The sequence below is a fragment of the Streptomyces durhamensis genome (genome assembly GCF_000725475.1).
Lineage (GTDB): Bacteria > Actinomycetota > Actinomycetes > Streptomycetales > Streptomycetaceae > Streptomyces > Streptomyces filipinensis.
Genome location: NZ_JNXR01000029.1, coordinates 1 through 114612, shown reverse-complemented (window position 1 = coordinate 114612; position 114612 = coordinate 1). Strand labels below are relative to the sequence as shown.

96 protein-coding genes and 8 pseudogenes (1 of these 104 only partly in view) are annotated in these 114612 nt (G+C 73.2%); 58 read left to right on the top strand and 46 right to left on the bottom strand.

Annotated features, from left to right (window positions below):
- The 10 genes and pseudogenes from murC to IO33_RS52895 form a co-directional block, all read left to right on the top strand.
- On the top strand, positions 1-233 hold the final stretch of the coding sequence (gene murC / locus IO33_RS0133800; protein WP_031172164.1) for a UDP-N-acetylmuramate--L-alanine ligase. It extends 1156 nt beyond the left edge of the window; only the last 233 of its 1389 coding nucleotides appear in the window; the start codon falls outside the window, past its left edge; it ends in the stop codon at positions 231-233.
- 14 nt (positions 234-247) lie between these two features.
- Positions 248-655 (top strand): peptide-methionine (R)-S-oxide reductase MsrB, encoded by a 408-nt coding sequence (gene msrB / locus IO33_RS0133795; RefSeq protein ID WP_031172162.1) that lies wholly within the window; start codon positions 248-250, stop codon positions 653-655.
- A gap of 171 nt (positions 656-826) precedes the next feature.
- Positions 827-2221, top strand: a complete 1395-nt coding sequence (locus IO33_RS0133790; protein WP_245235944.1) for a PP2C family protein-serine/threonine phosphatase — start codon at positions 827-829, stop codon at positions 2219-2221.
- A 231-nt stretch (positions 2222-2452) separates the two neighbouring features.
- Positions 2453-3583, top strand: a complete 1131-nt coding sequence (locus IO33_RS0133785; RefSeq protein WP_031172158.1) for an ABC transporter ATP-binding protein — start codon at positions 2453-2455, stop codon at positions 3581-3583.
- Positions 3580-4233: an ABC transporter permease gene (locus tag IO33_RS0133780; RefSeq protein WP_031172156.1), complete on the top strand. Its 654-nt coding sequence runs from the start codon at positions 3580-3582 to the stop codon at positions 4231-4233. Before IO33_RS0133785 ends, IO33_RS0133780 begins: the two co-directional genes overlap by 4 nt.
- Positions 4230-4898, top strand: coding sequence for an ABC transporter permease (locus IO33_RS0133775; RefSeq protein WP_031172154.1), 669 nt, complete (start codon positions 4230-4232; stop codon positions 4896-4898). The genes IO33_RS0133780 and IO33_RS0133775 overlap by 4 nt, the downstream gene beginning before the upstream one ends.
- A gap of 120 nt (positions 4899-5018) precedes the next feature.
- Complete coding sequence (locus IO33_RS0133770; RefSeq protein ID WP_031172152.1) at positions 5019-5981, top strand: ABC transporter substrate-binding protein; 963 nt, start codon at positions 5019-5021, stop codon at positions 5979-5981.
- Positions 5982-6160: 179 nt separating this feature from the next.
- Positions 6161-7555, top strand: a complete 1395-nt coding sequence (locus tag IO33_RS0133765) for an MFS transporter (protein ID WP_051927118.1) — start codon at positions 6161-6163, stop codon at positions 7553-7555.
- Between the two features lie 173 nt (positions 7556-7728).
- A pseudogene (locus IO33_RS52900) lies at positions 7729-8610 on the top strand (aldo/keto reductase); the annotation flags it as partial.
- A complete protein-coding gene (locus tag IO33_RS52895) occupies positions 8599-9222 on the top strand; it encodes a DinB family protein (RefSeq protein WP_342448372.1) in 624 nt (207 codons plus the stop codon). The pseudogene IO33_RS52900 and the gene IO33_RS52895, both read left to right, overlap by 12 nt.
- A 114-nt stretch (positions 9223-9336) precedes the next feature.
- On the opposite strand, the gene IO33_RS0133755 is transcribed toward IO33_RS52895, so the two are convergent.
- Complete coding sequence (locus IO33_RS0133755) at positions 9337-10329, bottom strand: Lrp/AsnC family transcriptional regulator (protein WP_031172146.1); 993 nt, start codon at positions 10327-10329, stop codon at positions 9337-9339.
- 28 nt (positions 10330-10357) lie between these two features.
- Entirely contained in the window at positions 10358-10813 is a 456-nt protein-coding gene (locus IO33_RS0133750) for a tellurite resistance TerB family protein (RefSeq protein ID WP_031172144.1), read from the bottom strand.
- A 164-nt stretch (positions 10814-10977) separates the two neighbouring features.
- Between IO33_RS0133750 and IO33_RS0133745 the strand changes: the two genes are divergently transcribed.
- Together IO33_RS0133745 and IO33_RS48120 are read left to right on the top strand one after the other, a co-directional pair.
- Positions 10978-11346, top strand: coding sequence for an ArsR/SmtB family transcription factor (locus IO33_RS0133745; protein WP_031172141.1), 369 nt, complete (start codon positions 10978-10980; stop codon positions 11344-11346).
- A 4-nt stretch (positions 11347-11350) separates the two neighbouring features.
- A complete protein-coding gene (locus IO33_RS48120) occupies positions 11351-14092 on the top strand; it encodes an HAD-IC family P-type ATPase (protein ID WP_031172139.1) in 2742 nt (913 codons plus the stop codon).
- Between the two features lie 155 nt (positions 14093-14247).
- Here IO33_RS48120 and IO33_RS0133735 read toward each other — a convergent pair whose 3' ends face one another.
- Entirely contained in the window at positions 14248-14700 is a 453-nt protein-coding gene (locus IO33_RS0133735) for a DUF6114 domain-containing protein (protein ID WP_245235943.1), read from the bottom strand.
- 5 nt (positions 14701-14705) lie between these two features.
- Complete coding sequence (locus IO33_RS0133730) at positions 14706-15404, bottom strand: DUF6230 family protein (protein ID WP_031172135.1); 699 nt, start codon at positions 15402-15404, stop codon at positions 14706-14708.
- A gap of 737 nt (positions 15405-16141) precedes the next feature.
- Here IO33_RS0133730 and IO33_RS0133725 point away from each other — a divergent pair.
- Positions 16142-16795 carry a hypothetical protein gene (locus IO33_RS0133725; protein ID WP_031172133.1) on the top strand — a complete coding sequence of 218 codons (654 nt, stop codon included), beginning with the start codon at positions 16142-16144 and terminating at the stop codon, positions 16793-16795.
- A gap of 18 nt (positions 16796-16813) precedes the next feature.
- On the opposite strand, the gene IO33_RS0133720 is transcribed toward IO33_RS0133725, so the two are convergent.
- Positions 16814-17710: a lytic polysaccharide monooxygenase auxiliary activity family 9 protein gene (locus IO33_RS0133720; protein ID WP_031172131.1), complete on the bottom strand. Its 897-nt coding sequence runs from the start codon at positions 17708-17710 to the stop codon at positions 16814-16816.
- 805 nt (positions 17711-18515) lie between these two features.
- Between IO33_RS0133720 and IO33_RS0133715 the strand changes: the two genes are divergently transcribed.
- Together IO33_RS0133715 and IO33_RS0133710 are read left to right on the top strand one after the other, a co-directional pair.
- The gene (locus IO33_RS0133715; protein ID WP_031172129.1) at positions 18516-19163 is read left to right on the top strand and encodes a ScbR family autoregulator-binding transcription factor; all 648 of its coding nucleotides are present in this window, start codon (positions 18516-18518) and stop codon (positions 19161-19163) included.
- A 22-nt stretch (positions 19164-19185) separates the two neighbouring features.
- A complete protein-coding gene (locus IO33_RS0133710) occupies positions 19186-20367 on the top strand; it encodes a damage-control phosphatase ARMT1 family protein (protein ID WP_031172127.1) in 1182 nt (393 codons plus the stop codon).
- A gap of 15 nt (positions 20368-20382) precedes the next feature.
- Here the strand turns inward: IO33_RS0133710 and IO33_RS0133705 are convergent, their stop codons facing one another.
- Positions 20383-21630, bottom strand: coding sequence for a cytochrome P450 (locus IO33_RS0133705; protein WP_425347988.1), 1248 nt, complete (start codon positions 21628-21630; stop codon positions 20383-20385).
- Between the two features lie 212 nt (positions 21631-21842).
- A pseudogene (locus IO33_RS0133700) lies at positions 21843-22607 on the bottom strand (alpha/beta fold hydrolase); the annotation flags it as partial.
- A gap of 133 nt (positions 22608-22740) precedes the next feature.
- Here IO33_RS0133700 and cyc2 point away from each other — a divergent pair.
- From cyc2 to IO33_RS0133680, 4 genes are all read left to right on the top strand, one after another.
- On the top strand, positions 22741-24921 hold the full coding sequence (gene cyc2, locus IO33_RS0133695) for a germacradienol/geosmin synthase Cyc2 (protein ID WP_031172119.1): 2181 nt from the start codon (positions 22741-22743) through the stop codon (positions 24919-24921).
- Positions 24922-25409: 488 nt separating this feature from the next.
- A complete protein-coding gene (locus IO33_RS0133690; RefSeq protein WP_031172117.1) occupies positions 25410-25979 on the top strand; it encodes a PDZ domain-containing protein in 570 nt (189 codons plus the stop codon).
- 225 nt (positions 25980-26204) lie between these two features.
- Positions 26205-27332, top strand: coding sequence for an aminopeptidase P family protein (locus IO33_RS0133685; protein ID WP_031172115.1), 1128 nt, complete (start codon positions 26205-26207; stop codon positions 27330-27332).
- 62 nt (positions 27333-27394) lie between these two features.
- Positions 27395-28330, top strand: coding sequence for a phosphotransferase family protein (locus IO33_RS0133680; RefSeq protein WP_031172113.1), 936 nt, complete (start codon positions 27395-27397; stop codon positions 28328-28330).
- Between the two features lie 115 nt (positions 28331-28445).
- On the opposite strand, the gene treZ is transcribed toward IO33_RS0133680, so the two are convergent.
- The gene (gene treZ, locus IO33_RS0133675) at positions 28446-30191 is read right to left on the bottom strand and encodes a malto-oligosyltrehalose trehalohydrolase (protein ID WP_031172111.1); all 1746 of its coding nucleotides are present in this window, start codon (positions 30189-30191) and stop codon (positions 28446-28448) included.
- A gap of 191 nt (positions 30192-30382) precedes the next feature.
- On the opposite strand from treZ, the gene IO33_RS0133670 reads away from it, so the two are divergent.
- Entirely contained in the window at positions 30383-30934 is a 552-nt protein-coding gene (locus tag IO33_RS0133670; protein WP_031172109.1) for an FHA domain-containing protein, read from the top strand.
- A gap of 108 nt (positions 30935-31042) precedes the next feature.
- Positions 31043-31465, top strand: a complete 423-nt coding sequence (locus tag IO33_RS0133665; RefSeq protein WP_031172107.1) for an SSI family serine proteinase inhibitor — start codon at positions 31043-31045, stop codon at positions 31463-31465.
- Between the two features lie 92 nt (positions 31466-31557).
- On the opposite strand, the gene IO33_RS0133660 is transcribed toward IO33_RS0133665, so the two are convergent.
- Together IO33_RS0133660 and lpdA are read right to left on the bottom strand one after the other, a co-directional pair.
- On the bottom strand, positions 31558-32808 hold the full coding sequence (locus tag IO33_RS0133660; protein ID WP_031172106.1) for a M14 family zinc carboxypeptidase: 1251 nt from the start codon (positions 32806-32808) through the stop codon (positions 31558-31560).
- Positions 32809-32947: 139 nt separating this feature from the next.
- On the bottom strand, positions 32948-34414 hold the full coding sequence (gene lpdA, locus IO33_RS0133655) for a dihydrolipoyl dehydrogenase (RefSeq protein WP_031172105.1): 1467 nt from the start codon (positions 34412-34414) through the stop codon (positions 32948-32950).
- A 111-nt stretch (positions 34415-34525) separates the two neighbouring features.
- Between lpdA and IO33_RS0133650 the strand changes: the two genes are divergently transcribed.
- Positions 34526-35467 (top strand): LysR family transcriptional regulator, encoded by a 942-nt coding sequence (locus tag IO33_RS0133650; RefSeq protein WP_031172104.1) that lies wholly within the window; start codon positions 34526-34528, stop codon positions 35465-35467.
- A 6-nt stretch (positions 35468-35473) separates the two neighbouring features.
- Here IO33_RS0133650 and treY read toward each other — a convergent pair whose 3' ends face one another.
- Together treY and glgX are read right to left on the bottom strand one after the other, a co-directional pair.
- Complete coding sequence (gene treY, locus IO33_RS0133645) at positions 35474-37849, bottom strand: malto-oligosyltrehalose synthase (RefSeq protein ID WP_209438956.1); 2376 nt, start codon at positions 37847-37849, stop codon at positions 35474-35476.
- Between the two features lie 117 nt (positions 37850-37966).
- Positions 37967-40087 carry a glycogen debranching protein GlgX gene (glgX, locus tag IO33_RS0133640; protein ID WP_031172102.1) on the bottom strand — a complete coding sequence of 707 codons (2121 nt, stop codon included), beginning with the start codon at positions 40085-40087 and terminating at the stop codon, positions 37967-37969.
- A 197-nt stretch (positions 40088-40284) separates the two neighbouring features.
- Here glgX and IO33_RS0133635 point away from each other — a divergent pair, with 197 nt between their 5' ends.
- From IO33_RS0133635 to IO33_RS0133620, 4 genes are all read left to right on the top strand, one after another.
- Positions 40285-41091: a hypothetical protein gene (locus tag IO33_RS0133635; RefSeq protein WP_031172100.1), complete on the top strand. Its 807-nt coding sequence runs from the start codon at positions 40285-40287 to the stop codon at positions 41089-41091.
- A 56-nt stretch (positions 41092-41147) separates the two neighbouring features.
- Complete coding sequence (locus tag IO33_RS0133630) at positions 41148-42464, top strand: copper amine oxidase (protein WP_031172097.1); 1317 nt, start codon at positions 41148-41150, stop codon at positions 42462-42464.
- A gap of 103 nt (positions 42465-42567) precedes the next feature.
- Positions 42568-43806 (top strand): SAV2148 family HEPN domain-containing protein, encoded by a 1239-nt coding sequence (locus IO33_RS0133625; protein WP_031172095.1) that lies wholly within the window; start codon positions 42568-42570, stop codon positions 43804-43806.
- Positions 43807-43920: 114 nt separating this feature from the next.
- Positions 43921-44646, top strand: a complete 726-nt coding sequence (locus tag IO33_RS0133620) for a 3'-5' exonuclease (protein ID WP_031172093.1) — start codon at positions 43921-43923, stop codon at positions 44644-44646.
- Positions 44647-44682: 36 nt separating this feature from the next.
- On the opposite strand, the gene IO33_RS0133615 is transcribed toward IO33_RS0133620, so the two are convergent.
- Complete coding sequence (locus tag IO33_RS0133615) at positions 44683-45546, bottom strand: phosphotransferase enzyme family protein (protein WP_031172091.1); 864 nt, start codon at positions 45544-45546, stop codon at positions 44683-44685.
- Positions 45547-45701: 155 nt separating this feature from the next.
- Here IO33_RS0133615 and IO33_RS0133610 point away from each other — a divergent pair, with 155 nt between their 5' ends.
- The 5 genes and pseudogenes from IO33_RS0133610 to IO33_RS0133590 all read left to right on the top strand — a co-directional run bounded on the left by IO33_RS0133610 (position 45702) and on the right by IO33_RS0133590 (position 50869).
- A complete protein-coding gene (locus IO33_RS0133610) occupies positions 45702-46613 on the top strand; it encodes a carbohydrate ABC transporter permease (RefSeq protein ID WP_031172089.1) in 912 nt (303 codons plus the stop codon).
- Positions 46610-47443, top strand: a complete 834-nt coding sequence (locus tag IO33_RS0133605) for a carbohydrate ABC transporter permease (protein WP_031172087.1) — start codon at positions 46610-46612, stop codon at positions 47441-47443. Before IO33_RS0133610 ends, IO33_RS0133605 begins: the two co-directional genes overlap by 4 nt.
- Entirely contained in the window at positions 47443-48741 is a 1299-nt protein-coding gene (locus tag IO33_RS0133600) for an ABC transporter substrate-binding protein (protein WP_037686627.1), read from the top strand. Before IO33_RS0133605 ends, IO33_RS0133600 begins: the two co-directional genes overlap by 1 nt.
- A pseudogene (gene mgt, locus IO33_RS0133595) lies at positions 48731-50018 on the top strand (macrolide-inactivating glycosyltransferase). The gene IO33_RS0133600 and the pseudogene mgt overlap by 11 nt, the downstream one beginning before the upstream one ends.
- Before the next feature lie 299 nt (positions 50019-50317).
- Positions 50318-50869, top strand: a complete 552-nt coding sequence (locus IO33_RS0133590; protein WP_031172080.1) for a DUF1697 domain-containing protein — start codon at positions 50318-50320, stop codon at positions 50867-50869.
- On the opposite strand, the gene IO33_RS0133585 is transcribed toward IO33_RS0133590, so the two are convergent.
- Positions 50835-51698, bottom strand: coding sequence for a transglutaminase-like domain-containing protein (locus IO33_RS0133585; protein ID WP_031172078.1), 864 nt, complete (start codon positions 51696-51698; stop codon positions 50835-50837). The genes IO33_RS0133590 and IO33_RS0133585 overlap by 35 nt on opposite strands.
- An 81-nt stretch (positions 51699-51779) precedes the next feature.
- Here IO33_RS0133585 and IO33_RS0133580 point away from each other — a divergent pair, with 81 nt between their 5' ends.
- From IO33_RS0133580 to IO33_RS0133565, 4 genes are all read left to right on the top strand, one after another.
- Positions 51780-52796 (top strand): ketopantoate reductase family protein, encoded by a 1017-nt coding sequence (locus IO33_RS0133580; RefSeq protein WP_031172077.1) that lies wholly within the window; start codon positions 51780-51782, stop codon positions 52794-52796.
- Between the two features lie 127 nt (positions 52797-52923).
- On the top strand, positions 52924-53889 hold the full coding sequence (locus tag IO33_RS0133575) for a sigma-70 family RNA polymerase sigma factor (protein ID WP_051927117.1): 966 nt from the start codon (positions 52924-52926) through the stop codon (positions 53887-53889).
- Between the two features lie 55 nt (positions 53890-53944).
- Positions 53945-54580: a mycothiol-dependent nitroreductase Rv2466c family protein gene (locus IO33_RS0133570; protein WP_031172073.1), complete on the top strand. Its 636-nt coding sequence runs from the start codon at positions 53945-53947 to the stop codon at positions 54578-54580.
- Positions 54581-55278: 698 nt separating this feature from the next.
- Complete coding sequence (locus tag IO33_RS0133565; RefSeq protein ID WP_031172071.1) at positions 55279-55602, top strand: hypothetical protein; 324 nt, start codon at positions 55279-55281, stop codon at positions 55600-55602.
- A gap of 426 nt (positions 55603-56028) precedes the next feature.
- Here the strand turns inward: IO33_RS0133565 and IO33_RS0133560 are convergent, their stop codons facing one another.
- The 15 genes from IO33_RS0133560 to IO33_RS0133490 form a co-directional block, all read right to left on the bottom strand.
- Positions 56029-56766 (bottom strand): sirohydrochlorin chelatase, encoded by a 738-nt coding sequence (locus IO33_RS0133560; RefSeq protein ID WP_031172068.1) that lies wholly within the window; start codon positions 56764-56766, stop codon positions 56029-56031.
- Position 56767: 1 nt separating this feature from the next.
- Entirely contained in the window at positions 56768-57646 is an 879-nt protein-coding gene (locus tag IO33_RS0133555; protein ID WP_031172066.1) for an ABC transporter permease, read from the bottom strand.
- Positions 57633-58412: an ABC transporter ATP-binding protein gene (locus tag IO33_RS0133550; RefSeq protein ID WP_031172064.1), complete on the bottom strand. Its 780-nt coding sequence runs from the start codon at positions 58410-58412 to the stop codon at positions 57633-57635. The genes IO33_RS0133555 and IO33_RS0133550 overlap by 14 nt, the downstream gene beginning before the upstream one ends.
- A gap of 36 nt (positions 58413-58448) precedes the next feature.
- Positions 58449-59558, bottom strand: coding sequence for an aliphatic sulfonate ABC transporter substrate-binding protein (locus tag IO33_RS0133545; protein WP_031172062.1), 1110 nt, complete (start codon positions 59556-59558; stop codon positions 58449-58451).
- 235 nt (positions 59559-59793) lie between these two features.
- Positions 59794-61128, bottom strand: coding sequence for a sulfate adenylyltransferase subunit 1 (locus IO33_RS0133535; protein WP_031172058.1), 1335 nt, complete (start codon positions 61126-61128; stop codon positions 59794-59796).
- A 2-nt stretch (positions 61129-61130) separates the two neighbouring features.
- Positions 61131-62066 carry a sulfate adenylyltransferase subunit CysD gene (gene cysD / locus IO33_RS0133530; protein WP_031172056.1) on the bottom strand — a complete coding sequence of 312 codons (936 nt, stop codon included), beginning with the start codon at positions 62064-62066 and terminating at the stop codon, positions 61131-61133.
- The gene (gene cysC, locus IO33_RS0133525) at positions 62063-62629 is read right to left on the bottom strand and encodes an adenylyl-sulfate kinase (protein WP_031172054.1); all 567 of its coding nucleotides are present in this window, start codon (positions 62627-62629) and stop codon (positions 62063-62065) included. The genes cysD and cysC overlap by 4 nt, the downstream gene beginning before the upstream one ends.
- Entirely contained in the window at positions 62626-63345 is a 720-nt protein-coding gene (locus IO33_RS0133520; RefSeq protein ID WP_031172052.1) for a phosphoadenylyl-sulfate reductase, read from the bottom strand. The genes cysC and IO33_RS0133520 overlap by 4 nt, the downstream gene beginning before the upstream one ends.
- Positions 63342-63524, bottom strand: coding sequence for a hypothetical protein (locus IO33_RS0133515; protein WP_031172050.1), 183 nt, complete (start codon positions 63522-63524; stop codon positions 63342-63344). Before IO33_RS0133515 ends, IO33_RS0133520 begins: the two co-directional genes overlap by 4 nt.
- On the bottom strand, positions 63521-65218 hold the full coding sequence (locus IO33_RS0133510; RefSeq protein WP_031172048.1) for a nitrite/sulfite reductase: 1698 nt from the start codon (positions 65216-65218) through the stop codon (positions 63521-63523). Before IO33_RS0133510 ends, IO33_RS0133515 begins: the two co-directional genes overlap by 4 nt.
- Positions 65219-65344: 126 nt before the next feature.
- Positions 65345-65428: a putative leader peptide gene (locus IO33_RS53845; RefSeq protein ID WP_310739661.1), complete on the bottom strand. Its 84-nt coding sequence runs from the start codon at positions 65426-65428 to the stop codon at positions 65345-65347.
- 151 nt (positions 65429-65579) lie between these two features.
- A complete protein-coding gene (locus tag IO33_RS0133505; protein ID WP_031172046.1) occupies positions 65580-66152 on the bottom strand; it encodes a GNAT family N-acetyltransferase in 573 nt (190 codons plus the stop codon).
- Positions 66153-66270: 118 nt separating this feature from the next.
- Positions 66271-67602 (bottom strand): hypothetical protein, encoded by a 1332-nt coding sequence (locus IO33_RS0133500; RefSeq protein ID WP_031172043.1) that lies wholly within the window; start codon positions 67600-67602, stop codon positions 66271-66273.
- A gap of 175 nt (positions 67603-67777) precedes the next feature.
- A complete protein-coding gene (locus tag IO33_RS0133495; protein WP_209438958.1) occupies positions 67778-69064 on the bottom strand; it encodes a GAF domain-containing protein in 1287 nt (428 codons plus the stop codon).
- Between the two features lie 346 nt (positions 69065-69410).
- Positions 69411-71048, bottom strand: coding sequence for an acyl-CoA dehydrogenase family protein (locus IO33_RS0133490; protein WP_031172040.1), 1638 nt, complete (start codon positions 71046-71048; stop codon positions 69411-69413).
- A gap of 154 nt (positions 71049-71202) precedes the next feature.
- Here IO33_RS0133490 and IO33_RS0133485 point away from each other — a divergent pair, with 154 nt between their 5' ends.
- Entirely contained in the window at positions 71203-72384 is a 1182-nt protein-coding gene (locus tag IO33_RS0133485) for a YihY/virulence factor BrkB family protein (protein ID WP_031172038.1), read from the top strand.
- 63 nt (positions 72385-72447) lie between these two features.
- Here IO33_RS0133485 and IO33_RS0133480 read toward each other — a convergent pair whose 3' ends face one another.
- Complete coding sequence (locus IO33_RS0133480; RefSeq protein ID WP_245235942.1) at positions 72448-73347, bottom strand: Rossmann-fold NAD(P)-binding domain-containing protein; 900 nt, start codon at positions 73345-73347, stop codon at positions 72448-72450.
- Between the two features lie 81 nt (positions 73348-73428).
- Here IO33_RS0133480 and IO33_RS0133475 point away from each other — a divergent pair, with 81 nt between their 5' ends.
- From IO33_RS0133475 to IO33_RS0133465, 3 genes are all read left to right on the top strand, one after another.
- Complete coding sequence (locus tag IO33_RS0133475; RefSeq protein ID WP_031172034.1) at positions 73429-74379, top strand: AraC family transcriptional regulator; 951 nt, start codon at positions 73429-73431, stop codon at positions 74377-74379.
- Between the two features lie 336 nt (positions 74380-74715).
- On the top strand, positions 74716-75726 hold the full coding sequence (locus IO33_RS52890) for a VC0807 family protein (RefSeq protein ID WP_245235945.1): 1011 nt from the start codon (positions 74716-74718) through the stop codon (positions 75724-75726).
- Between the two features lie 9 nt (positions 75727-75735).
- Positions 75736-76422 (top strand): helix-turn-helix domain-containing protein, encoded by a 687-nt coding sequence (locus IO33_RS0133465; protein ID WP_031172030.1) that lies wholly within the window; start codon positions 75736-75738, stop codon positions 76420-76422.
- Here the strand turns inward: IO33_RS0133465 and IO33_RS0133460 are convergent.
- On the bottom strand, positions 76405-76806 hold the full coding sequence (locus IO33_RS0133460; protein WP_031172027.1) for a VOC family protein: 402 nt from the start codon (positions 76804-76806) through the stop codon (positions 76405-76407). The genes IO33_RS0133465 and IO33_RS0133460 overlap by 18 nt on opposite strands.
- A gap of 1081 nt (positions 76807-77887) precedes the next feature.
- On the opposite strand from IO33_RS0133460, the gene IO33_RS0133450 reads away from it, so the two are divergent.
- Positions 77888-78751, top strand: coding sequence for an isocitrate lyase/PEP mutase family protein (locus IO33_RS0133450; protein ID WP_031172024.1), 864 nt, complete (start codon positions 77888-77890; stop codon positions 78749-78751).
- Positions 78748-79005, top strand: a complete 258-nt coding sequence (locus tag IO33_RS0133445) for a hypothetical protein (RefSeq protein ID WP_031172022.1) — start codon at positions 78748-78750, stop codon at positions 79003-79005. Before IO33_RS0133450 ends, IO33_RS0133445 begins: the two co-directional genes overlap by 4 nt.
- A 114-nt stretch (positions 79006-79119) precedes the next feature.
- Here the strand turns inward: IO33_RS0133445 and IO33_RS48105 are convergent.
- Positions 79120-79518: pseudogene (locus IO33_RS48105) on the bottom strand (substrate-binding domain-containing protein); the annotation flags it as partial.
- A 141-nt stretch (positions 79519-79659) separates the two neighbouring features.
- Positions 79660-80673 carry a hydroxyacid dehydrogenase gene (locus IO33_RS0133435; RefSeq protein ID WP_031172018.1) on the bottom strand — a complete coding sequence of 338 codons (1014 nt, stop codon included), beginning with the start codon at positions 80671-80673 and terminating at the stop codon, positions 79660-79662.
- Positions 80674-81132: 459 nt separating this feature from the next.
- Here IO33_RS0133435 and IO33_RS0133430 point away from each other — a divergent pair, with 459 nt between their 5' ends.
- Positions 81133-82728, top strand: a complete 1596-nt coding sequence (locus IO33_RS0133430; protein WP_209438955.1) for a carboxylesterase/lipase family protein — start codon at positions 81133-81135, stop codon at positions 82726-82728.
- Between the two features lie 241 nt (positions 82729-82969).
- Here IO33_RS0133430 and mmuM read toward each other — a convergent pair whose 3' ends face one another.
- On the bottom strand, positions 82970-83896 hold the full coding sequence (mmuM, locus tag IO33_RS0133425) for a homocysteine S-methyltransferase (protein ID WP_031172013.1): 927 nt from the start codon (positions 83894-83896) through the stop codon (positions 82970-82972).
- Between the two features lie 193 nt (positions 83897-84089).
- Between mmuM and IO33_RS52885 the strand changes: the two are divergent.
- The 6 genes and pseudogenes from IO33_RS52885 to IO33_RS0133390 form a co-directional block, all read left to right on the top strand.
- A pseudogene (locus tag IO33_RS52885) lies at positions 84090-84593 on the top strand (family 43 glycosylhydrolase); the annotation flags it as partial.
- Positions 84590-84877, top strand: a pseudogene (locus tag IO33_RS52880) (RICIN domain-containing protein); the annotation flags it as partial. The pseudogenes IO33_RS52885 and IO33_RS52880, both read left to right, overlap by 4 nt.
- A complete protein-coding gene (locus tag IO33_RS50665; protein WP_157857951.1) occupies positions 84874-85083 on the top strand; it encodes a hypothetical protein in 210 nt (69 codons plus the stop codon). The pseudogene IO33_RS52880 and the gene IO33_RS50665, both read left to right, overlap by 4 nt.
- 65 nt (positions 85084-85148) lie before the next feature.
- Complete coding sequence (locus IO33_RS44685; protein ID WP_425347987.1) at positions 85149-86909, top strand: DUF2264 domain-containing protein; 1761 nt, start codon at positions 85149-85151, stop codon at positions 86907-86909.
- Between the two features lie 511 nt (positions 86910-87420).
- Complete coding sequence (locus tag IO33_RS50660; protein WP_031172009.1) at positions 87421-87789, top strand: VOC family protein; 369 nt, start codon at positions 87421-87423, stop codon at positions 87787-87789.
- 120 nt (positions 87790-87909) lie between these two features.
- A complete protein-coding gene (locus tag IO33_RS0133390) occupies positions 87910-88707 on the top strand; it encodes an isocitrate lyase/PEP mutase family protein (RefSeq protein ID WP_209438957.1) in 798 nt (265 codons plus the stop codon).
- A gap of 32 nt (positions 88708-88739) precedes the next feature.
- On the opposite strand, the gene IO33_RS0133385 is transcribed toward IO33_RS0133390, so the two are convergent.
- The 3 genes from IO33_RS0133385 to IO33_RS0133375 all read right to left on the bottom strand — a co-directional run bounded on the left by IO33_RS0133385 (position 88740) and on the right by IO33_RS0133375 (position 91556).
- On the bottom strand, positions 88740-89558 hold the full coding sequence (locus IO33_RS0133385; protein ID WP_031172005.1) for an alpha/beta fold hydrolase: 819 nt from the start codon (positions 89556-89558) through the stop codon (positions 88740-88742).
- Positions 89551-90147, bottom strand: a complete 597-nt coding sequence (locus tag IO33_RS0133380; RefSeq protein ID WP_031172003.1) for a TetR/AcrR family transcriptional regulator — start codon at positions 90145-90147, stop codon at positions 89551-89553. The genes IO33_RS0133385 and IO33_RS0133380 overlap by 8 nt, the downstream gene beginning before the upstream one ends.
- Positions 90148-90239: 92 nt before the next feature.
- A complete protein-coding gene (locus IO33_RS0133375) occupies positions 90240-91556 on the bottom strand; it encodes a jacalin-like lectin (RefSeq protein WP_031172001.1) in 1317 nt (438 codons plus the stop codon).
- 153 nt (positions 91557-91709) lie between these two features.
- Here IO33_RS0133375 and IO33_RS0133370 point away from each other — a divergent pair, with 153 nt between their 5' ends.
- On the top strand, positions 91710-92954 hold the full coding sequence (locus tag IO33_RS0133370) for an MFS transporter (RefSeq protein WP_031171999.1): 1245 nt from the start codon (positions 91710-91712) through the stop codon (positions 92952-92954).
- 55 nt (positions 92955-93009) lie between these two features.
- On the opposite strand, the gene IO33_RS0133365 is transcribed toward IO33_RS0133370, so the two are convergent.
- From IO33_RS0133365 to IO33_RS0133335, 7 genes are all read right to left on the bottom strand, one after another.
- Entirely contained in the window at positions 93010-93234 is a 225-nt protein-coding gene (locus tag IO33_RS0133365; protein WP_031171997.1) for a hypothetical protein, read from the bottom strand.
- Between the two features lie 198 nt (positions 93235-93432).
- Positions 93433-96330 carry a glycoside hydrolase family 2 TIM barrel-domain containing protein gene (locus tag IO33_RS0133360; RefSeq protein ID WP_031171995.1) on the bottom strand — a complete coding sequence of 966 codons (2898 nt, stop codon included), beginning with the start codon at positions 96328-96330 and terminating at the stop codon, positions 93433-93435.
- 12 nt (positions 96331-96342) lie between these two features.
- Positions 96343-97158 carry a carbohydrate ABC transporter permease gene (locus IO33_RS0133355; RefSeq protein WP_051927113.1) on the bottom strand — a complete coding sequence of 272 codons (816 nt, stop codon included), beginning with the start codon at positions 97156-97158 and terminating at the stop codon, positions 96343-96345.
- 23 nt (positions 97159-97181) lie between these two features.
- A complete protein-coding gene (locus tag IO33_RS0133350) occupies positions 97182-98147 on the bottom strand; it encodes a carbohydrate ABC transporter permease (protein WP_031171991.1) in 966 nt (321 codons plus the stop codon).
- Between the two features lie 20 nt (positions 98148-98167).
- Positions 98168-99433, bottom strand: coding sequence for an ABC transporter substrate-binding protein (locus tag IO33_RS0133345; protein WP_031171990.1), 1266 nt, complete (start codon positions 99431-99433; stop codon positions 98168-98170).
- Between the two features lie 402 nt (positions 99434-99835).
- Positions 99836-101098, bottom strand: coding sequence for an ROK family transcriptional regulator (locus tag IO33_RS0133340; RefSeq protein WP_031171988.1), 1263 nt, complete (start codon positions 101096-101098; stop codon positions 99836-99838).
- 152 nt (positions 101099-101250) lie between these two features.
- Positions 101251-102513 (bottom strand): FAD-binding protein, encoded by a 1263-nt coding sequence (locus tag IO33_RS0133335; RefSeq protein WP_031171986.1) that lies wholly within the window; start codon positions 102511-102513, stop codon positions 101251-101253.
- 158 nt (positions 102514-102671) lie between these two features.
- On the opposite strand from IO33_RS0133335, the gene IO33_RS0133330 reads away from it, so the two are divergent.
- The 6 genes from IO33_RS0133330 to IO33_RS0133305 all read left to right on the top strand — a co-directional run bounded on the left by IO33_RS0133330 (position 102672) and on the right by IO33_RS0133305 (position 109899).
- A complete protein-coding gene (locus IO33_RS0133330) occupies positions 102672-103346 on the top strand; it encodes a pyridoxamine 5'-phosphate oxidase family protein (protein ID WP_031171985.1) in 675 nt (224 codons plus the stop codon).
- 58 nt (positions 103347-103404) lie between these two features.
- Positions 103405-104748 carry a radical SAM protein gene (locus IO33_RS0133325; protein ID WP_031171982.1) on the top strand — a complete coding sequence of 448 codons (1344 nt, stop codon included), beginning with the start codon at positions 103405-103407 and terminating at the stop codon, positions 104746-104748.
- Positions 104749-104974: 226 nt separating this feature from the next.
- The gene (locus IO33_RS0133320; RefSeq protein WP_031171980.1) at positions 104975-106456 is read left to right on the top strand and encodes a cellulose-binding domain-containing protein; all 1482 of its coding nucleotides are present in this window, start codon (positions 104975-104977) and stop codon (positions 106454-106456) included.
- 233 nt (positions 106457-106689) lie between these two features.
- Positions 106690-107784: a ribosome small subunit-dependent GTPase A gene (gene rsgA / locus IO33_RS0133315; protein ID WP_031171978.1), complete on the top strand. Its 1095-nt coding sequence runs from the start codon at positions 106690-106692 to the stop codon at positions 107782-107784.
- Between the two features lie 205 nt (positions 107785-107989).
- Complete coding sequence (locus tag IO33_RS0133310) at positions 107990-109402, top strand: DNA-3-methyladenine glycosylase 2 family protein (RefSeq protein WP_031171976.1); 1413 nt, start codon at positions 107990-107992, stop codon at positions 109400-109402.
- On the top strand, positions 109399-109899 hold the full coding sequence (locus tag IO33_RS0133305) for a methylated-DNA--[protein]-cysteine S-methyltransferase (RefSeq protein WP_031171974.1): 501 nt from the start codon (positions 109399-109401) through the stop codon (positions 109897-109899). The genes IO33_RS0133310 and IO33_RS0133305 overlap by 4 nt, the downstream gene beginning before the upstream one ends.
- On the opposite strand, the gene IO33_RS0133300 is transcribed toward IO33_RS0133305, so the two are convergent.
- A complete protein-coding gene (locus IO33_RS0133300) occupies positions 109896-110510 on the bottom strand; it encodes a TetR/AcrR family transcriptional regulator (protein ID WP_031171971.1) in 615 nt (204 codons plus the stop codon). The two genes, IO33_RS0133305 and IO33_RS0133300, sit on opposite strands and share 4 nt — an antisense overlap.
- 124 nt (positions 110511-110634) lie before the next feature.
- On the opposite strand from IO33_RS0133300, the gene IO33_RS0133295 reads away from it, so the two are divergent.
- Together IO33_RS0133295 and IO33_RS0133290 are read left to right on the top strand one after the other, a co-directional pair.
- Complete coding sequence (locus tag IO33_RS0133295; RefSeq protein WP_031171970.1) at positions 110635-111570, top strand: alpha/beta fold hydrolase; 936 nt, start codon at positions 110635-110637, stop codon at positions 111568-111570.
- Positions 111571-111936: 366 nt separating this feature from the next.
- Entirely contained in the window at positions 111937-113175 is a 1239-nt protein-coding gene (locus IO33_RS0133290) for an SGNH/GDSL hydrolase family protein (RefSeq protein ID WP_031171968.1), read from the top strand.
- 50 nt (positions 113176-113225) lie between these two features.
- Here the strand turns inward: IO33_RS0133290 and IO33_RS44680 are convergent.
- Positions 113226-113708 (bottom strand): annotated as a pseudogene (locus IO33_RS44680) (DUF456 domain-containing protein).
- A 399-nt stretch (positions 113709-114107) separates the two neighbouring features.
- On the opposite strand from IO33_RS44680, the pseudogene IO33_RS0133280 reads away from it, so the two are divergent.
- Positions 114108-114612: pseudogene (locus IO33_RS0133280) on the top strand (protein phosphatase 2C domain-containing protein); the annotation flags it as partial.

Sequence of the window (114612 nt, the reverse complement as noted above, 5' to 3'; positions counted from 1 at the left end):
CGGTCGTGCTCGACATCTACCCGGCCCGCGAGGACCCGATCCCGGGCGTGACCAGCGAGCTGATCATCGAGGCCGCGCGCGCCGCCGGCGCCGACGTCACGGCCGTGCCCGACAAGGCCGAGATCCCCGGGGTGATCGCGGGAATGGCGAAGCCCGGTGATCTGGTTCTCACCATGGGCGCGGGCGATGTGACCGACCTGGGCCCGCTGATCCTGGACCGTCTGTCGCAGTAAAGGGGCTGAGGCTCATGTCGTACGACGTCGAGAAGCCGGACGAGCAGTGGCGCGCGGAGCTGAACCCGGCCGAGTACGCCGTGCTGCGCCAGGCCGCCACCGAGCCGGCCTTCACCGGTGAGTACACGGACACCAAGACCAAGGGCGTCTACTCCTGCCGCGCCTGCGGCGCCGAACTGTTCACCTCCGACACCAAGTTCGCGTCGCACTGCGGCTGGCCGTCCTTCTACGACCCGAAGGACACCGACGCGGTCGAACTGGTCGAGGACCGCTCCCACGGCATGGTCCGCACCGAGGTGCGCTGCGCCCGCTGCGGGTCCCACCTCGGGCACGTGTTCGAGGGTGAGGGTTACCCGACCCCGACCGACCAGCGGTACTGCATCAACTCCGTCTCGCTGCGGCTGACGCCCGCCGAGGACTGATCGTCCGGAGTTCCGCCCGGGATCTCGATCAAACGACACTCTGAATCTTGCAAAACCCATGCCCGCCTGGTCTCGTCCGGTCGAAGATGAACGTGGGCTGCCGAGGGCGAGGGGAAGGGCCAGGCTGGTGCCCCATTCGCTCCGGTTTGAGATTCTGTGAGGGTGTTGGGTGTGGCGCGCTGGATCCAGTCCCGTCGCAGGCCTCCAGCCGACGGCGGCCACCACCGCGAGGACGGCGGCGGTCATGAGGGAACCGCCACGTCCGCGCGGGTCGCGGCGGCCGCGGAACCAGCGGAATCAGCCGGATCGTCCGGATCGGCCGGATCGGCGAAGGCCCCGCAGGCCGTGGAGGGCGTGCCGGCTGCCGACGCCGTGGCGGCCGGCGCGCGGCTGAGCGTGCTGCGGGAGGCGCTGGCCGGGATCGGTACGACCCTCGACGAGGCCACGACCTGCGCCGAGCTGACCCGGGTCACCGCAGGGCTGGCCGGCGGCACGGCCGCCGTGATGCGCCTGGCCGGCCCGACCGTCTCCGGGTACGAGGCGATCACCGGGGACGCCGACGCGCTGCCCGGCGCCGGCTGGGCCGCCGCGGTGGCCCGCGAGGCGGCCGTACCGGCGCTCGGCGCGCAGCCGGAGCCATGGCTGGAGCACGCGGGCGGCGACCGGATCGCCCTGTGCACGCCGCTGATCAGCGGGGAGGACGTGTACGGCGTCCTGGTGTGGGCCCGCTCCGGGCCGCCGCCCCTGCACCAGGCGGAGGCCGAGCTGCTCAGCCTGCTCGCCGAGCGCGCCGCCTCCCACATCCGGCACGCGCGCGACTACGCGAGCGTCAACCGCACCGCCGGCGACCTGCAGCGCGCCCTGCTCTCCGAACCCGGCCGCCCCCACCCCAACCTCGACATCGCCATCCGCTATCTGCCGGCCGGCGGCGGTGTCCTGGTCGGCGGCGACTGGTGCGAGACCGTACGGCTGCACTTCGGGCGGACCCTGCTGGTCGTCGGCGACGTCATGGGACACGGCCTGGAGGCCGCCGTCGACATGAACGCCTACCGCTCCTCCCTGCGCTACATCGCCTCCGCCGACCTGCCCCCGCACCGCGTGCTGCGGCAGATGGACGACATCGCCTCCCGGGAGGCGGAGCTGCGTCCCGCCACGTGTCTGCTCGCCCGGGTCGACCCGGGGCGCGGTCAGGTCACGCTGGCCAGCGCCGGGCATCTGCCGCCCGCGCTCATCGCCTCCGGCGGAGAGGCCTCGTTGCTGTCCGTCCCCGTCGGGCCGCCGCTCGGCACCGGGCTCGGCGGCTACGAGTCGTTCACCCACCCGCTGCACGCCGGTGAGACCCTCGTGCTGTTCACCGACGGGCTCGTGGAACGCCGTGGTGAGGACATCGACCGCTCGCTGGCCCGGCTGGCCGCTGTCCGCTTCCCGACGGGGGGCGGGCTGGAGGAGGTCCTGGACACCATCCTCGGCCGTCTGGACGCGCGGCACGCGGAGGACGACGTCGCCGCGCTCGCCGCGCGGCCGCACAGCCGACAGGGGCCTTCGGCCGACGCGGTCTCGCCGTAGGGACCCAGGCGGTACGACGGTGACGGGCGTCAGGGCTCGTCGCGGTTCCGCCGGCCGCCGGCCCCGTCGGATGCCGGCGCGGCGACCGCGTCCCCGGCGGACGCACCGGTCGCTCGCCCGACAGAACGCTGAAACACTCGCGGACTAGACTCTCCCCGCAATGGCCTGTGCAACGACGACCGTGGCCGAAAGCGGGCGGAACTCCGCCAAACCCGAAGGGCATTCGGCGTTTTGATACGGATAGAGTCAGTGACGAAGCGGTATCCGGACGGCACGGTCGCGGTCGACCGGCTGTCGCTGGAGATACCGGACCGCGCGATCACCGTCCTCGTCGGGCCCTCCGGCTGCGGCAAGACGACGACCCTGCGGATGATCAACCGGATGGTGGAGCCCAGCGAGGGCCGCATCCTCCTCGACGGCACGGACATCCGGCAGCAGCCGGTCAACACGCTGCGCCGCTCGATGGGTTACGTCATCCAGAACGCCGGACTCTTCCAGCACCGCACCATCCTCGACAACATCGCCACCGTGCCCCGTCTGCTCGGCTGGACCAAGCAGAAGGCCCGGGAACGGGCGGCGGAGCTGATGGAACGGGTGGGACTCGACACCTCGCTCGCCAAGCGCTACCCCTACCAGCTCTCCGGCGGCCAGCAGCAGCGCGTCGGTGTGGCCCGGGCGCTGGCCGCCGATCCGCCGGTGCTCCTGATGGACGAGCCGTTCTCCGCCGTCGACCCCGTGGTGCGCAAGGGACTCCAGGACGAACTGCTGCGCATCCAGGACGAGCTGGGCAAGACCATCGTCTTCGTCACCCACGACATCGACGAGGCGATCAAGCTCGGTACCATGGTGGCCGTGCTGCGCACCGGCGGCCGGCTCGCCCAGTTCGCGCCGCCCGCCGAGCTGCTCAGCGCCCCCGCCGACGCCTTCGTGGAGGACTTCCTCGGCGCCGACCGGGGCATCCGCCGGCTGTCCTTCTTCCCCTCCGAGGGGCTGGAGTTGCAGACGTCGCCGCTCGTCGCGATCGACGCCGACGCCGCACAGCTCGCCGGCCGCGCCGACGCCCCGTACCTCCTCGTCACCGACCCCGACGGCAGGCCGCTCGGCTGGAGCGAACCGGACCGGCTCACCGCCGGGGCCGTCGACCGGGAGCAACTCATCGACCACGGGCGGCCGTTCGTGCCCGGCACCGACTCGTTGCGCACCGCGCTCGACGGCGCCGTGCTCTCCCCGACCGGCTGGGCCGTCGCGGTGGACGGCGACGGACGCGCTGTCGGTGTCGTCTCCCAGCAGGTCATCGGCGAGGCCATCCGCGCCGCCCACAGCCGCGTGACACACGGCGCCGGCGTCGAGGCCGCCCGATGAACGGCTTCTTCGACCTGCCGAGCGACCTCCAGCACAGCTACCTCGGGCTGGTCGGCCTGCACCTGCGCGAGGCGCTGATCCCGGTGCTGGCCGGTCTGGTCGTCTCCCTGCCCGTCGCCCAGCTCTGCGTGCGCTTCCGCTGGATCTACCCGCCGGTCCTCGGCATCACCACCGTCCTCTACGCCGTCCCCTCGCTGGCCTTCTTCGTCGTGCTCATCGACTACTTCGGGCAGAGCGAGACCACGGTGATGATCCCGCTCGCGCTCTACAGCCTGGTGGTGCTCGTCCCCGCGATCGTGGACGGCGTCCGCTCGGTGCCGCGGGAGACCCTGGCCGCGGCCGAGGCCATGGGCCTGGGAGCGGTACGCCGCTACTTCCAGGTGCAGTTGCCCATCGCCGTACCCGCGATCATCGCGGGCCTCAGGGTGGCGACCGTGTCGAGCATCTCCCTCGTCAGCGTCGGCATGCTCATCGGCAACCAGGGCGCCCTCGGCAACATGCTCTACGACGCCCAGACCTACCACCGGCCCGCCCTGGCGGTGAACTCCGTCCTGACCATCGCCGTGCTCGGCATCCTCGCCGACGCCGTGCTGGTCCTGGTCCGGGTCCTGCTCACCCCCTGGATGCCACGGAAGGGAGCCACCCGGTGAACGTCCTCGACTTCGCCCGCGCCTTCTTCAGCGACAGCGCCCACTGGCACGGCTACGACGGCATCCCCACCCGGTTCGCCGAGCACGTCAGGTTCTCCGTGGAGGCCCTGCTGATCGCCGCCGCGATCGGACTGCCCGTCGGGCTGGTCACCGGGCACTACGGACGGGGCGGCAACGCGCTCGCCCTGATCGCCACCGCCGGCCGGGCGCTGCCCAGCTTCGGTCTGCTGGTGCTGATGTTCATCTGGATCGGCTTCGGTCTGCTGCCGGTGATGATCCCGCTGGTCGTGCTCGCCGTACCGCCGATCCTGGTCACCACCTACGAGGCGATCCGCTCCGTCGACCCCTCGCCGGTGGACGCCGCCCGGGGCATGGGCATGCCCGAGGCACGGGTGCTGTTCCAGGTGGAGGTGCCGGTCGCGCTCCCGCTGATCCTGAGCGGACTGCGCACGGCGGCCATCCAGATCGTCTCCACCGCCACCATCGCCGCCTACGTCAGCCTCGGCGGTCTCGGCCGGTACATCATCGACGGCCTCTACCAGAAGAACTACGAGAAGGTCGTCGGCGGCGCCACGCTGACCGCCGGACTCGCGCTGGCCACCCTCGTGCTGTTCTGGGCGGCGTCCAGGCTCACCGTGTCACCGGGGGTACGCCGCAGCGGCTGACGCACGGCACCGCTGCCCGGTGCCGGCCCGCTCTCCCTTCCCCCGACCGACCGTGGATCGAGGCCGATCGGTGATCTGCGGCCCTTGACTGACCGTGAAACTCATGGATTGGATCAACGCGTGACTTCCATCAACCGCATCAGCAGGTCCATCCGGAGGAACCGAGGCGCGGCGGTGGTCGCCCTCGCGGCGGCGACGGCTCTGCTGGCGGGCTGTTCCTCCAAGGGTGACAACTCCGGCAACCCCCTGACGGACGACAGCAAGGCGAGCGGTGACACCGTCGTCGTCGGCTCCAACAACTTCCCCGAGAGCACGCTGCTCGCCGACATCTACGGTGAGGCCCTCAAGGCCAAGGGAATCAAGGTCACGTACAAGCCGAACATCGGCAGCCGCGAGACCACCTACGGTCTGATCAAGAACGGCTCCCTCTCGGTGCTCCCCGAGTACAACGGCGCGCTGCTGGCCTACCTCGACAAGAACGCGAAGCCGAAGTCGGCCGACGCCACCACGACGGCCATCGAGGCCAAGCTGGACTCCAAGCTGACCCTGCTGAAGCCCGCCGCGGCGCAGTCCAAGGACTCCGTCACGGTCAACGCGGCCACCGCGAAGAAGTACCACCTCACCGAGAAGTCGTCCATCGGCGACCTGAAGGACGTCGCGAAGGACCTGGTCATCGGCGCCTCGCCGGAGTTCCAGGCCCGGCAGCAGGGCCTCGTGGGCCTGAAGTCCGTCTACGGCCTCGAGTTCAAGTCGTTCCGGGCGCTGGACGCGGGCGGTCCGCTCACCCAGGCGGCGCTGAAGAAGGACGCCGTGCAGGCCGCGGACCTCTTCACGACCGACTCGACCATCTCCAAGGAGAAGTTCGTCGTCCTGCAGGACCCGAAGAACCTCTTCGGCTTCGAGAACGTCCAGCCGCTGGTTTACAAGGGCGCCCTGTCCAAGAAGGGCGCCGCCGCGCTCGACGCGGTCTCGGCCAAGCTCGACACCGCGACCCTGCTGCAACTCGACACCCAGGTGCAGGCGCAGAACAAGGACCCGCTGGACGTGGCCAGGGCCTGGCTGAAGTCCGCCGGCCTCGACTGACGCCGCGCCCCCGCGCGACGGGGGCGCGCCCTGTGGGATTTCTTCAGGAACAGCGGTGTTGATGGAAGAAATCCGCAAGCAGGCCGCTCCCGTTCGTGCCCCCTCCGCTCGTTCTCCCACGCTGGCCGAGGCCGGTTCCGGTTCCGGTACCGGCCCGTAGCGAGCGTGAGAGGAACTCCATGACCACGGAAAGCGTGGCTGTCGCCCATCCCTGCCGCGGGCGCTGGCCCGGCCTGGTCGCCCTGCTGCTCGGCGAGGCGATGAACCTGCTGGACGCGACCGTCGTCCAGGTGGCCGCACCGGCCGTCCACGCCGACCTGGGCGGGCCGGTCTCGGATGTGCAGTGGTTCGGCGCCGCCTACACCCTGCCGTTCGCCGTGCTGCTGATCACCGGCGGACGGCTCGGGGACATCGCGGGCCGGCGGCGGATGTTCGTCCTCGGCGTCACCCTGTTCACGGCGGCGTCCGTGGCCTGCGCCCTGGCGCCGTCGCCGGGGCCGCTCATCGCCTTCCGGGCCGTGCAGGGCGCCGCGGCGGCGCTGATCATTCCGCAGACGATCGGGCTGATCAAGGCGATGTTCTCGGGGGAGGAGACGGCGAAGGCGCTGGGCAGCATCGGACCGGTGATGGGCCTGGCCGCCGTCTGCGGACCCGTCGTCGGCGGTGTGCTGACGCATGCCGACCTGTTCGGCTCCTCCTGGCGGTCCGCGTTCCTCGTGAACGTCCCGGTGGCCGCCGTCGTCCTCGTCCTCACCCGGAACCTGCCGGAGAACCGCGCCCCGCACCGCCCGGCCCTCGACTGGCCCGGCACCACCCTGGCGGCGCTCGGCACCGGACTCCTGGTCTACCCGCTGATCGGCGGCGACCTGCGTCAACTCCCCCTGCGCGACGGGCTGCTGCTGACCGCCGGAGCGCTCGTGCTCCTCGGCTTCGCCCGGCAGCAGCGGCGCACGGCCCGGCCGCTGCTGGAGCCCAGCCTGTTCACCCACCGGGGCTTCCCGGCCGCCCTCGTCACCTCCACGGCCTTCTTCGCGGCGACCAACGGCCTGACCGTCGTGGTCGTCCTCCAGCTCCAACTCGGCGCGGGCACCGGTGTGCTGGCGGCCGGACTGAGCCTGCTGCCGTGGTCCGCGGGGCTCGCCCTCGCGTCCTGGTGGGCGGGCTCGCGGCTGGTAGGGCGCTACGGGCGCCGGGTCATGCCGTACGGGCTCGGGGTACTGCTGGCCGGACTGCTCGCCGCCGTGGCCGCGTACCGGGCGACCGCGCCGGGGCACTACCCGGTCGCGCTGCTGCCCTCCCTCGCCCTCGTCGGGGCCGGCGCCGGCCTGTTCACGCCGGCCTTCTTCACCCTCGCCCTGCGCCCCCTGCGCCCGCACGAGGTCGGCTCGGCGGCGGGCCTGCTCAACGCGGTGCAGCAGCTGGGGGCGACGCTGGGGGTGGCGGTGCTGGGGAGCGTGTACCTGTCCGGGACGGGGCCGAGCGGGTCCCAGGCCGCCTGCTGGGTGGCCGTGGTCCTGCTGGTCGTGGCCGGGACGGCGAGCGCCAGGGCCGGGACGGCCGAGAGGCCCTGCTAAGATCGACGAGACACGTGAGCCTCCTCGCTGCGGACAGCCGTCCGCCGGGGAGGCTTTTCTCATGCCCGGGCGCGCGCGTCCCGCGACGCGGGCGCTCCCGCTTCGAAGCCGCCTGCCCGACGAGGGGCCCGGATCCCTCGCGTGCCCCCAGCCCGCACGAGGAGACCCTTCTCATGAGCCGACGAACGAACGCTGCCGCAGCCGCCGGTACCTGGCGACTCGGTGATCTGACCGTCAACCGCCTCGGGTTCGGCGCGATGCGTCTGACCGGAACCGCGCCCTTCGACCGCGGCGCACCGCGTGACCGCGAGCACGCGATCGCCCTGCTGCGACAGGCGGTCGAACTGGGGGTGAACCACATCGACACCGCCGCGTTCTACTTCTCGGCGACGCGCTCCGCGAACGAGCTGATCAACCGCGCACTGGCACCGTACGCGGAAGACCTGGTCCTCACGACCAAGGTCTGGCCGGGCCGTGACTCCTCGGGCGCCTGGTGGTGGGCGACCCCCGAGCAGTTGCGTGGCCAGGTGGAGGAGAACCTGCGGCAACTCGGCCGGGACCACCTGGACGTGGTGAACCTGCGCGTGCCACCGAGCCGGCGGACGGGCTCGGTCAGCGATCACTTCGGCGCGTTGGCCGAACTGCGCGATGCGGGGATGATCCGGCACCTGGGCATCTCCAACGTCACGTCCGAGCAGTTGACCGAGGCCCTCGCCATCGCCCCTGTCGTCTGCGTGCAGAACCCCTACGGAACGGGCGCGTCGAGCGAGGACCGGGCCCTGCTCGACCGCTGCGGCGAACTCGGCATCGCCTTCGTTCCGTTCTACGCGATCGCCGGTTCCGGGTGCGAGGCGGGGCCGGTGGCCCAGGACCGCGAAGAGGAGCGCTTGGTCGCCCGCGCGCACGGGGTCTCCGTCGCACAGGTCCGTCTGGCCTGGACCCTGCACCAGGGACCCCATGTGCTGGCCATCCCCGGGACCGGCGACCGGGCCCACCTCGCGCAGAACATCGCGGCCGGCGCGCTGCGGCTCTCGGAGCACGACATGACGCTCCTCGCCTCACCGGATTCACCGGCACGAGGGGATCGACCTCGCACGACCACGGTTCCACGAAGCCGTCCCGGCCACGACCCGAAGCGCACGACATGGACGGCGCCGCGGATCGAACGCACCACGCGGATCGGTGACCTGGCCACCGTGCCTGAACGGCAGATGCTGGAGGGCTGGCTGACCTGGCATCGGGAGACCTTGCTGGCCAAGTGCGCGGGGCTGGAGCCGGACCGACTGGCGCGGACCACGGTGGAACCGTCGAACCTCACCCTGCTGGGCCTGGTCCGTCACATGGCGGAGGTGGAGCGGTCGTGGTTCCGGCGGCGCCTCGCGGGTGAGCGCATCGGGAACGTCTTCACCGACCCGGGAGACGGCGACGAAGGCATCCAGGGAGTCCACGAGGCGTACGCGGCAAGGGACTTCGAGCGGTTCCGGGCCGAGGTCGCCGCGTCCAGGGTGGCGGCGGCCGGCCATGACCTCGACGAGACGTTCACGTCCGCGCGCGGCACCCCCCTCAGCCTGCGGTGGCTCTATGTGCAGATGATCCAGGAGTACGCCCGCCACAACGGACACGCCGACCTCCTGCGGGAGCGCACGGACGGGAAGACGGGCGACTGAGCCCGCGCTGCCCGCCTGCCCCCCTGCCGGCGCCGGCCCGGCACAGCCGACGGCACCGCCGTTCCCCCAAGGGACACGCGCAACCGGCCACCACGCCCCCGCAGCCGTACGGTCTCACCCGGCAGGGCGTTCGCGCCGTACGCGCGCCGGCACCGTCAGCGCCGGGCTCGCCGCCTTGAGCGTGCGCAGCACCGGGCTGGTCTCCAGCCCGTCGATCTCCCTGAGCGTGCCGAGCCGCCCGGTGAGGTAGCGGTGCAGGTCGGCCGGATCGCGGCACAGGGCCTGGGCGACCAGGTTGGTACGGCCGGTGGTCGCGGCCACGAAGGCCAGCTCGTCGTGGCCGGCCAGCGCGAGGGCGACCTTCTCCTGGTCCGCCGGCCGCACGGACAGCCACAGCAGGGCCCGGGTCCGGACACCGAAGAGCCCCGCGTCCACCTCCACGTCGAAGAACAGCGCACCCGCCGCGCGCAGTTCGGCCAGCCGCCGGGCCACGGTCGCGGGCGACCAGCCGGTCGCCCGGGCCAGCTCGCCCTGCCCGGCCCGGCCGTCCCGCTCCAGCGCCGTCAGCAACGCGCCGTCCTCCGGCCCCGGTTGCCGTACCTCCCGCGCGCTCTCCGCGTACACCAGGGCCGTCTGCTGCTGCTCGTCCAGGGCCTGGGCACTGCGCCGCCAGTGGGCGGGGCCGCCCAGATAGGTGTGCAGCAGGCAGTGCGCGGAGACGGCGGTGATGCCGCCGGTGCGCGGGACGTCGTGCAACAGCAGGGAGCCGGGGGAGGCGTCCTCGGCCGGGGCGTGGATCACCGCCGTGATCTCCGTGCCCCCTGAAGTCAGCTTCACCCAGGACGTGTCCGGCCGCCGCACCAGCGCCGCGGCGATGTCCTGCGCGGAGCGTGCCGTCGCCGTCAGCCGGACCAGCCACTGGGCGCGGCCCGCCCGGTCCGGGTCGGCGAGCCCCACCACGCGCAGCCCGGCCTCCGTGCGCAGCCGGCGGTAGCGGCGGGCCACGGTCTGCGCCGAGACCCCGAGCACCTCGGCGATCCTGCTGAACGGCGCCCGGCCGTCCAGGTGCAGGGCGTGGATGAGGGCGCGGTCGAGTTCGTCGAGCATGCCCCCATCCTCGCTCGCCCGGTCCCGCTCAGAGGTCGAACTCGTGCGGCGGCAGGTCCAGCGTGTAGCACGCCTCGCGCACCACGGCCTGCTCCGTCTTGTCGAAGTCACCGTCCGCGCCGCCGATCACGACGCCGATCTGGATCACGGCCCGCGCCTCGGCCGGCTTCTTCTTCGCCTTGGCGATCTCCTGCAGCACGCTCACCTTGCCGAAGGCGAAGTCGGTCGTCAGCTTGTTCAGGTTCTCCTCGAAGCGGCGCCTCAGGTCGTCCGCGGGGAAGTTCTGCAACACCTCGTTCGTCGCGATGAGCTGGGCCACCCGCTGGCGCTCCGAGGGGTCCACGGTCCCGTCGGCGGCGGCCACGAGCGCGCACATCGCCATGCTCGCGTCGCGGAACGCACCGCTCTTCAGGTCGTTCTTCTTCGCCACCAACTGGGTCTGCATCTGCGACGCCGACTCCTTGACGCGGTCCCACAGGGCCATGCGCACTCCTCGATTCAACGGCCGGACGCACCCGCGGCACACCGGCGGAACGTTCTACAACACCGTAGAAACTCATGGGAAGGCCGGGAAGTTCCTGCCGACCTAGACTGAGTCCCCGCACACAGACCGAACACAGGACACAGAGGAAGCAGAGGAAGGCGACAGTGGCGACAGCGCCCGGCACCGGCTACCAGGACCCCTCCGCCGAGGTGCTGACCGAGGCGGCCGCCGCCTTCGGACTGCTCGCCTCGCCCGCCCGGCTGCACATCGTGTGGACGCTGATCCAGGGGGAGAGCGACGTCACCGGGCTCGCCGAGCGGGTCGGCGGCGCGCTGCCCGCCGTCAGCCAGCACCTGACCAAGCTGAAGCTCGCCGGACTCGTCCGCTCCCGCCGCGAGGGCCGCCGCCAGGTGTACTTCGTGGACGCCGCCGGACAGGCCGCCGTCGTCGACGTCGTACGCCTGCTCGTCGGCCGGCTCGCCGAACGGGACGCGGCCGGGGCGGGCCCGGCGCGCCGCCTCCGCGGTCTCTGAGCAGGTGTCGGGAACGTCCCTGCAGGTGCTGCGGCGCCTGGACACCGGCCCGCGCGGACTCACCGACGCCGAGGCCGCCGCCCGGCTCGCCGCGCACGGCGAGAACACCCCGCCCCGCCCGCGCGTCCCCTCCTGGCCCCGGCGCTGGCTGCGCGGCCTGCGCGACCCGTTCACCGCCGTGCTGCTCACCCTCGGCCTGGTCTCGGCGTTCGTCGCCTCCTGGGGCACCGCCACGGTGATCCTCACCCTGGTCGCCGTCAGCTGCGCGCTGCGCGCCGCCGGCGAGCGGCGCGCCGACCGCTCGCTCGCCGCCCTGCGCGAACTGGTCGCCGGCACGGCCACCGTGCTGCGCCGCGCCGACGACAGCGCCGCACCGCGCGCCCACGAGATCCCGGTCGCCGACCTCGTCCCCGGCGACGTCGTGCGGCTCGGCCCCGGCGACCTGGTCCCCGCCGACGTACGACTGCTGCGCGCCCGCGGGCTGACCGTGCGCCAGGACGCGGTCACCGGCGAGTCCGCGCCCGTGCCCAAGTCCGCCGCCGACCTTCCGGAGCCGCACACCGCGTCCGCCCTGTGCCTCCAGGGCAGCGCGGTCGTGACGGGCAGCGCCACCGCGGTCGTCGTGGCGACCGGGGCGCACACCCGGTTCGCCGCCGCCCAGCGGTCGCCCGGGCCGCGCGAGCCCAGCGCCTTCGACCGGTCCGTGCACGGCATCGCCTGGGTGCTGGTCCGGTTCATGCTGCTCACCCCGCCGCTGGTGCTCGTGGCGGGCGCGGCGCTGCGCGGCTGGGGCCCGCAGACGCTGCCGTTCGCCGTGTCGGTGGCCGTCGGGCTCACTCCCGAGATGCTCCCGGTGATCGTCACCAGCTGTCTGGCCCGGGCCGCCGCCCTGCTGGCCCGCACCCGCCGGGTCGTCGTACGGCGGCTGCCCGCGCTGCACGACCTCGGCGCGATCGACGTGCTGTGCGTGGACAAGACCGGCACCCTCACCCAGAACCGGCCCGTCGTCGCCCGCTGTCTGGGCGCGGACGGCCGGGACGACCCGGAGGTGCTGCGCCGGGCCGCCGCCTGTGCCTGGTGGACCCTGCAGCTCGCCGAACTGCCCGCCCCGGACGCCCTCGACGAGGCGCTGCTCGACATCGCCGGTGCGGCCGGCGAGGAGTACGACGGACTCGCCGCGCTGCCCGTCGCCCCCGGCCGGCGCCTCGCGACCGCCGTTCTCGCCGGCCGGCTCGGACACCACCTGCTGGTCACCAAGGGCGCCGCCGAGGACGTACTGGAGCGCTGCGACCTGCCGGCCGCCGAGCGGCAGCGGCTGCTGGCGCTCGCCGCACGCGAGGCGCGGACCGGCCAGCGGGTGCTGGCCGTCGCCACGGCCGAACGCCCCGCCCGCACCCGCCCGTACACACCCGCCGACGAACGCGGCCTCACCTTCCGAGGCCTGGTCACCTTCCGCGACGAACCCGCCCCCGGCGCCGCCGACGCCCTGCGCGCCCTCACCGCCCTCGGTGTCCGCATCCACGTCCTCACCGGCGACCATCCCGCCACCGCGGTCCGCGTCTGCCACGAGCTGGGCCTCAAGGTCACCGAGACACGCACCGCCACGACCGCCCGGGCAGAGGCCGCGCCTGCGGCCGACGCGATCGGGTCCGCTGGTGGTGCCGTCCGCGTGGACGGTGACCTGGCCTCGGCCGCATCAGGCGAGGCCGGAGTCGGGGGCGGCGCGCCGTGGGTCCCCGGCGGCGGGGAGTGTCGGGTGGGTGCGGGCGTGTGCCCGGCGGGTCCGGGGGCGGCCGGGGGCGGTTCCGGCTCGGTCGACGAGGCCGCGGCCGAGGCCGGCGGGCAGGAGGTGCGGGCCCGTACCGATGTGTCTCCGGCCGGGACGACCACGGTCGTGGCCCGGTGTACGCCGGAGGACAAGGCCCGGTTCGTCGCCCGGCTGCGTGCGGCCGGGCACACCGTCGGCTTTCTCGGGGACGGCGTCAACGACGTGCCCGCGCTGCTCGCCGCCGACGTCGGTATCGCACCGCGCGGGGCCGTGGCGGTGGCCCGGCAGAGCGCCGACGTCGTGCTCGCCGAGAAGGACCTCACCGCCATCGGACACGCCGTCACCGCCGGCCGGCACAGCAGCGCCAACATCGCCGCCTACCTGCGCGTGACCCTCTCCTCCAACCTCGGCAACGTCCTCGCCATGCTCGCCGCCGGGCTGATGCTGCCCTTCCTGCCGATGCTCCCCGTGCAGGTGCTCGCGCAGAACCTGTGCTTCGACGCCGCCCAGTTCGCCTTCGCCCACGACCGCCCGGCTCCGCACGAGCTGCGCCGGCCCACCGTGCTGCGGCCGCCCGCCTTCCTGCGGTTCATCACCGGCTTCGGCGTGCTCAACGCGGTGGCCGACCTGGCCACCTTCGGCGTCCTCGCGCTCGCCCTGGACGGTCCCGACGCCCTGGACGACCGGGCCGTGTTCCACTCCGCCTGGTTCACCGAGAACCTGCTCACCCAGGCGCTGGTCATGCTTCTCCTGCGTGACGGCCGGCGCCTCGTGCGCGGCGGCCGGCCCGGCCCGGTCGGCTGGGCCGCCGCTCTGCTCGCCGCCGTGGGCCTCGCCGTGCCGCCCAGTCCGCTGGGCGCCGCGCTCGGCATGACCGCGCTGCCCGCCGCGTACCATCTGCTGCTCGCCGCCGTGCTCGCCCTGTACGCCCTGGCGCTCACCACGACGAGGATCCGCCACACGCGGCGCCGGCCGTGACCCGGGCCCCGCTGAGGGTCCTCGTGGGCGAGGGTCTTGGGCGCGGTCGGCCCGTGGGGCCTGCCGGCGCGGTGCGCGGTCGGCCGGCGGAAACGGCCCTCGACGTGCCTCGGCGTCCGGCCGCCCCCCGTCCCCAGCCGTACGCCGCCGTACGGTCAGGCGGCCGTGCCCTCCGCTCCCTCCGGTACCGCGGCCGCCCTCGCCCGCTTCTCCTTCCGGCGTATGCGGCGGCTGACGCGCGGCTCCTGGTCGGGGAGCCAGCCGAAGGCGAGGCAGCAGCCGGTGACGCCCAGCAGCAGACCGAGGAAGAAGCCGCCCAGATTGGAGGTGAGCCAGGTGCCCAGGGAGACCAGGACCCCGGTGAGGGAGTAGAACAGCCGCTGCGTGGGGTTGAAGAGGATCAGCAGGCCCAGCAGCGCCATCAGGGTGGGCAGCAGATAGCCGGCCAGCCCCTGCATGCCGATGTGCATCACGACCTTCAGCGAGGCCTTCTCGGTGAGCAGGATCTCCCCGCCGGCCAGGGTGAGCAGCAGCCCGCCCCAGAACGGCCGGCGGGCCCGCCAGCCGCGGAAGGCGGCCCGCGCTCCCCGGCGTGGACGGTCGGACACCGCGATCAGCAACCCGAGTCGCTGAAGCGGAGCTTGAGACCGGGCAGCTTGAACACGCCCGCCGTGGTCGCGTAGTTGGTCTGCCGCAGGTTGCCGATGTGCACGGTGTCGGCCTGCTGGCTGAACACGCCGATCGGTCCCTTCACGCCCGCCTTGGTCAGCGTGCTGGCGTCGTTGCCGATCTCGATGTTGTTGAACGCCGCGTCGCCGGTCAGCTCCGTGGAGTCGGTGGTGAGGCCGCTGGCCGTCACCTTGGTCGCGCCGCCGCCGGCCGTGATGAGCAGGTTGGTGCCGCCCAGGTCGACGCTCTGGCACAGGTGGTCGAGTGTGGCGTTCTTGATCGCGGAGGTCACCACGAGCACCTGACCGCCGTTGTCGCCGGCGTTCGGGCTGCCCTCCGCCATGTTGTCGAGGCCGCCGAACTGCTCGAAACCGGTGCCGTTGAGTTCCGTCGCGGTGACCGTGAACGGCATCCCGGAGATCGCGAACTGCACGCCCAGCGCCCCCTGCGCGGTGAGCACCGCCAGGCCGGCGGCGACGAGCGTGGCGGGTACCGCCATCACCGCGGCCCGGCGGGCCCGGACCCGGCCCCGTCTCTCACCGCCGGCGGCGGTCGCGGCGGCCTGCGGCGCTTCGGACGGTGAACCGTTTCCCGGGTTCTCGGGGGTGTTGCCGACGGACGGGACGTCCGGGGACGAGGCCATGTCTGCTCCCATGGGCATGGATCAACGCGGGTCGGGCTTCAGTGGCACGGTGTCCTGGCGCGGACGGCGACTGCCGCGTTCGCCTCCTCACCTCGTAGGGCGGGAGCAAGGGCTTTCTCGCTACGCGGCGGTAGCCGACCAGGAAGTTACCGCCGGTTACTTCGAGGGGTCAAGGGAGATGTGAAAAAAGGGTGTCGGATGTGGGCGGGAGGCGACCGAACGCGCCAACTGCCCCTGAACTGCTTGACGTTGACGGTTGATCAGGTCTACAAATTCCCCTGTTTCACGGATCCGTGGCGCCGGATCCGCCGAGCGGTGCCGGCCGCGTTCCCGGCTGTCTCACGTCGACCGCTCAGCCCAGCCCAGGGAAACCGTTCACATCGGTGCGGCTGCGCACGGTCATCCCCCCCGATCGTGCCCCGCCGTCACCGGTTGTTCCCGGCCGGTCCCGGCCGTTCCCTGCCGGACCGGCCGAAGGTCTTCCCCCGAGGCCTTCGGCCGGTTTCCGGGCTGCCGCCGTCGCCGGTCCGTCGCGTACGGAGAAGGCGCCACGGCCCTGCGCCGGCGGCACCGCACGCACCGTGCACACCGCGCCACGCCGCCTCACCCGCGCGCCACGCCGCGCGACCCGACCTCGCGCCCCAGCCCGTCACCCCGGGCCTCGTCAGGACCCCAGGAAACGCACCCCCGCACCCTCACCCCCTCATCCGGACCCCACCCAGGAAAGAGGCACCCGCATGCGTACGCGATCCCTCCTCGCCCTCGCCGGTACCGCCACCGCACTCGCCCTCGCGGTGGCCGCCCCCGCCTCCGCCGACGGCACCGCCGTCCTCACCACCGGAAGTGCGGGCGGCACCGCCGTCGCGACCGGCGACACCCTCACCGCGCCGCTGGCCTCCGGCACCTCCGCCACGCTCTACTCCAGCGCGACCGGCACCAGCGGCGTCAAGTGCACGTCCTCCCAGTTCACCGCCACGGTCACCGGCAACCCGGCCGCTCCCGGCACGGCCGGCGAGTCCGTCACCGCTCACACCTTCGACCCCAGCTCCTGCACCAGCAACGTCACCGGCGTCACCGGCGTCAGCAGCATCACCGTCGACCACCTGCCCTACACCGCGGCCGTCGCCTCCGACGGCACCCTCACCGTCTCGCCGGCCAGCGGCTCCACCATTCAGACGACGGTCAAGCTGCGCACCCTGCTGGGCACCATCACCTGCGTGTACCAGGCGCCCACTCTGACCGGGAAGACCGACAACACCGACAGCAGCATCAGCTTCACCAACCAGCAGTTCAGCAAGTCCTCCGGCTCGTCGCTGTGTTTCGCGAACGGCTACTTCACCGCCAAGTACGCGCCCGTGACCGACGGGGGAGCCCGGGTCTACGTCAACTGAGCAGCACGCAGAACGAGTTCAGCGCCGCCGCAGCCGCACCGCGAGGACGGCGCCTCCCGTGAGGGCCAGCACCGCGGCGGCGCCGCCCGCCAGTACGGGCGCCGAGGGGCCCGAACCCGCACGCGTGTCCTCCGCCACCGGTGTGCCGGCGGCGGAGGACACCGGCCTGTCGGCGCCCGCGCCGTTCGTCCCGGGGGCGGCACGCCCACCCGTGGCGGGCGTCGGACGTGTCGTCGCCGGCGCCGCCTTCCCGCCCCCTGACGACCGCGCCCCCTTCTCGGGGAACACCACGTCGGAACACGAGTAGTAGGTGTCCGGCGTGCTGCTGTTCTGCCAGACGGTGTACAGGATCTGACGCCCGGTCCGGTCCTTCGGCAGTGTCGCGTCGATGTGATACGCCCCCTTCCGCAGGGGCGGATCGGTGACCTGGGCGAAGGGGCGCTCCGGGAGATCGGACCACGTAAGCGGTTTCCCCGGGTCGTAGCCGGGCTTGGTGAGGTACAGCCTGAACGTCCCCGTGTGGGCGATCGTCGAGGCGTACGTCATCGTCAGTCTGTCGCCGGGCGTCAGCCGGGTCGCCGGCCAGTCCCGCCGGGCCAGGTCCAGGCCCCGGTACGCGGGCAGGTTCCCGCTGCACAGCCTGCCGTCCGGAATCATCTGCCGGTCACGGCCGTTCACCCCTGCCACGCGCAGGTTGTCCCACGCCGTGAACGGGGTGCCGTTCGCCGCGACCGCCGCGCGGCACGCCGCCGAGCGGCCGGCGTCACCGCCCTCGGGGGAGCAGGCGTAGACCCGGCTGACCGGGTCCGTGGGGGCTCCGTGCGCCTGGGCGGGCCCCGCCGCCCACGACAGGAGCAGGAGTGGGGCCGCAGTGGCGGCCGCCGTGACATTCAGACGGGCGGTCATCCGGGTCATCCGGGACGTCTCCTCGGCGGCGCGGGAACGGGGTCTGCGGCGTCCAGTACGACGGCCGCGTGCCGTTTGTTCAGCAGGACCGGCCCCTCGCGCGTCCCCGAGCCGGTCCCTCGGCTGTCCCCGGGATGGTCCTCAGGCCGTCCCGGACGGGTCCATCGGGTGTCCCCCGACGGGTCCTCCGGCCGTCTCCGGGCTGGTCCTTCGGGTGTCCCAGGGCCGGTTCTCCCGTTGTCCCCGGGCCCGTCCATCAGGCGTCCCCGGCCCGACCCTTCGGGCATGCCCCGAACCGGCTGACCGGCCGCCCCCGGAACCGGTCCGTCGGCTGCTCCCGGCCCGACCCTTCGGGCATGCCCCGAACCGGCTGACCGGCCGCCCCCGGAACCGGTCCATCGGACGCTCCCGGACCGACCCCTCGGCCATTCCCCGGACCGGCGCGTCGGCCATCGCCGGACCGGCGCATCGGTGATCGGGGGGCGTGAAAGCACCGACCGGTTGGGATGTTTCGCGCCCTGCTCCGAGGCCCCGTTGAGGAGCCGGTCATCGGCCTCGTATCGTGGCGATCATGGGTCCGGCACCCGCCGTTCCGCGGCTGCCGAGAACGGTCGGGCAACACAGGGGAGGAACCGTTCTGGTCTCGTCCGCTCACGGACCGCCGAGGAGCCGTCCGGCGCCGGATCCGCAGGTGACAGGTGTCGCCCCCTCAGTCCGTCCCCCGGACTCCCGCTGCCCATCGGTGAGTTATCGTGTGCAAGGGGACTAAAAAAAACCGCATGTCCCGTTCGTTCGAGTCGAGGAGGGTCCCAGAATGGCGAGGCAGTTACGCGCCGAGCAGACCCGGGCAACGATCATCACGGCCGCCGCCGATCTCTTCGACCGGCACGGCTACGAGTCCACCAGCCTGAGCGACATCGTCGCACACGCGAAGGTCACCAAGGGTGCGCTGTACTTTCACTTCGCCGCCAAGGAGGACCTCGCCCACGCCATCCTCGAACTCAACGCCAGGGCCGCGCAGAAGCTCGTCGCCGAGGTCGAGGGCCGTGGCTGTTCCTCGCTGGAGACCCTGATGCGCACCACGTTCGGGATCGCCAGGCTCGCCGTGGAGGATCCGGTGCCGCGCGCCGCGCTCCGTCTCGCCACCGCGGACGTCACCGTACGGCCGCCGCTGCGGCATCCGTTCACGGAGTGGCTGGAGTTCGCCAACCGGAAGTTCTCCGCGGCCGTCAGGGAGGCCGATGTGCACGGCGATCTCGACGTCGGCATGGTCGCGCACTCCCTCGTGTCCTTCTACGTGGGCACCCGGGTCGCCGGCCGCTCGCTCGAACCGGTAGGACGGCTTCCGCGTAGGGTCGCGGAGATGTGGCACCTCCTCATCCGGGGCCTGGTCCCGGTGCACCGCCGCCCCCGCTACGTCACCCTCGCGACGCAGCTGGAGCGGGAGATCAGAATCGCCTGACGCCCGCGATACGGTGACGGACATGCCCGACACCCCGTTCGCACCCGTGATCCTCGGCAACGAACCCGGCTCGTTCCCGCACAGCGTGCTGGCCGAACGGCATCCGGCGATCATCCGGCAGGTACGGGACGCCTTCCCATACGGCCCCGGGCAGCACCGGGCCCTGGACGACCTGCTGAAGAGCTGCACGCAGGGGACGGTCGAGCCGTTGCCCGACGACGCCCCCGACCGGGACCGGTGGCGGGCGTGGGGCCTGCCCGGCTGCGCCGGACGCTCCTGGTACGACGTGCCGTGGCTGTGGTCCGAGAGCTACTTCTACCGCCGGCTGCTCGACGCCGTCGGCTGGTTCGGTACGGGCGCCTGGCAGGGCATCGATCCCTTCCGGCCGTTCAAACGCGCCGAACTCGACGCACCGGAGACCGACGAGGAACTGGCCGCGCTGGACGCCCTGCCCGGCCTGCCCGAGGAGGAGCGGGCGCAGGCCCTGCTGCTCGGCTCGCTGTGGGGCAACCGCGCCGACCTCGGCTTCCGGCTCTCCGTCGAGGGCGCCGAGGCCCGGGAACCGGCGCCCGCGCTGGTCGCCGACGACAGTGCGGCCCTGTGGGCGCTGCTGCCGCCCGGCGGCACGGCCACGCTCGTCCTGGTCGCCGACAACGCGGGCCGTGAACTGGTCCCGGACCTGTTCCTGATCGCCCATCTCCTCACCGAGGGCCGGGTCGCGCGTGCGGTGCTGCACGTCAAGCCGTACCCGTACTACGTCTCCGACGCGACGACCGCCGACGTCGTCGACGCCCTGCACCGGCTGCGCGCCGCGTCCGGCACGGCCGCCGAGTACGCGCGCGTGCTGTGGTCGGCCATGGCCGACGGCCGTCTCACCGTGCGCGCCCACCCCTTCTCCTGCGCCCCGCTGCCGTACGCGGAGATGCCGGACGACCTGCGCGCCGAGTTCGCCGCGGCCACACTGACCGTCTTCAAGGGCGACCTCAACTACCGGCGCCTGGTGGGCGACCGGCTCTGGCCGCCGACCACGCCCTTCCGGGAGACCACCGCCTACTTCCCGGGCCCGGTCGCCGCGCTGCGCACCCTGAAGTCCGAGGTGATCACCGGACTGTCCGCGGCGACCGAGAGCGCACTGGTGGCGGCCGAGGCCCGGCGCTGGCGCACCAGTGGCACCCATGCGCTCATCCAGGTCGACGCCAGGTGACCTGTCAGGTCGGCGTCAAGTCACGTGCAGGCGCAGTGACTTGACGCCATTGATGAAGTTGGACACCAGCCGCCCGGCCGGTGCGGCGAGCCGCGGCCCGGGGAGGGCGCGCAGCACCTCCGCGTGGAGCAGCCGTAGCTGCAGCCGGGCGAAGTGGGCGCCGAGGCACACATGCGGGCCGTCGCCGAAGGACACGTGCGGGTTGGGGGAGCGGGCGAGGTCGAGCCGGGCCGGACCGGTGAAGGCCCGCTCGTCCCGGTTGGCCGAGGCGTGGAAGACCACGACCTTCTCACCGGCCCGGATCCGCCGCCCCGCCAGTTCGGTGTCCCGGACGGCGGTCCGGCGGAAGGTCAGCACGGGGGGATGCCAGCGGAGCAACTCCTCCACGGCCGTGGCGAGTTCCGCCTTCCCGGCGCGCAGCGACTCGTACGCTTCCGGGTGTTCCGCCAGTGCCAGCAGTCCGCCGGGGGCCGCGCTGCGCACGGTGTCGTTGCCGGCGACGGTGAGCAGGAAGAAGAACATCTCCAGCTCGGCGTCGGTGAGTTCGGCGTCGGACGCGAGGGCGGTCATCACGTCGTCCGCCGGATGGCGCCGTTTGTACGCGGCCAGGTGACGTGCGTAGGCGAACATGTCCTTCAGCATCGCCGGGGAGCGCGGGTCGACCGGCCTGCCCGCCCCGTCCAGCACCCGCGGACCGGCCTCGTCCGGGTCCTGGTAGCCGATGACCCGCTGCGTCCAGCGCAGCAGCAGCCGGCGGTCGCTCTCCGGGACGCCGAGCAGGTCCGCCAGGTTGAGCAGGGCGTACTCGTCGGTGACGGAGCCCACCAGGTCGACCGTGCCGTCGCCTTCCCGCGCCTGCCGAAGCGCCTCGGCGAGCAGGGTGCGCGCCCGCTCCCCGGCGAGCGCGGCGAACCGGTCGACCCGGCCCGGTGTGAACGCCCGGCTGACCAGCCGGCGCAGGCGTCGGTGTCGCGGCGGGTCCTGATTGAGCATCATGCCGCGGATGAACGGCAGGTCCTCCGGGTCCGGGTCGCGGATCTGGGTCGCGCCGAGGTGGGAGGAGTACGTCGTGGCGTCCTTCAGCACCCGCACGACGTCCGCGTGCCGGGTCACCGCCCAGAACCCCGGCCCGGCCGGCCAGCCCAGTACCTCCGGCTCCTGCTGCCAGGCGACCGGATGGTGGTCGCGCAGCACACGGTAGTCGTCGTGGGGCACACCGGCGGCGTACCTGCGCGGGTCGAACACATCGGGCACCGCCGGCACCTCACCCCCGTTCACGCCGACTCGCCCTCCGCGACCGGGACCCCGACACCGGCCGGGTCGTCCTCGCCGGCCGCGGCTGAGTCGTGGCGCGCATGGCCGTCGCCGACCGCATGCCCTTCGTCGTCCACGCGCCCTCCGCCGAGAGCATGCCCTTCGTCGGCCCCTTGATCCTCGTCGTCCACGCCTCCCCGGCCACCCCCCGGCCCGTCGATGTCGGACCGCAGGAAGTCCTCCACGACGCGGACGAGTTCCAGCGGGCACTCGTCCATGGCGTAGTGCCCGGCGGACGCCAGCGCCACGAGTTCGGCGCGCGGGTACCAGGACATCCAGGTCTGCCGCATGACCTCGGGCGACAGGGCCGGGTCGAGGGTGCCGGCCACCGCCAGGGCGGGGACCCCGCTGTTCTCGACGTCGGCGTGGAAGTCGTCGCCCGCCCACGAGTCCAGCCAGGCCCGGAACGCCTTCGCGTCGCTGCACTCCAGCGAGCGGGCGACCATCCGGTCCAGCCAGGCGGCGGGGCGTCGGCCCCCGGTGGTGAAGTCGATGATCGCGCGCCGGTTCGCCGGCTGGTGCGCGGCGTCCGTGAACAGCGCGGCCTGCGCACCGGCCAGCGGCAGGCCCGAGGCGGGCACCGGGGAGACGCCGACGATCCGGCGCAACCGGTCCGGGGCGAGCCCGAGCAGCCGCTGCGCCACCGCGCCGCCCATGGAGTGCCCGACCACCGAGAACCGCTCCCAGCCGAGCCGGCCGGCCAGCTCCAGCAGGTCGGCGGCGGCCCCGGCCGTCGTGTACGGGCCCGCGGCGTCCCGGGCCTCGCCGTAGCCGCGCAGGTCGACCAGCGCGTAGGTGAAGGCGGTGCGGTCGAGGTCCGGCAGGACGGGCGCGTAGGCGGAGCGGTCGGCGAACCAGCCGTGCACGGCGAACACCTTGTGGGCGCCGTCGCCGTGCACTTCATGGGGCAGCACGAAGGAGGTCATGCGCCTACCGTGGCCGCCGCGCGGGGGCACGGCAAGGGCGCGGCCCGGGGGCGTTCCGGGGGCGGTTCACGCGATGGTGTGATCATGTCCCGCGCGGCGGATGGGTGTGGGGGGCCACGGGTAGGGCCCGGCCATGACGCAGCCGTTCGAACTCCCGCACTTCTACATGCCGTATCCCGCGCGGCTCAACCCGCACCTCGAAGAGGCGCGTGCGCACTCCACCGGGTGGGCGCGGGAGATGGGCATGCTGGAGGGTTCCGGGATCTGGGAGCAGGCCGACCTGGAGGCGCACGACTACGGGCTCCTGTGCTCCTACACCCACCCCGACTGCGACGGACCGGCCCTCTCGCTGATCACCGACTGGTACGTGTGGGTGTTCTTCTTCGACGACCATTTCCTGGACATGTACAAGCGCACCCCGGACCGCGCCGCCGGAAAGGCCCACCTGGACCGCCTGCCGCTGTTCATGCCGCTCGACCCGTCGACTCCCGTGCCCGAGCCGGAGAACCCCGTCGAGGCGGGTCTGAAGGACCTGTGGGCACGCACGGTGCCGTCCATGTCCGTGGACTGGCGCCGCCGCTTCTCCGTGGCCACCGAGCACCTGCTGAACGAGTCGATGTGGGAGCTGTCGAACATCGACGAGGGGCGGATCGCCAACCCCGTCGAGTACATCGAGATGCGCCGCAAGGTGGGCGGCGCCCCCTGGTCGGCCGGGCTCGTGGAGTACGCGACGGCGGAGGTGCCGGCCGCCGTCGCCGGCACCCGTCCGCTGCGTGTCCTCATGGAGACGTTCGCCGATGCCGTCCACCTGCGCAACGACCTCTTCTCCTACCAGCGAGAGGTCGAGGACGAGGGCGAGAACAGCAACGGCGTGCTCGTCCTGGAGACCTTCTTCGGCTGTACGACCCAGCAGGCCGCCGACACGGTCAACGACATCCTCACCTCACGCCTGCACCAGTTCGAGCACACCGCGCTCACCGAAGTCCCGGCCGTCGCCCTGGAGAAGGGCCTCACCCCGGTCGAGGCCGCCGCGGTCGCCGCCTACACCAAGGGGCTCCAGGACTGGCAGTCCGGCGGTCACGAATGGCACATGCGCTCCAGCCGCTACATGAACAAGGGTGCCCGCCCCGGCTCGCCCTGGCGGCTGCCGAGCGGCCCCGGTACCTCGGCCGCCGACGTCGGCGCGCTCCTCGCCTCGGCCGCCCAGGAACGCCTGCGCGCCTACACCCACGTCCCCTTCCAGAAGGTCGGACCCTCCCCGCTGCCCGAGTTCCACATGCCGTACCGGCTCGGACTCAGCACGCACCTCGACGCGGCCCGCCGCAACCTCGTCGTCTGGTCGCACCGCATGGGCATCCTGAGGGAAGGCGTCTGGGACGAGGACAAACTCACCGCCTACGACCTCGCCCTGTGTTCCGCCGGCCTGGACCCGGACGCCACTCCCGAGGCCCTCGACCTCAGCGCCCAGTGGATCGCCTGGGGGACGTACGGCGACGACTTCTACCCGCTGGTCTTCGGCAGCCGCGGGGACCTGGCAGGCGCCCGCCTGACCACCGCCCGGCTGTCGCGGTGCATGCCCGTCGAAGGCGAGCCCGCCCTCGTCCCGGCCGACGCGATGGAGCGGGGGCTCGTCGACCTGTGGGCGCGCACGGTGGCCGGCATGACCGCCGACCAGCGGCGCGGGCTGAAGGCCGCCGTGGAGACGATGACCGAGAGCTGGGTGTGGGAGCTGTCCAACCAGCTGCAGAACCGCATCCCCGACCCGGTCGACTACCTGGAGATGCGGCGCGCCACCTTCGGCTCCGACCTCACCCTGAGCCTGTGCCGGATGGGCCACGGCCCCGCCGTCCCGCCGGAGGTGTACCGCAGCGGCCCGGTGCGCTCGCTGGAGAACGCCGCCGTGGACTACGCCTGCCTGGTCAACGACATCTTCTCGTACCAGAAGGAGATCGAGTACGAGGGCGGGATCCACAACGCCATCCTGGTGGTGCAGAACTTCTTCGGCGTCGACCATCCGGCCGCGCTCGGCGTCGTCCACGACCTGGCGACCCAGCGCATGCGGCAGTTCGAGCACGTCATCGCGCACGAACTGCCTGTGCTGTACGACGACTTCGGGCTGTCGGAGCAGACGCGGGCGGCCATGGACGACTATGTCCTCGATCTGCAGAACTGGCTCGCCGGGATCCTGAACTGGCACCGCGAGGTCGACCGCTACAAGGCCACGTGGCTGGGCCGCCGGTCGCACGGCTTCCTGCCCGACCGCGCGCCCGCCGCCCCCGTCCTGTCGCTCGGTCCGGCCCTGTCGCTCGGCTGACGGTCGCGGAGTCTTCGCGTACGGAAGCGGGCATTCTGGGAACTTCGGTGAGTCCTCGGGAGTCGACGGTCCCTGGGAGAGGCCTGGGGTGCGGCGGTCCGTGGGCCGACGGTCGGCGGAGCCGTGGGGCGGCGGTCCGTGGGGCTGTCAACCGGCGGTGCGGGGCGGACGGTTGTGGGTCCGTCGTCCGGCGGTCCGGGTCTGACGGGTCGGGGGGTGGGGTGGTCCGAGGCGCTGAAGGGCCGGGGAGTGACGCCGGTCGGGTGAGTTCCGTCGCCGCGGTCCGGCCGCGGCGCGGGCCGCCGGTGCCCTTGGGGGCTCGCCGGCTCCGGCCGCCCCGTGCCGGTGCTCCGGCAGGGGGCGGGTCGCCCGGTGTTCGTCCCAGGGGGCCATGGCTACCCTCAGCCACCCTCCGGCCAGTCTCACTCGTTCGTGTCTCGTCGCGGCCCGGTGCCCCGGGTAGAGCACCAGCCGGAGGCGAGCGAACCATGGAACCCACTGTGTTGCGTCCCAAGCCGATGCCAGGTCAGGACCCCCGGCCGGGCGGTGGCACCCCCACCCCGGCCCACCGCCCGCACGCCGCGCCCCGGCGCGGCCGGCGGCTGCGGACCGTGCTGTTCGGCCTGTCCCTCGGCACTCTGCTGGTGCTGTCCGGCGTCGGCATCGGCACGGTCGGCGCCGCGGTCATCGGCCTGAGCCGGCTCGCCGAACTGCAGCGCCAGGCCCCGCCGGCCACGCCGTCCGCCCGGGCCACGCCCGCTGCCACCGCGAGCCCCGCTCCGGCCGCCACCCCCGCGGCGGTCCTGGGGGTCGAGGCCGTCGACGCCGAGAAGGCGGGCGCGCTCCTCGTGGGCGTGCACGTGCCGGGCCCCGGCTATGCGGCCGGCCTGGTCCGCGGGGACGTCCTGCTGCAGTTCGGCTCCGCCCGCGTCGACTCCGCCGCCGATCTCGCCCGGGTCGTCGCCCGTGCCCGGCCCGGAGAGCCGGTGCTCCTCACCGTGCGTCACACCGGCGGGGGCTTCCAGCAGTTGACGGTCCTGCCGGGTGTGGTGGTCTGAGCGGGAGCGGCGCCGGATCCCGCCTCGGCACTCCCTCGGTCACACCGGCAAACCCGCTGGTCACCATCCGCACCACACGCCATGATGGCCCCATGCCGAGATCCGTGTGCGCCGACCGCGTCCCGCGGGGAGCAGCGGCGACCGGCTCGCGTGACCCTGCCCAGCCGGGCAGGATGCTGCCCGAGACGCCCTCGCCCGTTCGCCCACCCGCGCCCGGAGGCCCGGATGACCGGTAGTACGCCCGCGCCCTTCACCGCCGCCGACTACAGGGCCCGCATGGAGCGCGCCGCGCGCTCCGCGGCCGACGCCGGCCTCGCGGGGCTGCTGGTGGCACCGGGACCGGACATGGTCTGGCTCACCGGCTACACCCCCACCGCCGTCACCGAACGGCTCACCGTGCTGGTCCTCACCCCCGGCCGGGATCCCGTGCTCGTCGTACCGACGCTGGAGGCCCCGGACGCCGAGCACGCGGCCGGCTCGTCCGCGCTCGCCCTGCGCGACTGGACCGACGGCAAGGATCCCTACGCCGTCACCGCCGCGCTCCTCGACGACCGCGGCCGGTTCGGCATCAGCGACAACACCTGGGCCCTGCACCTGCTGGGCCTGCAGCGGGCCCTGCCCGACACCTCCTACGCCTCTCTCACCGACGCCCTCCCCATGCTGCGCGCCGTCAAGGACGCCGCGGAACTGGAACTCCTCGCCGCCGCCGGAGCGGCTGCCGACGCGACGTTCGAGGAGATCCGGAAAGTTCCCTTCGCCGGCCGCCGCGAGTCCGACGTCGGCCACGACCTCGCCGGCCTGCTGCGCCGCTTCGGGCACGAGCAGGTCGACTTCACCATCGTCGGCTCGGGCCCCAACGGCGCCAACCCGCACCACGAGGTCGGCGACCGCGTCATCCAGCACGGCGACATGGTCGTCCTGGACTTCGGCGGTCTGAAGGACGGCTACGGCTCCGACACCACCCGCACGGTCCACGTCGGCGAGCCCACCGAGGAGGAGCGCCGGGTGCACGACATCGTGCGCGAGGCCCAGGAGGCGGGCTACCAGGCCGTACGGCCCGGCGTGGCCTGCCAGGAGGTCGACCGCGCCGCCCGTGCGGTGATCACCGGGGCCGGGTACGGCGCGTACTTCATCCACCGCACCGGGCACGGCATCGGCGTCACCACGCACGAGCCGCCGTACATGATCGAGGGTGAGGAGCAGCCCCTCCTGCCGGGCATGTGCTTCTCCGTCGAGCCCGGCATCTACCTGCCCGGCCGCTTCGGGGTGCGCATCGAGGACATCGTCACGGTGACCGAGGACGGGGGCCGCCGCCTGAACACCACCACGCGTGACATGGTCATAGTGGACTGAGAGTACGGAGCGACCCAGGAGACACCCCCGCGACGACATCCAGGAACGGCGACGCGCGACCCATGACCCAGGCACCGACACCCACCGAGGAGACCGTCCGCAGACTGGTCCGTTCGCTGCTCAAGGAGGGCGGCGACGGCACCGGGGGGCCCGATGTGCGGCCCGTGACGGAAGGCCGTACGCACACGTGGTGGGTCGGTACCCGCCATGTGCTGCGCCTCGCGCCCGACCGCGAGTCCTCCGTCGCCCGCCGCCGGGAACTGCGCCTGCGCGACCTGATCCGCCCGCACCTGCCCGTCGCCGTCCCCACCAGCGTCGCGCACGGCGACTGGGCGCCCGGCCTCGCCTACACCCTGGACACCAAGGTGCCCGGCGGTACGGCCGACGAGCACGACGTCTCCGCCGTCGGCGAGGCCGACCTCGCCGGACTGCTCACCGGACTGCGCGCGGTGCCCGTACGGCAGGCCGAGACCCTCGGCGTGTCGCGCACCGCCCCGCGCTCCCTGGAGGCCCTGCGCCGCATGGCCGTGCACGCCGCCGAACGGCTCGCCGCCGCGGACGAGTTCGACGCCGCCCGGCTGCGCCAGCTGACCCCGTCCGGTGCGGCCCAGCTCGCCGCGCAGCCCGGCACCGCGGTCCTCACCCACCACGGCATGACCGGCGAGCACGTGGTCGTCAGCGCCGACGGGCGGGTCCGCGGCGTCCTGGACTGGACCCGGGCGGCCCTGGGCGACCCCGCCGAGGACATCGCCGGGCTCGCCGTCGCCGTCGGCTCCCCGGCGGCCGTCCGCGCCGCCACCCTGGCCGGCTACGGCGCCCGCCCCTGCCTGCGCGGGCTGTGGCTGGCCCGCTGCGACACGGTCGTCCACCTCACCGACCACCTCGAAGGGCGCGCCCCCGGCTCCCTGCCCCTGCTCCGCGTCCAGCTGCGACGCGCCTGGGAGCCGATCCTGCTGGAGCGGCTGTCGGACTTCAAGGAGGACGAGCCGGAGCCGTAGCGCGCCCCGCGCAGGTGCGGTGCTGTATCGACATGCGGCTCCGCCGCGTGGGCGCGACCGGCGGCGGAGCGGCCGCGGCCGCCCACGGCCACACGCCGCCCGGCGCGTGCGCTCCCTACGGCTGCGACAGGACCACGCACGACTCCCCGGGAAGCTGGAGCAACCCGTCCGGTCCCGGAACCCGCACCGGCTCCCAGGCCGCCAGCACCTCCGCCGGGCGGGTGCCCAGGGGGATGGCCGCGGGCTCCTTGCCGAGGTTCACCGCCACGCGCACGTCACCGCGACGGAAGGCCAGCCAGCGGGCCTGCTCGTCGTACGCCACCTTCGTGTCGGCCAGGTCGGGGTCGGTGAGGTCGGGCTCGTCGCGGCGCAGCGCGATCAGCCGGCGGTACCAGGCGAGCACGCGCGCGTGGGGCTCGCGTTCCGGCTCCGCCCAGTCCAGGCAGGACCGCTCCCGGGTCGCCGGGTCCTGCGGGTCCGGTACGTCCTCCTCGGCCCAGCCGTGCGCCGCGAACTCCCGCCGCCGGCCCCGCCGTACCGCCTCGGCCAGCTCCGGATCGGTGTGGTCGGTGAAGAACTGCCACGGTGTGCCCGCCGCCCACTCCTCGCCCATGAACAGCATCGGCGTGAACGGCGAGGTCAGTGTCAGCGTCGCCGCGCAGGCCAGCAGGCCGGGGGAGAGGCGGGCGGCGAGCCGGTCGCCCTGGGCACGGTTGCCGACCTGGTCGTGGGTCTGGCTGTAGCCGAGGAGCCGGTGCCCGGCCACCCGCGCGCGGTCCAGCGGGCGGCCGTGGTGCCGGCCGCGGAACGTCGAGTACGTGCCGTCGTGGAAGTAGCCGCCGGTGAGCGTCTTGGCGAGTGCGGCGAAGCCGGCCCGGGCGAAGTCGGCGTAGTAGCCCTGGGAATCGCCGGTCAGCGCGGTGTGCAGGGCGTGGTGGAAGTCGTCGTTCCACTGCGCGTGCAGCCCGAGGCCGTGCTCCGCGCGCGGGGTGATGAACCGCGGGTCGTTCAGGTCCGACTCGGCGATCAGGAACAGCGGCCGGCCCAGTTCCTCGGCCAGGCCGTCCACGGCAGCCGACAGCTCCTCCAGGAAGTGGCACGCGCGCGTGTCGTACAGCGCGTGCACCGCGTCCAGGCGCAGCCCGTCGATCCGGTAGTCCCGCAGCCACGCCAGCGCGCTGCCGACGAGGAAAGCGCGCACCTCGTCCGAGCCCGGCGCGTCCAGGTTCACCGCCGAGCCCCACGGCGTGTGGTGCGTGTCGGTGAAGTACGGCCCGAAGGCGGGCAGATGGTTGCCCGACGGGCCCAGGTGGTTGTGCACGACGTCCAGGACGACCCCCAGACCGAGTTCGTGCGCCCGGTCGACGAAGCGTTTCAGCGCATCGGGCCCGCCGTACGGCTCGTGCACCGCCCACAGCGACACCCCCTCGTACCCCCAGCCGTGGCGTCCCGGGAACGGACACAGCGGCAGCAACTCCACGTGCGTGACGCCCAGTTCCACCAGATGCTCCAGCCGGGCCGCCGCCGCGTCCAGGGTGCCCTCGGGGGTGTACGTGCCCACGTGTGCCTCGTACAGAACGGCGCCCTGCAGCCCCCGCCCCGCCCACGGGGCACGCCACGCGTAGCGCCCGTGGTCCACGACAGCGCTCAGCCCGTCCGGGCCGTCCGGCTGGCGGCGCGAGCGCGGGTCGGGCCGCACGGGGCCGTCGTCAAGGGCGAACCCGTACCGGGCGCCGTCCCCGGCCTGCGCCTCCCCCGTCCACCAGCCGGCGCGTTCGGGATCACGCGCCAACGCGCACGTCCCGCCCTCGCAGTGGAGCGTCACTCGGTCTGCCTGCGGTGCCCACACCTCGAACTGCACGGACGGTTCCCCTTCGTCTGTGATGTCTCGCCTGCTCACCGTGATGTCCCGCGTCCCCATCGTGCCCGCCGGGACGATCAGTCCGCTTCCGAATTCACCCTTTCCCGGTGGGTGTCGTGGAAGTGCGCGCAGAACGGCGCCGATTCCCCGTTTTCTGGACACCGGGGGTTCGCTGCCCGACAATCACCAGCGTGACGTCGTCCTTCGAGTTCTCCACCTACCCCGCGCGGCTGTCCGACGCGGAGCGCGACCAGGCGCTGCGGGTGCTGCGTGACGGTGTCGCCCTGGGCCGGCTCTCGCACGACACGTTCGTACGCCGTATGGAGCTGGCGCTCGCCGCCCGCCGGTCCGACGAACTGGCCGCGCTCGTCGCCGACCTGCCCCGCGAGAACCGTTTCTCCCGCGCGGTCCTCGGCAGCGTCGAGGCCGTCTCCGGATTCACCGTACGGCTGCGCCGCGCCTGGCAGGCCGAGCGGCTGCCCAAGCTGCTGCTGCCGCACCCCGCGCACGCCCACCCGCTGCGCATCGGCCGCGATCCCGCATGCGGGCTGCGCCTGAACCATGAGACCGTCTCCCGCCTGCACGCCGAACTCAGGCGCCAGGCGGACCTGTGGGTCCTCAAGGACCTCGGTTCCACCAACGGCACCACCGTCAACGGACGCCGGGTGATCGGGTCGGTCGTCGTCCGCGAGGGCGACCAGGTCGCCTTCGGCCGGATGGCGTTCCGGCTCGCCGTGAGCTGAGCGGCGCCGACCGGTCGTGCCCGAACGGGTGCACCGTCACACGCGCGTGCCCTACCGATCGGGTGAGCCGGGCTGCGGAACGCGCGCCGGTGTGCCGATGCATGGGGCATGACGTACATCACCCGAGTCACAGCGGCGGCCGGCGCCCTGCTGGCTGCCGCCGGCCTGCTCGCCGCGGCCCCCGCCCAGGCGGCCCCCCGCAGCACGTTCCCCCTCACGGACAACTGGCTCTACCTCACCGTCGCGCGCGGCGAGACCCTGGCCGGCGACAAGCACGGCACCCTGCTGCTGTGCGACCCGCTGCCGCTGGGGTACGCGCGGGCGGCCGAGGCCTGTGCCGAACTCGAGGCCGCCCGGGGCGACATCGCGCGCATCGCGCAGAAGAAGGTCTTCTGTCCGATGATCTTCGCCCCCGTGACCGTCCACGCGCACGGGCAGTGGAACGGACAGCCCGTCGACTACCAGGAGACGTACTCCAGCAAGTGCGTCATGGAGGCGCGGACGGGAGCGGTGTTCGCCGTGGACCACTGAGCCGGGCCGGCGGGCGGCGCGGCACGGTCGGTCCGGGCGGCGCGACAGGGGCGGCGCGGCAGGGAGAAGGCGGCTCGGGAGGCGTGACGGCCTCACACCATCCGCTCACGGGCCTGCTGCGCCGCCACCAGCACCGTCCGGGACTGATGCTCCACCTGGTGCTCCAACGGCACCCAGCGGGCCCGGAACCGTGTCGCGAAGGCGTCGCACCAGGCGGTTACGAGCTGTTCCAGCCCCGGTGCCGCCCGGTCGTCCGTCTCCCGCAGCACTCGCAGCAGCATGGCCGCCGCGCGCAGCGGCAGCCGCCGCCCGAAGGCGTCCACGCTGCCGACGTACGCCATCGTCGTGCCGGCCGGCGGGGTGTGGACCCAGTCCTCGGCCAGGCCGGGGATCAGCTCCAGCGCCCAGCGCGCCGCCCGCAGCAGCGGACCGTCCACGCCCTCCAGGCGGGGCAGCGCGTCGGTGAGCACGTGCTCCACCTCCAGCGCGTCCCGCAGCAGCCGCTGCGCCAGGCGCCGCATCGCCGCCGCCGGTGCCGGGTGCGGCGCCGGATCGTCCACCAGGTCGCTGGCCCACATCGGCACCTCCACCACGGCCGTCAGACCGCCGTACCGGTGCGCGTGGTACCAGGTGCTGTGCCGTGCGTCGTCCGGCATGCTCGGGTAGGCGGCGCCCGTCTCCGGGCCGGGCATGACATGCACACCGGGGCCGGAGGCCGGCCAGCCCGCGGCGTCGGAGGCGCCCGTCTCCACCGGGATGTGCAGTTGTGCCGCCGACTTGGCGAACGGCTCGGCGAGCCCCGGCACGTCCCTGGTCAGCTGGACCCAGCTGCCGCCCAGGTCGGTGCCGTGCAGGGTCACCTGGAGGTAGGGCCGCAGTTCGTCGATCACCCCCGTCAGCGCCCGGGTCTCGGGCGGCAGCCGGTCCGGCGGCAGCACGGACGGCGACCACTCCGGCTGCTCGGCGCCCGTCGGCCGGTAGAAGCCGAGGTGGTAGTCGAGCAGGCTGCGCGGAGCCGGTGTCACATGCAGGCTCGCGCCGTCCGGATCGGCGCACAGCAGGAAGTGCCAGGACGTGTCCGCCCGCAACTCCCGCTCGGCCAGCACTCTTTCGGCCAGCACCCGCAGGGTGGAGCCCCCGGTCGGCTCGTTGGCGTGGGCGCCGGCGACCACCAGCACCGCCCGCCGGGCGTGCCCCACCGACAGCAGGTGCAGGGGTCTTCCCGCACGTGAGAGGCCCACCTGCCTGAGCGAGCACAGCCCTGGTCCCTGAGCGGCCAACGCCTGAGCGGAGGCGATCAGTTCGGGAACGCTGGGATAGCGCAGCTCCGGCAGAAGACTCACCCCCGACTTGTTCCCGCCCGGCTTCGCCCTCCAAGTCCCGCACGCGAAGGGTGAACTGTCAAGAACGCTGCGGGGGAGGCTCCCGGGGGCGTCCGGACTCAGGCGCCGGGGCATGGCGCGGGCGGTGCGTGCCGTGGGCTCACTGCTGGTGCAGGCCGCGTCCCGCGAGGGTCAGGAACACCTCGCCCACCGCCTCCGACAGCGTCGGGTGCGCGTGTACATGCCGCGCCACGTCCGAGGGCTCGGCGTCCCAGCCGACGATCAGCTGGCTCTCCGCGATCATCTCCGACACATGCGGGCCGACCAGGTGCACGCCGAGCACCTGCCCACCGCCGGCCTCGGTGACGACCTTCACCATGCCCCCCTGGCCGTGCACCATGCCCTTGGCGACGGCGGTCAGCGGCATCGTGTCGACGTCCACCGCACGCCCCCGCGCGCGTGCCTCGGCCTCGCTCAGCCCCACCGAGGCGGTCTGCGGCGCGGAGTACGTCACCCGTGGTACGGCGGCGTAGTCCACCGGGGCCGAGGGCAGCCCGGCCAGGGTCTCGGCGACCAGCAGGGCCTCCGCGAAGGAGGCGTGGGCCAGGCCCAGGGACGGCGGCGGCAGCAGATCGCCGACGACATGGACGCCCGGTACGGCCGTCTCCAGCCGCTTCCAGTCCGCCGGTACGACGAACCCCCGCCCGTCGGTCGTCAGGCCGGCCGCCGCCAGGCCCAGGCCCTCGGTGACCGGTGCCCGGCCGACGGCCACCAGCAGCCGCTCCGCCTCCACCGTGCGCGTCTCGCCCCGCGCGGTGCGCACGCGCGCGCGTACGCCGTTCTCCAGCACGTCCGCGTCCAGCAGCCGGGCGCCCGCCTGCACATCGATCCCGCGTTTCTTCAGGCCACGCGTCAGATGCCGGCTCACATCGGCGTCCTCCAGGGGCACGATCCGCTCCGCGGCCTCGACCAGGGTGACCTCCGCGCCCATGGACCGGTGGAAGGAGGCGTACTCCACGCCGATCGCGCCCCCGCCGAGCACCAGGACGGACGCCGGCAGCTCCGGCGCGAACAGCGCGTCGTCGCTGGTCACCACCCGCCGCCCGTCCGGCACGAGCCCCGGCAGCGTGCGCGGGCGCGAGCCGGTGGCGAGGACGATGCCGCGACGCGCGGTGAAGTCGTGCACGCCGGGCGCGGGCCCTTCCGGGGCGCCCGGCGCGGAATCCGTGAGCGCGCCCTCCACCCGCACGGTACGGGGACCCGTCAGGCGTGCGCTCCCGCGCACCACCCGTACGCCGGCGTGCGCCAGATGCGCCTCGACCCCCTTGTGGTTGCGCGCCACGATGTCGTCCCGCGTGGCCACCAGCGCCGCCCAGTCGACCGAGTCCAGCGTGGCCTTCACCCCCCACCGCTCGCGCGCCTCGGCGATGCCGTCGACCAGCTCGGCGGCGTGCAACATCGCCTTGCTCGGGATGCAGCCCCGGTGCAGACAGGTGCCGCCGACCTTGTCGCGCTCGACGAGGACGACGCCGAGCCCGAGGGAGGCGGCGCGCAGCGCGGTGGCGTAGCCGCCCGTTCCGCCGCCGATGACGAGGACATCCGGGGTGTTCGTGGCCTGTGTGCTCATGCCTCCACCCTCCGCCCGCCCCTTGTCATGAGTCCAAGGCAATGTTGTTGTGGAAGCCATGCAGAATGCTTATGGGCGGCATGTCGGTGGGTCCCGGGGGAGGGCGCGGAGTTGAGCCTGCGGCAGATGGAGTACTTCGTGACCGTCGTCCAGGAGGCGTCCTTCACCCGCGCGGCGGAGACCCTGCACGTCACCCAGCCCGCGCTCTCGCACCAGATCAAGGCGCTGGAGAAGTCGGTCGGCGGCGCCCTGCTGGAGCGCCTGGCCCGCGGCGTGCGCCTGACCCCCATGGGGCGGGCCTTCCTGCCGCACGCCGAACTCGCCGTCCGCAGCGCCGCGCAGGCCCGCCGCGCGGCGCGGGCCACCGCCGGAGCCGAGGGCGGCGAACTGCATGTCGCCACCCTGCACTCCCTCGCCGTCGGTGTCCTGCCCGACGTCTTCGCCCGCTGGCGCGCGGCCCGTCCCCGGGTCCTGCTGCGCCTGCACGAGTACGCCACCACCGAGGCGCTGGAGGAGGCCGTGCAGCGCGGCACCGCGGACCTCGCGTTCGGCCCCGGGCCCGCGGACCCCCCGGGCACGGTCGTACCGGTCGGCGAGGAGGAACTCGTCCTCGTGGTCCCCTTCGACGACCGGCTGGCGGGCCGTACGACGGTGACCCTGCCCGAACTCGCCGACCGCGCCTGGATCCGCTGCGCCATGGAACCCGTCGTGCACGGCGCGCGCTTCCTCGACTGGGCGTGCGGGCGGGCCGGGTTCGCGCCCCGGACCGCCGTGTGGACCGAGCACACCTCGACGGCCGTGCGGATGGCCGCGGCCGGTGTCGGGGTGTGCGTCGCGCCCTCCCACGTCGTGCGCGGTGCCGTCGGGGAGGACTGCATGGTCCTCAGCCCCGACCCGGCATGGAAGCGCCCCCTGACGGTCTACGCGCGCGTGCCGCCCACCGGGGCCGCCGCGGCCTTCGTCAACCTCCTGCGCACCACCTGGCCCGCTCTCGGGGACCTGCCGGAACAGCCGTACGAGGACTGCCCGCTGCCCGCCGCGCCCGTCCGCTGAGCCGCCTCACCCCTGCGCCACCCGCTCCAGCAGCACCACCGGCAGCCGGTCGAAGAGGTCCGCCACGCGCGCGTGCCCCGTGAACTCCCTGCCGTCGGTCAGCACGTCCGCCCAGCGGCCCGGCGGCAGGGTCAGCCCGGTGTCCCGCCAGCCGCCCGCCTCCGCGAGGCGCAGCGACAGCCGGGTCACCGCCGTGACCACCTCGCCGGAGCGCGCGAACGCCGCACAGTGCTCCGCCGCCGGGCCCTCGGCGGTGAGCGGTTCGTACGACGCGGACGTGCCGAAGGCGCCGGGGCGCCGGCCGCGCAGCCGCAGCGCCGCCGCCGTCAGCGCGTCCTTCTCCCCGGGCACCTCGGGCGGGAACGGCACCGAACGCCGGTTGTCCGGGTCGACCAGCGCCCGGTACTCGCCCTCCGTGCCCTGGTACACGTCCGGCACCCCCGGCATCGTCAGATGAACCAGGGCGGTGCCGAGCACGTTGGCCCGGATGTGCGGCTCCAGCGCCTTGCGGAACGCGGCCACGCGCGCGCCTGGCGCCCCGCACGGGCCGGCGGCGACGAACGAGGCCACCGCCTCCTCGTACGGCGGCTCCTGCTCCGTCCAGCTGGTGTACATGCCCGCCTCGCGCACATGCTTCAGCAGTGCCTGCCGCACCCGCTCCTCCTCCGCCGGCCCGAGCCCGAACACCGTCTGCCAGGCCGCCCAGGCCAGCTGCCCGTCCGGCACGCCCACGCCCTCCTCGGGCCCGGCCGCCTCGGCCAGCAGCCGCGTCCACCGGTCGGGGCACTCGGTGAGCACGGCCAGCGCCGCACGCACGTCGGCACTGCGCTTGGTGTCGTGCGTGGTGACCACCGTGCCGGTGGCCGGCCAGTCGCGCTGCACGCGCGCGCAGTACGCGTGGAAGTCCTCCGGGGACACCCCCGGACGGCCCGGATCGCCACCCACCTCGGTCGCCGACAGCAGCGGCACATAGCGGTAGAACGCCGTGTCCTCCACCGACTTGGCGCGCAGCGCCGACGCCGTCTGCGCGAACCGGGTACGGAACTCCACCCGGTCGGCGTGGTCCGGCGCCGACGGGTCACCGGGCGGCTCGACGAGCAGCCGCCGCACGATGGAGACGGCCTCCGCCTCCTCGGGCACCACGAAGGCCAGCCGCGCCTCGTCGGCGGCCTCCTCGGTGACGACGGCGGCCGTGTCACCGCAGGCGTACGGCCGGTACACCCGCATCCGTACCAGCAGCTCCTCCACGGCCGTGCGCAGTGCCCAGGGGGCCCGGTCGCGCAGCGCGAGGTCGGGCGAGGAGGCGCACAGCCGGGTGGCCACCCGGGTGAGCCGGTCGGTCTCCGCGGCCAGCTCGTGCGTGAGCACCTTGTAGGCAGCCCGCCGCACCGTCGCCTCCCAGTTGCCGCCCCGGTCCGTCTGCGGCGCCGCGAAGGCCCGGTAGCGGCCCAGCAGTTCGTACGCCCCCGTCTGGTCCGTGAACAGGCCGTCGACCTGGCGCAGGGCGTCGTAACCGGTGGTGCCCGCGACGGGCCAGGTCGCCGGCAGCCGCTCGCCGTCGGCGAGGATCTTCTCCACCACCGTCCAGCGCCCGCCGGTCGCCTCGTGCAGCCGGGCGAGGTACGCGTCCGGGTCGGCGAGCCCGTCGGGATGGTCGACGCGCAGCCCGTCGATCACGTCCTCGCGCAGCAGCTGGAGGATCTTGGCGTGGGTGGCGTCGAACACCTCCGGATCCTCCACCCGCAGCCCGATCAGCTCCGAGATGCTGAAGAACCGCCGGTAGTTCAGCTCCGTACGGGCCAGCCGCCACCACACCGGGCGGTACCACTGGGCGTCCAGCAGCTCCGGCAGCGGCAGCTCCGCGGTGCCCGCGCGCAGCGGGAAGGCGTGCTCGTGGTAGCGCAGTACGTCGCCGTCGACCACCAGGTGCTCCAGCTGTGAGCCGACCGGGGCGCCGAGCACCGGCAGCAGCACCCGCCCGTCCTGCGCCCCCCAGTCGATGTCGAACCAGCGCGCGTACGGCGAGCCGGGCCCCTCGCGCAGCACCTCCCACAGGGCGTGGTTGTGCCGGGGTGCCATCGCCATGTGGTTCGGCACGATGTCCACCACCAGGCCGAGACCGTGCTCCCGCGCGGTCCGTGCCAGCGACCGCAGGCCCTCCTCGCCGCCCAGTTCCTCGCGCACGCGCGCGTGGTCCACGACGTCGTAGCCGTGCGCGGAGCCGGGCACGGCCTCCAGGACGGGGGACAGGTGCAGGTGCGAGACGCCGAGCGACGCCAGGTACGGTACCGCCGCCGCGGCGGCGGCGAAGGGAAACGCGGGCTGGAGCTGCAGCCGGTAGGTGGCCGTGGGCACCTCCGGTCCGGGGCGCGCAGAAGTCATGGAAACCTACGTACCCCGTCGGCCGTCTTTCGTGTCATCGCCGCGCGCACGGACCCACGCGCCTAGTGGACGGGCAGCCCCCGCCAGGGGGCTGCCGCCACTGACGCGACGGGCCCGCTACGCCGGCCGCTGCAGCACGGTCAGGCTGCGGTCCGGCAAGGTGATCCGGTCGCCCGCCCCGACCTTCGTCCCCGACCCCGGCGGCACCCCGTCGGGCTGGGCCGTGTCGACGACGACCTGCCACTGCCGTCCGTGGTCGACCGGCACCACGAAGTCCAGCGGTGCCGGCGAGGCGTTGAACATCAGCAGGAACGAGTCGTCGGTGATGCGCTCCCCGCGCGCGCCCGGCTCGGAGATCGCGTTGCCGTTCAGGAACACCGTCAGCGCGGACGCCCGCGCCGAGTCCCAGTCCCGCTGGGTCATCTCGGTGCCCTCCGGGGTGAACCAGGCGATGTCGGAGAGATCGTCATGGGTGCCCTCCACCGGACGGCCGTGGAAGAAGCGGCGCCGGCGGAAGACGGGGTGGTCCCGGCGCAGCCACACCATCGCGCGCGTGAACTCCAGCAGACCACCGGCCGGATCGCCGCCGTCCTCGGGCCAGTGCACCCACGACAGGTCGTTGTCCTGGCAGTAGGCGTTGTTGTTGCCCCGCTGGGTGCGCGCGAACTCGTCGCCGTGGCTGATCATCGGCACGCCCTGGGACAGCATCAGCGTGGCGATGAAGTTCCGCATCTGCCGGGCGCGCAGCCGGAGCACCTCCGGGTCGTCCGTCTCGCCCTCCACCCCGCAGTTCCAGGACCGGTTGTGGCTCTCGCCGTCCCGGTTGTCCTCGCCGTTGGCCCTGTTGTGCTTGTGGTTGTACGCGACGAGGTCGTGCAGCGTGAAGCCGTCGTGGCAGGTGACGAAGTTGATCGAGGCCAGCGGGCGGCGGCCGTCGCCCTGGTAGAGGTCCGAGGAGCCGGTCAGCCGGGAGGCGAACTCCGCGAGCGCCCGCGGCTCACCCCGCCACAGGTCCCGCACCGTGTCCCGGTACTTGCCGTTCCACTCGGTCCACAGCGGCGGGAAGTTGCCCACCTGGTAGCCGCCCTCGCCCACGTCCCAGGGTTCGGCGATCAGCTTCACCTGCGAGACCACCGGGTCCTGCTGCACCAGGTCGAAGAACGACGACAGCCGGTCCACCTCGTGGAACTGCCGGGCCAGCGTGGCCGCGAGGTCGAAGCGGAAGCCGTCCACGTGCATCTCGGTGACCCAGTACCGCAGCGAGTCCATGATCAGCTGGAGCACGTGCGGGGACCGCATGAGCAGCGAGTTCCCGGTGCCCGTGGTGTCCATGTAGTAGCGCGGATCGTCCGCGAGCCGGTAGTACGACGCGTTGTCGATGCCCTTGAAGGACAGCGTCGGGCCCAGATGGTTGCCCTCGGCGGTGTGGTTGTAGACGACGTCCAGGATGACCTCGATCCCGGCCTCGTGCAGCGCCCGGACCGCCGACTTGAACTCCAGCACCTGCTGGCCGCGGTCGCCCCAGGAGGCGTACGCGTTGTGCGGGGCGAAGAAGCCGACGGTGTTGTAGCCCCAGTAGTTGCCCAGGCCCATGTCGGCCAGCCGGTGGTCCTGCACGAACTGGTGTACGGGCATCAGCTCCAGGGCCGTGACCCCGAGCTTGGTCAGATGGTCGATGAGCGCCGGATGGGCGAGCGCCGCGTACGTGCCCCGCAGCTCCTCCGGGAGCCCCGGGTGACGCATGCTCAGGCCCTTGACGTGGGCCTCGTAGATCACCGTGTGGTGGTACTCGGTACGCGGCGGCCGGTCGTCGGCCCAGTCGAAGTAGGGGTTGATCACCACCGACGCCATGGTGTGCGGCGCCGAGTCCAGGTCGTTGCGGCTGTCCGGAGCGCCGAAGTGGTAGCCGTACACCTCCTCGCCCCAGCGGATCGAGCCGCTGATCGCCTTCGCGTACGGGTCGAGCAGCAGCTTCGCGGAGTTGCAGCGCAGGCCGCGTCCGGGGTCGTACGGGCCGTGCACCCGGAACCCGTAGCGCTGTCCGGGCATCACGCCCGGCACATACGCGTGCCGCACGAACGCGTCGCTCTCGCGCAGTTCCACCGCCGTCTCCGAGCCGTCGTCGTGCAGCAGACACAGCTCTACTCGGTCCGCGGCCTCCGTGAAGACCGCGAAGTTGGTTCCGGCGCCGTCGTAGGTGGCGCCGAGCGGATACGCCTGTCCAGGCCAGACCTGCATGGATACGACTCTCCCAGGTGTGCCGCCGCCCTGGGGCCGCGTTGGCCCCCGAGTCTTGCCGAAAGTGACGGAACCTCCCGTGTCTTGCGTCCCTCTTACCCACCGACCAGTGCGCACGGCGGCTCTCGTACCCGCCGTGCGCCGAACCAGTGGGGCAACACGTACCCCCGTGAGAGTCACGGGGAGCAGGGGGAAATGTGCGTGAGTCAGTGCACCGCCATCTGGGCAAGTTAGTGGCAGGAGTGGCCGTCGCGACGGTGGGGACCGCCGCGATGGTCGCGATCACCCTGCCGGGCACGGCGGGGGCGGACGAAACGGGAGGGAGTAAGGGCGGCGGAACCCGGGCCGCGCAGCAGACGGGCCAGGGGGCGGACGGGACCCTGCCGGGCGTGGTGGAGCAGGCGCCGGCCGAGGGGAAGAAGGGCAAGGGCCTCGACCCGCTGACCGACGACGAGATCACGCGGGTCGAGAAGCTCGCCGTGAGCCGGCAGCTGTTCGACGCGACCCAGAACGTCAGGGGCGGGCGCGGCCCGGAGCGGCTCGACGTCCAGCTGGCCGAGCCGGAGGCCGACGAGGTCGACGACCCGAACGCACCCCGGCGTGCCGACGTCACGGTCTACGACTACCGGGACGACACTCTGGTCACCAGGACCGTCAACCTCGACACGGCCAAGGTCGAGCGGACCGCATCCCAGCACGGCGTCCAGCCGCCGCTGAGCCGCGCCGAGCAGACCGAGGCGGCCAGGGTGCTGATCGCCGACCCGCTGGGCGCGGGGCTGAAGGCGGACTACAAGGACGCCACCGGCAAGGAGCTCACCTCCCCGGACCAGCTGCAGCTCAGCAGCATGGTGTACCGGGCCGCACCCGGGGGGTCGGCTGCGGTGGCGAAGTGCGGCGAGCACCGCTGCACCCGCCTGTTCCCGAAGGTCAGGAACGGGCCCTGGATCGACGCGCGGAAGTTCGTGATCGACCTGAGCGCCCGCAGGGTCCTCCAGCTCGGCTGAGCCGGACTCCGTTCGCATTCCCACACCTTCCTCTCCTGTAAGGGAGTCACGTCTTCATGCGCGTCCACAGAATGAGCCGTGCTCGCAGGCGGGCGGTCATCGGTCTGTCCCTCGCCGCGTTGGCCGCCGGCGCGATGACCGGGGCGGGACCGGCCGCCGCCCGGCCGAAGGCCGCGGCCGCCCCGGCGCCCGACTGCAGCGCGGCCTACCGCATCGAACAGAAGCTCTCCACCGGGACGACCTGGCGCATGTGCTGGCGCTTCAACAGCACGTCCGGGATCATCCTGGAGGACATCTCCTACCAGCCGCCCGGCGAGTCCAAGCCGATCAAGGTCCTCAACAGCGCCAAGCTGGCCCAGATCCACGTGCCGTACGACGACGGCAAGGCCGAGTACAACGACGTGACGGAGTACAGCTTCGGCAACGGCCTGCTGAACCTGAAGCCCGCCGAATGCCCTGGCGGCAGCATCAAGACCGTCAAGGTCCGGGAGCCGCTGTACGCCGGCTCCCAGAACGTCCAGGGCCTGTGCGCCACGACCCGTTCCCGGGGCCACGCGTACCACATGCAGTCCGAGGACTCCGGCAAGGTCTACCAGGCCCAGGGCAAGGACCTGCTGCTCTACACCGTCAACAAGGTGAGCTGGTACGAGTACATCACCGAGTGGCGCTTCCAGGACGACGGCACCATCAGCATGAACGCCGGCGCGACCGGCAGTCTCGCGCCCGAGGACTACGACGCCGGCGACGGCCGCGGCTGGCCGATCGGCAAGGGCGCCCGCGACTACGCCGTCAGCCACAGCCACAACATCTTCTGGCGGCTCGACTTCGGGCTCGACGGCTCCTCCAAGACCCGGATCGAGCAGTACGACTCGAAGGTCAGCCCGCCCGCGGGCAGCCGGGGGCCGACCGACAAGACCACGCTCACGAAGGTCACCAGGGAACTCGCGGGCGACGCCCAGAACTCGCGCTGGTGGCGGGTGGTCAGCGCGACGGGCAAGAACAAGGACGGGCACGCGCGCTCGTACGAGCTCGTTCCGGGCGCCACCACCAAGTACCTGGGCCGCCCCTTCACCCGGCACGACGTGTACTTCACCGAGTACGACAAGTGCGAGCAGTACGCCAGCGGCAACCTGCCGGCCTGCGGCAACGGTCACCCCAGGTCCGTGGACGGCTGGGTCAACGGGCAGCCCCTGACCCACCCCATCATGTGGGTGAACGTGGGCTTCCACCACATCGTCCGCGACGAGGACCAGCAGCCGATGCCCGTCCACTGGCAGGGCTTCTCCATCGTCCCACGGGACGTGACCGCTATGAATCCGCTCACTCCGGCCGATCTGGCCGACATCAACGGGCATGTCGGCCGCGATAGTTGAGAAACAACCCTCTCCATCCGGCTGCACCGCCGACCCCTCGCGGAGTACCCTTCCTTGATCGTTGAGACGGGGAAGGTCCGGGGGAGCGGAAGGCGGTGCACGGGTGGGCTCGGGAGGGCTGGAGCTGCCCCCTGGTGACGAGGGTCACGAGGGGCACTCCGCAGACGTCCCGCCCGGCGCGGTGTCCCTGGCCCGCCCGATGGACGCGGGATCCATCGGGCCGGAGCTGGACTGGGACGCCGACGCCTGGCGCGAGGTGCGCACCCGCGCCCAGCGAGCCGGCCGGGCCTACATCTGGCTGAACCTCGTCGAGCAACGCCTGCGCGCGGTCGTGGCCGCCGTACTGCGGCCCATCTACGAACCCGTCCACGCGGACGACTGGGTGGTCGCCGCGGCCGGCCCGGCCGGGCAGGAGTGGGTGCAGCGCGCGGTCGCCGTCCGGGAGGTCAGCCGCCGCAAGGGCTACTTGCTCGACCCGGCCGACGACAACGTCCTCAGCTTCCTCACCCTGCCGCAGCTGCGCGAACTGATGGTCCAGCACTGGCCGTGCTTCGAGCCGTACTTCGACGAGCGCCGCGACCTCGAACTCGCCCTGGACGAGCTGGAGGTGACCCGCAACGTCGTCTCCCGCAACCGGGCGCTGTCGGAGGCGGTCCTGAACCAGGCCGAGCGCGCGTCCGCCAGGCTGCTGGAGATGCTCGGCGCCGGCGGTGACGTGCCCTCCGCGCGCCGGCTCCCGGTGGACGCGGTCGAGGACCTGGTCGGCGACCGGTACGCCGACGTGGTCGCCGTCCATCCGGACCGGGTGCGGCTGATGCGCCAGTTCCCGGCCGAGGACATCTTCGGCTCCGCCCGCCGCCTCGACGCCATCGGTATCGGCCTCAACCTGCTGGTGCAGAACTTCTCCGGCCGCCGTCTGGTCCGGCTCGCCGAGTCCGGCTGCCGGGTACGGCTGCTCTTCCTCAACCCGGCGTCCAGCTCGGTGAAGCGCCGCGAGCGGGAACTGGGGATGAAGCGGGGCGAACTGAGCCGGTCGGTCGAGATGAACATCCTGCACATGCGCCGGGTCCGCTCCCGGCTCCGCGACCCGGGCGCCTTCGAGATCCAGGTCTACGACGAGACACCGCGCTTCTCCGCCTACCTGGTGGACGGCGACGGCGCCGACGGCATCGCCGTGGTGCAGTCCTATCTGCGCGGGGCGCGGGGGATGGAGTCGCCGGTGCTGGTGCTGCGCAACGGCAGCAAGCTGGTCAAGTCGGACGATGTGGTCGAAGCGGGGCTCTTCCCTACGTACCGCGAGGAGTTCGAGCTGACTTGGGTGGATTCGCGCCCCGTGTCCTGAGGGGTGACCCGAACGGTCCGCCGGCACAAGCGGAACGCGAGCCTCGCATTGTCAGTGCCGCGTGCGATGGTGGAGGCCACCGGGGGAAAGCACCACCAAGAAGGGGGACCGCCCATGGGCTGGCACCGGGAGCTGCTGATCGGCTTCGACCTGGAGACGACCGGGACCGATCCGCGCGAGGCACGTATCGTCACCGGCGCGGTGATCGAGGTCAGAGCCGGTGAGCCCCTGGGGCGCAGGGAATGGCTGGCCGATCCGGGCGTGGAGATCCCGGCCGACGCGGTCGCGGTGCACGGCATCAGCAACGAGCGGGCGGCGGCCGAGGGCCGGCCGGCCGACCGGGTGGCCGACTCCATCGCCGACGTGCTGGCCGGGTACTGGAAGTCGGGCGTCCCGGTCGTCGCCTACAACGCCGCCTTCGATCTCACCCTGCTCTCCGCCGAGCTGCGCCGGCACGCCCTGCCGTCCCTCGCCGACCGCCTGGGCGGCGCCCCGCCCGCCCCGGTCGTCGACCCCTACACCATCGACCGCTGGGTCGACCGCTACCGCCGCGGCAAGCGGAACCTGGAAGCGGTGTGTGCCGAGTACGGCATATCCCTCGACGCGGCTCACACCGCCCCGGCCGACGCCCTCGCCGCGGCGCGGCTCGCGTCCGCGATAGCCGACCGCCACCCGAAGATCGCCGCACTGGGCCCGGCGGAGCTGCATCGACGCCAGATCCAGTGGTACGCGGAGTGGGCGGCCGACTTCCAGGCGTTCCTGCGCCGCAAGGGGGAGCCGGACGCGGTGATCGACGGCACCTGGCCGCTGCGGGAGCTGGCCGAGAGCCAGCCCGCGTAGGCCGTCCTCGGGTGCGGGCAGCGCGGTGGGCAGGCCTCAGAACGGATACCACCGCACCGTCTCGTCCCCGTCCCGCAACGACCCCACCCGCCGCCGGAACTCGGCCGACGCCTTCGGATTGCCCGGAGCGTGCTGGGCCACCCACGCACAGCTCGCCGTCTCCCGGGCCCCGCGGAGCACCCCGCACCCCTCCCACTCGCGCACATCCCACCCGTAGGCCTCGACGAACGACGCGTACGCCTCGTCCGGCAGGCCGTACCGGTCGTGGGACAGGGCCATGACCACCAGATCGTGCTCGCGCAGGTCGGCCGAGAAGGTCTCCAGATCCACCAGGACCGGCCCGTCCGGCCCGATGTGCACATTGCGGGGCAGCGCGTCGCCGTGGATCGGCCCCGGCGCCAGACGGGGCGTCAGCGCGGCCGCGGCAGCGGCGAAACCATCCCGGCGCACACGCAGATAGGCCGCGTCCTCGGCGTCGATCGCGTCGCCCGCGAGCCGCAGCCACCGCTCCACACCGCCCAGCAACTCACGGGGCGGCAACGCGAACGGGGGAGCGGGAAGCGCGTGCACGATCCGAAGCAGCCGCGCCAGGTCGCCCGGCTCGGCGAGACGCACGGGCTCGGGCAGCCGGTGCCACACGGTCACCGGATGGCCCTCGACCAGTCGCGGCTCCGGCTCGGCCGCCCGTACGGCCGGCACGCCCGCCTCGGCCAGCCAGCCGGCGATGTCCAGCTCGCGACGGGCCCGCTGAAGCAGCTCGGCGTCGCGCCCCACCTTCACCACCAGGTCGCCGGCGGCGAACACCGCGTTCTCGCCGAGTGCGAGGAGCCGCGCGTCCCGTGCCGGGCCCGGCAGCACCCCCGCCGCGGCCAGTACGTCCCGTGCCCGTGCCTCGTCCATCGTGCCGCCTCCGTGCCGTCCACCTGCGGTGCGTGTGCCGTACCCGGCCAGTCTTGCATTCGTCCAGGTCGAGCCGTGTGCGCGGTCCCTTGACGAGGTATCAGGCCTTCACGACCATGAACACGCCAACCGGAGCAGGCAAAGGGGCTGATTCCGTGACATCAGTGGCCGATGCGCGACGGCCGGGCGGTCGCCGCGCCGCCGGGCGGAGCGCCTGGTACCTCGTCCTGCCCGCGCTGATCCCGATCCTCCTGCTCAGCGTGGGCCCGCTGCTCTACGGCGTCCTGCTCGCCCTCACCGACGCCCAGTCCGGCCGCACCCAGGCCACCCGCTGGATCGGCGCCCTCAACTTCCGCGACCTCGTGCACGACACGCTCTTCTGGGAGTCGTTCCGTATCGGCCTGGTCTGGGCCGCCGGCGTGACCGTACCCCAGTTCCTGCTCGCACTCGGCCTGGCCCTGCTCCTCTCCCAGGGCCTGCGGCTGCGCGGACTGGCCCGCGCCCTCGCCATCGTGCCGTGGGCGATGCCCGAAGTCGTCGTCGGCATCATGTGGCGGCTCGTCTACGACCCGGACGCGGGCATCCTCAACGAGACCCTGCGCGACCTCGGCCTCGGCGACGGCCGCGACTGGCTCGGCGCCCTGGCCACCGCCCTGCCCGCGGTGATCGTCGTGGGTGTCTGGGCCGGCCTGCCGCAGACCACGGTCGCCCTGCTCGCCGGACTGCAGAACGTCCCGCGCGAACTCCACGAGGCCGCCGCGGTCGACGGCGCCGGTGCCTGGCGTCGCTTTCGCGCGGTCACCTGGCCCGCACTCAGACCGGTGGCCCTCGCCATCACCGCGCTCAACCTCATCTGGAACCTCAACTCCTTCGCCCTGGTCTACGTCCTCACCAGCGGCGGACCCGGCGGCAGGACCAGGCTGCCCTCGCTGTTCGCCTACGAAGAGGCCTTCCGCTACGGCCAGTTCGGCTACGCGGCCGCCATGGGATGCGTGCTCGTCGCCGTCGTCTCGGTGCTGCTCGCGGTGTTCCTGGCGGGCCGGCTGCGCGGAGGTGCACCGGCATGAGGACCCGCCGCACCGTACGCGCCGGACAGCACGCCGCCCTGCTCGGCTACCTGCTCTTCCTGGCCTTCCCGCTCCTGTGGCTGCTCTCCACCGCCCTGAAGTCCCCGCGCGAGCTGGGCAGTCTGCACCCGGCGTGGATCCCGCGCCATCCCACCCTCGCCAGCGTCCGGCAGGCCTTCCAGGAGCAGCCGCTCGCGCACGCCGCCCTCAACTCCCTGCTCGTGGCGCTCGCCACCGCCGTCGTCGCCGTCCTGCTCGCGACGCCCACGGCGTACGTCATGGCCCGGCACCGCACCCGGCTCGCCCGGGCCGCCACCGGATGGGTGGTGGTCAGCCAGGCCTTCCCCTTCGTGCTGGTGATCATTCCGCTCTTCCTGGTGCTGAAGAACCTGCGCCTCGTCGACTCCCTGACCGGTCTGGTGGTGGTGTACGTGGTGTGGGCGCTGCCGTTCGCGCTGTGGATGCTCCTCGGCCATGTGCGGGCCGTGCCCGCCGAACTGGAGGAAGCGGCGGCCGTCGACGGCGCCGGACGGCTGCGCACCCTCGTGTCGGTGACGGCGCCGCTCCTCGCGCCGGGCATCGCGGCGACGGCGCTGTTCGCGTTCGTCACCGCGTGGAACGAGTTCTTCTTCGCGCTGGTGCTCCTCAAGAGTCCCGGCAAGCAGACCCTGCCGGTCGTCCTCACCCACTTCATCGGCGCGGAGGGCGTGGCCGACCTGGGCCCGCTGGCCGCCGCGGCGTTCCTCGCCACGCTTCCCTCGCTGGCCGTCTTCGCCCTGCTACAGCGGAGGATCACGGCCGGCCTGCTCGCCGGGGCGGTGAAGAGCTGATGAGGACCCGTATGCCCCTGGCGCGCGCCTTCCTCCTCCCCCTCCTCGTCGTACTGCTGCTGCTCGCGGGCTGCTCGGCACCGGGCCGGCGCGCCGGCGGCCCGATCACCCTGCGCTTCCAGTCTCTCGCCTGGCAACAGGAGTCCGTCGCCGCGAACAAAGCCCTGGTCAGGGAGTGGAACGCGACCCACCCGGACGTCAGGGTCGATTACGTCCAGGGCAGCTGGGACAGCGTCCACGACCAGCTGCTCACCTCCTTCGAGGGCGGCGAGGCACCGGACGTCATCCACGACGCCTCCGACGACCTGGCCGACTTCGCCTACGGCGGCTATCTCGCCGACCTGACCGATCTGCTGCCGGCGCGCCTCCGGGCGGACATACCGCGGGCGAGTTGGGACACGGCCACCTTCGGGCGGGGGATCTACGGCGTGCCGTTCCTCCAGGAACCACGGGTGCTGATCGCCAACGCCACCTGGCTGCGCTCGGCGAAGGCGCGCATCCCGACCGCCGGGCATCCCTGGAGCTGGGCGGAGTTCCGGCAGGTGGCGAAGAGGCTGAGCGGGCCCGGCAGGTACGGCGTGGCCTGGCCGCTGAAGGAGCCCGTCTCCGCCACGCTCGACCTCTCCCTGTCGGCGGGCGGCAGGCTCTTCCACCGGGGTGCGGACGGCGGGGTGACCGTGCGCTTCACCTCCGGCGACGCGGTCGTGCCGAGCACGGTCCACGACCAGGTCGCCGTCGACCGCAGCGCCCCCGCCTCGACGCTGGGCAGCGGCGGCTCGGACACCCTGCCCGGCTTCTTCGGCGGCCGGTACGCGATGGTCCCGCTGGGCTTCTCCTACCGCCAGCAGATCGTGCAGCAGGCACCCGAAGGCTTCCGCTGGGAGGTGCTGCCCGCTCCCGCGGGAGCGTCCGGGCTCACCCAGGGCGTCAGCCCGCAGACCCTGTCCGTCTCCGCCGACTGCCCGCACAAGAAGGAGGCCGCCGCGTTCATCGCCTTCCTGCTGCGGCCGAAGAACATGGTCCGCCTCGCGCTCGGCGACTGGATGCTGCCCACCGGCACCCAGGCGCTGAGGGATCCCGCCCTGCACACCGCGCAGAACGGCTGGGCCACCGGCACGGCCCTGGCCGCCCACCTGCGCCCCGCGCCCGCCCAGTCCGTCCGCGGGTACCCCGAGTGGAAGGACAAGGTGGCCACCCCGGCCCTCCAGGAGTACTACAGCGGCGCGATCGGCCTCGCCGAGCTGCGCAGACGCCTGGTGAAGGACGGCAACGCGGTCCTGGCCCGCTATCAGCGCTGAACGGGGAGGGCCGGCGGGCGGACCGGAAAACGAATTGAACGAGACGTCTCGTCTCGTCTAGCCTCGGCGTCATGACCACTCCCGCCCACATCGCCATGTTCTCCATCGCCGCGCACGGCCACGTGAACCCCAGCCTGGAGGTGATCCGCGAACTCGTCGCCCGGGGCCATCGGGTCACGTACGCCGTCCCGCCGGCGTTCGCCGAGAAGGTGGCCGCCACCGGGGCCCGCCCCGTGCCCTACACCTCGACGCTGCCCGGACCCGACGCCGACCCGGAGGCCTGGGGGACCACGCTGCTGGACAACGTGGAGCCGTTCCTGGCGGACGCCGTCCAGGCGCTCCCGCAGCTCGTCGACGCCTACGCCGGCGACGAACCCGACCTCGTCCTGCACGACATCGCCTCCTACCCGGCCCGTGTCCTGGCCCACCGCTGGGGCGTCCCGGCGGTCTCCCTCTCCCCGAACCTCGTGGCCTGGGAGGGCTACGAGCAGGAGGTCGCCGAGCCGATGTGGGCCGAGCCGAGGAAGACCCCGCGCGGACAGGCGTACTACGCGCGGTTCGAGGCATGGCTGCGGGAGAACGGGATCACCCAGCACCCGGACCAGTTCGCCGGCCGCCCGTCGCGTTCGATCGTCCTCATCCCGAAGGCGCTGCAGCCGCACGCCGACCGGGTCGACGAGCGCGTGTACACCTTCGTCGGCGCCTGTCAGGGCGAGCGTTCCGACCAGGGCGGCTGGCAGCGGCCCGCCGGTGCCGAGAGGGTGGCGCTGGTGTCGCTGGGCTCGGCCTTCACCAAGCAGCCCGCCTTCTACCGGGAGTGCGTGCGCGCCTTCGCCGACCTGCCCGGCTGGCACCTGGTCCTCCAGATCGGCCGGCACGTGGACGCCGCCGAGCTGGGCGACGTACCGGACAACGTGGAAGTGCGCAGCTGGGTGCCGCAGTTGGCGATCCTGCGGCAGGCCGACCTGTTCGTCACGCACGCCGGGGCGGGCGGCAGCCAGGAGGGGCTGGCCACCGCCACGCCGATGATCGCCGTACCGCAGGCCGCCGACCAGTTCGGCAACGCCGACATGCTCCAGGGCCTCGGCGTCGCCCGGCGGCTGGACACCGAGGAGGCCACCGCCGACCGCCTCCGCGAGGCCGCGCTCGCCCTCGCGGACGACCCGGACGTGGCCCGCCGCCTGAAGGAGATCCAGGCGGAGATGGCCCGGGAAGGAGGAACCCGCCGGGCGGCGGACCTCATCGAGGCGGAACTGGCGGGCTGGACGCGGAAGTAGCTCGCCTGGCCCGCGTCTCACCGCCGCGTGGGGGGCGACCAGCCCCCCACGAACCCGCACCCGCGCCCGCCGTCGCGCACGCTCGCAGGGGCCCTGTCGTGCGGAGGACATGGGCTGTCCGTTCCGCCGTCAGCGCGGCGGTTTGTGATGACGAAACTTTGTTGAACAAGTCACAGGAGCGTGTAGAGGTTGATCCAGTGCCCGCTGATCGGCGAGAGTTTCGCGCAGCCCCGCCCCGCGCGGGGCCCGGCCGTCGTGCCCACCCCCACGGGGCACGACGGCCGTCTTAGGGTGGCTGGATGACGACCTATGCGGCGCTGTTGCGCGGAATCAACGTCGGCGGCAGCAAGAAGGTGCCCATGGCCGACCTCCGCGCACTGCTGACCGGCCTCGGCCACACCGGCGTACGGACCCATCTGCAGAGCGGCCAAGCCGTCTTCACCACCGGCCGCGGCGACGAGGAGTCGCTCGCCGCGGAGTTGAGCGGGGCGATCGAGGAGCGGTTCGGCTTCGCGGTCGGCGTGCTCGTGCGCGACCACACCTATCTGAAGGCGGTCGCCGAGGCCTGTCCGTTCCCGGCGGCCGAGCTGCAGCCCAAGCAGCTGCACGTCACCTACTTCTCCGCACCGGTCGCCCCGGACCGCTTCGCCGGCATCGACGCCGCGGCGTTCGTCCCCGAGGAGTTCCGCCTCGGCGACCGCTGCCTGTACCTGTACGCCCCGGAGGGCCTCGGCCGCTCCAAGCTCGCCGAGGCCCTGTCCCGTCCGCGCCTGAGCCAGGGCCTGATCGCCACGAGCCGGAACTGGAACACCGTGCTCAAGCTCGTCGAGCTGACGGCTGAGGAAGCCTGACGGTCCGCGGGCCCAGGAACGGCGCGTGGGACACGATCTGGCGGGGTACGGCCAGCCGCGGGTCGGTGCTCAGGCGGCGCAGCTCCCCGTCGGTGCCGGCCGCCGCCACCGTGTCGAGCAGCGCGAGGTCGTCCTCGGCGAGGTGACCGTCCCACGGGCCCCAGTCGTCCCAGGGCAGCGGTTCGGTGCCGGTCCGGGCGGCCAGGTCCAGGACGACGCTGTGCGCCACCGGATCCAGGCCGCGCAGGCCCGGCACGGCCCAGACGCCGAAGGTCTCCCAGCCCGCCTCCCCGGCCCGGCAGGCCCGCCATGCCCGCCCGGCGACGAGGAACCGGTCCCGGGGCACGTCCAGCGGGTCGAACGGCACGCCGTAGCCGGGGTGGAGGACCTGCGGATCGGCCAGCCGCCAGGCACCGTCCGGAAGTTGGTACTCGGTCACCCAGTGGTCGTCGTGGAAACCGGCGACGAAGTAGGTGGCGTAGCCGCCCCGGACCCGGGCCGGGGTGCCGGTGGTCCGCAGCAGGGAGCACAGCAGCAGCGCGTAGTCCCGGCACGTGCCGACGAAGCGCTGGTCGTAGGGGCGTTCCTCGGTGAGCGGGCCGGTTCCGCGCTCGCGCAGGATGCGCAGGATCTCCGTGACGTACCGGGACTCGGCGTCGTGTTCCAGCCGTTCCCCCGGGATGGCGTACCCGAACCGCGCCCCCTCCAGCCGGTGCAGGATCAGCCCGCGCACCAGCTCCGCGAGCCGGCGCGGATCACGGGGCAGGGCGGCGGCGTCCAGGTCCCCCGGGTCGCTGTACGGCGTGTGCCGCAGAGAGAAGTCGTCCATGTCCCCGCACGCTTCTCCTTGACCCAGGGGCAAGGTCAAGCACCCGTACCCGTCTGACCCGCGTGTGCGAGGCTCTGCTCCATGCGCTACATCATCATCGGGGCGGGAGCGGTCGGCGGGACCGTCGGCGGGCGGCTGGCCCAGGCCGGGCGTGAGGTCGTCCTCGTCGCTCGCGGCAGGCATCTGGCGGAACTGGCGGCGCACGGGCTGCGACTGCGCGTGCCGGAAGGGGAGTTGACGTACCGGCTGTCCGCCGTCGACGGGCCCGGGCCGCTCGGCGGGCTGCGCCCCGACGACGTCCTCGTCCTCGCCGTGAAGACGCAGGACACCGTGTCCGCCCTGGGGGCCTGGGCCGACGCGCCCGTCGCGGGCGGTGGCACGGCGGCCGAACGGCTGCCGCTGGTGTGCCTGCAGAACGGCGTGGAGAGCGGACGGCTGGCACTGCGCCGCTTCCGTCGGGTGTACGGCGTCTGCGTCTGGCTGCCCTCGGCCTTCGAGGAGCCCGGCGTCGTCTCCGCCGCCGGCAGCCCGCTCACCGGCATCCTGCACCTCGGCCGCCTTCCGCACGGCACCGACGACACCGCCCGCCGGATCGCCGCCGACCTGGCGGACGCCCGCTTCGAGGCACCGGTCGTGCCCGACGTGGCCCGCTGGCAGTACGCCAAGCTGCTGGCGAACCTCAGCAACGCCATCGAGGCGCTGACCGGAACCCGCGACACCGAGCCCGCCCAGGCGCTGTACGCGCGCGTGCGGGCCGAGGGGGCCGCCGTCCTCGCCGCCGCCGGGATCGGGTACACGAGCGCCGAGGAGGAGCGCGCGGCGCGCGACGGCAAGGTCACCCTCGTGCCGCTGGACGGCGGTCCGCGCGGCGGCGGCTCCTCCTGGCAGTCCCTCGCCCGGGGCACCGGCACCATCGAGGCCGACTACCTCAACGGTGAGATCGTCCTGCTGGGCCGGCTGCACGGCGTACCGACCCCGCTGAACGAACTGCTCCAGCGCCTCGCCGACCGGTTCGCACGGGAGCGCCGGGCCGCCGGATCGCTGCCGCTCGCCGACCTGATCCGCCTGGCGGACGAGGCGGCGACACCGACCGACTGACCCCGGCTCCCCACCGGGCGGTCCCCGCGGAGCGGCCGGCGCCAGTTGATCTTCCGGTCGGATTGGCGTTTGGTAGGCCCCGGACGGGCGCGGGCCGCCAGGCTCGCCGGAGGGGCACGGGGGAGAAGTGGACGACTTCACGGGGGACACCGAGCGGCGGCTCGCGGCGCGCTTCGAGGCGGACCGGACGCATCTGACGGCCGTGGCCCACCGGCTGCTCGGCTCGGCCGCCGAGGCCGACGACGCTCTGCAGGAGGCCTGGCTGCGGGCCCGGCAGGCCGACCTCGACGCCGTGCAGAACCTCACCGGCTGGCTGACCACCGTGGTGACCCGGGTCTGCCTCAACCTGCTGCGGGCCCGGCGCAACCGGCGCGAGGACTTCCTCGACGCCTACGACCACGACCATGCCCACGACGCCCCGTCGGTCCCCGCCGAGGCCGGCGACCCCGCCCGGGAGGCGCTGCTGGCCGACGAGGTCGGGGTCGCGCTGCTGGTCGTCCTCGACACCCTCGGCCCGGCCGAGCGGGTCGCCTTCGTGCTGCACGACATGTTCGCCGTGCCGTTCGAGGAGATCGCCCCGCTGATCGAGAAGACCCCGGCCGCCACCCGACAGCTGGCCAGCCGGGCCCGCCGCCGGGTCCAGGGCCGGCCGCCCGCGCGCGCCGCCGACGCCGCACGCCGCCACCGCGCCGTCGAGGCGTTCCTCGCCGCCACCCGCGGCGGTGACTTCACGGCCCTGGTCGCCCTGCTCGACCCGGACGTGGTGCTGCACGCCGACGCGCTCGTCGTACCCACATCCCAGCCGGTCACGGTGCGCGGCGCCGAGCCCGTCGCCCAGGGCGCCATGGCGGCCGTGGCCCGCGCCCGGTTCACCGGAGTCGCCCTGCTGGACGGGGAGTTCGGGCTGGTCATGGCACCGCACGGGCGGCCGCGTCTGGTCCTGGCCTTCGCCTTCGGCACGGCCGGCCGGATCACCCGGATCGACGTCGTGGCGGAGCCGGAACGCCTGCGCGGGACGCGGATCGCCGTCGTGGACCCGGAGTACCCGGCCGGGCACGCGGAGGCCGGGCGCACCGAAGAATTGGACCAGTGATCAAAGGAGGCATTGGGGCGGGACACTGCGCCAATGCGGGACTAGCGTCGTCGGTATGACGCACCGTGACACCGCCACCGAGCCCGCCCCGACCCGGATCGACTTCTTCTTCGACCCGGCCTGCCCCTTCGCCTGGATCACCTCCCGCTGGCTGCTGGAGGTCGAGCGCCAGCGCCCGCTCGACCTCCGGTTCCGGGTGATGAGCCTGTATCTGCACAACACGGGCAACGAACTCCCCGACTGGTACCGGGACCTGGTGGACCGGTCGATCGGCCCGGTGCGGGTCGCCGTGGCCGCCGCCGAACGGCACGGCGAGAAGGTGCTGCGCGACCTGTACACCGCGTTCGGCACCCGCATCCACGAACGCGGCACCGAGGACTTCGACCAGGTGATCACCGAGTCGCTGGCCGAACTCGGGCTGCCCGCCGAGCTGTCGGCCGCCGCCCACGACCCCTCGCACGACGCCGCCGTGCGCCGCAGCCACACGGCCGGCGCCGAGCCGGACTCGGGCGGCTACGTGGGCACACCGACCCTGCACATCGACGGCACGGTGTGGTTCGGGCCCGTACTGCGCGCGATCCCGCGCGGCGCCGACGCGGCCCGACTCTTCGACAGTTTCCGGGTGCTGGCCGGCCACCCCGACCTCTTCGAGGTCAAGCGCACCCGCACCGGCGCCCTCCGCTTCGACTGACCCGCAAGCACAGTGGCCGATAAGCGCCCCTCGTGCCCGCCGAGTTCGCCGGCCGAGTGACACACGGGCCACGACGGGCGCAGAACGAAGAGCCGCCGCGGTCCGACGTCACAGGGGAACGCCGGACCCGGCGGCCTCTATCACGCAAACGTGCCCCAGGGCCAGCGCTCACCGAACTCCGCGACAAACCCGACGGGTTGTCCCTAGGGTGAAGCGCGCCGACGGCCGGAGGGGGCGTATGAGCGTGACGGACAGACCATCACCGGCGCTGCCGCGGTACGCACGAGCACCCCGGCGCACCTCGACGACCACGCCGCCCACGACGCCTCCCGCGACGCCGGCCGGACGCTCTCCGAAGACCGGCCCGACGCCCCCGAGCCGGGCCACGGTACCGGCCTCGCCCGCCTCGAAGCGGTCGTACCGTCCTCGCTCCACGTCGGCGTCCGGGGCGGGTCAACGGACAGCGGTCACCCGGATGGGTGGCGATTTTCGGACGTCATCGCCCCGCACATCCCCGTGGCATGCCACCTGGAGAGCCTCTGCGCTCCGCGGGGGCCGCGGGCGGAGAACCGGCCCCCCGTCCCCGGCGGCACACACACCCCCGGCGTCGGTAACGTCGGCGGTCCCGGCATCTCCGGCCGGTCAGGCTCAACCGCCCACTCCCTAGGGCCCGTTCGGGCCACAAACGAGGACAGGACATGAGCACCTACAACTTCGGAAACCTCAACGGCCCCGCCGGCTTCAGCGACTACGGCGGCATGGACATCAAGAACGGCACCTACGACCTCGACACGCTCATGGCCGTCGCCGAGCGGCTCACCGGTGCACTGCGCGCCGAGTACCCCGGGCTGGCCGGGTGGGGCGAGAGGATCCAGGCCGAGCTGGCGCTGTCCGCCGAGGACGGTCTGCCGCCCAACCGGGGCCGGATCCGCACCGCGCTGGAGTCCGTCGCCGTCGCGGCGGGGGCCGGCACCGGCAGCCTCACCTTCACCCGGCAGCTCACGCACGCGCTCGGCCTGTGACCGGCCGGAGCCCCGCCGCCACGGGGCCCCGACGCCGCTTCGAGCGGCCCCGCCCCCGCACGATCGCGCGCGGCCCGCGGCCGAGATCCCGTTCCGGACCCGACCCCAGCGGCACCGGCTGACCGGGCCCGGCCTTCCGCACGGTGTGCGCCGCAGCGGGTGTCGCGCCGGGTCTCGTCCCGCCGCCGCCGTCACCGCGGGACGAGACCCGGCCGCCGCCGGCAGCCGGCTGCTCGACCGGTGTGCGGGGCCCGGCGTGCGGGCCGGACCGGTCCGGCGACGGCGGGTCCCCGGCGCAGGCCTCGCGGACCCGGGGGGGACCTACCGCCCGTCCAGGGCCGTGAACCGCAGGGGCAGGGCGGAACGGTCAGGCGTCGAGCGCCGCCGGCACCGTCACCCGCCCGGCGTCGACAGGCCCGTCAGGCATCAGGCACCCAGCGCCGCCAGTGCCGGCCGGCAGGCCGCGTCGTAGCGTTCCAGCAGCACCCGCGCCACCTCGGGCGCCGGACCCAGCACGTCCGCCAGTACGTCGGCCCCGGCCGCGCCCCGTGCGATGCGGTCCGGCAGGAAACCGGGGGCCAGGACGTACGGCGCGACGGCGACCCGCTCGCAGCCGAGGGCGCGCAGTTCGCGCACCGCGTCCTCGGTGCGCGGAAGGGATGCGGAGGCGAACGCAGGCCGCACGGCGCACCAACCGGTCCGCCACCACTCCCGCGCGATGTCGGCGATCACTGCGATCGCCTCCGGGTCGGAGGACCCCGCCGAGGCCAGTACGACCCCGGTCGAGGACTTGTCGGCGGGCGTCAGCCCCGCCTCGTACAGCCGCCGTTCCAGTGCCGACAGCAGCAGCGGGGAGGGACCGAGCACGTCCGCCTGGCGGATCCGCAGCCGCGCCGGCGCCTCCCGCAGCACGGCGGGGATGTCGGCCTTGGCGTGGAAGGCGCGGGTCAGCAGAAGGGGAAGAGCCACGACGTCCCGCACGTCCTGCGCCGCCAGCGACTCCAGCACCCCGCCCACGGACGGGACGTTGAAGTCCAGGAACCCGGTCTCCACCCGCAGCCCCGGCCGCAGCGACCGCACCCGCTCCACGAGGGCGTGCACGGTCGCCGCGTGCCGCGGGTCGCGGCTGCCGTGGGCGATCAGGAGGAGAACCGGGGCGCCCATGTCAGCCCTTCACCAGCAGGCCGCGGCTGCGCAGCACCCACCGCTCCAGCGGGCTGAAGATCAGCAGGTCGATGGCGATACCGACGAACAGGATGAGCAGGATCGCCTCGAACACCATGGCCATGTCGCTGGCGGTGCGGGCGTTCTCCAGCAGCTGACCGAGGCCCACGCCGAGGTCCGGGAAGCTGGCGATGATCTCCGCGGCCATCAGCGAACGCCAGGAGAACGCCCAGCCCTGCTTCAGGCCCGCCACATAGCCGGGCAGCGCGGCCGGCAGGGTCACGTGCCAGATGCCCCTCACGCCCGTCGCCCCCATGGTGCGGCCCGCGCGCAGGAACAGCGGCGGCACCTGGTCCACGCCGGACACCAGGCCGTTGGCGATGGACGGCACCGCGCCCAGCAGGATCACCGCGTACATCATCGAGTTGTTCAGGCCCAGCCAGATCACGGCCGGCGGCACCCACGCCACCGACGGCAGGGACTGCAGACCGGACAGGATCGGGCCGATGGCCGCGCGCACGAACCGCACCCGTGCCACCAGCAGGCCCAGCGGGGTGCCGATCAGCAGCGCGAAGGCGAAGCCCAGCAGACCCCGCGAGACGCTGGTCCAGATGTAGCCGATCAGGTCGCCCTTCAGCCAGGCGTCCTTGAACGCGCCGCCCACGGCCGTCGGCGAGGGCAGCTTGGCGGGGTTGTCGACGACCGGGTAGAGCAGCGACCAGGCCGCGAGGACCACCGCGACGGCGATGACCGGCGGCAGGATCTTGTTGACGAAGGTCTGCCGGAGGGGCGGACGGCCGGTGGCCGTGGTCTCCAGTGCGTCCAGGCCCGCCTCGACGCTCCCGGCGTCCTGGACCGGTGTCGTCTCAGTGCTGGCCATGTCGGCGGATCTCCCCACGCAGTACTTCGGTGATCTCGATGGACAGTTCCGCCACGGGGGCGTCCTCGATGCGGCGCGGCTGCGGGATGTCGACCTGCCACTCGCGCGCGATCCGGCCCGGCCGGGAGGAGAGCAGGACGACCCGCTGGGCGAGCCGTACCGCCTCGCGCACGTTGTGCGTGACGAACAGCACCGACAGGCCGGTCTCCGCCCAGATGCGGGTCAGCTCGTCGTGCAGCACGTCCCGGGTGATGGCGTCCAGCGCCGCGAACGGCTCGTCCATCAGCAGCAGGTTGCTCTCCTGGGCCAGCGCGCGGGCCAGCGCCACGCGCTGCCGCATGCCGCCGGACAGTTCGTGGACGCGCTTGCCGTACGCGCCCTTCAGCCGGACCAGTTCGAGCAGCTCCTCGGTCTTGCCGCGCCGCTCGGACTTCGCAACTCCCCTGAGTTTCAGGGCGAGTTCTATGTTCTTGCCCGCGGTCAGCCACGGGAAGAGGGCGTGCTCCTGGAACATGAGGGCCGGGCGGCCGTCCGTCGTGATGGAGCCGGCGGTCGGCCTGTCCAGACCGGCCACCAGGTTGAGCAGGGTGGACTTGCCGCAGCCCGAGGCCCCCAGGAGGGTGACGAACTCGCCGGGCGCGACATCGATGCTGATGTCGTCCAGGACGAGCTGCTGCCCGCCGGGTGTCGCGAAGGACTTCGAGACATGCTCGAGGCGTGCCGCGTACGCGACCGACTCGGCGGCCTTGGCGAGAGTCGTGGCCATGGTCGTCACCTCCTGGGGAATCGTCGGGTTACCGCGTCAGCTGGTGCCGAGGCCCGCGTCGCTGACGGTCTTCTCGCCCGAGGCCTTGAGGATCTTGTTGAGGACCGTCAGGTCGTAGATCCCCTTGAGGTTCGGCTTGTCCAGCAGGCCGGCCTTCACCGCGTGCTGCGCCTCGGTGCCGAGGGTGGCGGCCAGCGGGTCGTCGGTGAACTGGATGGACTTCCACGCCGGGTCCAGGACGTTCGCCGGCAGCGCCTTGCCGGAGTCCGCCTCCAGCTGCTTGTTCGCGGCCGCCTTCGCCTGGTCCGGGTTGGCGTTGATCCACTTGTTGGCCTCGACCGAGGCCTTCAGCACGGCCTCGACCGCCTTGGGGTTCTTCTTGAGGAAGTCCTGCCGCACGACGATGTTCGTGATCACGAACTTCTTGTCCGGCCACAGCGACGACTCGTCCAGCAGCACCTTGGCGCCCTTGGCGACCAGCTTCGACGCGGTCGGCTCCGGCACCCAGGCGCCGTCGACGGAACCCGCCGCGTAGGCGTCCGGGGTGATCTTGTTGTCGGTGCGGACGACCGTGACGTCACCCTTGCCGCTCTGCGCGTCGACCTTCCAGCCCTGGTCGGCGGCCCAGTTGAGGAACGCCACGTCCTGCGTGTTGCCCAGCTGCGGGGTGGCGATCTTCTTGCCCTTGACGTCCTTCAGGGACTTGATCTTCTGGGGGTTCACGACCAGCTTGACGCCGCCGGAGGCCGAACCCCCGATGATCTTCAGGTTCTTGCCGGCGGACTTGGTGTAGCCGTTGATCGCCGGGGACGGGCCGATCCAGCCGATGTCGATGGAGCCCGAGTTGAGGGCCTCGATCTCGGACGGACCCGCGTTGAAGATCGCGGGCTTGGCCGAGGTGGCGCCCAGCTCCCTCTGGAAGAAGCCCTTCTGGAAGCCGACCAGCGCGGTCGCGTGGGTCAGGTTGCCGAAGTAGCCGATCTTGACGGAGTCGAGTCCGTCGATCTTCTTGGCCCCGGCGGCCACCTTGGTGGTGTCGTCGTTCTTGGACTCGGACCCGTAGCCGCAGGCGGCCAGTGTCAGCAGAGGGAGCGCGGCGAGCGCGGCTACGCCGCGGCGGAGCAGCTTGGAGCGAGTGGCAGGCACGGGAGGGTTTCCTCTCGTTGGCCCGGCGGTCACGATCTCTCAGGTCGTGGCCGGGAGTTCGGCAAAGGGTCTTCGTCGCTTCCGGGACGGCGGGTGGGGGGCCGGGGCGCGCAAGCGGTGCGCGTACGTCAGCGCACACATCGCGCCACCCCGCCCTGCCCGCTGCCGAGGGCGCCGCTGCCGACGCGGCCGCCCTCCTTCGCGAACGTCGAGTAGACGTCGGTCATGGTCATGTTCAGAAGTCCCAGCCGTCGGCTTCGGACTCGTCCTTGACCGGCTCCGGGGAGGCGAACGACTCGCCGACCATGCCCGCGGTCAGCGTGGTGCCGTCGCTCGGGTCGATCAGGATGAACGAGCCGGTGCGGCGCGAGTCGGCGTAGGAGTCGACCGGCAGCGGCTCGGCGGTACGGATCTTCACGCGGCCGATGTCGTTGGCGGCGAGCCGTCCCGGGTGCGGGTGCAGGGACAGGTCGTCCAGCGTCAGCCGGGACGGGATGTCCTTGACGATCGCCTTGACCGTGCGGGTGCCGTGCTTGAGCAGCACCCGGTGGCCGACGGTCAGCGGCTCGTCGGCCACATGGCAGACGGTCGCCTCCACGTCCTGCGTGGTCGCCGGCGCGTCCTTCGTCGGCACGATCAGGTCGCCGCGCGAGACGTCGATGTCGTCTGCGAGCAGCACGGTCACCGACTGCGTCGTCCAGGCCACGTCGACCGGCTCGCCCAGCAGGTCGATGCCGGAGATCGTCGTCGTACGGCCGGACGGCAGGACCGTGACCGGGTCGCCGACGCGGAACGTGCCGGCCGCGATCTGGCCCGCGTAGCCCCGGTAGTCCGGGTGCTCGGCGGTCTGCGGCCGGATCACGTACTGCACCGGCAGCCGGGCGTGGCAGTGCGCCAGGTCATGGCTCACGGGAACGGTTTCCAGGTGTTCCAGGACCGTGGGGCCGCCGTACCAGTCCATGTTCGCGGACGGCTCCACCACGTTGTCGCCGGCCAGGGCCGAGATCGGGATCGCGGTGATCTCGGGCACGCCCAGCTCGCTCGCGTACGCCGTGAACTCCTCGGCGATCGCGGCGAACACCTTCTCCTCGTACCCGACGAGGTCCATCTTGTTGACCGCGAGGACGACGTGCGGGACCCGCAGCAGGGCCGCGATCGCCGCGTGCCGGCGGGTCTGCTCGACCACGCCGTTGCGGGCGTCGACGAGGATCACGGTCAGCTCGGCCGTGGAGGCGCCGGTCACCATGTTCCGGGTGTACTGCACATGGCCGGGCGTGTCGGCGAGGATGAACCGGCGCCGGGGCGTGGCGAAGTAGCGGTACGCCACGTCGATGGTGATGCCCTGCTCCCGCTCGGCGCGCAGGCCGTCGGTGAGGAGGGCGAGGTCGGGGCCCTCCTGGCCGCGGCTCGCGGAGGCCCGCTCCACGGCCTCCAGCTGGTCGGTGAGGACCGACTTGGAGTCGTGCAGCAGCCGTCCGACGAGGGTGGACTTGCCGTCGTCGACGGAGCCGGCGGTGGCGAACCGCAGCAGGGTGGTGGCCGAGAGCGCCTCGGTCGTGGTCGTGCTCATGGCTAGAAGTACCCCTCGCGCTTGCGGTCTTCCATCGCGGCCTCGGACATCTTGTCGTCGGCGCGGGTCGCGCCCCGCTCGGTGAGCCGGGAGGCGGCGATCTCGGCGATCACCGCGTCCAGCGTGGTGGCGTCGGAGTCGACGGCGCCGGTGCAGGACATGTCACCGACGGTGCGGTAGCGCACGAGCCGCTTCTCGACACTCTCGTCGTCCTTCGGGCCGCCCCACTCCCCGGCGGTCAGCCACATGCCGCCCCGCGCGAACACCTCGCGCTCGTGGGCGAAGTAGATCTGCGGCAGCTCGATGCCCTCACGGGCGATGTACTGCCAGACGTCCAGCTCGGTCCAGTTGGACAGCGGGAACACGCGGACGTGCTCACCGGCGGCGTGCCGGCCGTTGTACAGGTTCCACAGCTCGGGGCGCTGGCGGCGCGGGTCCCACTGGGAGAACTCGTCGCGCAGCGAGAACACCCGCTCCTTGGCGCGGGCCTTCTCCTCGTCCCGGCGGCCCCCGCCGAAGACCGCGTCGAACTTCTCGCTCTGGATCTTCTCCGTCAGCGGAAGCGTCTGCAGCGGGTTACGGGTGCCGTCCGGACGCTCCTTGAGCACACCCCGGTCGATGTAGTCCTGGACGGAGGCCACATGGAGGCGCAGCCCATGTGCGGCGACCACACGGTCCCGGTACTCCAGCACCTCGGGGAAGTTGTGTCCGGTGTCCACATGCAGCAGCGAGAACGGCACGGAGGCCGGGGCGAAGGCCTTCAGCGCCAGGTGCAGCATGACGATGGAGTCCTTGCCACCGGAGAACAGGATCACCGGGTTCTCGAACTCGCCCGCCACCTCGCGGAAGATGTGCACGGCCTCGGATTCGAGGGCGTCCAGGTGGGAGAGGGCGTACGGGCTGTCCGTGCCGTCCTTCACCGTGGCGACCGTGGTCATGCCAGTCCCCTCTCGCTCAGCAGGGCGTACACGGCCGCCGCGGACTCCTGCACCGTCTGGTTCTGGGACTCGATCCGCAGATCGGGCGTCTCGGGCTCCTCGTACGGGTCGTCGACCCCCGTCAGGCCCGACAGCTCACCCGCGGCCTGCTTGGCGTACAGCCCCTTCACATCGCGCACGCTGCACACCTCGACCGGGGTCGCCACATGGATCTCCACGTACGACGTCCCGTTCTCCGCATGCCGCTTGCGCACCGCGTCCCGGCTGTCCGTGTAAGGCGCGATCACCGGCACCAGCGCCTTGACCCCGTTGCGGGCCAGCAGTTCGGCGACGAAGCCGATGCGCTGCACGTTGGTGTGCCGGTCCTCGCGGGAAAAGCCGAGGCCCGCCGAGATGAACTCGCGGATCTCGTCGCCGTCGAGCACCTCGACGCGGTGGCCCTCGGCGCGCAGCCGGCCGGCCAGCTCGTACGCGATGGTGGTCTTGCCGGCGCTCGGCAGACCCGTGAGCCAGACGGTGGCTCCGGTCGTCACGTCGTTCTCCTGAATCCGATGGTTCGTCATCCGTGCAGCCCGCACTCGGTCTTGGCGCGGCCCGCCCAGCGACCGGCACGTGCGTCCTCGCCCTCCAGCACCCGCCGGGTGCAGGGGGCGCAGCCGACGGAGGCGTAGCCGTCCGTCAGCAACGGGTTGGTGAGGACGCCGTGTTCGGCGACATAGGCGTCCACGTCGTCCTGCGTCCAGCGGGCGATCGGGGAGATCTTCACCTTCTGCCGCTTCGCGTCCCAGCCGACGACCGGGGTGTTCGCCCGGGTCGGCGACTCGTCGCGGCGCAGACCCGTCGCCCAGGCCTGATAGCCCTTCAGCCCCTCTTCCAGCGGCTGTACCTTGCGCAGCCGGCAGCACAGGTCGGGGTCGCGGTCGTGCAGCTTCGGGCCGTACTCCGCGTCCTGTTCGGCGACCGTCTGCTTCGGCGTGAGGGTGATGACGTTGACGTCCATCACGGCCTCGACGGCGTCGCGGGTGCCGATGGTCTCCGGGAAGTGGTAGCCGGTGTCGAGGAAGACGACGTCCAGGGCGGCCTCGCCCCTGCGCACGCGGGAGGCGAGATGGGCGACGACGGCGTCCTCCATGGAGGACGTGACGCAGAACTTCGCACCGAAGGTGTCCACCGCCCACTGGAGGATCTCCAGCGCGGAGGCGTCCTCCAGCTCGCGGCCCGCCTGCTCGGCGAGTGCCTTCAACTCCTCGGCGGTACGGCTTTCCTGAGCCGTCGTCATATCGTTCGGTCCCCTCCGTCGTCGGCCCGCTGGAGCCCCTGGGCCAGCAGCCCGAGGAACTTCAGCTGGAAGGCGCGGTTGCACGCGCCGCATTCCCAGGTGCCGTGGCCCTGTTCGTGCGGCCGCAGGTCCTCGTCACCGCAGTAGGGGCAGTAGAAGGGCGCGGCCCGCTCGCTCACGACAGCGCCTCCTCAGAAGCGCGGGACGCCCAGACGGCGAACCGCTCGCCGTTCTCGCGCTCGGCCTGGAACCGCTTCAGCACCCGCTCGATGTAGTCGGGCAGCTCCTCCGCGGTGACCTTCAGGCCGCGCACCTTGCGGCCGAAGCCCGGCTCCAGGCCCAGTGCGCCGCCGAGGTGCACCTGGTAGCCCTCGACCTGTGCGCCCTGGTCGTTCAGGACCAGCTGGCCCTTGAGACCGATGTCCGCGACCTGGATACGGGCGCAGGCGTTCGGGCAGCCGTTGAGGTTGATGGTGATCGGTTCGTCGAAGTCCGGCAGGCGGCGCTCCAGCTCGTCGATCAGCGTCGAGCCGCGCTGCTTGGTCTCGACGATGGCGAGCTTGCAGAACTCGATGCCGGTGCAGGCCATGGTGCCGCGCCGGAACGTGGACGGCCGGGCGGTGAGGTCCAGCGCCTCCAGGCCCTCGACCAGCGAGTCCACCCGGTCCTGCTCGACGTCGAGGACGATCATCTTCTGCTCGACGGTGGTACGGACCCGGCCCGAGCCGTGCGCCTCGGCGAGGTCGGCGATCTTCGTCAGGGTGGCGCCGTCGACCCGGCCGACACGCGGCGCGAAACCGACGTAGAAACGGCCGTCCTTCTGCCGGTGCACACCGATGTGGTCGCGCCACCGCTGGACCGGCTGCTCGGGGGCGGGCCCGTCGACCAGCGTGCGCTTGAGGTACTCGTCCTCCAGCACCTGACGGAACTTCTCCGGGCCCCAGTCGGCGACGAGGAACTTCAGCCGGGCGCGGTTGCGCAGCCGGCGGTAGCCGTAGTCACGGAAGATCGAGATGACGCCCTCGTAGACGTCCGGGACCTCGTCGATCGGCACCCAGGCGCCGAGCCGCACGCCCAGCTTGGGGTTGGTGGACAGGCCGCCGCCCACCCACACGTCGAAGCCCGGGCCGTGCTCGGGGTGCCGTACGCCGACGAACGCCACGTCGTTGATCTCGTGCACCACGTCCAGCACCGGCGAGCCCGAGATGGCCGTCTTGAACTTCCGCGGGAGGTTCGAGTAGGCCTTGTTGTTCAGGACCCGGCGCTTGATCTCCTCCAGCGCCGGGGTGCCGTCGATGATCTCGTCCTCGGCGATGCCCGCCACCGGGGAGCCGATCATCACACGCGGGGTGTCACCGCAGGCGGTCACCGTGGACAGGCCCACGCCCTCCAGCCGGTCCCAGATCTCGGGCACGTCCTCGATCCGGATCCAGTGGTACTGCACGTTCTGCCGGTCGGTGATGTCCGCGGTGCCGCGCGCGAACTCCTGGGAGATCTCGCCGATCACCCGCAGCTGCTGCGTGGTGAGCGCCCCGCCGTCGATCCGGACCCGCAGCATGAAGTAGCGGTCGTCCAGCTCCTCCGGCTCCAGCACCGCGGTCTTGCCGCCGTCGATCCCGGGCTTGCGCTGGGTGTACAGCCCCCACCAGCGCATCCGCCCGCGCAGGTCGCTCGGGTCGATCGAGTCGAAGCCGCGCTTGGAGTAGATCGTCTCAATGCGTGTCCGCACATTGAGACCGTCGTCGTCCTTCTTGACCTGCTCGTTGCCGTTCAGCGGGGTGAAGTGACCCACCGCCCACTGACCCTCACCACGGTGACGGCTCACCTTGCGGCGGGGCGCGGAGGCGGCGGGGTTCGACGGAGTGGCGGCCATGGTTCTACGTCCTTCGGGACCGATGGGAATCAGCTCTGACCTGCACAGAAGCGCGCACGCGGGCAGGCGTGCGCGGCATTGCGCAAGGAGAATCAGGTACGGGGGTTCGCGGCGTCGCTGGAGCGGTCAGCTCGCCGGACAGATGGCGCTGGACATGCGGCCGAGGTCGACGTGCCGCCGACTCACCAAGGCAATTCCAGTTCCAGGCATGACGGAAGCGTGTCACGGCGATCTGGACACAGTCCAGCTTTATCCAAAATGCGGACACCCTTGTCCCGGAATGTGGGACAAGGGTGTCGTCGCTCACATGTGCCGTCGGAGGCCTTGTCCCGGTGGGTCGGACGGGCTATCAGGCGTGTCGTCAGGCGGGATGCGCCCCGGGCCACGGCCCGGGTGCCGCGACCTCCGGCTCCAGCTCGACCTTGGTGTCGAACAGCTTGAAGCCGCGCCGCTGGTAGTTGTCCATGGCGAACTCGCCGTCCTTGCTGCACGTGTGCAGCCACACCCGCTTGGTCGGTGTCCGGCCCGGCCACCGCTCGGCCAGGTCCCAGGCGCGGGCCGCACCGCACGACAGCAGGTGCCCGCCGATGCGCCGGCCCCGGAAGGCCGGGACCAGACCGAAGTAGACGATCTCGACCACCCCCTCGTCCTGCGGCTCCAGCTCCACATAGCCGGCCGGGGTGCCCCGGTCGTAGGCCACCCAGGTCTCCACGCCGGGCCGCTCCAGATGCTCCTGCCACCGGGCGTACGTCCATCCCAGCCGGTCGGTCCAGCGGATGTCGCCGCCGACCGAGGCGTACAGGAAGCGGCTGAACTCGGGCGAGGGGACCTCGGCGCGGACCACCCGCACCTCGCCCTCGGGTGCGGCGGCCGGCAGGAGATCGGCCGGCGAGGTCTGCTCCAGGGACCAGGTGGTGACAGGGACGCTGCTCATGCGGGCCAGGGAATCATCCCGCCGCCCGGTCTGTCGATCGCCCCGGTCACGCAGTAGCGGCCGTCCGGGCCGCCACCCGCGGCGACCCGTCCCCCGCGCACCGCCCGGCCGCGGCCGGTCACCCCAGCGACCGGTCCAGCTCCGCCAGGGGGACGGCGAAGAGCATCCGGTCCGACAGGGACCACACCTCGCCCGTCTCCTGCCCGTAGGACAGCGACCCCGCCGACTGGGCCCAGCAGCGGTGCGAGGCGTCCGCGCCGCAGTGCGGGGCCTTCGCCCCCGTGGAGTCCTGCCGCCACAGCCCCCCGTGCCCGTCCCGTGAGCCGGGCAGACGTCCCACATACCAGGACGGCTGTGCCGCCCCGGGCCGCCGGTACGACAGCACACCCCGGATCCCGGCCGCCCGGGTCCGGTACGCCTCCACCGCCTCCACCCGGCCCGCGCCGTCCGCGGCGAGCAGTCCGCCGCGCGCGGGATCCGTGCTGAACGCGTACCGCCACAGCCGAGCGTTCCGGTCGCCGTCCGGCGCGGTCCACTCCGCGGCGACCAGGCTGTCGGGCGCCGTGCCCCGGTCGACGGCGAGCGCCCCGGGACAGGGCGGCCCCAAGGCCGAGCAGCGGCCCGCGGGGAAGCGGTACGAGCCGACCGCGGGCATCACATACCGGTAGCCGTCGGCGGACCAGCCGCCGCGCACCCGGCCGATCGCCGGCCCGTCGACGCTGGTGCGCTGGATCCGGTCGAGGTCGTAGACGTACAGCGCGTCGGCGCCGCCGCTCCTCGCGGTGACCAGCAGCTTGTCCCGGTACCAGGCCATCCCGGATATCCCGGAGGCCAGACCCCGGTAGTCACGGCCGCCGTCGACCGGCACCACCAGCAGCACCCAGCGGTAGGCGGGGCGGGCGGGGTCGTCGGCGTTCACGAAGGCGACCCTGGCCAGGCCCCGCTCTTCGGCGCGGCCGGTGGCGGTGCTGTGGGTCCAGCCGGCGAGGAGGACCCGGTGGGCGCCCCGGACGCCGTCGTCGTCCGTGTCCCCGGGCGCGGTCACCGACGCAGGCCGCCAGGCCGTGCCGGCGTCGGCCGGATCCCAGCAGTAGGCGCGGGTGGCGGCCGGGGCGACCGGCAGGGACGCGCGGTCGGCGGAGGAGCAGTCGGCGGACTCGCGCATCCCGTGGTCGGCGCTCGCCAGGACGGTGTCCGCCCCGACCGGCCCGCCCATCGCGGCGGACAGCCGGTTCAGCGTGCGGGCGGGGACCAGCCGCTCCTGGAGCCGGAGCGGTCCGGTCTGCGCCGCGGAGGAGAGCGGCTTGAGCGCGCCGGGGCTGTCGGTGACATCCGCCTGGGAGACACTGATCAGGGTGGCGGCCCCGGTGAGCGCCAGCGCGGTCCCGGTCAGGACCGCGCGCAGGGCGGCGCCCCGTCTGCGCCGGCGATGTCTGCCGCGATGCTTCATCTCGTCCCCTCTCCCAGGGCCCCCTTCGCCGCCGGGACGCGCCGGCCGATGGCGGCCAACTGCGCCTGATGATCCGTACGTTGACGCAAGAAGCAGCCGGGGAGGCCCGTAAGGGATGCTACGGCAGTAACGGCCCGCGCAGGGCGAAGACCCCGCACATGGGTGGAAGACACGCTCATCGAGCCGCGGGACCACCGCCCCGCGAAACCGCCCGGCTCCGCGTGATCGCCGGTGCCGTCGAGGAAGGCAGCAGGTCACGGGGGTCGTCCGGGAGCAGCACCTCGATCTCCGCGTCCTCGCGAAAACGATAGGGCCGGTGCTGGAGGAGTTCCCCGGAATACCGCCGGATCCGGGACATCTCAGCCCGCACCGTCACCGTGCGTGAGGGATCCCCGAACACATCCCCGGCCAGCTCCGCCGCGCCGCGCCCGGAGCGGTGGGCCGTGAGCAGATACAGCAACTCGGCGTGCCGGGGGCTGAGTTCACGCGACCAGGACCCCGCGGATCCGGAGACCGTCAGGGTGGGGCGGCCCGGCCCGGCCAGGTCCAGCACGATCCGGGTGGCGGTGCCGAGCGGTTCCTCGGCCGCCCGCAGCAACCAGCCCCCGGCCAGCGGCTCCACCGCGCACGAACCCAGCGACGGCAGCCACCTGCGGCCCGGCGCCAGCGACTTGGGCAGTGCGACGCGCCGCACGTACGGCATCCCCGACACCGCGGCCGTCCAGCCGTCCCGGTCCACCGCCAGCGCCCGCCCGTCCAGCCGGGCCAGCACCGGGGCGGCCACCGACCTCAGCCGCTCCAGCGCGTACAGATGCCGCTCCCGCAGCCGCGCCTCGGCCAGCTTGGCCACCGAGTCCACCCAGGCGAGGGTCGCCGGATGCATGGTCTCCAGCGGGCCGCTGACGTCCACCACACCGATCAGCCGGCCGTCCCGGGGATCGGTGATCGGCGCGCCCGTACAGGTCCACGAGCTGTGCGAGCGGACGAAGTGCTCGGCGGCGAAGACCTGGACGGGCCGTCGTACGACCGCCGGAGTGCCCACCCCGTTGGTGCCGACGACGTCTTCCCGCCAGTCCGCGCCCAGTTCGAAGCCGAGGCCGTCCGCCTTGCGCAGCACCGGCGGGGCCCCCTCCCGCCACAGCACACGCCCGTCCGCGTCCGCGACGACCATGATGTGCTGGGCGACGTCGGCGACCGAAAGCAGACCCTCACGGAGCACCGGCAGGACATGCCTGAGCGGTGACTCCTCGCGCCGGCGCCGCACTTCGTCGGAGGACAGGAGCCCGGATCTGAAGTCGCGGTCGGGGTCGACACCGCTGCGCAGCATGCGGCCCCAGGACTGTTCGATCACCGGCCGGGGCGCGATCCTCGCACGTTGACCGGAAAGTGTGGCGTCACGTACCTCGCTCAGCAGCCGCGCAGCCTGTGGCGCGTCCACGGCGGCCAGGCGCGCCACGTTCATCGGCGGGTTCACCACGGGGGCCTCCCGGAAGGGCGTCGAACAAAGTTGTCAAGCGGTCCGGACAGCGCTTTCCGGCCCGGCTGTGCCTCTCATACTGCCGCTCCGAGCAGGCCGGAGGCACACACTCCGCGCACGTGCCCCCGCAAGTTGCAACCCCCTGCAACCCTGGCGGACGGCCGAAGAGTGGCCGAGACTTGTCGCGACCGCGGGCTCCTTGTGGCCCAGGTGGTGGGGGTGGTGCCGTGTCGGCGCAGCATCACCCCTGCCGGGGTGCGCCGACCGTGTGCCAGGGCGCGCGGGGTACGGGGCGCCGCCGGCCCTCGCGAGAGGACGGCGCAGCCCGTGCTCAGGAGACCGGGCGGGCCCGTTCCACGACGGCTTCCAGGTCCAGGCTCGTCGGCAGGGTGCCGAACGACGCGCCGTGGTCGCCGCCCAACCGCGAGGCGCAGAAGGCGTCCGCCACCTCCGGCGGGGCGAAGCGGACCAGCAGGGAGCCCTGGAGGACCAGCGCGAGGCGTTCCACCAGGCGGCGGGCCCGGCCCTCGATGTCGCTCAGGTCGGCGAGTTCGGTGAAGAGGTCCTTCACCGCCCGGTCGAGGCGGTGGTCGGCGCCGTGCGCCCGGCCGATCTCGGTCAGGCAGGCGTCCAGCGCGCCCGGCTCCCGCTGCAGCGCACGGAGCACGTCCAGCGCCTGGACGTTTCCGGCGCCCTCCCAGACGGAGTTCAGCGGCGACTCCCGTACCAGCCGGGGCAGACCCGACTCCTCGACGTAGCCGTTTCCGCCCAGGCACTCCGCGGCCTCGACCGCGACGGGCGCACAGCGCTTGGTGATCCAGTACTTGGCGGCCGGCACCGCCAGCCGCAGGAAGGCCCGTTCCTGGTCGCCGCCGTCGTCGTACGCGGCCGCGAGCCGCAGGGTGAGCGCGGTCGCGGCCTCGGACTCCAGCGCGAGGTCGGCGAGGACGTTGCGCATCAGCGGCTTGTCGAGCAGCCGGCCGCCGAAGGCCTCCCGGTGGGCGCAGTGGTGGACCGCCTGCGCCACCGCCTGCCGCATCAGCCCGGCCGAGCCCAGCGCGCAGTCCAGCCGGGTCGCCGCCACCATCTCGATGATCGTCCGCACCCCGCGCCCCTCCTCACCGACCCGGCGGGCCCAGGTGCCGGCGAACTCCACCTCGGCGGAGGCGTTGGAGCGGTTGCCCAGCTTGTCCTTCAGCCGCTGCAGGAGGAAGACGTTGCGGGTGCCGTCCGGCAGGACGCGCGGCACCAGGAAGCAGGTGAGACCCTCCGGGGCCTGGGCGAGCACGAGGAACGCGTCCGACATGGGCGCCGAGCAGAACCACTTGTGCCCGGTCAGCGTGTACGCGCCGGCCTCGGCGAGCGGCCGGGCCTCGGTGGTGTTCGCGCGGACGTCGCTGCCGCCCTGCTTCTCGGTCATGGCCATGCCGAAGAGCGCGCCGGACTTCCGTGCGGCGGGCCGCAGCTCCCGGTCGTAGATCGTGGACGTCAGCCGCGGCTCCCACTCGGCGGCGAGCGCCGGATCGGTGCGCAGCACGGGCACCGCCGCGTGCGTCATCGACAGCGGACAGCAGTTGCCCGCCTCGGCCTGCGTCCAGAGCAGGAACCCGGCGGCCCGGCGGACATGCCCCGACGGCCGGGTCCAGGCGCCGGTCAGACCCGCCGAGACGCCCTTGCCGAGCAGCCGGTGCCAGGCCGGGTGGAAGTCGACCTCGTCGATCCGGTGGCCGTACCGGTCGTGGGTGCGCAGCCGGGGCGGCTGCTCGTTCGCCTGCGCCCCCCACTCCTGCACCTGGGCCGAGCCCGCGGCGCGGCCCAGCGCGGACAGCTCCGCGCGCACCTCGTCGAGCACGTCCGCCCCGGTGTACCGCTCGACGGCCGCCACGAGGGCCCGGTCGGCGGTGAAGAGGTCGTAGCCGACCAGCGGAGGCGGCTGGTTCGTCACGGTGTGGGTGGAGGTGCCTGCCATGATTGCGAACCTACCCGGGACGGCGGCGGTGATGGCGTCCAGAGTGGCACAGCGGCACCGCCCGGCGCGCAGGAAGGGACCACCAGCCGGGAAACCGGTCGGTCACCTGCCCCGGAAGGTGAGGGCGGTCCGCCGCTGCGGATACCTTTGGGTCGTGCAGCCAGCCAGTGAACCCCCCGAGCGGCCCGCCGGGCGCCTCCACCGGGCCAGAGCCCTCTACCGGAACGTCTCCAAGCGCAGGACCGCCTGGCTGCTGCTCAAGGACACCGTCAACTCCTGCATGGAGTACCGCATCCTGGGCCTGGCGGCCGAGGCGGCGTTCTTCACGCTGCTGTCCGTGCCCCCGCTGCTCCTCTGCCTCATCGGGCTGCTCGCCTACGTCGACACCTGGACCGGCGCCCACACCATCCGCAGCCTGGAGAACAACATCCTCGACGCCTCGCGGACGGTCCTGTCCGACAAGGGCGTGAAGGAGATCACCCAGCCGATCCTGCACGACGTGATGCGGGGGCGGCCCGACGTCATCTCCATCGGTTTCCTCTTCGCCCTGTGGTCCGGCTCCCGCGCGGTGAACGTCTTCATCGACACCATCACCGTGATGTACGGCCTCGACGGCGTCCGGGGCATCGTCAAGACCCGGATGATGTCGTTCCTGCTGTTCATCGTGGCGCTGCTGATCGGCTCGGTGGCACTGCCGCTGATGGTGGCGGGCCCGGACGCGGTGGTGCGGGTGGTGCCCTGGTCGGAGACGGTCGTACAGGTCCTGTACTGGCCGGTCGTCATCGTCCTGTGCGTCGCCTTCCTGACGACCCTGTACCACGTCTCCGTGCCGGTGCGCTCCCCGTGGATCGAGGACGTCCCCGGCGCCCTCGTCGCCCTCGCCATGTGGGTCCTCGGCAGCTTCCTGCTGCGGATCTACCTCGTCCACACCGTCGAGGGCGCCACCATCTACGGCTCACTCGCCGCCTCCGTCGCCGTCCTGCTGTGGATCGGGGTGGCTGCCTTCGCCGTCCTCGTCGGCGCGGCCGTGAACGCCGCCATCGACCGGGTCTGGCCCGCCGCCGCCACGGCCGCCGCCCGTGCGGCCAACGAGCGGATGAGGGAGGTTCAGGTCGCCGAGTACGTCGCCTGGGCGGCGGCCCGCGAGGCCGACCCCGACGACCCCGACATGCCCTCCGAGTTCCCCGAGCGCTGGTCCCGCTTCCTGCCCCCGGAGGACGTCACGGCCCGCCTGCGCACCCACGCCAAACACCCCCAGCACACCCACAAGACCGACGGCCGGCACCCGCACGAGGGGGCCCACGGGGACGAGGGGCCGGCACACCCGGAGAAGTGACCGGGCATGCCGCGGATCCGCCGGGCGCCGCGCCGGCCCCCCCCCGCACGCCAGCGGACCCCGTCAGGGCCTCCACGTCCCGGCCGCCGCCGCCTTTTGGGCGAACTCCGCGAAGTCCCGCGGCGCCCGGCCCAGCACCTGCCGAACGCCGTCCGAGACGTGCGCGTTCCGCCCGTCGAGCAGGGACGCGAACAGCCCGACCAGGAACTCCACCTCCTCGGGCGGCACCCCGAAACCGGCCAGCCGCGCACCGTAGTCCCGCGGTGCCACCGCCCGGTACCTCAGCTCCCGCCCCGCCGCCACGGACACCTCGGCGACCGCCTCACCGAAGGTCAGCAACCGAGGCCCGGACACCTCCGGCGTCCGCCCCGCATACCGGTCGCCTCCGGTCAGCGCCGCCACCACCACGTCGGCGACATCCCGCACATCGACGAACGGCGCCCGCACCGCCCCGCCCGCAAACACCAGCTCCCCGCCCTCCCGCAGCTCCGCCAGCAGCGGCCCCTCGCTGAAGTTCTGCGCGAACCACACGGACCGTACGACCGTCCACCGGGCCCCCGACTCCGCGAGCGCCCGCTCGGTCGGCAGGGCCTGCACCTCGCCACGGGCCGACAACAGCACCAGCCGCCGCACCCCGACCCCCACCGCCGTACGGGCGAGCCGGACCGCGTCCGGCGCGTCCGGCGCGCCCACGTCGGACGGGTGGACGAGGTAGGCCGCGTCGGCGCCGCGCAGCACCGGCTGCCAGGTCGACTCCTCCCGCCAGTCGAAGCCCCGCGCGCGGGAGGCGGCGCGGACCGTCAGTCCCGCAGCGCGTGCCGCCGCCGCGACCCGGCTGCCGGTACGGCCGGTCGCGCCGGTCACCACCACCGTCGCCCGTGCCGCGTCCGCTGCGGGCCGCCCGGTGCCCGAGTACTCCGTCGCCGTCTCTGTCCGCCGTGTGTCTCGCGTCTGCTGCGTCATGCCCGCCGGTCAACTGCCGGGTCGGGCCGGGCGACATCGCCGAACCGCTCGTCCCCATACGCGTGCGTCTACGCTGCCCCCATGGACGCACTCGCAGGTCTGCTGGACGGTCCACGGGCGCACGGCGCCTTCATGATCCGGGCCTGCTTCGACCCGCCGTGGGCCGTGCGCGTGCAGGACGAGGCGCCGCTGACCGTGATGGTCATGGCGCGCGGCACCGCCTGCCTCACCCCGGACGCGGACGGCGTGCCGGTGCGGCTCGGCCCCGGGGACCTGGCGATCGCCCGCGGCCCGGACCCCTACACCTGCGGCGACCGGCCGGACACCGCCCCGCAGGCGCTGATCCTGCCCGGCGGCGAGTGCCGGTACCCCGACGGCACCTCGCTGAACGGCTCCATGGACCTCGGGGTACGCACCTGGGGCGACCGCCCCGACGCCGCCACGGTGATGCTGATCGGCACCTACCTGATGCGCGGCGAGATCAGCGGGCGGCTGCTCGCCGCCCTGCCGCCCCTGCTGACCCTTCCCGCCGGGGTGTGGGCCTGCCCGCTCACACCCCTGCTGGCCGAGGAGATCGTCCGCGACGAACCCGGCCAGGAGGTCGTCCTGGACCGCCTCCTGGACCTGCTGCTGATCAGCGCGCTGCGGGCCTGGTTCTCCCGCCCCGAGGCGGCGGCCCCCGCCTGGTACCGGGCCCTGGCCGACCCGGTCGTCGGCCGCGCGCTGCGCCTGCTGCAGGACGACCCGGCGCACCCGTGGACGGTGGCCGTGCTGGCCGCCAAGACCGGGGTCTCCCGCGCCGCCCTGGCCCGCCGCTTCACCGGCCTCGTGGGCGAACCCCCGATGTCCTACCTGACCGGCTGGCGGCTCGCCCTCGCCGCGGACCGGCTGCGCGACACCGATCTCACCCTCGACAGCATCGCCCGCCAGGTCGGCTACGGCGGTGCGTTCGCCCTCTCCACCGCCTTCAAGCGCGTGTACGGCGTGAGCCCGCAGGAACACCGGGCGGGCCACGGCGGGGGCCGGCCCTGAGGGAGGCGACACCGGTCTCCACCCGGTGAGCGATCCCGTGTTCCACCCGCTTTCCACCCGGCTCTCCACCCGCGCTCCGATCCGCTCGGCACGGTCCCTCACCTAGCGTCTTTCCGCAGGCCGTTGCCGTTCGGCACCCGCCTCCCGCCCTGATTCGCACAGGGAGCGAGGAGACGGAGGGCACGGCGCCGAACAGGCGCGCTCCAGGACGCGAGCGGGGAGGCGAGTGATGGCCCGAGGCACGGAGGCGACGGGCGTGGGGGAGTGCGCGGAGGTGGCGGGCCTGGCGGGGGACAGGGAGTCGGCGGGCGTGGCGGGGGACAGGGAGTCGGCGGCGTGGCGGGCGTGGCTCTGGGCGGGGAGGCGATGGGCGTGGCGGGAGCCAGGGAAGCGGCGGGAGCCAGGGAGGTGGCCGACGTGGCTTTGGGCCGGGAGCCGGCGGACGTGGTGCTGGGCGGGGAAGCGGCAGGCGTGGCGCGGGGCACGGAGGCGGAAGGCGTGGCGCGGGGCGCGGCGGCCGGCGTGGCTCCGTCGCGCATGGGGGCGGGGGCGGGGGCGGGAGCGAGGACGGACGGGCCGGCCCGCGGCCCGCTGCTCTCGGTCGCCGCCGACATCGTCCTGCCGCTCCTCGTCTACTACGCGGCACGCGCCCTCGGCGCCGGACAGGGCCCCGCCCTGCTGCTCAGCGGTGCGCCACCCGCCCTGCGCCTGGTGACCGGCGCGGTGCGCCGGCGCCGCATCGACGGCGTGGACCTGTTCTTCACGGTGCTGCTGGCCGCCGCCGCGCTGACCAGCCTGATCGGTGGCAGCACACGGGTCCTGCTGTTCAAGGACGCGGCGCTGTCCCTGGTGGTCGGAGGCTGGGTGCTCGGCAGCGGCTTCACCGGCAGGCCGCTGGCGTTCCAGCTGGGACAGCGCCTGCACCGGGGTCCGGCGGCCCGGACACGGGCGGACATGTGGCAGGACTCAGCCGAGTTCCGCCGGGCTCTGCGCGCCCTGACCATGCTCTGGGGCGCCGAACAGCTGCTCGACGGCGGTGTCGGCACGCTCGCCGCCGTCACGCTGCCCACCGACGTGGTGCCCCTGCTGGCCCGCGTCCTCTCGCTCCTGCTGCTCGCCCTGGCCGCCGTGGCCACCGCCGCGTACGCCCGCCGTTTCCACGCCCGGCACGGCCTCCCGCTGTTCGACGCCCCCGGCACCGCGAGCGGCGCCGGGGATCCGGCCGAGGCACGGCAGACGGCGGCGGACGGCGCCCTGCGCATACCGGCGTCCACAGCGACCCCCGGCCCGGCGTCCGGTCCGAGCGGGCGGCCGCGGGCCCGGCGCCGGGCGTCGTCGGCGACGTAGGCTGGCGCCGTGTACGCGGAGCGAGCGTCCCGGCTGACCGGCGCGGTCGTGTGGACGAACACCCCGGAGGGGGCCGGTGGCGGCCCCGTTCTGCCCGACGGCTGCATGGACCTGCTGTGGAGCGAGGGCCGGCTGCTGGTCGCGGGGCCCGACACCCGCCCCTACGTCCCCGAGGGCGCACCCCGCTTCTGGGCAGGCGTCCGCTTCTTCCCGGGCACCGCGCCCGCCCTGCTCGGCGTGCCCGCGCACGAACTGCGCGACCTGCGGGTGGAGTTGGTGGACCTGTGGCCCGCCTCCCGGGTCCGGAGGCTGCGCGACCGCGTCGAGGCGGCGCCCGACCCGGCGACGGCACTGGAGGACATCGCCCTGGAGCGGGCCGAGCGCACCACGGCCCCCGACCCGCTGCTGCACCGGCTGGTGGAGCGCCTGGACGAGGGCCGCCCGGTGTCCGCCACCGCCGCCGAACTCGCCATCGGCACCCGCACACTGCACCGCCGATGCCTGGGCGCGTTCGGTTACGGCCCCAAGACACTGGCCCGCATCCTGCGGCTGCAGCGGGCGCTGGCGCTGGCCCGTGCCGGGACGCCGTACGCCGAGACGGCGGTCCGCGCGGGCTACGCGGACCAGCCTCATCTCGCGCGCGAGGTACGGGAGTTGGCGGGCATGCCGCTCGGGGAGCTACTCGGTGGCGGGTAGCGGCGCGAACAGGTCGACGCCGTTGCCGTCGGGGTCGTGCACGGTGGCGTAGCGCTGCCCCCAGAACGCGTCCCACGGCTTCAGCTCGCCGTGGTGTCCGGCGGCCACCAGTTCCTCGTACCGGGCGTCCACCTCGGCGGGCGAGCCGCACCGGAAGGCGAGCCCCACGCGCCCGTTGCTCTGGGGCGGCCGCCAGCCGGGGGAGAAGGAGCGGACGGTCTTCTCGGTGTCGAGGGCGAAGACCAGTCCGCCGGGCAGCTCGGCCTCGACGTGCGGCTGCTCCTCGGATCCCTCGGGAAAGACGAGTCCGAGGCGACGGTAGAAGGCGAGCGAGGCAGTCATGTCGGAGGTCACCACGCCGATCAGTGCGAACTGTGCAGTCATGCCGTGACCGTAGGCGCGGGCGGACGGCCCGGTCTTGAAGGAATCGGACACGACACCCCAGCGCGCGGAAAAGGCGGTGCGCGGCGGTCGTACCGGCGGGGAGGATCCCGCTGGTCGGCGCCGGGGGAGTGGCTGTCGGGGGACGTGTTCGTGTGTGCCGGGTGCGGCGCGGAGCTGACCGTTCCGCCGGCGCGGGCCGCTCTGCCCGCGCGGGTCGGGCACCGCTTCGGGCGTGTGATGCTGCCAGCCCTGAGGGAGCCGGTGGCGTTGCCGGGCGGGCGCGTCGCGGACGTGTTGGGCCGCGCGCCGGCTCGGCTGCTGCCGTCCGGTGCGCCGCGGCGGACGCTGTTCCTGGCCGGACCCGGCCTGCCGGCCGTGTCCGGGTGCGCCCGCGGCATCGCCCTGGTACCCGCGCACCGCAGACCGGCGAGGCGTGGCCGCCGGCCGCCGGTATCCCCGCCGTGCCGCTGCCCGCCGACGTCCGGTCGGGCCTGGCGTTCCCGCGCGACCGGTCGCGGGTGCCTGTCACCGGCGGTCTGCCCCGCGACGTCCAGCGCGACGACCCGCTGCCGCTCCGCTCCGTGGGCCCGTTCGTCTTCGACCGGCGCCTCTTCCTGCACACTCGCCCGACTGCCCGAGGTCCGCCTCCCTGGCTCCGCCACGTTCACGACCGGGCCCGTGAACTGCCTTGGTCCGCAGGCCTGTTCTAGCGCTACACCCTGGGGAGCCTCGGTCACCTGCCCCCGGTTCCAGGGGAGTTGGAGCGAGTGCGCGCGTGCGGCATAGGCTCGTCGCATGGCCGCGTCGCTGCCGCCGGACACCCGCACCAAGGACTGCCGCCACGACTCCGCCCGGACGCCGTCACCGCCGTGCGGGCGCGGGCGACGGCGGGTTCGGCGGGCCCCCGCGGCTTCACGCGTGACGTTTCTGCGGTGAACCCGTTCCGCCATTGGGGTGAGTAAAGCTCGCGTACATGGAAGGTCACATGAATATCTAGAGATGCTCTTGTCTTGGCAAAGGGCGTCGAGACGCGCGTGGCCCGTCCGGCCCCGCGTCACCCACCCAGAGGAGGAGCCGGACCTTGAGTTACGGAAAGAAGCTGCGCGAGCGCATTGCCGGGCCGGGGACCACACCGCTGATCGGCGTGTACGACATGTACTCGGCGTCGATCGCGGCCAAGCACTACGACGGGATGTTCGTCTCGGGCTTCGGGTTCGCGGCCTCGTACTACGGGCTGCCCGACATCGGTTTCATCGCCTGGCCCGACATGGTGGCCTTCGTCCAGCGGTTGCGGGGCGCCTTCCCGCACCACCACCTGCTGGTCGACATCGACGACGGCTACGTCGATCCCGAGGTCGCCTGCCATGTCGTCGAGGGACTGGAACGCATCGGCGCCTCCGGGGTGATCCTGGAGGACCAGAAACGGCCCCGCCGCTGCGGTCACGCCGACGGAAAACAGGTGCTGCCACTGGAGGAGTACCTGGAGAAACTGCACAGGGTCCTGGAGACCCGGGGGGACCTGGTGGTGGTCGCCCGTACGGACGCCACCGAGGAGGACGACATCCTGCACCGCGCCGAACGGCTGGCCGCGACGGACGCCGACGTGGTCCTGGTGGACGGGGTGCGCAGCGTCGAGTGGATCAAGCGCATCCGCGAGGTCGTCGGCAGCAAGCCGCTGCTGTTCAACCAGATCGCCGGCGGCAAGTCGCCCCGCCTGTCCCTCGGTGAACTGTCCGACCTGGGCGTCGACGTCGCGATCTACAGCACCCCCTGCCTGTTCGCCGCGCACGAGGCGATGGACTCCGCGCTCGGCAGCCTGAAGGCGGCCGACGGCCGGCTGCCGGAGGTGGACCCCGCCGGCGGCGTGGGCGTGAAGGCCGCCACGACCCTGCTGGAACGCAACATCGCGCGTGACCGGCTCACCCCCGAGGGCGTGGGCGTGTGACCGGTGCCGTACCCCGGCTCGCCCTCGCCGCGGCCGCGGCAGCCGCCCTGCTCGGGGCCGGAGCCGTACCCGCCGTCGCGTCCGGGAGCCTGATCACCGTGGTTGACAACTCCAACGCCGACTCCTGGCTGGAAGTCGATCGCACGGCCAACGTCCAGACCGGCAGCGGCACCGCGGGCAGCGACCACGACGGCAGTGCCGTGGACGTGGTCGAAGCCTTCATGGGCGCCGCAGGCGATCACAAAGAGGACTGACCGCCGCTGTCTCGACCCCTTGTGGCGACGGCTGGGCACCCGGAGGCGCCCGGCCGTTGCCGCTCGCGGTCTCACGAAGGCGGCCGCGCCCCGGGTGGTGCGGCCGTGCTCGCGCACCAGCCGGCTCGACAGCTCGGTACGGATGCCCTCCGGGCGCTCCCCGCCGGTCATCCGCACCAGCAGCCGGAGCGCGGTCGCCGCCATCTCCCCGAGCGGCTGGCGGACGGTGGTCAGCGCCGGCCCGGCCCAGCGTGCCTCGGGCAGGTCGTCGAAGCCGACGACGCTCACGTCGTCCGGCACCCGCGCCTCCCGTTGCCTGAGCGCCTCGTACACCCCGAGGGACCTCCGGTCGGAGCACGCGAACACCGCCGTCGGCGGCTCGGGCAGGTCCAGCAGCTCGTGCGTGCGCAGCCGGGCCTCGGCCGCGTCGAGGCCGGCGTACCGCACGTACTCGGCGCGGTGCCGTAGTCCGGCCGAGGCGAGCGCCGAGCGGTAGCCGGTCACCCGGGCGCTGACTCGCCCGCCTCGTGCGTCACTTGAGCGCCCCCGGTGTGACGATCGGCGAGATGCTGGAGCCCGTCCGGAAGCGGCCCGAGGCACCCGCGGACCGGCGGTGCGGCGGGGCGGCCCTGGCCCTGGTTCCGGCCCCGCGCGTCAGGCGACCCGGGTCAGATCCGCGTACCGCACCTCGTGCCGGGGCGGCGCGCCCTCGGCCAGCCGCTCCAGCTCCTCCACGACGATCGTGCCCAGCCGTCGCAGCTCGTTGCCGAGCGAGCCCGCGATGTGCGGGGTGAGAAAGACGTTGGGCAGTTCGTACAGCGGGGAGCCGGCGGGCAGCGGCTCGGGCTCGGTGACGTCGAGGACCGCGCGCAGGCGCCCCGAGACCAGCTCCCGCGTCAGCGCGTCCTGATCCACCAGCGCACCGCGCGCGGTGTTGACCAGGGCGGCCCCGTCCGGGATGAGCGCGAGCCGGGCCCGGTCGAGCATGTGGTGGGTCTCGGGGGTGTCGGGGGCGTGCAGGCTGACGATGTCGCTCTGCCGCAGCAACTCCTCCAGCGGCAGCGGCTTCGCCCCCAGGGCGGCGGCCTCGGCGGGGCTCACATAGGGGTCATGCAGCAGGACCGTGAGGTCGAACGGCCGCAGCAGCTCCATGAGCCGGCGGCCCACGCGGGAGGCGCCGACGACCCCGACGCGGCGGCCGAGGTTGCCGGTGGCCGCGGTTTCGGCAGGGGTCGGGTGGGTGCGGGTGCGGCGGTAGCGCTCGCGGTGCTCGAAGGCGTCCTTGCCGAGCAGCAGGATCATCGCGAGCGTGTACTCGGCCACCGGCAGGGCGTTGCCGGTGACCGCGCTGGACACGGTGACGCCGTGTTTCCACAGGGCCTCGCCGACCAGGGAGCGGACCGAGCCCGCGGCGTGCAGGACCGCCCGCAGCCCCGGGGCCGCGGCCAGGATGCCGGCGTCCAGGTGCGGGCAGCCCCAGCCGGTGATCAGGACCTCGGCCGCGGCCAGGGCGCCGGCCGCCGCGGGATCGGTGAAGTCCCTGACGACGAGCGCCGGATCGAGGTCGGCCGCCCGCCTCAGCCGGGCCATGAGCGGCGGCGGGAAGAGCATCGGGAGGTGCACCGGATCCATCGCGAACACGGCCCGCGGCGGCTGGGGGCTGGACATGACTCTCCTGACGGAACGGGAGGAGAAACGATTTTGGAAAGCGCGTTCTACCGTATGGGTGCCGGGAATCGGCGGTCAATCGGTGGGGCGAGGGGGCCAGGGAGGTAGGAGGTACGGGGAGGGCTGCCCCCGCGCCCCCGCTCCGGCCGGGCGGCCGACCCCGTCCCGCTGCCCGCCGCTCCGGGCGCATCCGCCATCCCCGCGGACGCGGCACCCGTGACCCTTCACCCGTCCACCGCGGATCCGGCTGCCCCCGAGAGTCGCACCAGGAACCAGGGTGAACCCCCGTGTACGGTACGTAACCGATTTCGCGCTCATCGTACCGCCGTAACCCGAACGGCCCTCCCGCGCGTCTGTGCGCCGGAATACCGGACGCTCTTGTGGTGCTCTGTTGTTGCACAGTGCACCGGTTCATGGGCGCACGGGGCGCATGGGCGCGCGGTGAAGGGGTGGTGGGTGATGACGGCAGACCAGGCGGATCCCACGGCCGGCACAGACCGGGCGGACCCCGTGGTCCGCACGCCGTACGGGGCCGTACGCGGCCGGTACGAGCGAGGTGTCGCGGTGTTCCGGGGCATCCCGTACGCCGCTCCGCCCGTCGGGCCCCGCCGGTTCCGCCCGCCCGAGCCGCCCGAGCCCTGGGACGGCGAGCGCGACGCCGGAACCTTCGGGCCGACGGCGCCGAAACCGCCGTACTCCGAGGCGTTCGCCCAGTACCTGTCCGACCCGCGGATACCCGGCGACGACTGCCTCAACCTCAACGTATGGACCCCGCAGCCCGACCCCGGCTCCCGGCTCCCGGTCCTCGTCTGGCTGCACGGCGGCGCCCTGACCAGAGGATCCTCGGCCGTACCCGTGTACGACGGCGCCACCTTCGCCCGGGACGGCGTCGTCTGCGTCTCCGTCAACTACCGCCTCGGCATCGAGGGCTACGGACTCTTCCCGGACGCACCCCCCAACCCCGGCCTGCGCGACCAGCTCGCCGCCCTGCGCTGGGTGCACGACGCGATCGGCGCCTTCGGCGGCGACCCGGGCCAGGTCACCCTGTGCGGCCAGTCGGCCGGCGCCATCAGCGCCGGTGTGCTGCTCGCCGCCCCGCACAGCCGCGGCCTGATCCGCCGTGCGGTGCTGCAGAGCGGCCCGCCGGAGGTCTCCGACCGCGACAAGGTGCGGCGCATGGTGCGGCGCATGGCCGCCCGGCTGAAGATCCCCGCCACCGCCGAGGCCTTCGCCGCCGTCGACCGCGACCTGCTGCTGCGCACCCAGGCCGAGGCCGGCCGGCTCAGCAGCCCCGTGCTGGGCGGGCCCCAGTTCGGCATCGTCGTGGACGGCGACCTCGTACCCCGCGACCCGCTCAAGGCCCTCATCGACGGTGACGCCGCCCAGGACGTCGAGCTGCTCATGGGCTGGACGAGGGACGAGTACCGGCTCTGGCTCGTGCCCGGCGGGCTGCTGGAGCGCGTCGACCGGCTCGGCCCCGTCGCCCTCGCCGGGGCCATGGCCCGCTGCCACGCCGGCCATGAGGTGCCACGCGGCTACCGCAGCCTGCATCCGGACGCCGGCACCGCCGAGATCGTCGGCCAGATGGTCACCGACCACCTGCTGCGCGTCCCGCTGCACCGCCTCGCCGACGCCCGCCCCGGATCCTCCTACCTCTACGAGTTCGCCTGGCCGTCCCGCCTGCCCGGCCTCGGCGCCTGCCACGCCCTGGAGCTGGGTTTCGTCTTCGACAGCGGCGACACACCCGAGTCGAAGAAGCTGGCCGGCGAGGGTGCCCCGCCCGAGCTGTGCGACGCGATGCACGGGGCCTGGGTGCGCTTCGCGACGACCGGGAACCCCGGCTGGCAGGCCTGGGACGCATCCCATCCGATGCGGATCTTCGGCGACGGTGGACCGTATACCGCATACGGTCCACGGGATGCGGAAGTCACCCTCTGGCAGACCTCCCCCACGGTCCCCGCCCCCGCCCCCGCGCCCGACATCCGGGCCCCCGGAGCCGAACTGGCGGCGGCGGTACGGAGGTTGAGGCGATCGGTCGGCGGCCGGCACCGCTGACGGTCCACGGCCGGCCGGGCGCCGAGCCGCTGGTCCAGGTCGGCCCGGCACCGAGCCGCTGGTCCACGTCCGGCCCGGCACCGAGCCGCTGGTCCACGTCCGGCCCGGCACCGACCCGCTGGCCCACGTCTGTCGGGCCGGCGCACCCACGCAGCCTCACCCGCCACTCGCCACCACCGAATCCCGCACCACCCGACGCGCGCGCCCGGCGGCAGGGGCGCGCCGGCGCGGAGCGATCGGCTCAGACCGTGCCCAGTGCCCGGGCGATCGACGCGATCCCCTCCGGCCCCACCCGGCAGCAGCCCCCGATGAGCCGCGCGCCCGCGTGCCGCCATGTCTCCACCAGCTCCGGGGCGAACCGGCTGTGCCCCGTCCAGGCGCGCGCCCCGGCGTCCCAGGTCTCCCCGCTGTTCGGGTAGACCACGACCGGCTTGCCGGTGACCCGCGCCGCGATCTCCACCGCGGTCTCGACGTCCTGCGGCGCGCAGCAGTTCACTCCCACCGCGATCACCTCGGGCACGTCGGCCGCGAGCCCGAACGCCTCCTCCAGGGGCTGACCGGCACGCGTGTGCCGACCGTCGACCGTATACGACAGCCAGGCCGGCACCCCGAGTCCGCGCACCGCCCGCATCAGCGCGGCGCCCTCGTCGGCGTCCGGCACCGTCTCCAGTGCGAGGGCGTCCGGCGCGGCGGCGGCCAGCACCTCCATGCGCGGCCGGTGGAACCGTTCCAGCTCGGCCACGCTCAGTCCGTACCGGCCCCGGTACTCGGATCCGTCCGCGAGCATCGCGCCGTACGGCCCGACCGAGGCCGCCACCCACAGCGGCCGCTCGACACCGGCGTCCCCGGCCCGCCGGGCGGCCTCCCGCGCGAGGTCCACGCTGCGTGCGAGCAGGCGCGCGGCGTCGTCGTGACCGATACCGCGCCGCGCGAAGCCTTCGAAGGTGGCCTGGTAGCTGGCGGTGATCGCCACGTCCGCGCCCGCGCGGAAATACGCGAGATGGGCCTCCGTGACCGCTTCCGGCCGTTCGGCCAGCAGTCGGGCCGACCACAGCTCGTCGCTCAGGTCGTACCCGGCCGCCTCCAGCTGGTTGGACATGCCGCCGTCGAGCACGACCGTCCCGGCGGCGAGGGCGTCGGCGAGGCTGGGGGAGGAGGTGCTGGTCATGTCCCGACGCTAGTCGAAGCGGAATGCGGCCGGCTCCCGCTGTCCAGCAGGTGAGCAGCCCCCGGGCGGTGCCTGACCGGTGTTCCTCCTCGCGGCCCCATTGACCGCGTACCGGCCCACCCTTACCTTTTCGGCGTTCGGGATGACAGGTGACGTTCGAAATATCGACTCTCCCCATCGAGAGGCAGTCCGCATGAGCCGCGCCCACGACCTGCCCGAAGTCCCCAGCCGCAGACTGATGCTGAAGAGCGCCGCGCTGGCCGCCAGTGCCCTCGCCGCCCCCGCCCCCGCCGTCGCCCAGGCGGCCCCCGCCACCCCCGGGGCCGCCCCCTACGTGAACCCCCTGGTCCGGCAGCGCGCCGACCCCCACATCACCCGCCACACCGACGGCCGGTACTACTTCACGGCCACCGTCCCGGAGTACGACCGCATCATCCTGCGGCGCGCCCGGACCCTGAACGGCCTCGCCACGGCGGCCGAGTCGGTGATCTGGCGTGCCCACACCAACGGCCCCATGGGCGCGCACATCTGGGCGCCCGAGCTGCACCGCGTCGGCGGCAAGTGGTACATCTACTTCGCCTCGGCCCCGGCCGAGGACGTGTGGGCGATCCGCATCTGGGTGCTGGAGAACGCCCACCAGGACCCCTTCCAGGGGGCCTGGGCCGAGCGCGGTCAGATCCGTACCGCCTGGGAGACGAGAAATGGTGGTTCAAGGACCTCGGCAACGGCTACGACAGCCTGCTCGGCCGGGGCGGCTCGCTGTGCCTGCAGGAGAACGCGGGCGGCGTCACGCAGGAGAACTGCACCGGAGCCGCGGCCCAGCAGTGGTCGGTCGTCACCTCGGGCGCGTACGTGAACATCAGGGCCCGTACGAGCGGCAAGTGCCTGGACGTGTCCGGCGCGTCCACCGCCGACTCGGCGGCGGTCATCACCTACACCTGCAACGAAGGCGCCAACCAGCAGTGGGCCCGCGGAACATGAGCCTGGCTCAGGCGAGCAGGTCGACGGCGTCGACCGCCGTGCCCGCGCTGAGACGGCCCGTCGTCCCCGAACCGCTCACCACGTCGATCTCCAGCACGTTGTACCGGCCGGTGTCCGTGCGCCAGGCACTGGACGACGCGGGCCTGGTCCGCGACGAACTCCTCGCCCGTCATCTGGTGCCCGAGGGTGCCGTGCGGGTGGGATGAAGCCCTGGGGCGCCCCGACCGGAACCGGGGCGTCCCAGGCCACGCCAGGAAGGAAAGTCACCGCCGTGATCGAACTGCCCGCCGACGACCGGGAAGCGAGTCCCGTCACCGGTTACACCCGCGCCCACTGGGAGGCCGCCGCCGACGCCCTGCTGACCGCCGTCGAGCCCTACGCCACCCCCGACCGCGCCCTCTACCACCTCCCCGGCGGCCGGGTGGGCCACGCGGGCCACCTCTCCGACGGCCTGGAGGGCTATGCCCGTACGCTGCTGCTGGCCGCCTTCCGCCGCGACGAGACCGCGCTCGGCCGGTACGCCGACGGCCTCACGGCCGGTCCGGGCGGGGTCTGGCCGCGCATCGAGGACCGCGGCCAGCCGCTCGTCGAGGCGGCGTCCGTCGCCCTCGCTCTGCGGCTGACCCGGCCGCTGCTGTGGGACCGGCTGGACGACTCCGTGCGGCAGCGCACCGCCGACTGGCTGGCGGACGCCCTCACCGCCGAACCCTGGCCGTGCAACTGGGAGTTGTTCCCGGTCACCGTCGGCGGCTTCCTCAAGGAGATCGGCCACCGGCCGGAGGCCGCGGACAAGGCGATCGAGCGCGGCCTGGAGCGGATCGAGGGCTGGTACCTCGGCGACGGCTGGTACACCGACGGCGACGGCCGGAAGTTCGACTACTACAACGGCTGGGCCATGCACCTGTACACCGTCCTCCACGCATGGCTGGCCGGCGACGGTGAACTGCTTTCTGTATACGGTCGACGGTTGTCCCGTCATCTCGCCGACTACGCCCGCCTGTTCGGCGGCGACGGCGCGCCCCTGCACCAGGGCCGCTCCCTGACCTACCGCGTCGCGACGACGGCCCCGCTGTGGCTGGGCGCCCTGATCGGCCAGACCCCCCTGTCACCCGGTGAGACCCGGCGCCTGGCGTCCGGGGCGCTGCGGTACTTCCTCGACGGCGGCGCGGTCGACGAGCGCGGACTGCTCCCGCTGGGCTGGCTCGGCCCCGACGAGTCACTCGTGCAGAGCTACTCGGGCCCGGCCTCCCCGTACTGGGCCAGCAAGGGCTTTCTCGGCCTGCTGCTGCCCCCGGAGCACCCGGTGTGGACGGCGCCCGAGGAACCCGGCCCCGCGGACCGCGCGGACGGGGTGCACCCGATCGACGTCCCCAACTGGCTGCTGCAGTCGACCCGTTCGGACGGCGTGGTCCGGCTGCACAACCACGGCAGCGAGGACGTCCGCTACGACCCCTACTACACCCGGCTCGCCTACTCGACCGCGACCACGCCCGCCGCGTCGTACGACAACAGCGTGATCGTCGGCGGCGATCCGAGCCGTACCCGGATCGAGCCGCTCGGCACGGGGGACGGGTGGATCGCCTCCCGGCACACCGTGCGTGACGGGATCACCGTCACGAGCCTCGTGCTCGCCGAAGGAGCGGTGGAGGTACGCGCCCATCTCGTGGCCGGGGCCGAGCCCGGCACACCCGTGCGGATCACGGGCTGGGCGGCACCGGACGGGCTGCGGGCGGCCCTTGAGCCGGTGTCGGGCCTGGTGGCGCAGCCGCAGGGACCGGCCGGGAAGACACCGCAGGCACTGGCCGGGGAGACCGGGGCGGGCGGGGCCACGTTGTTCGTGGCGCTCGCCCGGCTCACCGGCGAGCCGGACCCCCGGCCCCTCACGGACCTGGTGTCCGTGCGGGTGGGGGAGGACCACGAGGTCCGCGTCCGCTGGGCGTCCGGCGCGGAGAGCGCCTTCGGTTTCACCGCCTGCGGCGGGTCGGTCTCACGGCTTCAGACGGGCGATCCGCAGGCTCGTCGTGGTCGGTGACGCCCCGGTGAGCGGGGTGGCGTAGGCCGATGCGCGACGAGCCCGCCGACCTCCCGGGCCCCCCGCACGACCGTGTCGGCGCCCGCGCGCTTCCCCGCGGCCGTCAGCGGCGTGACGTGGACGCCGTCCGCCGCAGGTCAGGCGACCCGGAGCGAGCCGTCCGGGGCGGCGGCGATGGAGCGGTGCGGTTCCACTCGCGGGTGTTGTGGTAACGGCCGACAGATAGGGAAACTTGAGGGGCAGGCTCGCCGTCGTGCTGCTGACGGTGAGCGGAGCCGCAGCGGTCGTCGCCGCCCCGGCGGTCGCGTACCACGCCCCGGCCGGCAGTCCTGCCGCGGCCAGGGCGCCGATCAGCGGCTCACGGGCCACCCGGACCCGGCGGTGGCGTGTCGGGCGTCGTGCGGTTGTCATGCCCTACGGTGGCCGCCGGGCCGGGAATGGCGGCCGCCGGGCCGGGAATGGTGGCCGCGGGGTTGCCGTTGTCCACCACCGTCCGCGAGACTCCCGGCACATGTCTTCCACGATCCGTCACATGACCATCGACTGCGCCGACGCCTACGCCCTGGGGAGCTTCTGGTCCAGGGTGCTGGACCAGCCCCTGCACGAGGACGACCACCCGGGCGACCCGATGGCACTGATCGAGGGGGCCGGCCTGCTCTTCGTCACCGTGCCGGACGCCAAAACGGTCAAGAACCGGGTCCATCTCGATCTCCAGCCCCAGGACCGCAGCCGCGACAGGGAGGTCGAGCGGCTGCTCGCCCTCGGCGCCACCCTGGTCGACGACCGGCGCAACCCCGACGGCACCGGCTGGGCGGTCCTCGCCGATCCCGAGGGCAACGAGTTCTGCGTGGAGCGCAGCGCGGCCGAGCGCGTGGGGTAGCCCGCCGGGCGCGCGGCGTTGCCCGGCCGGGCGCGTGGGGCTGCCCGGCCGGCCCCGAACGGTTCGGCGGGCACCGAAACGACCCGCGCCTAGCGTGGCCGTGTGACCGCAGAGCCCGCCATGACCCCGTTCGCCGCACTCCACCACCGGCCCGGCGAGCCCCTGCTGCTGCCCAACGCCTGGGACCATGCCTCGGCGTGCGCGCTCGCCGCCCGGGGCTTCCCGGCGGTCGGCACGACGAGCCTGGCCGTGGCGGCGGCCGCGGGTCTGCCCGACGGCGCGGGCGCGACCCGCGCGCACACCCTGCGTCTCGCCCTGACCCTCGGCCCGGGGCCCTGGCTTCTCTCGGTCGACGCCGAGGACGGCTTCAGCCAGGACCCCGGCGACGTCGCCGAGCTGGCGCGCGAGCTGTGGGCCGTGGGGGCGGCCGGGGTCAACCTGGAGGACGGGCTGGGGCCGAGCGACCGGCATGCGGCGAAGATCGCCGCCGTGAAGGCCGCCGTACCCGGTCTCTTCGTCAACGCCCGCACCGACACCTACTGGTCCGGGAGCGGCGACGAGCGGGACACCCTGCGGCGGCTCGACGCCTACCAGCAGGCGGGCGCGGACGCGGCGTTCGTGCCGGGACTGACCGACCCCCGGCGGATCGCGGCCCTCGTCCGGCACCTCGACGTCCCCCTCAACATCCTCTACTCGCCCACCGGTCCCACCGTCGCCCACCTCGCCGGTCTCGGCGTCCGGCGCGTCAGCGTGGGCTCGCTGCTCTACCGGCGCGCGCTGGGCGCGGCCGTGGAAGCGATGGCCGGCGTGGCGGCAGGACGTGCGCCGGAGGGCGCAACCCCGTCGTACGGGGATGTACAAGCGCTCAGCGGTGCCCACTGCAGCGGAGCCCGATTTCCCGTCGGGGACTTCCGGTAGGGGTCAAGGGGCACCCCGCCACCGAAGGGTGACTACCGCCCGGTGGTCCGGCTCCCGGACGCGGACAGGGTCTCCACGAGGCGCCGAGCGAACCCCCCGGGGTGCTCCAGCACGCCGAGGTGGCCGCCGGGGAACTCGGTGAACGCGGCGCCGGTCGCCTCGGCCGCCGTCGTGGCCGTACGGTGCAGGAGCCCGCCGCGGGAGGCGGTGCCCGCGGCCAGGGTGAGACGTGCGGCGACGGACCGCAGGGCGGCCGTGTCCACCGCGGACGCGGTGAACGACCGCAGGACGCGGCTGAGGAAGACACCCATGGGGGTGGCCGACTCCTCGTCGGGGGTGGGCGGTTGCGCGGCAGCGCCCTCCGCGGCGGGCGCGGGTGTGTCGTCGAGCGCGGCGGCCAGCCGGGCCCCGGCCGCCCGCAGTCCGGCACTCCGATAGGTGTCGCGCACGGACGCGAACACCGCCTGCTGCCGGGCCGCGTCCGCGAGGACCGCCACGACGGGCGGTTCGTGCGCGACCACGTGCGCCAGCCGTTCGGGGTGCCGGGCCAGCAGGTCCAGGGCGGCGATACCGCCGGAGCTGGTCCCGAACACGTACGCGGACTCGCCCGCCGCGAGCTCCGCCTCCAGCACCCGGTGCGCGCCCTCGCTCCAGTCCGGCACCCGCTGCTCGGACACCGGCCGGCCCAGCCGTCCATGGGCGAGGCCGAGCGGGTCGTAGGTGACCACGGTGAAGCGTGCGGCCAGCCGCTCGGTCAGCGGCCCGAGCCCCATCGGATGCCCGGCCCCGCCCGGCAGGACGAGCAGCACGGGACCGCTGCCCGTCACGTCGTAGTGCGGTTCCTCAGTCATGACCGGTGTTCTTCCGTTCTGTCTCGCGCGGCCAGTGCTCCAGGGCCAGGTGGAGGGCGTCGACAGCCTTGTCCCAGGAGGCCTGTACGTCCCGGCCGGCGCCGAAGCCGCCGGCGGACTCCAGGGCGCAGTAGCCGTGGAAGGTGCTGCGCAGCAGGCGTACGGCGTCGGTCAGGTCGGGCTCGTCCAGGCCGTAGGCGCGCAGCATGCCGTAGGTGATCTCGGCGGTGCGGCGCATCGCCGGGGAATCGGCGATCAGCGACTGGTCGATTCGGATCTGGGTGGCCGCGTACCGGCCGGGGTGCTCCAGGGCGTAGGCGCGGTAGGCGCCGGCGAAGGCGGCCAGCGCGTCCCTGCCGGCGCGTCCGGCCACAGCCGGCGCGATCCGGTCGATCAGCTCGCCGCCGGCGTACAGCGCGAGCCGGGTGCGCAGGTCTTCCAGGCCCCGGACGTGCGAGTACAGGCTCGCGTCCTTCACGCCGAAGCGGCGGGCCAGCGCCGAAAGGGTGACGCTGGGAAAACCTGTCTCGTCGGCGAGTTCGGCCGCCGCCGAGACCAGCCGGTCGACGGTGATTCCGGCACGGGCCATCCGGCACCTCCTCCGTGGGGGCACCTCCACCTTGGGTGCCTAGTAACTATCCTAGGGCCTCTAGGTTGTGAGTGTCGCCCCAGGGGGCGGGCTCAGCTGATCGGCGCGTACAGCACGCCCAGTTTGTCGATCTCGTCGCCCGCGCGACCGGTGAAGCCGACGATCTGCCAGCCGGGCGGGGCGGTGAGGACGGCCGTGTCCGTCGTCGCCGTACCGGCGGTCAGACCGCGGCCCCGGTCGGTGGTGAAGTGCGCCGAGAAGATCCGGGTACGGCCGTCCTTCCGGCCCTCCGTCAGCGTCACCGAGGTGAGGTGTTCACCGGGGCCGAGCGTGAGGGAGGCGGCCGTACCGCCGCTCCCGCCGTGGGCGAGGACCGTGCCGTCGGTGTGGGTGAGGGACACCGCGTCCAGCCGGGCGCCGCCGCGCAGGGTGAGGGTGCGCGGCGAGGGGGTGGCGGGCAGGTCGTCGGCGTCGTCGAACGGCGTGCCGTGCGGGCCGCCGAAGAACCCGCTCGCGCGCAGCTTCGGATTGAGCGTGTACGAGAAGCCGACGGTGTGCGGGAAGTGGTCGGAGAGGTTGCCGCCGCTCGCGTCCAGGAACCTCGCCCACTCGTCGTTGTAGCGGGTCGCCGTGAGCGAGACCAGGCCGTTGCCGCGGTACAGGACCTTGTCGACCACCTCGCAGTCGTTCGGCGGGGCCGAGGTCGGGCACAGCAGGGGGTCGGCGCCCTGTGCCGGGGCGGTGCCGCCCTTGACGAGACGCACCCACGCGTCGGTCAGACCGTTGTCGTCGACGAGCGTGCGGATGGTGTCTCCGCTCCGGGTGTACCGGGTGTTGGTGTCCCCCATGACGATCACCGCGTTGCCGGCCGAGTTGGCCCGGATGAACTGCGACAGCTGCGCGATGTTGGCGCGGCGGGCGGCGAGGGCGTCGTCGGTGTCGTCGGCGTTCGGGTGGAGGTTGTACAGGTCGACGTAGACCCCCTCGGCGAGCCGCACCCGGGCCAGCGTGAAGCCCTTCGGGGTCAGGCAGTTGGTGCCGGTGCAGTCGTTCCACCGCACCCGCTCGAAGTCCTCGAAGGGGTACCGGGACAGGGTGTTGAGGCCGTCGCCGATGCCCGCGCCGCCGCTGGTCGCCGTCCGGTAGGGGTGGTCGTCGCCCGCGTACAGGGCCGCGTGGTAGTTGAAGTCCTCCTGGACGTCGACGATGTCGTAGTCCGCCAGCCGCGGGGAGATCAGCGGGGTGTCGGCGGCCGGATGGCTGGAGCTGAGCCCTTCCGGCAGACCGGCCACGTTGTACGTCAGCACGCTGAACGTACCCGAGCCGGCGGCCTGCGCGGGGCCGGCGGAAAGGGTGAGGCCGGTCAGTGCCAGCGCACCGGCCGCGAGGGCGGCGAGGAGTCGTCTCATGGGTCGCATCGCCCCATGCTCATCTCAACAGCCCTGTATTTGAAGGGTAGTTGAGAAAACTGTTCAACATTAATACGTGATGTGCGCGTGGCGGCGTGACATAGGGTGCACGGACGGCGGAGGGGGATGCGAGGGGGCACGGTGGGGCGCGAGATGCGCAAGGGGAACAGGTCCGGCGCCGCGCAGGCCCCTGACGGTGGCCGACCGCTGTGGCGGCAAAGGGACTTCGCCGTCTTCTGGGGTGCGCAGACGCTCTCCGTCCTCGGTGACTCCTTCGCCCTGATCGCCCTGCCCCTGCTGGTGCTCGAAGCCACCGGATCGGTGGCGCGGATGGGGCTGCTCACCGCCGTCGGCGGAGCCGCGGCCGTGCTCGCCGCCGTGTTCGCGGGCACCGTGGTGGACCGCGTGGACCGGCGCCGGCTCCTCGTCACCTGCGACCTCGTGCGGATGGCCCTGTACGGCGTGATCCCGCTGGTGTGGGCCTTCGGGCCGCGCATCTGGCTGCTGTACACGGTGCTGCCGCTCTGCGAGGCCGTCGGCATGTTCTTCGCCGTCGGCTACGTCACCGTGGTCCGCGGCCTCGTCGGCACCGGACGGCTCACCGAGGCCAACGGCCTGCTCAACGCCACCGCCGCGGCGGCCGGGGTGCTCGGACCGCCGTGCGCGGGACTCGTCGCCGCCTGGACCGGGCCGGCCGCCGCCATCGCCGTCGACGCGGCCAGCTTCGCCGCGTCCGCCGTGTGCCTGCGCCTGGTACGCCTGCGCGCCCGGGCCGGTGACGACATGCCCGCCCCCGCCCGCGGCACCGTAGGGCAGGACCTGCGCACCGGAGTCGCCTTCCTCCGCCACCACCCCCTGCTGCGCTCGCTCACCGTGCTCCTGTTCGGCTTCAGCTTTCTCACCCTCGGCCTGAACGACCTGGTCATCTACCACCTCAAGCACGACCTCGGCCACGACGACGGCGCGGTCGGCACCGTGCTGGGCGCCGGTGCGCTCGGCACCATCGCCGGGTCCCTGCTCGTCGCCCGCATCCGCCGGCTGTTCGGCTTCGGCGCCGCCTGGATCGGCGCGACCGCGCTGTGCGGGCTGGCCTGCGCCGGCCTCGGCCGGGCGGACACCGTGCCCGCGGTCGCCGGCCTCAGCGCAGTCTTCCTGGCCGGCGTCGGCGTCGCCGGCACCTGCTCGATGTCCCTGCGTCAGGAGGTCACCCCCGAGCATCTGCTCGGCCGCGTCACCTCCGCCTACTGGACCCTGCAGTACTCCGCCGCCCCCGCCGGCGCCGCCCTGCTCACCTGGGCCGCCGAACGCTGGGGCACCGCACCGGCGGCCCTGACCGCGGGCGCCACCTGTGTCCTGCTCGCCCTCACGGCCCTCGTCACCCCGGTCCGCCGGGCCTGATCGCGCCCGGCGCCCCTCAAGAGCAGCGGGCCGGACGGCGCCGGGACGCCGTGGCTCAGCCGGCCGGAACCCTCGTACGGCCCGCGAGCACCGCACCCCCCAGAGCCGCCGCCACCAGCGCGAGCAGCGCGGGCACGCTCGACGCATCCGCCAGGACGGGCGCGTCGAGCAGCACCAGCGCGGCGGCGGCCAGACCCAGCAGCCGGCTGCTCACCCGGCCGATCAGCACCGTGACCAGCACCAGCGCCACCACGTCACCGGCCGCCGAACCGCTGCTCACCAGGCCCCACCGCGCCGTGTCCAGGCCCGTCGCCTCCCGGATCGCCGGATCCGCGCCATCCAGCCGCCCTGTGTGCCCCCGAGCACCACGAACACCAGCCGCACCGCGAGCCGGGCCGGTGACCCGCTCGCCGTCGCCCCTGCGGTCGACGTCATGTGAAGAGCCGGCCGGCCGCGGTGGGCCTCAGGGCCGTGCCGGTCAACTGGCCTCCGGGGCGGGAGCCGTGGAGAACACGAAGGAGAACCCGGCCGGCTCGGCCCGCAGGTGGTACCGGGGGAGCGGGCCGGGACCGCAGGACTGGGAGCCGAGGCCGTGCTGGGCGTGGTCGAGGTTGACCCACACCGTGTCACCGGGGACGAGGTCCGTGCGGTGCGTGGCCGCGTCCAGCTGTTCGGTGGTCCAGCGGCGGGCGGTGAGGAAGAACTCCGGGGCGCCCTCGACGCGCAGACCGCCGAGCTCCGCCCAGCGGACGTCGGCGCGGGCGCCGTTCTCCTGCGGACGGACGTACGGCGTCTGCAGATCGTCGACGGTCGACTGCCAACGGCCGACCGTCGACGCCGTCCTGCTGTCCGGATACGCCTCTCCCGGGCCTCCGCCGTACCACCGCACACGGTCGGCCGCGGACAGTCCGAAGCGGACGCCGAGCCGGGGGAGCGGCACCGTCCAGTCGCCCTCCGGTGTCACGGACACCGTCAGCTGTAGACGATCTCCGTCCGACGTCCAGCGGTATACCGTCGACAGGCCCATCTCCCGGGCCGCCGCCGCGACTCGGGTTCGGACCGTCAGCGCGTCGGCGCCGCGCTCCACCGCGTCCAGCCGGTGCCGCATCCGGTGCAGGCCCAGCTTGCGCCACAGCAGCCCGTAGCGCAGGTCGGGCTGCCAGGGGGCGCCGTCGTCGTTGTCGGTGGTGGCCCGCCACACGTCCAGGCGCAGCCCGCGGACGGGCACCCCGCCGACGGCCGTCAGGGCGCCGGTGCGGGCGTCGAAGGTGCCGGGGCCGAGGCTGATCACCCCGTCGCCGGACATCGGCCGGGCCGTCGCCGCGACCGTCGGCGTCTGCCGCTGTGCCACCGGCACCTGGCCCCAGGCCACCACGTGGTCCCTGGGCGCCCAGGGGGTGTCGGCCGCGAGCACCGCCCGTACCGTCCAGTGGGCCTCGCCGGCCGGTGCCCCGTCCGGCGGCGCGGGCAGCTTGACCTCGGCGCTCTCCCCGGGCGCCAGCTCCGGCACCGGCAGGGTGCCGGACCGCACCGGTTCCCCTTCGACCTCGTACGACCACGAGAACGCCAGCGCCGACAGACCGGCGAAGTCCTGCTTGTTGGTGATCCGGACCGTGCCGTCGCCGGCGTCACCGGCGATGCCGACCGGTTCGATCACCTTCTTGAACTCGACCAGTCCGGGGGAGGGCTGCCGGTCCGGGAAGAGCAGGCCGTCGCAGACGAAGTTGCCGTCGTGCAGCTCCTCGCCGAAGTCGCCGCCGTAGGCGTGGCCGAGCTCCGGATGGGCGATGCCGTGGTCGATCCACTCCCAGACGAAGCCGCCCTGGAGACGGTCGTACGACTCGAACAGCCGCTGGTAGTCGGCGAGTCCGCCGGGGCCGTTGCCCATGGCGTGGGCGTACTCGCACTGGATGAAGGGCAGTCGGCGGCGCTTGTGGGTGCCACCGTCCAGCCCCTGGCCGATCCGCTCGACCTCGGCGTGGTCGGCGTACATCCGCGCGTACACGTCCGTGTCCCGGCAGGTGGGGTCGCCCTCGTAGTGCACGAGCCGGGAGGCGTCCCGGTTCTTGATCCACTGGGCCATCGCGGTCAGGCCCCGGCCGGTGCCGGCCTCGTTGCCGAGGGACCACAGGACGATGGACGGGTGGTTCTTGTCCCGTTCGACCATGCGGGCCGCACGGTCCAGCAGGGCCGGGGTCCACCGGTCGTCGTCGACGGGGTTGTCCCGCCAGCCCTGCTCGGTGAAGCCGTGGGTCTCCAGGTCGCACTCGTCGATCACCCACAGCCCGTACTCGTCGCACAGGTCGAGGAAGGCCGGGTGCGGCGGGTAGTGGGAGGTGCGGACGGCGTTGACGTTGTGCCGTTTCATCAGCAGCACGTCCTCGCGCATGGTGGCGAGGTCCAGCGCGCGGCCCTTCTCCGCGTGCCACTCGTGCCGGTTGACGCCCTTGAACAGCACCGGCCTGCCGTTGACCCTGATCAGGCCGTCCCGCAGTGCCACGGTGCGGAAGCCGATGCGCAGCGGCACCCGCTCGCCCTCGGTGGCCAGATCGCCCGTGTACAGCCGCGGTGTCTCCGCCGACCACGGCTCGACCGGAACGGTCGCGCTCTCGCCGGTCGCGAGGTCGATGCCGAGTTCGGGGACGGTCACCCGGCCGGTCACGTCGGAGTCGACGCGCAGGGTGCCGGTGCCGGCCCGGTGGTCGTAGGAGGCGTGCACGAAGAAGTCCAGGGCGCTGCCCGCCGGGCGGTGCAGCAGGGTGACGTCACGGAAGATGCCCGGCAGCCACCACTGGTCCTGGTCCTCCAGGTAGGAGCCGGCCGACCACTGGTGGACCCGGACCGCCAGCACATTGTCCACAGTCTTCAGCAGATGGCCGACCGCGAACTCGTGCGGCAGCCGGGACCCCTTGAACGCGCCGAGGTCCGTGCCGTTCAGCCACACCCGGGCGCAGGACTCCACCCCGTCGAAGCGCAGCACCGCGCCGCCCTCGGCGAGGTCCGGCCAGTCCTGGGGCAGGTCGAAGACCCGCAGGTGGTCGCCGGTCGGGTTCTCGGTCGGCACGCGCGGCGGGTCGACCGGGAACGGGTAGAGGTGGTTGGTGTAGATCGGCGCGCCGTGCCCCTGGAGGACCCAGTGGCCGGGGACCTGGACCGTTGCCCAGCCGCCGGCGTCGTAGCCCTCCTCGGCGAAGGAGTCGTCCGCGGCGTCGGCCGTCGGCGACAGCCGGAACCGCCAGCCGCCGTTCAGGGAGAGTCTTCTGGCATCCGAGGACGCGTACCAGGCGCGCGGTGGCAGCGCCCCGGAGCCGGGTGAGACGTCCTCGACGTAGTCGGTGACGGTGTGGGTGGTGACGGTGTGGGTGCTCAACGACATCGGTCTCCTAGCTCAGCCCTTGATACCGGTCTGCGCGATCCCCTGCACCAGCCAGCGCTGCAGGAAGAGGAACACGAACAGCAGCGGCAGGATGGAAACGGCGGTCGCCATGAAGATCTGGTGGAAGACGACGGTCTGGTTGGTCATGTACGAGGAGAGCGCGACCTGGACGGTCCACGAGTTCGGGTCCTGTCCGATGACCAGCGGCCACAGGAACGCGTTCCAGCCGTTGATGAACGTGATCGTCGCGATCGCCGCGAAGAAGTTCAGCGAGTTCGGCACGACGACACGCCAGTACGCGCCCCAGTGGCCGAGCCCGTCCACGCGTGCCGCCTCCTCCAGCTCCCTGGGAAACCCGAGGAAGTACTGCCGGAACAGGAAGCAGGTGAAACCACTGAACAGGCCCGGGAGGATCAGCCCTCGGTAGCTGTCCACCCAGCCGAGGGAGGACACCAGGACGAAGCTCGGTACGAAGGTCACCGAGGTCGGGACCATCAGGGTGCCCAGGACGGCGTAGAAGATCTTGTTGGCGTGCCGGTACGGGATCCGGGCCAGGGCGTATCCGGCGAGGGAGCACACCAGCAGGATGCCGACCGTCATGGAGACGGCGACGACGAGGGAGTTCCACAGCGAGCGGGCGAACGGCACCGAGGTGTCGTCGAACAGGTCGCTGATGTTGCCCCACCGCAGGTGCGTGGGGAAGAACTCCCAGTGCTCCCCGGTGATCTGGGCGTCCGTGGACAGTGCGTTGCGCAGCAGCACGTAGAACGGGATCAGGAAGAGGACGGTGGCGACACCACCGGCGACGTAGAGGCCGGTGTTGCCCATCACCCCGCCCCTCGGTTTCGAGGTCACTTGGACTCCTCCCCCCTTCCGAAGCCCATGAGCCGGCCCTGGAACAGGGTCACGAGGACGATCAGGGCGGTCAGGATGACGGCGCCCGCGCTGCCGGCGCCGTAGTCCTGTTCCTGGCCGAGGGCGGTGTAGTACAGCTCGACCAGCGGCGGGCGGCCCCACGTGGTCTTGTCGAGCAGGTTGTAGAACTCGTCGAAGGCCTGGTAGGCGGCGATGAGCAGCAGCAGGACCACCGCCGTCGACGTGGCGCGCAGCTGGGGCAGGGTGATGTGCCGGAACGTCTGCCAGCCGCGCCTGGCGCCGTCGATGGCGGCGGCCTCGTACAGCTCCTCGGGGATGTTCTGCAGCGCGGCCAGAAAGAGGATCATGTAGAAGCCGGACTGGAGCCACAGCCGTGCCGTGCCGATGACCAGCCAGTACCAGGGCGGGTCGGGGCTGGCCAGCCAGGCGATGTCCTCGCTCCCGAACCAGCCGATGACCGTGTTCATCAGACCGAAGCGCACGCCGCTGAAGAGGGACATCTTCCAGATCAGCGACGCGGCGACGTAGGAGCAGGCGGTCGGCAGGAAGAACACCGAGCGGAAGAAGGCGCGCAGGAACCTGAGCCGGTGCACCAGCAGGGCGAGGCCCAGCGACACCGCCCAGGTGGTCGGCACGATGAACGCGGCGAAGACGGTGAAGGTGCCGAGCGAGTGGACGAACTTGGGGTCCGTCAGCATGTAGGTGTAGTTGTCGAACCCGATGAACGTGCTCGGCGTGACCGTGAAGCGGGCGTCGAAGAAGCTGAGGTAGACGCTCCAGCCGATCGGGACGTAGATGAAGACGATCAGCCCGAGGAGGAAGGGGCTGATGAAGAGCCAGAAGTTGAAGGTGCGGCTGCCCCGCAGGCCCCGCCAGGTCCGGGCCGGCCGGGTCTTCGCCGGGGCGGGGGGCGCGAGGGCGGCCTCGGTGGTCGTCGGCATGTCGTGGTCCGTCCGCCGGCCTATCCGAAGAGCTTCTTCAGCTCGCGGTTCACGGCCCTGTCGCACTTGTCGAGCGCGGCCTCCGGGTCACCGTCCTTGCGGACGCAGTCGGCGATGACGTCCCAGGTGGCGCTGATCATGGCCTGGGTCCAGCCGATGTTGTCGAAGTGCCCGAACTCGTCGAAGAGCTTGACGCCCTGCGCGGGCAGACCCGACTTGAGCCGGGTGGCCGTCGCGGCGATCGAGGAGCGCGGCGGGATGTGGAAGCCGTACGAGGTCGCCCAGTCCTCCTGGTCCTTCTTCCGGTCGATCCACAGCCACTTGACGTACTCCTTGGCCGCGTCGACGTCGTCGCCCTTGGCGTTGACGAACATCGACCAGCCGCCGTTGTAGACCGAGGGCTTGCCGGAGTCGACCGTCTTCGGGAAGGGGAAGACGCCGAGGTCGTCGCCGAGCGCCTTCTGGAACTGCGGCATCGCCCACATGCCGCAGAACTGGATGGCACACAGGCCCTGGCTGAGCGAGGACGGGTCCCAGTAGTCGGTCGGGGCGCCGAGGAGCAGATGGCCGCCGGCGAAGAGCTTGCGCATCTTCTTCAGGCCCTCGACGACGGCGGGGGTGTGGTAGGCGATCTCGTTCTTGGCGTCGAGGGTGTCGGCACCCGCCGACCAGATCAGCGGGTTGACGATCGCGTGCAGGTCGTTGCCGAGGTACACGCCCTTGACCTCGCCGGTGGTGAGCTTGGCGGCGGCCTCGATCAGCTCGTCCAGGGTCTCGGGGACCTTGACGCCGGCCTTGTCGAAGAGCGAGGGCCGGTAGAAGAAGAACTGCGGGTCGTCGATCATCCGGATGCCGTAGACCTTGCCGTCCACCGTGTGGGACGTGATGTCGGCCGGGTTGAAGTCGTCCTTGACCGGGTCGACGAGGTCGCTCAGGTCCGCCACCTGGCCGCTCCTGACCATCTGGATCTGCGGGTGGAACTCGAAGACGTCGGGCGCGTTCTTCGTGAGCAGGGTGGCGAAGAGCTTGCTCTCGTAGTCGGCACTGGTGATCCACTGGGTGGTCACGTCCGCCTTCTCGTACGCGGCGGCGTACCGTTTGACCGCCTGCTCCGTGCCCGCCTCACCGTAGGCGTGGAACATCTGGGTGAGCCGCGGGCCCGATCCGCCGCCCGCGCCACGGCCGTTGTTGCCGCCGCACGCGGCGAGCGGCGCGGCGACGGCCAGACCGGCGGCGGTCCGGAGTATCGAACGGCGGTCCCAGCTGCTGTTGCTCACTGCCGGCATGCTGACGTCCTTGTCTGTCGAAACGCGGCTGACGCTGGTGCCGGACGCTAACCTTCGGCTAAGGCTTCGGCAAGGGGTTGGACGAAGTCGGTGCGAAGCGTGGTGGCCGGTTCGGGATCCCGAACGACCGCAGGGCGAAAGGGAGATGAGGGACGCCGGGTCGTGGGCGCGGCCGACGGCCCCCGGCCGGGGAGGCGAAGGCTGGCGCGGGGCCCAGGCCGCGTCACCGGTGGCCGTGGCGGTGGCGGCCGGCCCCGGACTCACCGCCGGCCGGCGGCCCTTCGCGCCCGTCGGCGTGCCCTGGGAGCGCGCGGGGAGAAGGCGCCGGTGACAGCCGGCGCGGCCGAGGCCGTCAGCGGCAGGGATCTTTCGCGGGGTGAGGCACGTGCATCCCTTCCGTCGTCATGAAGGCGGTGCGGTACGGCTCCCTGCGGGGGCGGTGCGCTTGGGGGTGCCCTTGGCGGGGGCCTGCCGCTGCCCGACGGACTGCAGCGCCCCTTCCAGCGCGAACGTGGCCGCGCCGAGGGACACCGGGTCGGTGGGGATCGGGGAGAGGACGATCTCGGTCGCGGCCAGCGGCCGGCGCAGCGCGTGCCGTGCGACGGCCTGGCGGACCTCGCCGAGCAGGGGCTCGCCCAGCCGGGCGGCGACCCAGCTGCTGAGCACGACCACTTCGGGGTTGAGCAGATTGATCAGATCGGAGATGCCCGCGCCCAGGTAACGGGCGGTGTCCCGCACCACCTTGACCGCCACCGGGTCGCCCGCGGCGACCGCGCGGGCCAGCGCGTCGATGGTGGCCGTCTGGTCCTCGGGGTGCAACAGCGCCGAACGCGGGCTGAGTTCGCGCAGGTTCTGCATGATGCCGGGGGCGCCGACGTACGTCTCCACGCAGCCGTTGTTGCCGCAGTGGCACAGCCGTCCGTCCAGCACGAGGGTGGTGTGGCCCCACTCGCCGGCGCTGTTGCTCACGCCCCGGTGCAGCCCGCCGCCGAGGGCGAGACCGGCGCCGACCCCCGTGCCCAGGTTGACCACGACCGCGTCGCCGCGGCCCCGCGCGGCCCCGAACCACAGCTCGGCCACCGCGCAGGCGCGCAGCGGGTTGTCCAGGTGCAGGGGGTAGGCGATGTGCTCGGCGAGGAGGTCGAGCAACGGCACGTCGTGCCAGTCCCAGTTGGGGGCGTACTCCGCGACGCCGGTGTCCCGGTCCACCTGGCCCGGCACGCTCACCCCGACGCCGAGCACCCGGGCCGCCTCGATGCCGGCCTGTGCCACCACCGAGCCGACGGCGGCGGCCACATGACCGACCACCTGCTCCGGCCGGCTCTCGCCGGGCCGCATGTCCTCGTCGGCGCGGGCCAGCACGTTCAGCGCCAGGTCGAACAGCTCGACATGGACGTACGTCTCCGCGATGTCGACGCCGATCAGCGCGCCCCCCGACGCGTTGACGGCCACCAGGCCCCGGGGCCGGCCGCCGGCCGAGTCCTCGAACCCGACCTCGGTGATCATGCGGAGGTCCAGCAGCTCGCCGACCAGCGTGGCCACCGTGGCCAGGCTCAGACCGGTGGCGGCGGCCAGTTCCTGGCGGGAGGTGGGAGACTCGGCGATGATCTGGCGCAACACCTCGTAGCGGTTCGCGGTGCGGATGTCACGTGATGTGCGCTTCACGCGGCTGCCCCTCCCATCCCGTCCAGGCCGGGCCGGGGCCACATCGGGCACCCGGCGCGGGCGCCAGGCTATGGGCTCGGAGGGACTTTCGACAAGGGCTTTGGAAAGGGGCTGTAGAAAGTCCGGCCGCGCCGCGCCGGTCCGGGCGGCCGTCAGCCGTCCAGCAGATCCCGCACAAAGGCGTTCGTGAACTTCCCGGCCGGATCCAGCGAGCGGGCCAGGGTCCTGAAGTCGGGGAGACGTGTATACCGTCCACGGACGACCGCCGACGGGATCCCGTACACCTTCCCCCAGTGCGGACGCGGAGCGAACGGCGTCAGTGCCTCCTCCAGTCGGCGTACCACCGGCAGCACGGCCGCCTCGTCCCGCACCCAGGTGAAGTGCAGTGCCACCGAGTCCCGTCCGTGCGCGGGGCTGAGCCACTGCGCGTCGGCGGCGACCGTCCGCACCTCGCAGGTCTGCAGGACGCCGGCGACCGTCGACCGGATACCGTCGACCGCGGACAGCGCGTCCATCGCGGCCGGCCTCGGCAGCAGATACTCCGACTGGATCTCCTCCCCGCTGCTCGGTGTGAACTCCGCCCGGAAGTGCGGCAGCCGTTCGTGCCACGGGCCCGGCACGCCCAGCTGGCCCGTGCAGTTCCCCGCGGGCATGCCCGGCACCGGGTGCAGCGGCGTCTTCGCGGGCGCCGCCCATGGAAAGCGGACCGGCGGCTGGTCGGTGCGCCGCTTGACCCACACCTGCCGAAAGCCGGGCTCACGCCAGTCGGTGAACAGGCTGACGCTGTATCCGGCGGCGGCCACGGCGGCGAAGTCCAGTCCCTCCAGGGGGAGTTCGGTGAACACGTGCTGCTCCACCTCGTACGCCGGCTCCAGGGCGAGGGTGAGGGCGCGGACGACGCCGAGAGCGCCGAGCGAGGTCACGGCGCCGTCGAACCGCGCGTCCCCCCGCCCGATCGTCACTGTCGAGCCGTCCGCGACGACCAGCTCCACCTCGCGCACGGCCGAGGCCAGCGGCCCGTTGCCGACTCCCGAGCCATGGGTGCCGGTCGCCACCGAACCGGCCACCGAGATGTGCGGCAGGGACGCCATGTTGGGCAGCGCGAGCCCGTGGGCGTGGACCGCGCGGGCCAGTTCGGCGTAGCGCACCCCACCGGACACCCGGACCGTGCGCGCGGCCGTGTCGACCTCGATCACCGGCGGCAGCCCGGCGGTGGACAGCAGTACGCCGTCCGGGCCCGGCTCGGCGATCCGGTTGAAGGAGTGCCCGCTGCCCAGCACTCGCACCCGCGCACTGCCTGCCACCAGCGCCGCGAGGGCGTCGAGCGTGCGCGGGCGGTGGAGGTCCCGCGCGGTGTACGTGATGGTGCGCGCCCAGTTGGTGACCGTCCCGGCGGTCCCTGCCGTCCCTGTCACAGTTGCGTCCCTCCTGGCGAGTGCGTGTGGGCCGACCCTCTCACCAGCCCTGACCGAGGAGGGAGGCTCCCTGCGGATTTCGTCGTGGTCGATGACCTTCCCGGGTGTATACAGAATTTCACTGGCCGATCGTCTGCGAAATCGGTACCGTCCGGCTCATGATCGAGGAACCGCTTCCCGCCCGGCTGCCCGTCACCGACCGCACCCGTCACCGTCGCCTGCGCGAGCAGGGCAGCCGGGAGCGGGCGGAGCTGGAGGCGATCCTCGATGCCGGGTTCGTCTGCCATCTCGGAGTGCTGGTCGACGGCCGGCCGGTCGTCGTGCCCACGGTGTACGGGCGGGACGAGCGACGGCTGTACCTGCACGGGTCCGTCGCCAGCCGCAGCCTCGCCGGTGACACCCCCGTCTGTGTGACCGTCACCCACGTGGACGGACTCGTGCTCGCCCGGTCCGTCTTCGAGCACGGCGTCAACTACCGCAGCGCCATGATCCACGGCATGGCCCGCAAGGTCACCGACGGCGAGGAGAAGCTGGCGGGCCTGCGCCTGCTCACCGAGCACTCCGCGCCGGGCCAGTGGTCGTACGCCCGCCGCCCCAGCCGCAAGGAGCTGGCGGCCACCACCCTCCTCGCCGTCTCCCTCGAAGAGGCCTCCGTCAAGATCCGCACCGGCGCCCCGGACGACGGCGACGGCCCCGACGCGGCCCTCGGCCTGTGGGCCGGCGTCCTGCCGCTGACCACCGTCTGGGGCGCCCCGGAGCCCGACCCGGCGCTGCCGGCCCGCACCGCCGTGCCGGAACACATCGCACGCCGTGCGGGGACCCGGCACGGCTGAGGCCCAGGCGGGGGCATACGGTGTGAGACGTACGCCTGAACCGGGAGGAGACAGACGGATGGGCAGTCGTACCGCGCTGGTCGAGGATCTGATGGAGCGGTTCCCGCAGGTGCCACGGGAGGCCGTCTTCAAGGAAGACCTGCTCCGCGGGGGCGTCGCCTTCGACCCGTCCGCCCTCAGTGACAACGAGGGCGGCGAGGTCAAACCGAAGTCCTACTTCATCTTCTCCTTCGACCACGGCACCCTGCCCGAACTCGGCGAGGCGGCGCTCAGGCGCCCGCCGGAGGAGATCATCCTCACCGGCGGCCCCTACGACCTGCGCCGGACCGTCGTCTCCGTACGGGTGAACCCCGCCTCGCCGTACCGGGTGGCCGCCGACGACGAGGGGCTGCTCGGGCTCTACCTCGACGGAAAGCGGATCGCCGACGTCGGCGTGCCGCCCATGCCGGAGTACTACCGGCACACCCTCTCCAACGGGAAGTCCGTGATGGAGGTCGCCCCGACCATCCAGTGGGGCTACCTCATCTACCTCACCGTCTTCCGTGTCTGCCAGTACTTCGGCGCCAAGGAGGAGTGCCAGTACTGCGACATCAACCACAACTGGCGCCAGCACAAGGCGGCCGGGCGGCCCTACACCGGCGTCAAGGACGTGGACGAGGTCCTGGAGGCGCTGGAGATCATCGACCGGTACGACACGGCCAAGGCGTCCACCGCCTACACCCTGACCGGCGGTGCCATCACCAAGACCGTCGCCGGCCGGGACGAGGCCGACTTCTACGGCCACTACGCCAAGGCCATCGAGGAGCGCTTCCCGGGCCGCTGGATCGGCAAGGTCGTCGCGCAGGCGCTGCCCAAGGCGGACGTGCAGCGGTTCAAGGACTACGGCGTGCAGATCTACCACCCCAACTTCGAGGTGTGGGACCGCCGGCTGTTCGAGTTGTACTGCCCCGGCAAGGAGCGGTACGTCGGCCGCGACGAGTGGCACAGGCGGATCCTCGACTCGGCGGAGATCTTCGGGGCGCGCAACGTCATCCCCAACTTCGTCGCGGGCGTGGAGATGGCCGAGCCGTTCGGCTTCACCACCGTCGACGAGGCGATCGCCTCCACCACCGAGGGCCTGCGCTTCTTCATGTCGCACGGCATCACGCCCCGCTTCACCACCTGGTGCCCGGAGCCCACCACCCCGCTCGGCAAGGCCAACCCGCAGGGGGCGCCGCTGGAGTACCACATCCGGCTGCTGCAGGCCTACCGGCAGACGATGGACGACTTCGGGCTCTCCTCCCCGCCCGGCTACGGCCCGCCCGGACCCGGCCGTGCGGTCTTCTCCGTCAGCTCCTTCATGGACAGCCTGCCCGCCGGCGAGCCGGTGGCGGACGCCACGGAGGCACCCGCCGAGGTGTGATCGCGCGCCGGGCCGGTGAGCACGGCGGCGCCGCCGTCCGTACCAGAGGGCACAGTTGTGGGTCCGTCGCGTCACGCGTCCGCACCGCCACCATCGGTAACCGGATGTGAACAGGCCGCTTGTCAGTTGTGTCGGGGACGTGAAAGGCTCGGTGCCTGCCGCGAGGTTTCCTGCAACTCCCTTCCTCCTTTGGTGAGTTGACCTCGCTCGTGGATGCAGGAGTCCCATGCCCGACCTGCCGACCCCCAAGGACGCCACCGAGACCGCGCTGTTCTCGGAGGGCTGGGACGCGGTGCTCAGCTACGCGGACCTGTGCACCTCCGGGTCCCTGACGGCCCATCAGCTCGCGACCGAGGCGTTCACCCTCGGCATGCGCGAGGTCCGCGCCGCCGCGCGCACCCATGTGCGCGGCGCGGGCCGGCGCACGGCACGGCTGCCCACGATCCCCGCCCTGCTCACCGCCGTGCGCGACACCGCCGCCGGGTGGGAGGCCGACGGGCAGGGGCACCGGCTCGACCCCGACCTGAGGCTGTGGCTCAACTCCGCGCAGGCCGCCCGCTTCTCGGGGCCGCCGCTGGAACGCCCGATCGCGCTGCGCGCCCTCAGGGACATGCAGGAGGCCGACGCCTCGCTGCTGTGGCTGGCCGAGGTGGAGGCGCTGCCGCTGCCCGCCGTCGCCCGCCGGCTCGGCCTGGACCCGGCCACCGTCGCCGACGAACTCGGCCAGGTCCGCACCCTTTTCCGGGACCGCTGCCACCGCGCCCACCTCGACACCCCCATGGACGCGCGGTGCCGTTCCTACGCCCGCCTGCTGGACGCGGTCACCCGTTCGCCGGCCGCCGACGCCCCCGACGACCTCTCCCGGCACCTCGCGACCTGCGTGCGGTGTGCCGAGGCCGCCGCCTGTCTGCGGCCGCACGGCGGCGGGCTGCCCGCCGCGCTGGCCGGCGGCGTCGTCGGCTGGGGCGGGCTCGCCTACCTGGAACGCCGCCGCCGCGCCGCCGAGGTCCGCCTCGGTGCGGGCCGCCCCGGCGGCCCCGACCCCGCGGGCGGCGATCCGCGGGAGGGCACCGGCCGCAGCCGCGTCCTGCGCGGCGGCCTGCTCGCCGCCGCCGTGCTGCTGTCGGCACTGGCCCTCGGCGTGTCGATGATGCCGTTCGGCGGCTCCGGCGACGACACCGCCGCGGCCTCCGACGACCGGCAGCCGGTCGCCGACCCCAGCGTCTCCCGCCCCACCACCCGGCCGGCCTCGCCACCGCCCGCCCCCGCCGCCACGCCCTCCGCGCCGCGCACGACGGCCGGCTCGCACCGTACGGAGCCCGACCCCGAACCGCAGGGCGCCTCCTCGGCCACGTACCGGCCCGGACCCGGCCCCCGCACCAGCGCACCCGACGTCACCTGCCGGGTCGCCTACCAGCTCGTCAACCAGTGGCCCGACGGCTTCCAGGCCACCGTCACCGTCACCACCGACAACGCGCTCACCGACTGGCGGGTCGCGTGGAGCTTCCGCGACGGCCAGCAGGTCGGCCAGATGTGGGACGCCACCGCCCGGCAGGACGGCTCCCGCGTCACCGCCACCGCCGCCGACTACAACAGGACCGTCGCCGCGCACGGCAGCCTGTCCTTCGGCTTCATCGGCAGCCGGCAGGACGCAAACCGTTCCCCCCACGGCTTCACGCTCAACGGCGCGGCCTGCGCGAGCGGTTGAGCGCCGGCGCGCATAATGCTTTGACGCACGGGCCCGCCCGCGGGCTACAGTTGCCGGGCACGCCGAGGTGGTGTGCGCGGACCCGAGCGGGACGAAGGAGGTGTCGACCGATGGCTGTCACTGTGCTGGGCGCTGCCCTCATCCAGGAACTCCTCAAGTCCACCTCCGTGGCCACCGGCTGAACCCACCGCGTCGTACGCGCCTGCCCGGGGCCACCCTGTGAAGGGTCTCCCTTGACTTCCACCTCTGCTGTGTCCTCCGCGCTGACTCCCTACGGCTGGGACGCCGCCTGGGCCGACGCGTTCGCCCCCTACGGCGCCGAAGGGCTGCTGCCCGGCCGGGTGATCCGGGTCGACCGCGGCCAGTGCGACGTCGTCACTCCCGTCGGCACCGTCCGCGCCGACACCGAGTTCGTCGTGCCCCGCGACCCGATGAAGGTCGTGTGCACGGGGGACTGGGTCGCCGTCGACCCGGACGGCGATCCGCGGTACGTACGCGCGTATCTGCCGCGCCGCACCGCCTTCGTGCGCTCCACCTCCTCCAAGCGGTCCGACGGGCAGATCCTCGCCGCCAACGTCGACCACGCCGTCGTCGCCGTGTCGCTCGCCGTCGACCTCGACCTCGGCCGCGTCGAACGCTTCCTCGCCCTCGCCTGGGAGTCCGGCGCCCAGCCCGTCGTCGTCCTCACCAAGGCCGACCTGGTGCCCGACCCGGTCACCCTGGCCCACCTGGTGGGGGACGTCGAGACGAGCGCGCCCGGCGTGCCGGTGCTGACCGTCAGCGCCCTGCACGGCGAGGGGCTCGACGTCCTCGTCGCGCTCGTCGGCTCCGGTACGTCCGTGCTGCTCGGCCAGTCCGGCGCGGGCAAGTCCACGCTGGCCAACGCCCTCGTCGGCGCGGACGTCATGGACGTACGGGCCGCGCGGGACGTCGACGGCAAGGGCCGGCACACCACCACCACCCGCAACCTGCTCGCCCTGCCCTCGGGCGGGGTCCTCATCGACACACCCGGACTCCGGGGCGTCGGCCTGTACGACGCCGGGAACGGCGTCGGCCAGGTGTTCGCCGAGATCGAGGAACTGGCCGAGGGGTGCCGCTTCCACGACTGCGCGCACGAGAGCGAACCGGACTGCGCGGTGCGCTCCGCCGTGGAGAGCGGGCGGCTCGCGGTGCGGCGGCTGGAGAGCTACCGGAAGCTGGTGCGGGAGAACCAGTGGATCGTGGCGAAGACCGACGCGCGGGTCCGCGCGGAGATCCGGCGGGACTGGAAGCGCAAGGGCGCCGAAGGGAAGGCCGCGATGGAGGCCAAGCGAGGGCGCTTCCGGTAGGCGCCCTGTGCCGCGGTCGGTCAGGGTCGCGCGCTTCCCGCACCCCTCGGGGGTGCGGGGAACCGCGCGACCGGCCGCACACGATGCGCGACCCGGCTCCGGCGCAGAGCCCGCCGGAGCCCGACGGCACGCCTCCGACGGCCCGAGCGCGACGTCCGAATCCCGCTGGCTCGACCCCCCGGCCCCGCCGCACACTGGAGTCGTGATGGACGAGGACACCGGGTACGAAGCCGTACGCAGCAGGGACGCCAGGTTCGACGGAGTCTTCTTCTTCGCCGTCGAGACCACCGGTATCTACTGCCGGCCCAGTTGCCCCGCGGTGACGCCGAAGCGGCGCAACGTGCGGTTCTTCCCGACGGCCGCCGCCGCGCAGGGCTCCGGGTTCCGGGCCTGCCGGCGGTGCCGGCCGGACGCCGTGCCGGGGTCGGCGGAGTGGAACGTGCGGGCGGACGTCGTCGGGCGGGCCATGCGGCTGATCGCCGACGGGGTCGTGGACCGCGAGGGCGTCGCCGGGCTCGCCGCGCGGCTCGGGTACAGCGCCCGGCAGGTCCAGCGCCAGCTCACCACCGAGCTCGGCGCCGGGCCGGTGGCGCTCGCCCGGGCCCAGCGGGCGCACACCGCGCGGCTGCTCCTGCAGACCACCGGCCTGCCGGTCACCGAGATCGCGTTCGCGTCCGGGTTCGCCAGCGTGCGGCAGTTCAACGACACCGTGCGCGAGGTGTACGCCTCGACGCCGACCGAGCTGCGGGCCGCCGCCCACCGCGCCCGGGGCACCGCGCGCACCCGGGGCGTCCGCCCGGCCCCACCGGGCGCCGGGATACCGCTGCGGCTCGCCCACCGCGGCCCCTACCAGAGCGGCGCCGTCTTCGACCAGCTCGCGCAGGAGGCGGTGACCGGTGTCGAGGAGGTCTCCGGCGCGCCGGGCGGCCGTACCTACCGGCGCACCCTGCGGCTGCCGTACGGCACCGGGCTCGTCGCCGTCGAGGAGCGCACCCGGGCGTCCCGCACCGGCGCCGGCACCCGTCCGGGCGGCTGGCTGGACGCACGGCTGCACCTGACCGACCCCAGGGACCTCACCACCGCCGTGCAGCGGCTGCGGCGCCTGTTCGACCTGGACGCCGACCCGTACGCGGTCGACGAGCGGCTCGGCGCCGATCCGAGGCTGGGCCCGCTGGTCGCCGCCCGGCCCGGACTGCGCTCGCCCGGCACGGTGGACCCGCTGGAGCCCGCGGTCCGCGCGCTGGCCGGGAAGGAGGGTGCCGCGGAGCTGGTGCGCCGGTACGGCAAGCTGCTCGACGCGCCCTGCGGCAGCCTCACCCATCTCTTCCCCGAGCCGGCCGTGCTCGCCGAGGCCGAGCCCGGCGGACCGCTGGGCGCGCTGGCCGCCGCCCTCGCCGACGGCACCGTCCGGCTGGATCCGGGAGCCGACCGGGACGAAGCCCAGGAGGCCCTGCTCGCCCTGCCCGGCATGGACCCGGCGACCGTCGCCGCCGTGCGCGTACGCGCCCTCGGCGATCCGGACGTCGCCCCGCCCGGCGCGGAGGTGCCCGACGACTGGCGGCCCTGGCGCTCGTACGCCGTCCAGCATCTGCGCGTGGCAGGGGAGCGGAGCCGATGACGAGCGTGTACTGGACCCGGCTGGACGCGCCGGTGGGGCGGTTGCTGCTCACCGCCGACGCGGACGGGGCGCTCACCTCGCTGTCCGTTCCCGGGCAGAAGGGCGGCCGGACGGTGCGGGAGGGCTGGCGGCACGACGGCGGGCCGTTCCGTGCCGCAGCGGACCAGCTCACCGCCTACTTCGCCGGTGAACTCAAGGAGTTCCGGCTGCCGTTGAGCGCGCACGGCACCGAGTTCCGGCAGCAGGTGTGGGCCGCGCTGGACGAGGTGCCGTACGGTGCCACCGTCACCTACGGACAGATCGCCGCGCGGATCGGCGCGTCCCGCGCGGCGGTGCGCGCGGTCGGCGGAGCGATCGGCGCCAACCCGCTGCTGATCGTGCGCCCGTGCCACCGTGTCATCGGCGCGAACGGGGCGATGACCGGGTATGCGGGCGGACTCGAACGCAAGGTGTGGCTGCTGGCCCTGGAGGGCGCGTCCGCCGCCGGCACGCCCTAGTGCGGGTCCGCGGCCCCGAAGATCCGGTCCAGGTGGTAGGCGAGGACGGCGGTGGCGGAGTCCGCGTCCCGCTGGCCGACCAGGACGCTGGTGCCGAGTCCCGCGGACATGGCCAGCAGCCCGACCGCCTCGGCGTGGGGGTGCACGCCGGGACGGAGGAGCCCCGCGTCCGCCGCCTGGCGCAGGAGCCCGGTCAGGGTGGCCTCCGCGGCGTCCGGGTCCTTGACGAACGGCTGGGCGGCGAGGGCCGCGTCGGTCACCGAGAGGACGGCGTAGGACGTGTAGAGGTGGTGGAAGACGCGGCTCTCCTCGTCGACCGGCAGGGCCGCGGTCAGCAGCGCCTCGATCACCGCCCGTGGTCCGGGATCGTCGCCGGCCGCGCGGACCCGGGCGGTCACCCGATCCCCGAACTTCCCGGTCAGATGGTGCAGTCCGAAGAGCAGCAGCTTCTCCTTGGACTCGAAGTAGTACTGCACCAGTCGCAGTGACACGCCCGCCTCGGCCGCCACGTCGCGCATCCCCACCGCGTGCAGGCCGAGCCGTCCGGCGGCCCGGACGAGGGCCTCCGCGAGCTCCGTGCGCCGTTCCGCGTGATCCACGCGCTTGGGCATGTTCCCTCTCCGCCTCTCGCTTGCCTGCTCCTGCTTGCCCCCACGTTGATGATACAGCTGTACCACTAACGTGGTACGTTCGTATCACAAAGACCGTCGAAGACCGTCTGCCCCGGAGGTGGCCGTGCCCGAGTCCGCAAGCGCCCGACCCCAGCCCGACATCGGCCGCTACGTCAGCGACGCGTGGCGCGAGCGCTACTTCGCGGCCTGCGACGCGCTCTACGCCCTGGGCGCCCCCGCGTCCTGGGAGGAGGACGTGGAGACGTCGTACGGGACCACGCACGTCTACCGCTACGACCCCGAGGACCCCGACGCCCGCGACCGCACCCCCGTCGTCCTCGTCCACGGCGCCGGCTCCTGCTCCGCCATGTGGTACCCCAACACCCCCGCGCTCAGCGCCGAACGACCCGTCTACGCCATCGACACGCCGGGCGACCCCGGCCGCAGCGTGCAGCGCGCGCCCATCCACGAGCCCGGGAACGCCGCGCGCTGGCTGGACGAGACGCTCGCCGGTCTCGGACTCGACCGGGTGCACCTCGTCGGCTCCTCGTACGGCGGGTGGCTGTCGCTGAACCAGGCCCACCGCGAACCGGAGCGCCTGGCCTCGGTCACGCTGCTCGACCCCGGAGGCCTGGAGAAGGTGGGCCTGCGCTTCTTCGTGTGGATCTTCGTCAGCCTGTTCGCGACCTTCGCCCCGAAGCGGCTGAGGCCCCGTCTCGCGTCCTGGCTGGAACAGCCGGTCCTCGTCGTGCCGGAGTTGCGCGCCATGGTCAGGGCCGGCGTGCGCGCCTACCGCATACGCCGGCCCGTGCCGCAGCCCCTGACGGAGGCCGAACTGGGCAGCATCCGCACGCCGTTGTACCTGGTGCTCGGCAGGCGCAGCCTCCTGGTGCACCCGGACCGGCAGGTCGAACGCGTCCCCCGCCTGATCCCCGGCGCCAGGGCCGAGATCATCTCCCGCACCGGCCACGGACCGCAGATCGACCACGCGGAGCGGGCCAACCGGCTGATGCTGGACTTCATGAACTCCGCCGAGCGCGGCCTGCCGGCGCCGCGCTAGACCCCCGGTCCGCTCCGCCTCCGGCCCCCGGCCGTGCACCCACGCCACAGGGGGCCGACGGTGGCCCTGCGGCCGAGCCGCCGCGACGCCGGATACGCGCTCTCCGCCGCGCTGAGATCCGGTCATGACAGCAGCCGGGCACGCCCGCCCGCCCCGCGCATCGGCTCCGCGCCCCGGGGCTTTCGACCGGGGACCGGCGACGACGTGGCGGAGCTGGGTGCCGGACCCCGCGGCTTCGGCAGGATCCGGCCGCCGTGCCGCGTCCGTTGGGCCGAGCGGGTGGACCGCCGTCGAAGGTGCGGTGGCGCGGCCCGGCCGTATGGCACGGTCTGCTCCGACGGACAACGGCGAAGGGCGGGTGCGGAGATGGCCGGGGTCGGACGGGTCCTCGCGGTGCTGCTGCTGGCGATGCTGCCGGGGACGGCGACGCCCGCCGTCGCGGAGCCGGTGCCGCCGCCGTGGACCGGCAGCGGTACGGCGACGCCCGCCGTCGCGCGGCCGGTGCCGCCGTCCTGGACCGGCAGCTGGGAGACCGCGCCGTCGGGCACCACTCCCGCACTGCCCGGCGCCGCCGTCCGCAACGTCGTCCACCTGAGCACCGGCGGCACGGCCGTGCGCGTCCGGCTCAGCAACCGGTTCGGCACCGCGCCGCTGCAGCTCGGCGCGGTCACCGTCGCGCTGCGGGCGGCCGGTCCGAACGCCGTGCCGGGCAGCCTGCGCACCGCCACCTTCCAGGGCGCCCCGGCCGTCACCGTCCCGCCCGGCCAGGACGCGGTCACCGACCCGGTGCCGCTGCCCGTCCCGGCCGCCGCCGACCTCCTCGTCACCGTGTACACCCCCGGCGACAGCGGCCCCGCGACCTACCACCAGACCGCCCTGCAGACCAGCTACCTGGCCCCGGCCGGGGCGGGCCGGGCCGGCGACGAGGGGGGCGCCGCCTACACGACCGCCATCAGCCGCTGGTACTACGTCACCGGCGTCGACGTCCTCGGCGGCGCCGCGGGCAGCGTCGTCGCGTTCGGCGACTCCCTCACCGACGGAAACGGTTCCACCCCCGACACCAACCACCGCTGGCCCGACCGGCTCGCCGAACAGCTGCGCGCGGACCGGCTCGGCGTCCTCAACGCCGGCATCTCCGGCAACCGCCTGCTGCACGACGGCGCCGGCCCGAACGCCCTCGCCCGCCTGGACGCCGACGCGCTGGACCGGGCCGGAGTCCGGGTCCTGGTCGTCCTGGAGGGCATCAACGACATCAAGGGCACACCGACGGCCGACGACGTCACCGCGTACGCCGCCGCCTACCGCACGCTCGTCGCCCGCGCCCACGCCCGCGGCGTCCGGGTCATCGGCGTCACCCTCACCCCGTACCGCGGCTTCTCCGCCTACACGACCGCCCGGGAGGCGGTACGCCAGCAGGTGAACGCGTTCATCCGCACCGGCGGCGCCTTCGACGCGGTCGCCGACGCCGACGCCACCCTGCGCGACCCGGCCGACCCGACCCGCCTCCTGCCCGCCTACGACCCAGGCGACCACCTGCACTTCAACGACACCGGCATGGCGGCGGTCGCGGACACGGTCCGGCGAGTGCTCGGCGGAACGGGCTGAGGCACGGGGGGAGGGGCCCTTGCCCTGGGGGCTTGTCGCGGCGGGGCGGCTCAGCCCCACAGCACCGTCCCCAGCCACGCCCCCGCGATCAACAGGCAGGCGAACAGCTCGGTCAGCACACTGGAGCCGCCCGCAGGCATCGTCGTGCGCAGGGAAGCCATCGCCTCACCGTGCCCGCCGAGGCCGAGCCGCTCGTGCACCTAGATCCCCGCCACGAAGCCCGGCAGCGCGCCGAGCACCGGCAGCAGCACGAAGCCGAGCAGGGACCCCGCACCCGCGTACACCGCCATCCGCGGTGTGGCCCCGCCCTCGCGGAGCCGCCGCCTCGGCAGCGCCGCGCGCACCGCCAGCGACAGCAGCAGCCCCGCGCCGGCGCCCGCCAGGACGGCCCAGGCCAGCGGCCGCGGATCGGTCACCGCCCACCAGAGCACCGCGGCCCACACCAGCCACGACCCCGGCACACCGGGCACCAGCACTCCGCACAGGCCGAGCACGATGACCACGCCGACCAGCAGGAGTTCCCGCACTCCCATCTGCCCAGAGTGCCGGAGAAGCCGCGAAGCCGCAGGTCAAAGACGGGGCAGCGGGGGAGAGGAGGGGGAGGGGAGGGGGAGGGGAGGCTGAACCGGCCGGTGGACGGACTCGGGGACCGGCCGGCAGACGGTCTCAAGGGTTCGCCGGCAGACGGTCCCAAGCGCCGGCCGGCGCACGGTCGCGTCCGTCTCCCCGGCCCGGAACCGGCGCAGAGGATCGGCAGGCCACCCGCAGGCACCCGCAGAACACTAGGAGCGGGTCGTGCCGCCCGGCGGTCATCTCCCGTGTTTCGTACGGCTGTTCAGCCCGTCACTCGACGCGCCGTCGGACGCGGCCGGTGCGCCGGATTTTCCCGATGCCCCGTTTTCATACCGCCCGTGCGGTGGACAATGAGCGACATGAGCCAGCAGGGGGGAAGGCCCGGCCGTCCTGAGGACGACTGGTGGGGACAGCTGTACGACGACTCCACCGAAGACACGGGGCCCACGGCGGCGCCCGATTCCCTGGACGACCGGTTCGCCTCCGCGAAGCGCACGGTGACGGGCCGGCCGGCCACGGGAGCGCCGCCCGGACCGGGTACGTGGGACGGCACCGCCGACGCGGGCGGCGGCACCGGCGGGCCGCCCCGACGGGACGACCCCCCTGGGCGGCCGCTGCCCGGCCAGGCCGCGCTACCGGCCCAGCGCACCCCCGAGCCCCAGAACCCGCCGACACCCCCTGATCGCACGGGGCAGGAGAAGGCCCCCGCCCAGCGCACCGGTTGGTCCCCGCAGGACGCGTCCGCGTCACCGCCCGAGCCGCCGGACGTGTCCGCGTCGCCCCCCGAGCCGCCGGACGTGTCCGCGTCGCCCCCCGAGCCGCCGGACGTGTCCGCGTCGCCCCCCGAGCCGCCGGACCTGGAGG

Coding starts and splice junctions, on each gene's coding strand:
- msrB (WP_031172162.1), top strand. CDS start 248: ATGTCGTACGACGTCGAGAAGCCGGACGAGCAGTGGCGCGCGGAGCTG.
- IO33_RS0133780 (WP_031172156.1), top strand. CDS start 3,580: ATGAACGGCTTCTTCGACCTGCCGAGCGACCTCCAGCACAGCTACCTC.
- IO33_RS0133765 (WP_051927118.1), top strand. CDS start 6,161: ATGACCACGGAAAGCGTGGCTGTCGCCCATCCCTGCCGCGGGCGCTGG.
- IO33_RS52895 (WP_342448372.1), top strand. CDS start 8,599: ATGACGCTCCTCGCCTCACCGGATTCACCGGCACGAGGGGATCGACCT.
- IO33_RS0133755 (WP_031172146.1), bottom strand. CDS start 10,329: ATGCTCGACGAACTCGACCGCGCCCTCATCCACGCCCTGCACCTGGAC.
- IO33_RS0133750 (WP_031172144.1), bottom strand. CDS start 10,813: ATGGCCCTGTGGGACCGCGTCAAGGAGTCGGCGTCGCAGATGCAGACC.
- IO33_RS0133730 (WP_031172135.1), bottom strand. CDS start 15,404: ATGGCCTCGTCCCCGGACGTCCCGTCCGTCGGCAACACCCCCGAGAAC.
- IO33_RS0133725 (WP_031172133.1), top strand. CDS start 16,142: ATGCGTACGCGATCCCTCCTCGCCCTCGCCGGTACCGCCACCGCACTC.
- IO33_RS0133720 (WP_031172131.1), bottom strand. CDS start 17,710: ATGACCCGGATGACCGCCCGTCTGAATGTCACGGCGGCCGCCACTGCG.
- IO33_RS0133715 (WP_031172129.1), top strand. CDS start 18,516: ATGGCGAGGCAGTTACGCGCCGAGCAGACCCGGGCAACGATCATCACG.
- IO33_RS0133710 (WP_031172127.1), top strand. CDS start 19,186: ATGCCCGACACCCCGTTCGCACCCGTGATCCTCGGCAACGAACCCGGC.
- cyc2 (WP_031172119.1), top strand. CDS start 22,741: ATGACGCAGCCGTTCGAACTCCCGCACTTCTACATGCCGTATCCCGCG.
- IO33_RS0133690 (WP_031172117.1), top strand. CDS start 25,410: ATGGAACCCACTGTGTTGCGTCCCAAGCCGATGCCAGGTCAGGACCCC.
- IO33_RS0133685 (WP_031172115.1), top strand. CDS start 26,205: ATGACCGGTAGTACGCCCGCGCCCTTCACCGCCGCCGACTACAGGGCC.
- IO33_RS0133680 (WP_031172113.1), top strand. CDS start 27,395: ATGACCCAGGCACCGACACCCACCGAGGAGACCGTCCGCAGACTGGTC.
- IO33_RS0133665 (WP_031172107.1), top strand. CDS start 31,043: ATGACGTACATCACCCGAGTCACAGCGGCGGCCGGCGCCCTGCTGGCT.
- lpdA (WP_031172105.1), bottom strand. CDS start 34,414: ATGAGCACACAGGCCACGAACACCCCGGATGTCCTCGTCATCGGCGGC.
- treY (WP_209438956.1), bottom strand. CDS start 37,849: ATGACTTCTGCGCGCCCCGGACCGGAGGTGCCCACGGCCACCTACCGG.
- glgX (WP_031172102.1), bottom strand. CDS start 40,087: ATGCAGGTCTGGCCTGGACAGGCGTATCCGCTCGGCGCCACCTACGAC.
- IO33_RS0133630 (WP_031172097.1), top strand. CDS start 41,148: ATGCGCGTCCACAGAATGAGCCGTGCTCGCAGGCGGGCGGTCATCGGT.
- IO33_RS0133620 (WP_031172093.1), top strand. CDS start 43,921: ATGGGCTGGCACCGGGAGCTGCTGATCGGCTTCGACCTGGAGACGACC.
- IO33_RS0133615 (WP_031172091.1), bottom strand. CDS start 45,546: ATGGACGAGGCACGGGCACGGGACGTACTGGCCGCGGCGGGGGTGCTG.
- IO33_RS0133605 (WP_031172087.1), top strand. CDS start 46,610: ATGAGGACCCGCCGCACCGTACGCGCCGGACAGCACGCCGCCCTGCTC.
- IO33_RS0133600 (WP_037686627.1), top strand. CDS start 47,443: ATGAGGACCCGTATGCCCCTGGCGCGCGCCTTCCTCCTCCCCCTCCTC.
- IO33_RS0133590 (WP_031172080.1), top strand. CDS start 50,318: ATGACGACCTATGCGGCGCTGTTGCGCGGAATCAACGTCGGCGGCAGC.
- IO33_RS0133585 (WP_031172078.1), bottom strand. CDS start 51,698: ATGGACGACTTCTCTCTGCGGCACACGCCGTACAGCGACCCGGGGGAC.
- IO33_RS0133580 (WP_031172077.1), top strand. CDS start 51,780: ATGCGCTACATCATCATCGGGGCGGGAGCGGTCGGCGGGACCGTCGGC.
- IO33_RS0133570 (WP_031172073.1), top strand. CDS start 53,945: ATGACGCACCGTGACACCGCCACCGAGCCCGCCCCGACCCGGATCGAC.
- IO33_RS0133565 (WP_031172071.1), top strand. CDS start 55,279: ATGAGCACCTACAACTTCGGAAACCTCAACGGCCCCGCCGGCTTCAGC.
- IO33_RS0133560 (WP_031172068.1), bottom strand. CDS start 56,766: ATGGGCGCCCCGGTTCTCCTCCTGATCGCCCACGGCAGCCGCGACCCG.
- IO33_RS0133555 (WP_031172066.1), bottom strand. CDS start 57,646: ATGGCCAGCACTGAGACGACACCGGTCCAGGACGCCGGGAGCGTCGAG.
- IO33_RS0133550 (WP_031172064.1), bottom strand. CDS start 58,412: ATGGCCACGACTCTCGCCAAGGCCGCCGAGTCGGTCGCGTACGCGGCA.
- IO33_RS0133535 (WP_031172058.1), bottom strand. CDS start 61,128: ATGAGCACGACCACGACCGAGGCGCTCTCGGCCACCACCCTGCTGCGG.
- cysD (WP_031172056.1), bottom strand. CDS start 62,066: ATGACCACGGTCGCCACGGTGAAGGACGGCACGGACAGCCCGTACGCC.
- cysC (WP_031172054.1), bottom strand. CDS start 62,629: ATGACGAACCATCGGATTCAGGAGAACGACGTGACGACCGGAGCCACC.
- IO33_RS0133520 (WP_031172052.1), bottom strand. CDS start 63,345: ATGACGACGGCTCAGGAAAGCCGTACCGCCGAGGAGTTGAAGGCACTC.
- IO33_RS0133510 (WP_031172048.1), bottom strand. CDS start 65,218: ATGGCCGCCACTCCGTCGAACCCCGCCGCCTCCGCGCCCCGCCGCAAG.
- IO33_RS53845 (WP_310739661.1), bottom strand. CDS start 65,428: ATGCCTGGAACTGGAATTGCCTTGGTGAGTCGGCGGCACGTCGACCTC.
- IO33_RS0133505 (WP_031172046.1), bottom strand. CDS start 66,152: ATGAGCAGCGTCCCTGTCACCACCTGGTCCCTGGAGCAGACCTCGCCG.
- IO33_RS0133500 (WP_031172043.1), bottom strand. CDS start 67,602: ATGAAGCATCGCGGCAGACATCGCCGGCGCAGACGGGGCGCCGCCCTG.
- IO33_RS0133495 (WP_209438958.1), bottom strand. CDS start 69,064: ATGAACGTGGCGCGCCTGGCCGCCGTGGACGCGCCACAGGCTGCGCGG.
- IO33_RS0133490 (WP_031172040.1), bottom strand. CDS start 71,048: ATGGCAGGCACCTCCACCCACACCGTGACGAACCAGCCGCCTCCGCTG.
- IO33_RS0133480 (WP_245235942.1), bottom strand. CDS start 73,347: ATGACGCAGCAGACGCGAGACACACGGCGGACAGAGACGGCGACGGAG.
- IO33_RS0133475 (WP_031172034.1), top strand. CDS start 73,429: ATGGACGCACTCGCAGGTCTGCTGGACGGTCCACGGGCGCACGGCGCC.
- IO33_RS0133460 (WP_031172027.1), bottom strand. CDS start 76,806: ATGACTGCACAGTTCGCACTGATCGGCGTGGTGACCTCCGACATGACT.
- IO33_RS0133435 (WP_031172018.1), bottom strand. CDS start 80,673: ATGTCCAGCCCCCAGCCGCCGCGGGCCGTGTTCGCGATGGATCCGGTG.
- IO33_RS0133430 (WP_209438955.1), top strand. CDS start 81,133: ATGACGGCAGACCAGGCGGATCCCACGGCCGGCACAGACCGGGCGGAC.
- mmuM (WP_031172013.1), bottom strand. CDS start 83,896: ATGACCAGCACCTCCTCCCCCAGCCTCGCCGACGCCCTCGCCGCCGGG.
- IO33_RS50665 (WP_157857951.1), top strand. CDS start 84,874: ATGAGCCTGGCTCAGGCGAGCAGGTCGACGGCGTCGACCGCCGTGCCC.
- IO33_RS50660 (WP_031172009.1), top strand. CDS start 87,421: ATGTCTTCCACGATCCGTCACATGACCATCGACTGCGCCGACGCCTAC.
- IO33_RS0133390 (WP_209438957.1), top strand. CDS start 87,910: ATGACCCCGTTCGCCGCACTCCACCACCGGCCCGGCGAGCCCCTGCTG.
- IO33_RS0133385 (WP_031172005.1), bottom strand. CDS start 89,558: ATGACTGAGGAACCGCACTACGACGTGACGGGCAGCGGTCCCGTGCTG.
- IO33_RS0133380 (WP_031172003.1), bottom strand. CDS start 90,147: ATGGCCCGTGCCGGAATCACCGTCGACCGGCTGGTCTCGGCGGCGGCC.
- IO33_RS0133375 (WP_031172001.1), bottom strand. CDS start 91,556: ATGAGACGACTCCTCGCCGCCCTCGCGGCCGGTGCGCTGGCACTGACC.
- IO33_RS0133370 (WP_031171999.1), top strand. CDS start 91,710: ATGCGCAAGGGGAACAGGTCCGGCGCCGCGCAGGCCCCTGACGGTGGC.
- IO33_RS0133360 (WP_031171995.1), bottom strand. CDS start 96,330: ATGTCGTTGAGCACCCACACCGTCACCACCCACACCGTCACCGACTAC.
- IO33_RS0133355 (WP_051927113.1), bottom strand. CDS start 97,158: ATGGGCAACACCGGCCTCTACGTCGCCGGTGGTGTCGCCACCGTCCTC.
- IO33_RS0133350 (WP_031171991.1), bottom strand. CDS start 98,147: ATGCCGACGACCACCGAGGCCGCCCTCGCGCCCCCCGCCCCGGCGAAG.
- IO33_RS0133345 (WP_031171990.1), bottom strand. CDS start 99,433: ATGCCGGCAGTGAGCAACAGCAGCTGGGACCGCCGTTCGATACTCCGG.
- IO33_RS0133330 (WP_031171985.1), top strand. CDS start 102,672: ATGATCGAGGAACCGCTTCCCGCCCGGCTGCCCGTCACCGACCGCACC.
- IO33_RS0133325 (WP_031171982.1), top strand. CDS start 103,405: ATGGGCAGTCGTACCGCGCTGGTCGAGGATCTGATGGAGCGGTTCCCG.
- IO33_RS0133320 (WP_031171980.1), top strand. CDS start 104,975: ATGCCCGACCTGCCGACCCCCAAGGACGCCACCGAGACCGCGCTGTTC.
- IO33_RS0133310 (WP_031171976.1), top strand. CDS start 107,990: ATGGACGAGGACACCGGGTACGAAGCCGTACGCAGCAGGGACGCCAGG.
- IO33_RS0133305 (WP_031171974.1), top strand. CDS start 109,399: ATGACGAGCGTGTACTGGACCCGGCTGGACGCGCCGGTGGGGCGGTTG.
- IO33_RS0133300 (WP_031171971.1), bottom strand. CDS start 110,510: ATGCCCAAGCGCGTGGATCACGCGGAACGGCGCACGGAGCTCGCGGAG.
- IO33_RS0133290 (WP_031171968.1), top strand. CDS start 111,937: ATGGCCGGGGTCGGACGGGTCCTCGCGGTGCTGCTGCTGGCGATGCTG.